Origin of the sequence: Rhodanobacter sp. FW021-MT20 (assembly GCF_041107475.1) — a bacterium.
In the GTDB taxonomy this organism is placed as follows: Bacteria; Pseudomonadota; Gammaproteobacteria; order Xanthomonadales; family Rhodanobacteraceae; genus Rhodanobacter_A; species Rhodanobacter_A glycinis.
Map to the genome: position 1 here is coordinate 113,025 of NZ_JBGBPX010000001.1, position 112,023 is coordinate 225,047.

General features: G+C 65.2%; 116 protein-coding genes (2 of these 116 running past the window's edge). 47 read left to right on the top strand and 69 right to left on the bottom strand.

What is annotated here, in order from left to right; translation table 11 throughout:
- From AB7849_RS00560 to AB7849_RS00575, 4 genes are all read left to right on the top strand, one after another.
- Positions 1 to 36, top strand: partial view of a cryptochrome/photolyase family protein gene (locus AB7849_RS00560; protein ID WP_369500477.1) — the final stretch only. Its footprint begins 1,494 nt before the window's first position; 36 of the gene's 1,530 nt are visible here — the last part of the coding sequence; the start codon falls outside the window, past its left edge; its stop codon occupies positions 34 to 36.
- A 98-nt stretch (positions 37 to 134) separates the two neighbouring features.
- Complete coding sequence (folE, locus tag AB7849_RS00565; RefSeq protein WP_050984294.1) at positions 135 to 860, top strand: GTP cyclohydrolase I; 726 nt, start codon at positions 135 to 137, stop codon at positions 858 to 860.
- Positions 861 to 900: 40 nt separating this feature from the next.
- Entirely contained in the window at positions 901 to 1,248 is a 348-nt protein-coding gene (locus AB7849_RS00570; protein WP_139201738.1) for a nuclear transport factor 2 family protein, read from the top strand.
- 251 nt (positions 1,249 to 1,499) lie between these two features.
- Positions 1,500 to 2,108 carry a BLUF domain-containing protein gene (locus tag AB7849_RS00575; RefSeq protein ID WP_008209692.1) on the top strand — a complete coding sequence of 203 codons (609 nt, stop codon included), beginning with the start codon at positions 1,500 to 1,502 and terminating at the stop codon, positions 2,106 to 2,108.
- Positions 2,109 to 2,159: 51 nt separating this feature from the next.
- Here AB7849_RS00575 and AB7849_RS00580 read toward each other — a convergent pair whose 3' ends face one another.
- Positions 2,160 to 3,089 (bottom strand): alpha/beta hydrolase, encoded by a 930-nt coding sequence (locus tag AB7849_RS00580; protein ID WP_175481555.1) that lies wholly within the window; start codon positions 3,087 to 3,089, stop codon positions 2,160 to 2,162.
- Positions 3,090 to 3,258: 169 nt separating this feature from the next.
- Positions 3,259 to 3,831 carry an O-methyltransferase gene (locus AB7849_RS00585; protein ID WP_008209700.1) on the bottom strand — a complete coding sequence of 191 codons (573 nt, stop codon included), beginning with the start codon at positions 3,829 to 3,831 and terminating at the stop codon, positions 3,259 to 3,261.
- 86 nt (positions 3,832 to 3,917) lie between these two features.
- Between AB7849_RS00585 and AB7849_RS00590 the strand changes: the two genes are divergently transcribed.
- Entirely contained in the window at positions 3,918 to 4,838 is a 921-nt protein-coding gene (locus AB7849_RS00590) for a LysR family transcriptional regulator (protein ID WP_369500478.1), read from the top strand.
- 286 nt (positions 4,839 to 5,124) lie between these two features.
- On the opposite strand, the gene AB7849_RS00595 is transcribed toward AB7849_RS00590, so the two are convergent.
- The 6 genes from AB7849_RS00595 to AB7849_RS00620 all read right to left on the bottom strand — a co-directional run bounded on the left by AB7849_RS00595 (position 5,125) and on the right by AB7849_RS00620 (position 8,502).
- Positions 5,125 to 5,787, bottom strand: coding sequence for an oxidoreductase (locus tag AB7849_RS00595; protein WP_157618045.1), 663 nt, complete (start codon positions 5,785 to 5,787; stop codon positions 5,125 to 5,127).
- Positions 5,784 to 5,942, bottom strand: a complete 159-nt coding sequence (locus AB7849_RS00600) for a DUF2256 domain-containing protein (protein ID WP_439822692.1) — start codon at positions 5,940 to 5,942, stop codon at positions 5,784 to 5,786. The genes AB7849_RS00595 and AB7849_RS00600 overlap by 4 nt, the downstream gene beginning before the upstream one ends.
- A 9-nt stretch (positions 5,943 to 5,951) precedes the next feature.
- On the bottom strand, positions 5,952 to 6,677 hold the full coding sequence (locus tag AB7849_RS00605) for an SDR family NAD(P)-dependent oxidoreductase (RefSeq protein ID WP_008209708.1): 726 nt from the start codon (positions 6,675 to 6,677) through the stop codon (positions 5,952 to 5,954).
- Between the two features lie 54 nt (positions 6,678 to 6,731).
- On the bottom strand, positions 6,732 to 7,400 hold the full coding sequence (locus tag AB7849_RS00610; protein ID WP_092703961.1) for a ChrR family anti-sigma-E factor: 669 nt from the start codon (positions 7,398 to 7,400) through the stop codon (positions 6,732 to 6,734).
- Positions 7,397 to 7,969 carry a sigma-70 family RNA polymerase sigma factor gene (locus AB7849_RS00615; protein WP_157618229.1) on the bottom strand — a complete coding sequence of 191 codons (573 nt, stop codon included), beginning with the start codon at positions 7,967 to 7,969 and terminating at the stop codon, positions 7,397 to 7,399. Before AB7849_RS00615 ends, AB7849_RS00610 begins: the two co-directional genes overlap by 4 nt.
- A gap of 137 nt (positions 7,970 to 8,106) precedes the next feature.
- Positions 8,107 to 8,502: an MAPEG family protein gene (locus tag AB7849_RS00620; protein ID WP_008216906.1), complete on the bottom strand. Its 396-nt coding sequence runs from the start codon at positions 8,500 to 8,502 to the stop codon at positions 8,107 to 8,109.
- A gap of 271 nt (positions 8,503 to 8,773) precedes the next feature.
- On the opposite strand from AB7849_RS00620, the gene AB7849_RS00625 reads away from it, so the two are divergent.
- The 11 genes from AB7849_RS00625 (at position 8,774) to AB7849_RS00675 (ending at position 18,169) form a co-directional block, all read left to right on the top strand.
- The gene (locus AB7849_RS00625) at positions 8,774 to 9,781 is read left to right on the top strand and encodes an acyl-CoA desaturase (protein ID WP_008216904.1); all 1,008 of its coding nucleotides are present in this window, start codon (positions 8,774 to 8,776) and stop codon (positions 9,779 to 9,781) included.
- A 3-nt stretch (positions 9,782 to 9,784) separates the two neighbouring features.
- On the top strand, positions 9,785 to 11,077 hold the full coding sequence (locus AB7849_RS00630; protein WP_008216902.1) for an NAD(P)/FAD-dependent oxidoreductase: 1,293 nt from the start codon (positions 9,785 to 9,787) through the stop codon (positions 11,075 to 11,077).
- Positions 11,074 to 11,868, top strand: coding sequence for a DUF1365 domain-containing protein (locus AB7849_RS00635; protein ID WP_008216901.1), 795 nt, complete (start codon positions 11,074 to 11,076; stop codon positions 11,866 to 11,868). Before AB7849_RS00630 ends, AB7849_RS00635 begins: the two co-directional genes overlap by 4 nt.
- Positions 11,869 to 11,877: 9 nt before the next feature.
- A complete protein-coding gene (locus AB7849_RS00640; protein ID WP_369500479.1) occupies positions 11,878 to 13,149 on the top strand; it encodes a class I SAM-dependent methyltransferase in 1,272 nt (423 codons plus the stop codon).
- Entirely contained in the window at positions 13,146 to 13,688 is a 543-nt protein-coding gene (locus AB7849_RS00645; protein WP_008216895.1) for a DUF2878 domain-containing protein, read from the top strand. Before AB7849_RS00640 ends, AB7849_RS00645 begins: the two co-directional genes overlap by 4 nt.
- Positions 13,685 to 14,476 (top strand): DUF1295 domain-containing protein, encoded by a 792-nt coding sequence (locus tag AB7849_RS00650; protein ID WP_008216893.1) that lies wholly within the window; start codon positions 13,685 to 13,687, stop codon positions 14,474 to 14,476. Before AB7849_RS00645 ends, AB7849_RS00650 begins: the two co-directional genes overlap by 4 nt.
- A 4-nt stretch (positions 14,477 to 14,480) precedes the next feature.
- On the top strand, positions 14,481 to 15,575 hold the full coding sequence (locus AB7849_RS00655) for an SAM-dependent methyltransferase (RefSeq protein ID WP_008216891.1): 1,095 nt from the start codon (positions 14,481 to 14,483) through the stop codon (positions 15,573 to 15,575).
- Between the two features lie 40 nt (positions 15,576 to 15,615).
- Positions 15,616 to 16,176 carry a lipocalin family protein gene (locus tag AB7849_RS00660; RefSeq protein WP_369500480.1) on the top strand — a complete coding sequence of 187 codons (561 nt, stop codon included), beginning with the start codon at positions 15,616 to 15,618 and terminating at the stop codon, positions 16,174 to 16,176.
- A gap of 91 nt (positions 16,177 to 16,267) precedes the next feature.
- On the top strand, positions 16,268 to 16,651 hold the full coding sequence (locus AB7849_RS00665) for a COG4315 family predicted lipoprotein (RefSeq protein WP_008216887.1): 384 nt from the start codon (positions 16,268 to 16,270) through the stop codon (positions 16,649 to 16,651).
- A gap of 80 nt (positions 16,652 to 16,731) precedes the next feature.
- The gene (locus AB7849_RS00670) at positions 16,732 to 17,643 is read left to right on the top strand and encodes a DUF3034 family protein (protein WP_008216884.1); all 912 of its coding nucleotides are present in this window, start codon (positions 16,732 to 16,734) and stop codon (positions 17,641 to 17,643) included.
- Between the two features lie 31 nt (positions 17,644 to 17,674).
- A complete protein-coding gene (locus AB7849_RS00675) occupies positions 17,675 to 18,169 on the top strand; it encodes a group I truncated hemoglobin (RefSeq protein ID WP_008216882.1) in 495 nt (164 codons plus the stop codon).
- Positions 18,170 to 18,236: 67 nt separating this feature from the next.
- On the opposite strand, the gene dapE is transcribed toward AB7849_RS00675, so the two are convergent.
- From dapE to map, 10 genes are all read right to left on the bottom strand, one after another.
- A complete protein-coding gene (gene dapE, locus AB7849_RS00680) occupies positions 18,237 to 19,370 on the bottom strand; it encodes a succinyl-diaminopimelate desuccinylase (protein WP_008216880.1) in 1,134 nt (377 codons plus the stop codon).
- Positions 19,371 to 19,445: 75 nt separating this feature from the next.
- Entirely contained in the window at positions 19,446 to 20,510 is a 1,065-nt protein-coding gene (locus AB7849_RS00685; RefSeq protein WP_008216878.1) for a VIT1/CCC1 transporter family protein, read from the bottom strand.
- An 11-nt stretch (positions 20,511 to 20,521) separates the two neighbouring features.
- Positions 20,522 to 21,019 (bottom strand): DUF2165 family protein, encoded by a 498-nt coding sequence (locus tag AB7849_RS00690; protein WP_008216876.1) that lies wholly within the window; start codon positions 21,017 to 21,019, stop codon positions 20,522 to 20,524.
- A 13-nt stretch (positions 21,020 to 21,032) separates the two neighbouring features.
- Positions 21,033 to 21,386 carry a Spx/MgsR family RNA polymerase-binding regulatory protein gene (locus AB7849_RS00695; protein ID WP_008216874.1) on the bottom strand — a complete coding sequence of 118 codons (354 nt, stop codon included), beginning with the start codon at positions 21,384 to 21,386 and terminating at the stop codon, positions 21,033 to 21,035.
- Positions 21,387 to 21,492: 106 nt separating this feature from the next.
- Positions 21,493 to 22,320 (bottom strand): 2,3,4,5-tetrahydropyridine-2,6-dicarboxylate N-succinyltransferase, encoded by an 828-nt coding sequence (gene dapD, locus AB7849_RS00700; protein ID WP_008216871.1) that lies wholly within the window; start codon positions 22,318 to 22,320, stop codon positions 21,493 to 21,495.
- Positions 22,321 to 22,398: 78 nt separating this feature from the next.
- Entirely contained in the window at positions 22,399 to 22,953 is a 555-nt protein-coding gene (locus tag AB7849_RS00705; RefSeq protein WP_008216868.1) for a YfaZ family outer membrane protein, read from the bottom strand.
- A gap of 188 nt (positions 22,954 to 23,141) precedes the next feature.
- Entirely contained in the window at positions 23,142 to 24,482 is a 1,341-nt protein-coding gene (locus AB7849_RS00710) for a hypothetical protein (RefSeq protein ID WP_369500481.1), read from the bottom strand.
- 10 nt (positions 24,483 to 24,492) lie between these two features.
- Positions 24,493 to 27,153 (bottom strand): [protein-PII] uridylyltransferase, encoded by a 2,661-nt coding sequence (gene glnD, locus AB7849_RS00715; RefSeq protein ID WP_092703983.1) that lies wholly within the window; start codon positions 27,151 to 27,153, stop codon positions 24,493 to 24,495.
- A 54-nt stretch (positions 27,154 to 27,207) separates the two neighbouring features.
- The gene (locus AB7849_RS00720) at positions 27,208 to 27,489 is read right to left on the bottom strand and encodes a hypothetical protein (protein ID WP_008211763.1); all 282 of its coding nucleotides are present in this window, start codon (positions 27,487 to 27,489) and stop codon (positions 27,208 to 27,210) included.
- Positions 27,490 to 27,519: 30 nt separating this feature from the next.
- Positions 27,520 to 28,284, bottom strand: coding sequence for a type I methionyl aminopeptidase (gene map, locus AB7849_RS00725; protein WP_008211762.1), 765 nt, complete (start codon positions 28,282 to 28,284; stop codon positions 27,520 to 27,522).
- 310 nt (positions 28,285 to 28,594) lie between these two features.
- Here map and rpsB point away from each other — a divergent pair, with 310 nt between their 5' ends.
- From rpsB to AB7849_RS00830, 21 genes are all read left to right on the top strand, one after another.
- Complete coding sequence (rpsB, locus tag AB7849_RS00730; RefSeq protein ID WP_092703987.1) at positions 28,595 to 29,461, top strand: 30S ribosomal protein S2; 867 nt, start codon at positions 28,595 to 28,597, stop codon at positions 29,459 to 29,461.
- Positions 29,462 to 29,530: 69 nt separating this feature from the next.
- Positions 29,531 to 30,412 (top strand): translation elongation factor Ts, encoded by an 882-nt coding sequence (tsf, locus tag AB7849_RS00735; protein ID WP_008211647.1) that lies wholly within the window; start codon positions 29,531 to 29,533, stop codon positions 30,410 to 30,412.
- Positions 30,413 to 30,635: 223 nt separating this feature from the next.
- Positions 30,636 to 31,358: a UMP kinase gene (gene pyrH, locus AB7849_RS00740; RefSeq protein ID WP_008211648.1), complete on the top strand. Its 723-nt coding sequence runs from the start codon at positions 30,636 to 30,638 to the stop codon at positions 31,356 to 31,358.
- 65 nt (positions 31,359 to 31,423) lie between these two features.
- Positions 31,424 to 31,981 carry a ribosome recycling factor gene (frr, locus tag AB7849_RS00745; RefSeq protein WP_008211649.1) on the top strand — a complete coding sequence of 186 codons (558 nt, stop codon included), beginning with the start codon at positions 31,424 to 31,426 and terminating at the stop codon, positions 31,979 to 31,981.
- A gap of 229 nt (positions 31,982 to 32,210) precedes the next feature.
- Positions 32,211 to 32,957 (top strand): polyprenyl diphosphate synthase, encoded by a 747-nt coding sequence (uppS, locus tag AB7849_RS00750; RefSeq protein ID WP_008211651.1) that lies wholly within the window; start codon positions 32,211 to 32,213, stop codon positions 32,955 to 32,957.
- Positions 32,951 to 33,772 (top strand): phosphatidate cytidylyltransferase, encoded by an 822-nt coding sequence (locus tag AB7849_RS00755; RefSeq protein ID WP_008211652.1) that lies wholly within the window; start codon positions 32,951 to 32,953, stop codon positions 33,770 to 33,772. Before uppS ends, AB7849_RS00755 begins: the two co-directional genes overlap by 7 nt.
- Before the next feature lie 18 nt (positions 33,773 to 33,790).
- Positions 33,791 to 34,966, top strand: coding sequence for a 1-deoxy-D-xylulose-5-phosphate reductoisomerase (locus AB7849_RS00760; protein WP_037099896.1), 1,176 nt, complete (start codon positions 33,791 to 33,793; stop codon positions 34,964 to 34,966).
- Positions 34,967 to 35,000: 34 nt separating this feature from the next.
- Positions 35,001 to 36,350: an RIP metalloprotease RseP gene (gene rseP, locus AB7849_RS00765; protein WP_008211654.1), complete on the top strand. Its 1,350-nt coding sequence runs from the start codon at positions 35,001 to 35,003 to the stop codon at positions 36,348 to 36,350.
- Positions 36,351 to 36,548: 198 nt separating this feature from the next.
- The gene (bamA, locus tag AB7849_RS00770; RefSeq protein ID WP_008211655.1) at positions 36,549 to 38,957 is read left to right on the top strand and encodes an outer membrane protein assembly factor BamA; all 2,409 of its coding nucleotides are present in this window, start codon (positions 36,549 to 36,551) and stop codon (positions 38,955 to 38,957) included.
- 118 nt (positions 38,958 to 39,075) lie between these two features.
- Positions 39,076 to 40,119, top strand: a complete 1,044-nt coding sequence (gene lpxD, locus AB7849_RS00775; RefSeq protein ID WP_008211656.1) for a UDP-3-O-(3-hydroxymyristoyl)glucosamine N-acyltransferase — start codon at positions 39,076 to 39,078, stop codon at positions 40,117 to 40,119.
- The gene (gene fabZ / locus AB7849_RS00780) at positions 40,112 to 40,585 is read left to right on the top strand and encodes a 3-hydroxyacyl-ACP dehydratase FabZ (protein ID WP_092703999.1); all 474 of its coding nucleotides are present in this window, start codon (positions 40,112 to 40,114) and stop codon (positions 40,583 to 40,585) included. The genes lpxD and fabZ overlap by 8 nt, the downstream gene beginning before the upstream one ends.
- Positions 40,582 to 41,370: an acyl-ACP--UDP-N-acetylglucosamine O-acyltransferase gene (lpxA, locus tag AB7849_RS00785; RefSeq protein WP_008211661.1), complete on the top strand. Its 789-nt coding sequence runs from the start codon at positions 40,582 to 40,584 to the stop codon at positions 41,368 to 41,370. Before fabZ ends, lpxA begins: the two co-directional genes overlap by 4 nt.
- A gap of 56 nt (positions 41,371 to 41,426) precedes the next feature.
- Positions 41,427 to 42,635 (top strand): lipid-A-disaccharide synthase, encoded by a 1,209-nt coding sequence (lpxB, locus tag AB7849_RS00790; RefSeq protein WP_008211662.1) that lies wholly within the window; start codon positions 41,427 to 41,429, stop codon positions 42,633 to 42,635.
- A gap of 288 nt (positions 42,636 to 42,923) precedes the next feature.
- Positions 42,924 to 43,514, top strand: coding sequence for a ribonuclease HII (gene rnhB / locus AB7849_RS00795; RefSeq protein WP_037099899.1), 591 nt, complete (start codon positions 42,924 to 42,926; stop codon positions 43,512 to 43,514).
- Between the two features lie 231 nt (positions 43,515 to 43,745).
- On the top strand, positions 43,746 to 43,940 hold the full coding sequence (locus tag AB7849_RS00800; protein WP_008211664.1) for a hypothetical protein: 195 nt from the start codon (positions 43,746 to 43,748) through the stop codon (positions 43,938 to 43,940).
- Positions 43,941 to 44,206: 266 nt separating this feature from the next.
- Positions 44,207 to 47,782 (top strand): DNA polymerase III subunit alpha, encoded by a 3,576-nt coding sequence (dnaE, locus tag AB7849_RS00805; protein ID WP_008211665.1) that lies wholly within the window; start codon positions 44,207 to 44,209, stop codon positions 47,780 to 47,782.
- 163 nt (positions 47,783 to 47,945) lie between these two features.
- On the top strand, positions 47,946 to 48,902 hold the full coding sequence (locus AB7849_RS00810; protein WP_008211667.1) for an acetyl-CoA carboxylase carboxyltransferase subunit alpha: 957 nt from the start codon (positions 47,946 to 47,948) through the stop codon (positions 48,900 to 48,902).
- Positions 48,903 to 48,965: 63 nt separating this feature from the next.
- On the top strand, positions 48,966 to 49,706 hold the full coding sequence (locus tag AB7849_RS00815) for an NYN domain-containing protein (protein WP_008211669.1): 741 nt from the start codon (positions 48,966 to 48,968) through the stop codon (positions 49,704 to 49,706).
- A complete protein-coding gene (tilS, locus tag AB7849_RS00820; protein WP_369500482.1) occupies positions 49,703 to 51,004 on the top strand; it encodes a tRNA lysidine(34) synthetase TilS in 1,302 nt (433 codons plus the stop codon). Before AB7849_RS00815 ends, tilS begins: the two co-directional genes overlap by 4 nt.
- An 88-nt stretch (positions 51,005 to 51,092) precedes the next feature.
- On the top strand, positions 51,093 to 51,350 hold the full coding sequence (locus tag AB7849_RS00825; RefSeq protein ID WP_008216097.1) for an exodeoxyribonuclease VII small subunit: 258 nt from the start codon (positions 51,093 to 51,095) through the stop codon (positions 51,348 to 51,350).
- The gene (locus AB7849_RS00830; RefSeq protein ID WP_369500537.1) at positions 51,334 to 52,224 is read left to right on the top strand and encodes a polyprenyl synthetase family protein; all 891 of its coding nucleotides are present in this window, start codon (positions 51,334 to 51,336) and stop codon (positions 52,222 to 52,224) included. The genes AB7849_RS00825 and AB7849_RS00830 overlap by 17 nt, the downstream gene beginning before the upstream one ends.
- A gap of 113 nt (positions 52,225 to 52,337) precedes the next feature.
- Here the strand turns inward: AB7849_RS00830 and AB7849_RS00835 are convergent, their stop codons facing one another.
- From AB7849_RS00835 to pmbA, 3 genes are all read right to left on the bottom strand, one after another.
- Positions 52,338 to 52,760 (bottom strand): DUF4870 domain-containing protein, encoded by a 423-nt coding sequence (locus AB7849_RS00835; RefSeq protein ID WP_092704011.1) that lies wholly within the window; start codon positions 52,758 to 52,760, stop codon positions 52,338 to 52,340.
- A 182-nt stretch (positions 52,761 to 52,942) separates the two neighbouring features.
- Entirely contained in the window at positions 52,943 to 53,395 is a 453-nt protein-coding gene (locus tag AB7849_RS00840) for a DUF4870 domain-containing protein (RefSeq protein ID WP_037102205.1), read from the bottom strand.
- A 93-nt stretch (positions 53,396 to 53,488) separates the two neighbouring features.
- Positions 53,489 to 54,856: a metalloprotease PmbA gene (gene pmbA, locus AB7849_RS00845; protein ID WP_008216107.1), complete on the bottom strand. Its 1,368-nt coding sequence runs from the start codon at positions 54,854 to 54,856 to the stop codon at positions 53,489 to 53,491.
- Positions 54,857 to 54,956: 100 nt separating this feature from the next.
- Between pmbA and AB7849_RS00850 the strand changes: the two genes are divergently transcribed.
- From AB7849_RS00850 to AB7849_RS00875, 6 genes are all read left to right on the top strand, one after another.
- Positions 54,957 to 55,199: a DUF1653 domain-containing protein gene (locus AB7849_RS00850; RefSeq protein ID WP_008216108.1), complete on the top strand. Its 243-nt coding sequence runs from the start codon at positions 54,957 to 54,959 to the stop codon at positions 55,197 to 55,199.
- Between the two features lie 28 nt (positions 55,200 to 55,227).
- Positions 55,228 to 55,821, top strand: coding sequence for a ribosome biogenesis factor YjgA (yjgA, locus tag AB7849_RS00855; protein ID WP_008216109.1), 594 nt, complete (start codon positions 55,228 to 55,230; stop codon positions 55,819 to 55,821).
- 154 nt (positions 55,822 to 55,975) lie between these two features.
- Positions 55,976 to 56,695, top strand: a complete 720-nt coding sequence (locus AB7849_RS00860) for a DUF3348 domain-containing protein (RefSeq protein ID WP_008216111.1) — start codon at positions 55,976 to 55,978, stop codon at positions 56,693 to 56,695.
- Positions 56,676 to 58,772, top strand: coding sequence for a DUF802 domain-containing protein (locus AB7849_RS00865; protein ID WP_369500483.1), 2,097 nt, complete (start codon positions 56,676 to 56,678; stop codon positions 58,770 to 58,772). The genes AB7849_RS00860 and AB7849_RS00865 overlap by 20 nt, the downstream gene beginning before the upstream one ends.
- Positions 58,769 to 59,410, top strand: coding sequence for an OmpA family protein (locus AB7849_RS00870; protein WP_008216115.1), 642 nt, complete (start codon positions 58,769 to 58,771; stop codon positions 59,408 to 59,410). Before AB7849_RS00865 ends, AB7849_RS00870 begins: the two co-directional genes overlap by 4 nt.
- Entirely contained in the window at positions 59,400 to 60,065 is a 666-nt protein-coding gene (locus tag AB7849_RS00875) for a DUF2894 domain-containing protein (RefSeq protein ID WP_008216118.1), read from the top strand. The genes AB7849_RS00870 and AB7849_RS00875 overlap by 11 nt, the downstream gene beginning before the upstream one ends.
- Positions 60,066 to 60,134: 69 nt before the next feature.
- Here the strand turns inward: AB7849_RS00875 and tldD are convergent, their stop codons facing one another.
- The 3 genes from tldD to rng all read right to left on the bottom strand — a co-directional run bounded on the left by tldD (position 60,135) and on the right by rng (position 67,369).
- Entirely contained in the window at positions 60,135 to 61,574 is a 1,440-nt protein-coding gene (gene tldD, locus AB7849_RS00880) for a metalloprotease TldD (protein ID WP_008216119.1), read from the bottom strand.
- 218 nt (positions 61,575 to 61,792) lie between these two features.
- A complete protein-coding gene (locus AB7849_RS00885; protein WP_369500484.1) occupies positions 61,793 to 65,782 on the bottom strand; it encodes a YhdP family protein in 3,990 nt (1,329 codons plus the stop codon).
- 108 nt (positions 65,783 to 65,890) lie between these two features.
- Positions 65,891 to 67,369, bottom strand: a complete 1,479-nt coding sequence (gene rng, locus AB7849_RS00890) for a ribonuclease G (protein ID WP_092704029.1) — start codon at positions 67,367 to 67,369, stop codon at positions 65,891 to 65,893.
- A gap of 262 nt (positions 67,370 to 67,631) precedes the next feature.
- Between rng and AB7849_RS00895 the strand changes: the two genes are divergently transcribed.
- Positions 67,632 to 68,327, top strand: a complete 696-nt coding sequence (locus tag AB7849_RS00895; RefSeq protein ID WP_008208481.1) for an ATP-binding protein — start codon at positions 67,632 to 67,634, stop codon at positions 68,325 to 68,327.
- Complete coding sequence (locus tag AB7849_RS00900) at positions 68,311 to 68,832, top strand: mismatch-specific DNA-glycosylase (RefSeq protein WP_037098349.1); 522 nt, start codon at positions 68,311 to 68,313, stop codon at positions 68,830 to 68,832. Before AB7849_RS00895 ends, AB7849_RS00900 begins: the two co-directional genes overlap by 17 nt.
- Before the next feature lie 98 nt (positions 68,833 to 68,930).
- Here AB7849_RS00900 and AB7849_RS00905 read toward each other — a convergent pair whose 3' ends face one another.
- The 9 genes from AB7849_RS00905 to AB7849_RS00945 all read right to left on the bottom strand — a co-directional run bounded on the left by AB7849_RS00905 (position 68,931) and on the right by AB7849_RS00945 (position 80,203).
- A complete protein-coding gene (locus AB7849_RS00905; RefSeq protein WP_008208477.1) occupies positions 68,931 to 69,635 on the bottom strand; it encodes a response regulator in 705 nt (234 codons plus the stop codon).
- Complete coding sequence (locus tag AB7849_RS00910; RefSeq protein ID WP_008208475.1) at positions 69,632 to 72,295, bottom strand: sensor histidine kinase; 2,664 nt, start codon at positions 72,293 to 72,295, stop codon at positions 69,632 to 69,634. Before AB7849_RS00910 ends, AB7849_RS00905 begins: the two co-directional genes overlap by 4 nt.
- Positions 72,296 to 72,321: 26 nt before the next feature.
- Positions 72,322 to 72,894, bottom strand: coding sequence for a potassium-transporting ATPase subunit KdpC (gene kdpC / locus AB7849_RS00915; protein ID WP_008208473.1), 573 nt, complete (start codon positions 72,892 to 72,894; stop codon positions 72,322 to 72,324).
- A 73-nt stretch (positions 72,895 to 72,967) separates the two neighbouring features.
- On the bottom strand, positions 72,968 to 73,780 hold the full coding sequence (locus tag AB7849_RS00920) for a TorF family putative porin (RefSeq protein ID WP_081491696.1): 813 nt from the start codon (positions 73,778 to 73,780) through the stop codon (positions 72,968 to 72,970).
- 11 nt (positions 73,781 to 73,791) lie between these two features.
- Complete coding sequence (gene kdpB / locus AB7849_RS00925; RefSeq protein WP_008208468.1) at positions 73,792 to 75,897, bottom strand: potassium-transporting ATPase subunit KdpB; 2,106 nt, start codon at positions 75,895 to 75,897, stop codon at positions 73,792 to 73,794.
- A gap of 19 nt (positions 75,898 to 75,916) precedes the next feature.
- Positions 75,917 to 77,695, bottom strand: coding sequence for a potassium-transporting ATPase subunit KdpA (kdpA, locus tag AB7849_RS00930; protein WP_008208465.1), 1,779 nt, complete (start codon positions 77,693 to 77,695; stop codon positions 75,917 to 75,919).
- Positions 77,692 to 77,784, bottom strand: coding sequence for a K(+)-transporting ATPase subunit F (kdpF, locus tag AB7849_RS00935; protein WP_081491695.1), 93 nt, complete (start codon positions 77,782 to 77,784; stop codon positions 77,692 to 77,694). Before kdpF ends, kdpA begins: the two co-directional genes overlap by 4 nt.
- A 332-nt stretch (positions 77,785 to 78,116) precedes the next feature.
- Positions 78,117 to 79,406: a c-type cytochrome gene (locus AB7849_RS00940; protein WP_008208463.1), complete on the bottom strand. Its 1,290-nt coding sequence runs from the start codon at positions 79,404 to 79,406 to the stop codon at positions 78,117 to 78,119.
- A complete protein-coding gene (locus AB7849_RS00945) occupies positions 79,403 to 80,203 on the bottom strand; it encodes a c-type cytochrome (RefSeq protein ID WP_008208461.1) in 801 nt (266 codons plus the stop codon). Before AB7849_RS00945 ends, AB7849_RS00940 begins: the two co-directional genes overlap by 4 nt.
- A gap of 87 nt (positions 80,204 to 80,290) precedes the next feature.
- Between AB7849_RS00945 and AB7849_RS00950 the strand changes: the two genes are divergently transcribed.
- Both AB7849_RS00950 and AB7849_RS00955 read left to right on the top strand, forming a co-directional pair.
- Positions 80,291 to 81,889: an amidase gene (locus AB7849_RS00950; RefSeq protein ID WP_037098358.1), complete on the top strand. Its 1,599-nt coding sequence runs from the start codon at positions 80,291 to 80,293 to the stop codon at positions 81,887 to 81,889.
- Positions 81,890 to 81,896: 7 nt separating this feature from the next.
- A complete protein-coding gene (locus AB7849_RS00955; RefSeq protein WP_008208458.1) occupies positions 81,897 to 82,109 on the top strand; it encodes a GDCCVxC domain-containing (seleno)protein in 213 nt (70 codons plus the stop codon).
- Between the two features lie 48 nt (positions 82,110 to 82,157).
- Here AB7849_RS00955 and AB7849_RS00960 read toward each other — a convergent pair whose 3' ends face one another.
- From AB7849_RS00960 to rpoB, 36 genes are all read right to left on the bottom strand, one after another.
- The gene (locus tag AB7849_RS00960) at positions 82,158 to 82,967 is read right to left on the bottom strand and encodes a hypothetical protein (protein ID WP_037098340.1); all 810 of its coding nucleotides are present in this window, start codon (positions 82,965 to 82,967) and stop codon (positions 82,158 to 82,160) included.
- Positions 82,968 to 83,083: 116 nt separating this feature from the next.
- A complete protein-coding gene (locus AB7849_RS00965; RefSeq protein WP_008208454.1) occupies positions 83,084 to 84,445 on the bottom strand; it encodes a class II 3-deoxy-7-phosphoheptulonate synthase in 1,362 nt (453 codons plus the stop codon).
- Complete coding sequence (locus tag AB7849_RS00970) at positions 84,442 to 84,963, bottom strand: disulfide bond formation protein B (protein WP_008208453.1); 522 nt, start codon at positions 84,961 to 84,963, stop codon at positions 84,442 to 84,444. Before AB7849_RS00970 ends, AB7849_RS00965 begins: the two co-directional genes overlap by 4 nt.
- A gap of 158 nt (positions 84,964 to 85,121) precedes the next feature.
- Positions 85,122 to 85,508: a 50S ribosomal protein L17 gene (gene rplQ, locus AB7849_RS00975; protein WP_008208450.1), complete on the bottom strand. Its 387-nt coding sequence runs from the start codon at positions 85,506 to 85,508 to the stop codon at positions 85,122 to 85,124.
- 301 nt (positions 85,509 to 85,809) lie between these two features.
- Complete coding sequence (locus AB7849_RS00980; RefSeq protein WP_008208448.1) at positions 85,810 to 86,808, bottom strand: DNA-directed RNA polymerase subunit alpha; 999 nt, start codon at positions 86,806 to 86,808, stop codon at positions 85,810 to 85,812.
- 16 nt (positions 86,809 to 86,824) lie between these two features.
- Positions 86,825 to 87,451, bottom strand: coding sequence for a 30S ribosomal protein S4 (gene rpsD / locus AB7849_RS00985; protein ID WP_008208446.1), 627 nt, complete (start codon positions 87,449 to 87,451; stop codon positions 86,825 to 86,827).
- A gap of 10 nt (positions 87,452 to 87,461) precedes the next feature.
- Positions 87,462 to 87,848 carry a 30S ribosomal protein S11 gene (gene rpsK, locus AB7849_RS00990; RefSeq protein ID WP_092704055.1) on the bottom strand — a complete coding sequence of 129 codons (387 nt, stop codon included), beginning with the start codon at positions 87,846 to 87,848 and terminating at the stop codon, positions 87,462 to 87,464.
- Positions 87,849 to 87,860: 12 nt separating this feature from the next.
- The gene (gene rpsM, locus AB7849_RS00995; protein ID WP_008208441.1) at positions 87,861 to 88,217 is read right to left on the bottom strand and encodes a 30S ribosomal protein S13; all 357 of its coding nucleotides are present in this window, start codon (positions 88,215 to 88,217) and stop codon (positions 87,861 to 87,863) included.
- 125 nt (positions 88,218 to 88,342) lie between these two features.
- The gene (secY, locus tag AB7849_RS01000; protein ID WP_037098352.1) at positions 88,343 to 89,665 is read right to left on the bottom strand and encodes a preprotein translocase subunit SecY; all 1,323 of its coding nucleotides are present in this window, start codon (positions 89,663 to 89,665) and stop codon (positions 88,343 to 88,345) included.
- Between the two features lie 6 nt (positions 89,666 to 89,671).
- Positions 89,672 to 90,103 carry a 50S ribosomal protein L15 gene (gene rplO / locus AB7849_RS01005; RefSeq protein ID WP_008208438.1) on the bottom strand — a complete coding sequence of 144 codons (432 nt, stop codon included), beginning with the start codon at positions 90,101 to 90,103 and terminating at the stop codon, positions 89,672 to 89,674.
- 5 nt (positions 90,104 to 90,108) lie between these two features.
- Positions 90,109 to 90,306, bottom strand: coding sequence for a 50S ribosomal protein L30 (rpmD, locus tag AB7849_RS01010; RefSeq protein WP_008208436.1), 198 nt, complete (start codon positions 90,304 to 90,306; stop codon positions 90,109 to 90,111).
- Entirely contained in the window at positions 90,299 to 90,808 is a 510-nt protein-coding gene (rpsE, locus tag AB7849_RS01015) for a 30S ribosomal protein S5 (protein ID WP_008208434.1), read from the bottom strand. The genes rpmD and rpsE overlap by 8 nt, the downstream gene beginning before the upstream one ends.
- Positions 90,809 to 90,920: 112 nt before the next feature.
- On the bottom strand, positions 90,921 to 91,280 hold the full coding sequence (gene rplR, locus AB7849_RS01020; RefSeq protein WP_172624079.1) for a 50S ribosomal protein L18: 360 nt from the start codon (positions 91,278 to 91,280) through the stop codon (positions 90,921 to 90,923).
- A gap of 24 nt (positions 91,281 to 91,304) precedes the next feature.
- Entirely contained in the window at positions 91,305 to 91,832 is a 528-nt protein-coding gene (rplF, locus tag AB7849_RS01025) for a 50S ribosomal protein L6 (RefSeq protein ID WP_008208431.1), read from the bottom strand.
- A gap of 10 nt (positions 91,833 to 91,842) precedes the next feature.
- Positions 91,843 to 92,238: a 30S ribosomal protein S8 gene (gene rpsH, locus AB7849_RS01030; RefSeq protein WP_008208429.1), complete on the bottom strand. Its 396-nt coding sequence runs from the start codon at positions 92,236 to 92,238 to the stop codon at positions 91,843 to 91,845.
- Between the two features lie 216 nt (positions 92,239 to 92,454).
- Positions 92,455 to 92,760 carry a 30S ribosomal protein S14 gene (gene rpsN / locus AB7849_RS01035; protein WP_008209969.1) on the bottom strand — a complete coding sequence of 102 codons (306 nt, stop codon included), beginning with the start codon at positions 92,758 to 92,760 and terminating at the stop codon, positions 92,455 to 92,457.
- Positions 92,761 to 92,777: 17 nt separating this feature from the next.
- Positions 92,778 to 93,317 (bottom strand): 50S ribosomal protein L5, encoded by a 540-nt coding sequence (gene rplE, locus AB7849_RS01040; protein ID WP_008209968.1) that lies wholly within the window; start codon positions 93,315 to 93,317, stop codon positions 92,778 to 92,780.
- Positions 93,318 to 93,329: 12 nt separating this feature from the next.
- The gene (rplX, locus tag AB7849_RS01045; protein WP_008209965.1) at positions 93,330 to 93,644 is read right to left on the bottom strand and encodes a 50S ribosomal protein L24; all 315 of its coding nucleotides are present in this window, start codon (positions 93,642 to 93,644) and stop codon (positions 93,330 to 93,332) included.
- Positions 93,645 to 93,659: 15 nt separating this feature from the next.
- Positions 93,660 to 94,028, bottom strand: a complete 369-nt coding sequence (gene rplN / locus AB7849_RS01050; protein WP_008209963.1) for a 50S ribosomal protein L14 — start codon at positions 94,026 to 94,028, stop codon at positions 93,660 to 93,662.
- A gap of 14 nt (positions 94,029 to 94,042) precedes the next feature.
- Complete coding sequence (gene rpsQ / locus AB7849_RS01055) at positions 94,043 to 94,303, bottom strand: 30S ribosomal protein S17 (protein ID WP_008209962.1); 261 nt, start codon at positions 94,301 to 94,303, stop codon at positions 94,043 to 94,045.
- A 12-nt stretch (positions 94,304 to 94,315) separates the two neighbouring features.
- Entirely contained in the window at positions 94,316 to 94,501 is a 186-nt protein-coding gene (gene rpmC / locus AB7849_RS01060) for a 50S ribosomal protein L29 (protein ID WP_008209961.1), read from the bottom strand.
- A complete protein-coding gene (rplP, locus tag AB7849_RS01065) occupies positions 94,501 to 94,914 on the bottom strand; it encodes a 50S ribosomal protein L16 (protein ID WP_008209960.1) in 414 nt (137 codons plus the stop codon). Before rplP ends, rpmC begins: the two co-directional genes overlap by 1 nt.
- 11 nt (positions 94,915 to 94,925) lie before the next feature.
- A complete protein-coding gene (rpsC, locus tag AB7849_RS01070; RefSeq protein ID WP_008209959.1) occupies positions 94,926 to 95,675 on the bottom strand; it encodes a 30S ribosomal protein S3 in 750 nt (249 codons plus the stop codon).
- Positions 95,676 to 95,691: 16 nt separating this feature from the next.
- On the bottom strand, positions 95,692 to 96,027 hold the full coding sequence (gene rplV / locus AB7849_RS01075; protein WP_008209958.1) for a 50S ribosomal protein L22: 336 nt from the start codon (positions 96,025 to 96,027) through the stop codon (positions 95,692 to 95,694).
- On the bottom strand, positions 96,027 to 96,299 hold the full coding sequence (gene rpsS / locus AB7849_RS01080; protein WP_008209957.1) for a 30S ribosomal protein S19: 273 nt from the start codon (positions 96,297 to 96,299) through the stop codon (positions 96,027 to 96,029). The genes rplV and rpsS overlap by 1 nt, the downstream gene beginning before the upstream one ends.
- A 12-nt stretch (positions 96,300 to 96,311) precedes the next feature.
- Complete coding sequence (gene rplB / locus AB7849_RS01085) at positions 96,312 to 97,136, bottom strand: 50S ribosomal protein L2 (protein WP_008209954.1); 825 nt, start codon at positions 97,134 to 97,136, stop codon at positions 96,312 to 96,314.
- Between the two features lie 17 nt (positions 97,137 to 97,153).
- A complete protein-coding gene (gene rplW / locus AB7849_RS01090; RefSeq protein WP_008209952.1) occupies positions 97,154 to 97,447 on the bottom strand; it encodes a 50S ribosomal protein L23 in 294 nt (97 codons plus the stop codon).
- A complete protein-coding gene (gene rplD / locus AB7849_RS01095; RefSeq protein WP_008209950.1) occupies positions 97,444 to 98,046 on the bottom strand; it encodes a 50S ribosomal protein L4 in 603 nt (200 codons plus the stop codon). The genes rplW and rplD overlap by 4 nt, the downstream gene beginning before the upstream one ends.
- An 11-nt stretch (positions 98,047 to 98,057) precedes the next feature.
- Positions 98,058 to 98,699 (bottom strand): 50S ribosomal protein L3, encoded by a 642-nt coding sequence (gene rplC / locus AB7849_RS01100; protein WP_008209949.1) that lies wholly within the window; start codon positions 98,697 to 98,699, stop codon positions 98,058 to 98,060.
- Positions 98,700 to 98,719: 20 nt separating this feature from the next.
- Complete coding sequence (rpsJ, locus tag AB7849_RS01105) at positions 98,720 to 99,031, bottom strand: 30S ribosomal protein S10 (protein ID WP_008209947.1); 312 nt, start codon at positions 99,029 to 99,031, stop codon at positions 98,720 to 98,722.
- 340 nt (positions 99,032 to 99,371) lie between these two features.
- Positions 99,372 to 100,562, bottom strand: a complete 1,191-nt coding sequence (gene tuf, locus AB7849_RS01110; RefSeq protein WP_008211601.1) for an elongation factor Tu — start codon at positions 100,560 to 100,562, stop codon at positions 99,372 to 99,374.
- Between the two features lie 154 nt (positions 100,563 to 100,716).
- Entirely contained in the window at positions 100,717 to 102,834 is a 2,118-nt protein-coding gene (gene fusA / locus AB7849_RS01115; RefSeq protein WP_008212122.1) for an elongation factor G, read from the bottom strand.
- A 147-nt stretch (positions 102,835 to 102,981) separates the two neighbouring features.
- Positions 102,982 to 103,449, bottom strand: coding sequence for a 30S ribosomal protein S7 (gene rpsG / locus AB7849_RS01120; protein ID WP_008212120.1), 468 nt, complete (start codon positions 103,447 to 103,449; stop codon positions 102,982 to 102,984).
- A gap of 77 nt (positions 103,450 to 103,526) precedes the next feature.
- Entirely contained in the window at positions 103,527 to 103,901 is a 375-nt protein-coding gene (gene rpsL / locus AB7849_RS01125) for a 30S ribosomal protein S12 (RefSeq protein ID WP_008212117.1), read from the bottom strand.
- A 178-nt stretch (positions 103,902 to 104,079) separates the two neighbouring features.
- Complete coding sequence (gene rpoC, locus AB7849_RS01130) at positions 104,080 to 108,297, bottom strand: DNA-directed RNA polymerase subunit beta' (RefSeq protein ID WP_369500485.1); 4,218 nt, start codon at positions 108,295 to 108,297, stop codon at positions 104,080 to 104,082.
- Positions 108,298 to 108,322: 25 nt separating this feature from the next.
- A protein-coding gene (gene rpoB, locus AB7849_RS01135) for a DNA-directed RNA polymerase subunit beta (RefSeq protein ID WP_369500486.1) crosses the window boundary here: on the bottom strand, positions 108,323 to 112,023 show its 3' portion. 460 nt of this gene lie beyond the right edge of the window; 3,701 of the gene's 4,161 nt are visible here — the last part of the coding sequence; its start codon lies off the right edge, out of view — the gene reads right to left on this strand; it ends in the stop codon at positions 108,323 to 108,325.

The following is a 112,023-nucleotide window of genomic DNA, read 5'->3' on the forward strand; positions in this document are numbered from 1 at the left end:
GCCGAGGCAATCCTGGCGCGGCTGGACAGCCTTTAACGCAGCCACGCGCCGCATCCATGTGCGGCGGCGCTGCGTACAAGCCCGGCACGTTTCGCCACGCCCCCACCCGACCGGCACAGCGCCAAGGCCAACCCATGTCCACGCCCCCATCCACGCTGCCCCCATCCATGCCGCGTTGCGGCGAATCGGTCTCGCAGCGCGTGGCCGATCGGATGCGCGCAGCCCGCATCCGCTTCCACGCCAACGACAACATCGCGCCGTGGCTGGAGGAAGGCGAGCTGGCCGCGATCGAACAGGAGGTCGCCGGCAAGGCACAGGCTTTGCTGCGCGCGCTGGTGATCGACGTGGAGCACGACCACAACAGCCACGACACGGCGTGCCGGCTGGCCAGGATGTTCGTGCGCGAGGTGTTCGCCGGCCGCTACCAACGCGAACCCGCGGTGACCGACTTTCCCAACGTCGAGCGCCTGAACGAGCTGATGGTGGTGGGCCCCCTGCGCGTGCGCAGCGCCTGCTCGCACCACCTGTGCCCGATCATGGGCCGGGTGTGGATCGGCGTGTTGCCGCGCGCCGACTCGAGGCTGATCGGCCTGTCCAAGTACGCCCGGCTGGCCGACTGGGTGATGCGTCGCCCGCAGATTCAGGAGGAGGCGGTGAGCCAACTGGCCACCCTGCTGGAACAACGCCTGCAGCCCGAGGGTCTGGCCGTGGTGATGCGCGCCGACCACTTCTGCATGCACTGGCGCGGCGTGCAGGACGATGGCGCGCACATGACCAGCAGCGTGATGCGCGGCGCCTTCCTGGCCGATGCCTCGCTACGCAAGGAATTCCTGAGCCTGCTCCATGACGGGAGCGCGTAGGACATCCGTGCGCAATGGCGGTCGAGCTTGCAGTCTGCCGATGAACAGGGATCGCGGCCGCGCGTCGTCGAGGAAAGGATCGCCGGCTATTTCCATGGCGACGGCTACGTGCAGCACAAAACCCAGAGTTGCCGACGGCCTCTCGGAACGGGCCATAGCACTGGAAGCCATGGCCCGTTCCGGCATCCACATGAAGTACGAACGCACACGCAAGGTGCTTGGCGAAGGCGACTTCGTGCTCGTCGCCAGCGAGGGTTGGTTTGCCAACAACCACGTCGCCTTCTACGACCTGTTCCGTGTTCAGTATGACCGGATCGTGGAACATTGGGATGTCATCGAGACCATCCCGGAACGCTCAGATTGGAAGAACACGAACGGCAAATTCTGAGGCGTCCCTGCATGGTTCGCCTCCCCGGCTGCTGCAGGGTTCGTGGAGGCACGGCGCCTGCCCCGAGGTGGCCAGGAGAACCAACTCGTGCGGCGGCAACTACCGCACGAGCTTCGCCGGTAGCACCAATGCGACGTGGGGCATACGCAGGCGGATACCGTCGCGACATCGCGAAAGCACACGCATCCAAAACCGCGTCTTCGACGTAAGGCTTACGTCAAGCAGGTTTCAGTCTGCAACCCGGGGTTGCCATGCCGCAGTGCGAACGTATCGTCTATATCAGTCGGGCTGCCTTTGCCGCCAACAACCCATCCAGCGCCGTCGAGCCCGAGATCGGCCGCATCCTGATGCAGTCACGCCGCAACAATCCTTCGCGAGGGTTGGTTGGCGTTCTTTATTACGGCGATGGCCACTTCTTCCAGGTGCTCGAGGGTGAACGGGCCGCGATCGACGCGTTGCTTGGCACACTTCTCCAAGATACCCGCCATGGCGATTTGACGGTTCTCTCCCGACACGCCATCGGCCAGCCGAGCTTCGCGGGCTGGTCAATGAAATACGTGCCGGCAAGCGACGATGTCAAAAAACTGCTTGCGTCGTTCGGACAGTCCCGCTTCGACCCGTATCAATTCGACGACGCGCAGATAGGGGCGATGATCGCGCTCCTGCAGCAGCGTTCGGCAGCGTCCGAACCGGCCGCGGCCGAGGCACCATCCGAACCGCGTCGATCGATCAGCGACGACCACGAGCAAGCCGGGCGACGCGCACGTTACGCGCTGTGGATCAGCGTGATAGCGCTGCTGCTCTCAATGATCTCCATGATGATGGCGATATTGATTTACCGTCGCGGCATACTGCCCTGAATGAATCGACGACCGAGTGCACGAGGTGCCGGCGCGGGCACACCCCGGGCTTCAAACCAGATGTGATTGAAACCAATCTGCAAGCTGGCCGGCGGTAGGCTCGATCACCAGCGGATCGTCGTAGAAACGGGTATGAAAGATGCCCGGAACGATATGCAGTTTCTTGTGCTTCGCCGGCATCAACGCATAAACATGTTCGGCGGCCTCCGGACCGCCGTCGGACATCTCGCCGTGCACGACCAAGGTCGGTGTCTTGAGCTTGCGTGCATGCTCGTCGACGTCGAAGGTCCATACTTCCGCATCGCTCATGGTCGTGTAGCGGTTTTCCCAGCGGCTCGGCTTGCCCCATTTTTCGGTGGTCCACGGCATGTACCAGTCGTGGATCGGAGGCCAAGGCAGGCCTGCCGACTTGTCGGTGAGACTCACGACTTCGGTGTAATCGACGTGCCCGTTGTCGTGGAATCGCGCCAGGGCAGCACGACCGCGTGCGATGCGCTCGTGCAGGGTCGGCCCGTCGCCGCTGAAGAACTTGTGCAGGTTTTCCGCGTACAGGTATTGCCCCGAGACCAGTGCGATCGCCTTGATGCGTGGATCCGTCGCCGCCACGGCGATCATCTCCGAGCAGCCCTGGCAGATGCCCAAGGCGCCGAGCCGCGCCGGATCGATTTCGGGTCGCTGCGCCAAGAAATCGATGGCCGCTTGCGCATCGGCGATCTTGTTGGCGGGACTCTCGTGCCGCCGTGGCATGCCGCCGCTCTCGCCGCTGCAGCGCGAATCGAATATCAACGCGACAAAACCGGCGTTGGCCAGGCGTGCAGCATATTCCGCTGGCGATTGCTCCTTGACGTAGCCGAACGGCCCCAACAGCACGATGCCCGGGCGTTTCGAGGCCGGTGCCGTGGGCTTGAACAGCAGGCCGACGATGGTTTCGCCACCGCTGATGAACTGGATTTTTTCCACATCTTGTTTGCTGGTCGGCATGGGATTTTCTCCAGGCGACCTGATGGCCGCCAATGCGTTAAGTGGGGTGAAATCGAGCCACTGCGCTCCGCCCAGCAACAGTGCGGACAAGATCACCCTGCGCCGAGAAGGATCCATCGCTGAGGTCCTTTTCGAGCGCTGAACAAGCGGCCGTTTCCAGTCCATGACGTCAGCCATCGGGCAACCACACGCTCAGCGTCATGTCGTTGCCCAGCGGAGCACTCAACCAGGCGTCAGCGTCGGACAATCTCGAGCGATAGCTGGCGCTTCCCGGCCTCGCCAACTGCTGGTTGGCGCTGACCAGCAAACCGCCCGGACGCAGCAATCGACGCAGTTCGGCCAAATCCCCCGGCGTCGGGGCATGGCCATCGAAAAAGGCGAGGTCATAGTTGGGCTGCAGCGCGGGTAGCACGCCGGCAAATTCGCCTTCGTGCACATTGATGCGTGCGGCATGGCCGGCTTTCTCGATGGCCGCGCGGGCCATCGCCACATGCAGCGGGTCGCGCTCCAGCGTATCGACCCGGGCTTTCTTGGCGCCACAGGCCAACCACAACGCCGTATAACCGAGCGCCGTACCGAGTTCGAGGATGCGTCTGGCATCCACGGCGGCGGCCAGCACACCGAGCACCGATCCTTCGGCATGCGGGAATGCCCAGCAACCGTGCTCGTGCCGGTGGCGATCCGTGGCATCCCTGAGCGCACGCCAAGGATCGACGACTGACGACGTGCTGGAAAGCTTCATTCGATACGCGCCTCCCTTTCGCCTCGCATGCGCCAAGGATGCAACCGACTTATCATGCCCACAATGCATTCAAGCGCATATCAAGCATGCACCCAAGACATATTTCGGAGCTCGACCTCAATCTGCTGAAGCTGCTCGATGCACTGCTCGATACACGCAGCGTGACGTTGTCCGCCGAGAGGCTGGGCATCGGTCAACCCGCTGCCAGTCGTGCCTTGGCGCGCCTGCGCAAGGTGCTGGACGATCCATTGCTTGTGCGCACTCCGAGTGGTTACGAATTGACTCCACGCGCGATCCGGCTGAAGCCGGAAGTCGTTCAGGCGATGCACGCGCTTGATCGCGTGTTCGCGCCGCCGAGTTTCGAGGCTGTAACCAGTACGCGACGCTTTCGCATCGCGACCACCGACTACGGATCCATGGCGGTCTTGAACCAGGCCGTGCCTGCGCTGTTGCGCAGTGCTCCTCACGCAAGCCTGGACGTGGTGCCTTGGAGCGAGTCCACGCTGGATGACATGGCTGGCGGGGGAGTGGATCTGACGCTGTACGCCGATGATGCCTTGCCGGCGGCGTATGCCTGGCGGCGGTTGTTCACCGAAACCTTCGTCTGCCTGTACCGCCACGGCCATCCCGTCGGCCCACTGGCAGCCGCGGGATCGAGCGCGTCGAGACTGAAGGCCTTGGGCAAGTATCCGCGAGCCGTGATCGCCTACCCCTCGGGACGAGTCACCCAACTGGACGATCTGCTGGATCAATGGGGGTTGCGGGATGGCCACGTCGCGCTCAGCCTTCCCTACTTCCTGGCGGCCCCCTGGATCATCGCCGAAAGCGATCTGGTGCTCGTGGCGCCGGCGCGCGTGGCCACTCGCCTTGCCTCGATCGCACGACTGGACAGCAGTCCGTTCCCGATCCGGGGCAAGGGCTTCGAGTACCGCATGATCTGGCACGAGCGCATGCACCATGACCTGGCCCACCGCTGGCTGCGCGAGTTGATCCGGCAAAACGCATAGCCATGCATGTAGCTGCCGCATCGATCATTGCGATTTGCTCGCAACGGCCTCAATCATTCCGGGCAGGCGTTCTGCGGCAGTCGCAGGACTGGTCAGGCTGGAGCACCTTCCATCCTCGGCAGTGCCAACCGTCCAGCGTGCGGGCGTTCCTGGATACGTTGCCAAAGGGTTTTGGCCGAGCTGGCCCAACGGCCTGAAGCGCTGCTCGCTTGGCAAACGCGCCGAGCAGGGACACTCGCGGCAGCTTCGCCATGGCCGCGCAGTCACGACCAGATGCCGCGCGCTTTCAGCGTGGGGCAAACGCGTTGATCTGTCGGTTCTCCAAAACCGGCGGATACGGCACCCCGGCGCGTGTCAGCGCCAGCATGCAACGCCCTACTGACGCGGTAGTGGTGAAGCCGCCCGGCAACACCCTGCTTGCCAACGCCAGCAGCGGCGACCCCAGCGCATACATTGCGCGACGGAAATCATGGGACGAACGCTCGCCCTGCGTGGGGCGGATCACGCCCGGCCGCAGGCTGGTGGATGCCAGGCCGAAGCGGCCAGGCACGGCCTCGGCCTCGCCCTTCACGCGCAGCGGCATGAAACGGCTGGCTGCGTCGGCGCCCGCACCGGAAACGTAGACTAGGTAGCCGCCAGGATTCGCACTGGCATAGGCGGCGCACACCCGCTCCAGCAGACCCACCGTGACCTCGCGATAGGCCTCCTCGGACAGCAACAGCGGCAACGCCCCGGCGCAGTACAGGCACGCGTTGAGACCCGCCAGATCGAGATTGGCCAGCGCATCGTCGGTGAACTCGGGCACCTGCAGCACGCGCAGCTTGGGCGAGGTCGCCACCAATGGCCGGCGCACCAGCACGATGACGTTGGCCACGTCGGCCTGGCCAAGCAACACGTTGAGCAAGCCTTGGCCCACCAGCCCGGAAGCCCCCAACAACAGCAGGTTCATGCCCATGCGCCACCGCGGCCGTGTCGGCGACAACGATCGGAACAATAGACGACGCGCTCCCAGTCGCGTCGCCACTTCCTGCGCCACTGGAAATCGCGGCCGCACACTGGGCAGCGCTTGGCGGGAAGTTCGTGCTTGCGGCGCATGGCTGGCATGACGGCCACTCAGCTGGAGGCGATGGCGCCGCGGCCACCATCCACGCCGATCACCTGGCCGGTGATCCAGCTGGACTGTGGTCCGAGCAGAAAGGCAGCCAGTTGCGCCGCGTCCTCCGGCTGGCCCAGTCGCTTCAGCGGATGCATCGCGGTGATCGTGTCGCGTACCCGTGCGCTGGTCAGCAGCGGACGCGCCAGCGGCGTCTCGGTCAGCGACAAGGCAATGGCATTGACCCGAATGGCTGGTGCCAGCTCGGCCGCCAGCGCGAGTGTGAGCCCTTCCACCGCCGCCTTGGCCATGCCAATGGAACCGTGCATGGCGAAGCCGTGACTGGCGGCCACCGAGGAAAACAGCACGATGGATGCGCCCGACGAACCTGCGCGCAGGGCTGGCAGCGCCGCCTGGATCGCCAGCGCAGCGCCGGCTGCATTCAGCCGATAATCGCGCGCCATGTCCGACGCCCCGAGGCGCGCGAAGGGTTTGAGGTGGATGTTGCCCACCGCGTAGACCAGCCCGTCCAGCAGCTCGGGTGCTTGTGCCATCACATGGGCAAAGGCATCGTCGTCCAGCACGTCGGCAGCGGTCCAGCCAGCCGCCAGTTCATCGGCCAGGGGGGCCAGCGTGGCGGCTTCGCGGGCCACCAGGTGCAGTCGATGCCCGGTTTCGGCCAGCTGTCTGGCCAGGCAGCGGCCGATGCCGCCGGTGGCGCCATAGATCAGGATACTTGCGGCCATGCCGGCGGCTCCTGCGTGGAAACGAGTTTGGCTGCAGCACGCCGTCGCGCGCTTCTACAACCCCACCAGCGGTTGCAGCTTGCGCGCTAGCCAGCCGGGGAAGCGCAGCGGCGCATCCAGCGCGGCCACGCAGATGCAGGGCGCGCCGGGTGCGGTGACCGGGCGATGCTCGATCTCGTTGTCAAGGTCGGCCACATCGCCGGGGCCGAAATGGCCCAGCACGTCATCGTAGGCGCCGCGCAGGATCTGGGTAAGCTCGGTGCCCTGATGGCTGTGCAGCGGCATGCTCTTGCCGGGGGCGATCCTGAGCAGGATCAGGGTGTCGCCACTGCCGCGCGCGGCGCGGATCATGTGCACGCCCGGCGCCATCCAGCGCCAGCGCAGCCCGCGCCAAGAGCGGCCGAAATACGGTTGAAGCGGGCGCGGCAAGGCATCGGGATCGGTCGGTGCCGCCTCCTGCCGCACGGGCGGCTCGGCCGCCGACTCGGCGTCCAGCAGGGCCAGCATCGCCTCGCGCAGGCGCGCGCCACGCGCCGCGTCAGCCGGGGCAGCTTGCTGCTGCCCCAGCAGCGCACCACCGATGTGCTCGGCCTGGGCAAGGCTTTCCCGGCACTGTGCGCAGCCTTCCATATGGGTGGCGGCCACCGCGCGCATCTCCGGCGACAGAGCGCCGGCGGCGAAGCTGACCACGGTGGCTTCATCCAGGTGATGGCGCGGGCTCATGGCTGCCCCCGCACGCCAAGCTGCAACCGGATGAAGGCGCGGCGCAGACTGGATTTCACGGTGCCCAGCGGCATGGCCAGCTCGCTGGCGATTTCGTGATGGGACTTGGCTTCGAAGTAGGACATGCGGATCAGGCGGGCTTGGACGGCCGGTAGACGTTCGATGCGGCGTCGCAGGTCAACCTGCTCGGCATGGCTCTCGGCGGAGGTCACGTCGCCCTCCTCGTCGCGGTCGGGCCAACCGGGTTCGTCGTCCACCGGCACCCACAGCGGCTCGCGGCGCAGGCGGTCGATGTGCAAGTTGCGCGCGATGCGGAACAGCCAGGTGGACAGGCTGCTGCGCGCGGCGTCATAGGAGGCGGCGCGCTGCCACAGCCGCAGCAGGGCTTCCTGCGCCAGTTCCTCGGCCACCGCCTCGGGCGAACCGATGCCGCGCAGGTACAACCGCAGCCGCGGCGCGTAGTGATCGTAGATGCGCATGAAGCAGTCGCGATCGCGCCTGCACGAAACAGCCGCCATCTGGCTGGCCCAGTAGCTTGCATCCTTGGCGTGAGGCTCGAGGCTGGACATGGCTCGCGCCGTTTCGAACGGCGACAGGCTCTCTTGGGTGCGATGGGTGGCCATATTAGGTCAGAAGTCGGCGCGAAAGGTATCTGTTGACAGACATACGCAAGGCTGCGCTGCGTGGATGCAGGCCACGTTATGCGTCACCAGCGCAGCAATGCCTCCAGCATCTGCTCGATGCCCCAGAACCCGGCTACCCATACGACAGTGCGTAGATACGGAATGCCGACGATGTAGATCGGAAGGTAGGCCACGCGCGCCCAGACATAGACCTGTGCGCCCATGGCGGTTTGCGCGCCGGTCCGGTGCATCGCGACCACTGCCAGGGTGGCGGCAGCGAAGAACGTAAAGGTTTCCAGGAAATTCCGGTTGGCACGGTCCGCGCGCGCGGCATGCTTGTCCAGCGGCTGCGGCTCTCCGTCGCGGTTGCCAGCGTTCCAGCGCAACCCGCGCTGCCAGGTACCCAGAGCGGCCGCCACCAGCACATGCGCCAAGCCCAGCACCACCGCCCAGCCCAGCATTTGCAGTTCGATGTTCATCCCACATCTCCGATAAATGCAGCACAGGCCGGCGTTCCGGACGCCGAGCCATTGGATTGCGTCACGCCACCACCGGCAGGGTGGCACTGCACTACCGGCAAGGGTCGCCCGGCTTGTACTGACCTGACGCATACGCATCAGGCAGCGCGCTGGATGCAGTCCCGCCCGCGCCGATCGCGCCGCAGCCGGCGGCAGGCAAACCGGTCCGCGGCGTGCATCCGCGGCAGGACTTCGTCCGTATGTGTGGATGAACCGTCCACAGGCTGCACTCATGACTCCTCCGCCCTCCCCGCTGGAAACGCCGTCCCAGCCGGCCGTGATCGCTTCGGTCGACCGGGGCAGCGCAGCGGCAGCGCCGAGGCCGCACTGGCTGCGCGAGATGCGTCACTGGATCGACAGCGGCACAGCGGTGAACGTGGACGCCAGCCGCGAGGATAGGATCGACTGGCTGCGTGCGGTGCCGTTCGTCGCGCTGCACCTGGCCTGCCTTGGCGTGATCTGGGTGGGGGTTTCACCGGTTGCGCTGATCGTGGCATCCGCGTTGTATGCGGTGCGCATGTTCGCATTGACCGGGTTCTATCACCGCTATTTTTCACATCGCACCTTTCGCACCTCGCGCATCGTGCAATTCGTGTTCGCGGCTATCGGCGCATCCTGCGTGCAGCGCGGGCCGCTGTGGTGGGCGGCGCATCACCGCCATCACCACCGGGTAACGGATACGCCGGCCGATCCGCACTCGCCGGGCGTACACGGCTTTTTGTGGAGCCACATGGGCTGGTTCCTGACCCCGCGCAACTTCCGCACCGACCTGTCGCGGGTGCCGGACCTGGTGAAGTACCCGGAGTTGCGCTGGCTGGATCGTTTCGACATTGCCGTGCCGGTGGTGCTGGCGGTGGCGATGTACTTCCTCGGCATGCTGCTGCAGCACGTGGCGCCGCAACTGGGCACCAGCGGCGGGCAGATGCTGGTGTGGGGCTTCTTCGTTTCCACCATCGTGCTGTTCCACGCCACGGTGACGATCAACTCGCTGGCGCACCGCTGGGGTTCGCGTCGCTTCGCCACGCACGACGACAGCCGCAACAACGTGTGGCTGGCCCTGCTCACCTTCGGCGAAGGCTGGCACAACAACCATCACTTCTTCCCCGGCTCCGTGCGCCAGGGTTTCCGCTGGTGGGAGATCGACCTGACCTGGTACGGCCTGAAGCTGATGGCACTGCTGGGGCTGGTGCATGACCTGAAGCCGGTACCGGCCTGGGTCCACAACCGGACGAGGAAGTAAGCCATGCGCATCGCAGTCGTGGGTTCGGGTATTGCGGGCATGGCTTCGGCGTGGCTGCTGTCGCGCCGGCACGAGGTGACGCTGTTCGAGGCGAACGACTATATCGGTGGCCACACGCATACCCATCACGTCGAACTGCACGGCCGTCGCTATGCCGTGGACAGCGGCTTCATCGTGCACAACCCGGTGCACTACCCGCTGCTGACGCGACTGTTCGACGAGCTGGGCGTGGTCTCACAGCCGACCACGATGAGCTTCTCCGTGCGCAACGAAGTCAGCGGCCTGGAATACAACGCCGCCACGCTGGACACGCTGTTCTGCCAGCGCCGCAACCTGCTCTCGCCACGCTTCCACGGCATGGTGCGCGACCTGTTCCGTTTTTACCGCGAGGCACCATCGCTGCTGGACGCACCCGAACCCGGACCCACGCTGGGCGACTGGCTGGCCGAGCATCGCTACGGCGCGGCATTCCGCGACGAGCACCTGCTGCCGATGGCGTCGGCGCTGTGGTCATCGCCCTCAGTGCAGATCCTGACGTTCCCCGCGCGCTACCTGGTGCAGTTCATGGCCAACCACCAGATGCTGCAGGTCAGTGGCCGGCCCGAGTGGCGCGTGGTGCGCGGCGGCTCGTCCAGTTATGTGCGTGCCCTGCGCGCGCGCTGGAACGTGCGCGAGCGGCTGGGTTGCCCGGTGCATGCGGTGCATCGCCATGCCGATGGCGTGGACGTGCACACCGCCACGGACAGCCAGCGCTTCGACCAGCTCGTGCTGGCCTGCCACAGCGATCAGGCGCTGACACTGCTGGCCGATGCCGGCGAACGCGAGCGCGAGATCCTCGGTGCCATGCCGTATCAGGCCAACGACACCGTGCTGCACACCGATGCGTCGCTGTTGCCGCGCCGGCGCAAGGCCTGGGCGGCGTGGAACGCCTTCATCCCACGCGATCCGGACGATGCCTGCACGGTCAGCTACTGCATGAACCTGCTGCAAGGCATCGATGCGCCCGCGCCGTTCGTGGTCACGCTCAATCGCACGGCGGCGATCGATCCGGACAAGGTGCTGGCGCGCATGCGCTACCACCATCCGCTGTACAGCCACGCCTCGGTCGCCGCGCAGGCACGCAAGGCGGAGATCCAGGGCCAGCGCCGCACCTGGTTTGCCGGCGCGTACTGGGGTTGGGGCTTCCACGAGGACGGCATGCGCAGCGCAGTCGAAGTGGCCGCGGCACTGGGTACGTCATGGACCGACGCCGTGCCTGCCGTGGCACGTCGCCCGCGACTGGAGCGGGTGGCATGACCGCGCGCCCTGCCCGCGTGGCCATCGCGCCACAGCCGTTGGCCAGTGCCGTCTACGAGGGCACGGTAATCCATCGCCGGCATGCGCCGAATCCGCATGCCTTCAGTTATCGCATGGCGCAGTTGTATCTGGACCTGGACGAAGTGGATCGCGTGTTCGAGCAGCGCTGGCTGTGGTCGAACGGCCACCGCAACATCGCCGAATTTCGTCGCAGCGATTACCTGGGGCCGAGTGAACTGCCGCTGGCCGAAGCGGTGCGTCGGCGCGTGGAGCAGGTCATCGGTCGTCGTCCCGAAGGGCCGATCCGCCTGCTTGCGCATTTGCGCTACGCCGGGCTGGTGTTCAATCCGGTCAGCTTCTACTACTGCTACGCGCCGGACGGCCAGACGCTGGACTGCATCGTGGCCGAAATCACCAATATCCCGTGGAAGGAACGCCACGCCTACGTGCTGCCGGTGGAAACCGCCCAGGTGCATGGCCGCGCACTGACCTGGACGTTTCCGAAGATCTTCCACGTCTCGCCCTTCATGCCGATGGATCGCGGCTACCGCTGGCGCTTCACCCCGCCTGGCGACGAACTGCATGTGCACATGGACGTGCTGCGCGACGGCGCGCGCGAGTTCGATGCCCACCTGCACCTGCAACGCTGCCCGCTGACCGGCCCGGCGCTGGCCCGCGTGCTGTGGCGCTATCCGCTGATGACCGGCCAGGTCGTCGGCGCCATCTACTGGCAGGCGCTTCGGCTGTGGCTGAAACGCAACCCCGTCCACGACCACCCGTCATCGATCTGAGGCCCACGCATGAACGCCATCGTCAAACCGGCTGTCGACACCGCCACTCCATACAGCGCCCTCGACCGATTTCTGCGCCAGCGACTGATCGCGCAGATGCAGGGACTGCAGCACGGCCGCCTGCTGCTGCGCGATGCGCAGGGCAGCGTGGTGCTGGGCACGCCGGCGAGCGGGCACGCGGAGCTGATCGTGCACATCGACGTGCTCGACCCCGGCTTCTATCGCGCGCTGGCCGCCAATGGCAGCGTCGGCGCGGGCGAAGCGTGGATGGATGGCCTGTGGGAGTGCGACGACCTGGTCGGCCTGATCCAGCTGCTGGTGCGCAACCGCGACCTGCTCGACGGCATGGAAACCGGGCTGGCCCGGCTCGGCGGCATGGCGCTGCGTGCGTGGCATGCCCTGCAACGCAATACGCTCAGCGGCAGCCGCCGCAACATCGCTGCGCACTACGACCTCGGCAATGATTTCTTCAAGCTGTTCCTGTCGCCGGACCTGATGTATTCCTCGGCACTGTGGGCTGGCGCCAACGACACGCTGGAAGCGGCCTCGTTCCGCAAGCTGGAAACCATCTGCCACCAGCTCGAACTCAAGCCGGGCGACCGCGTGGTGGAGATCGGCACCGGCTGGGGCGGCTTTGCAGTGCACGCAGCGTGGCATTACGGCTGCCACGTCACCACCACCACCATCTCGCGCGAGCAGCACGCACTGGCCAAGGCGCGCGTGGCCGAAGCCGGCCTGCAGGATCGCGTGACCTTGCTGCTCAAGGATTACCGCGATCTGGAAGGACGCTACGACAAGCTGGTCTCGATCGAGATGATCGAAGCCATCGGCGCGGAATACCTGGACGTCTATTTCGCAAAAATCGGCAGCCTGCTCAAGCCGGACGGCCTCGCCCTGTTGCAGGCCATCACCATCGAGGATCACCGCTACGAACAGGCGCTGCATTCGGTGGATTTCATCAAGCGCCACGTGTTCCCGGGCAGCTTCATTCCCTCGATCAGCGCAATGCTGGCAGCGAAGACCCGCGCCAGCGACCTGGGCCTGATCGCACAACAGGATTTCGGCGACTCCTACGCGCGCACCCTGCACGCCTGGCGCCAGCGCTTCATGGCCCGCCTGGACGAAGTACGCGCGCAAGGCTTCGATGATCGTTTCATCCGTCGCTGGGAGTTCTACCTGGCCTACTGCGAAGGCGGCTTTCGCGAGCGCTCGATCGGCGTGTCGCATCTGCTGCTGGCCAGGCCCGGCTTCCACCGCGGCGCCGCGGAACTGACCACATGAAGTTCTGGATCACCCTGATCGCCTACGAGGCGGTGTGGTTCATCAGCGTGATCGGCGCCGGTCGCGGGCACACGTGGCCGGCTCTGCTGGCCGTCGCGCTGCTCGCCGTATGGCGGCTTTGCGTATCGACGGCGCGTGGTGTGGAGCTGCGCTTGATGGGACTGGCTTTCGTGCTCGGCCTGGTGTTCGACGGCGTGCTGGTGCGCAGTGGCCTGCTGGTCTACGCCGCGGCATGGCCGGCCGGGATAGCACCCGCGTGGATTCTTGCCTTGTGGCTGGCCTTCGCGCTCACCATCGTGCCGCTGTTCGGCTATCTGCAGGGACGACCATGGCTGGCCGCCGTGTTCGGCGCCATCGGCGGTCCGATGGCCTATCTTGGCGCCGCGCGCGGCTGGCATGCGGTGAGTTTCACGTCTCCGGCGTGGCATGCGCTGCTGTGGCTGGCGCTGGGCTGGGGCATCACGTTGCCGCTGCTGACCGTGCTGGCACGACGCTGGTCGCAGCATCCGAACCCCACGGCACTGCGGAGCGTGTCATGAATCCGTGGCTGGCGTTGCTGCTGCTGTGGCTGTTCGCGGCCGTGATGATGACGCTGGGCTGGCGCTGGCAAAAGCGCCACCGCAATACCGGCATTGTCGATGCGCTCTGGGCCGCGGGCCTGGGCGGCGGTGCGGTGTGGCTGGCGCTGTGCGGCACCGGCGCATCCATTCCACGCATCCTGCTTGCCGTCTGTGGCTGCCTGTGGGGCGCACGACTGGCATGGCACCTGTGGCAGCGCGTCGGCCACGAGAAAGAAGATGGTCGCTATGCGCAGATGCGCGCGCACTGGCACGGCCATCAGGGAAAACTGTTCGCGTTCTTCCAGTTCCAGGCCGCGCTGATCATGCTGTTCGCGCTGCCATTCGTGGCGGTGTCGGCCAACGCCGCGCGCGCACATGGTTGGCTGATCACCGGCGTCGTCATCTGGCTTGTCAGCGTGCTGGGCGAGTCCACCGCCGACCGCCAACTCGCGCGATTCCGCAGATATCCGCTGAACCGCGGCAAGACCTGCCGCGACGGCCTGTGGCGCTATTCGCGACATCCGAACTACTTCTTCGAATGGCTGCATTGGTTCGCCTACGTGTGTTTCGCGGTGGGTGCGCCATTCGGCTGGCTGGCGTGGTCCGGGCCGCTGCTGATGTACGTATTTCTGCGCTGGATCAGCGGCATTCCCTGGACCGAAGCGCAAGCCCTGCGCACGCGCGGCGAAGACTACCGCGCCTACCAGCGCAGCACGCCGATGCTGTTTCCGTGGTTTCCCAAAACTTCCCGTGAATCGAGGAATTGACGTCATGAACACCGTCTCGATCGAACATCCCGAATTGGCGCAGGCGGAACTGGCGCAAGACCGCCCGGCCGCCGGCGTGCTTGGACTGGCCGAGCGCGGCCTGATCCCCGACGCGCTGTTGCGCCACGGCATCCGCAAGTGGTGCGCGCAACGCCTGCGCGAAGAACGCAGCGGTGGCATCGCCGCGCAAGCCGAACGCTTCGACCAGCGCATCGCCGAACTGCGCCACAGCCCGGTGGCGATCCACACCGACGCGGCCAATGCGCAGCACTACGAATTGCCGGCGGACTTCTTCCGCCTCTGCCTCGGGCCACGGCTCAAGTACTCCGGCTGCTACTACCCGGAGGGCAACGAAACGCTGGGCGAGGCGGAAGACGCCATGCTGCGGCTGTACGGCGAGCGCGCCGAGCTGCGCAACGGCCAGCAGGTGCTTGAGCTGGGCTGCGGCTGGGGTTCGCTCACGCTGTGGATGGCCGAGCAATATCCCGACTCGCGCATCACCGCCGTGTCCAATTCGCACAACCAGCGCCGGCACATCGAGGCGCAGTGTCGTCAACGCGGCTTGCTCAACGTGCGCGTGATCACCGAGGACGCCAACACGCTGGCACTGGAACCGGCACAGTTCGATCGTTGCGTGTCGGTGGAGATGTTCGAGCACATGCGCAACTACCAGACCCTGCTGGGTCGCATCGGCGAATGGCTGAAGCCCGGCGGCAAGCTGTTCGTGCACATCTTCGCGCATCGCACGCTGATGTATCCGTTCGAGACCGCGGGCGAGGACAACTGGATGGGCCGGCACTTCTTCACCGGCGGACTGATGCCGGCCGCGGACACCCTGCTGCACTTCCAGCAGGCGTTGCAGATCGAACAGCGCTGGCTGGTCGACGGCACGCATTACCAGAAGAGCGCCAACCAATGGCTGCAGCGACAGGATCGCCAACGCGACGCGGTGATGGCCGTGCTGGCCCAGGCTTATGGCGAACATGCCGCGCTGTGGTTCCAGCGCTGGCGCATGTTCTGGATGTCCTGCGCCGAACTGTTCGGCTACGCCGATGGGCAGGAATGGCTGGTGGCGCACTATCGTTTCGTGCGCCCGTGAACCCTGCCGACGTCAATGCAACCACCACGGAGACCCACCGATGCGCCCTTCCAGAAAATTCGCGCTGATCGGCGCCGTGCTGCTTGGCAGCGCCACCGTCGCGGCCTGCGCCAGCGACCTGCCACCGATCACGCCCGTCGCCCATGTCGACCTGCCGCGCTTCATGGGCAAGTGGTACGTCATCGCCACCATTCCCACCATTTTCGAGAAGCACGCCTTCAACGCGGTGGAAACCTACACGCTGCAACCGGACGGCAACATCCACACCACGTTCCGCTTCAACAACGGCGGCTTCGACGGCCCGGTCAAGCACATCCAGTCCACCGGTTACGTGCACGCAGGCAGCGGCAACGCGGTATGGGGCGTGAAGCTGTTCTGGGGCTTCAAGGCGCAATACATCGTGGCGTGGCTGAAGCCGGACTACAGCGAAATGATCGTGGCGCGCGACAAGCGCGACTACACATGGGTGTTCGCCCGCACACCGAACGTGTCGCCGGCGGATTACGCGGCGCTGGTCGCACGCGTCAAGACGCTGGGTTATGACGTGTCGAAGCTGCGCAAGGTGCCGCAGCAGTGGCCGATGGCGAAACAGCAACCGTAAGAGCCGATGCCGGGTCGCATCCCTGGGGTCTCCGGCACCGTATCAGTGATGGGACGCTTCGCGTTCCACCCACCACCCACGGAGTATCGCCATGACACGTTCCCGGTTCCCTGCCTGCCTCCTCCTCGTCGGCGCCATGGTGCTTGCGCCCGCCATGGCCGCCGAAGCGCCGCCCTCGGCCAATGCGCAACATGAACTGGTTGGCGCGCGCGGGCTGAGCTTGTACACGTTCGATACCGATGGCGACACTGGCCACAGCCAATGCTCCGGCCCGTGTGCCACGGTCTGGCCACCCTATGCCGCGGTTGCGGGCAGTCATGCCGGCGCTGGTCTCAGCGTGATCACCCGCCCTGACCACACGCTGCAATGGGCATTCAAGGGTCGACCGTTGTACCGCTATGCCGGTGACACGAAACCCGGCGACCATCGTGGCGACGGCATCAACGGCACCTGGCACATCGCGCGCGAAAATTGATGATGCCGCGTTGCATCTTTTTGCATTGACGCCTCGTACCTCCTGCATGGCGCGCTTTTGCGCCAACACGGGAGGAAATCATGCACAAGCATCGTATGAGCCGGGCCATCGCGCTCGGTGGGCTCGCGCTGGCAGGCGCGCTGGTGTCGCTGGCGGCCGCCGCGGATGACGACTCGTCCGGCGCACCGGCGAATGTCAGCGGCAAGTTGCTGCTTACCGGCGGCGTCTCGGAAATCGGCGGCGCCGCGGGTGGCGGCCTCACGCCGTGGGCAGTGATCGGTGGCTACGGCACCAATGACCAGATCGGCGCCAACGCGTTCTACACCCGCGTGAACACGCAGAATTACCACCTGGACGATGCCGGCGTGATGGTGGGCCTGTACAACCGCGTGGAAGTGTCGTTCGCTCAGCAGCGCTTCGACACCGAGAAGGTGGGTGGCCTGCTCGGACTGGGCGACGGATTCACCTTCAAGCAGAACGTGATCGGCGTGAAGGTGCGCCTGTTCGGCGATGCCGTGCTCGACCAGGACAGCTGGATGCCGCAGGTATCCGTCGGCATGCAGTACAAGAAGAACAACCAGGATGCCGTGGTCAAGTACGTCGGCGCCAAGCGTTCGCAGGGCACCGACTATTACATCAGCGCCACCAAGCTGTTCCTTTCGCAAAGCCTGTTGCTCGATGCCACGGTGCGCTTCACCAAGGCCAACCAGCTCGGCATCCTCGGCTTCGGAGGCGACAAGAACAACAGCTACCAGGCCGAGTTCGAAGGTTCGGCGGCCTATCTGCTCAGCCGCAACTGGGCCATCGGTGCCGAGTATCGCCAGAAGCCGAACAACCTCGGGATTGCCAGGGAAGACAACTGGTACGACGCCTTCGTCGCCTGGGCGCCCACCAAGCATGTCTCACTGACGCTGGCCTACGCCAATCTCGGCAACATCGTGATCAAGGACAACCAGCACGGTCTGTATGCGTCCGTGCAGGTCGGCTTCTGACATCCACGCCATTCGATTCGAGGACAAACCCATGCTCAAGCATTCCGTTGCAACCGCCCTTCTCGCCGCCGGCTTGCTGCTCGGCAACCATGCCGCCGCGCAAGACACGATGGCGATGCCGAACCAGTCCGCCGCGATGGCAGCCTCGGCACCACGCGACCCGGCACTCAAGCCCGTCTTCGAGGAGTTCGGCGGCAAGCCCGGGCTGGTCTCCCTGGTGAACGACTTCATGGACAACCTGATGGCCGACCCGGTCACCCATCCGTTCTTTGCCAATGTCGATCGTGAACACGTCAAGAAGGAACTGGTCGACCAGTTTTGCGTGATCCTGGATGGCCCCTGCACCTATAGCGGCCGCGACATGGCATCGGTGCACAAGGGCATGGGCGTGAATCGCGCAGACTTCAATGCCCTGGTCGAAGACCTGCAGAAAGCGATGAACCAGCACAAGATCCCGTTCCGCGCGCAGAACAAACTGCTGGCGAAACTGGCCCCGATGCACAAGGTCATCATCACCAAGAAATGAGTGCGTGCCCGACGCTATTCGCGGTACGCCGCGAATAGCGGATCGCGCCTGACGGCTTGCCGGACGCTCAGGCCAGCAGGCGTTCGCACACGGCGCGATAAAGTTCCGGCAAACGTTCCAGGTCGGCCACGGCCACGCATTCGTCCACCTTGTGGATGGTGGCGTTGACCGGCCCCAGCTCGACCACCTCGGCGCCCAACGGCGCGATGAAGCGCCCGTCGGACGTGCCACCACCGGTACTCTGTTCGGGCTCGATGCCGCACAGCTCGCGGCACACCGCCACCACCGTTTCACGCAAGCGACCGTCTGGTGGCGTGAGGAAGGATTCGCCGGAGAGATTCCACTCCAGCGTGAAGTCCAGGCCATGTCGATGCAGGATCGCTTCGGTGCGCTGGCGCAGCTCGTCGGCACTGCTGGCGGTGCAGAAGCGGAAATTGATCAGCGCCTTCAACTCGCCCGGAATCACGTTGGTGGCGCCGGTGCCCGCGTTGAGATTGGAGACCTGGAACGAGGTCGGCGGAAAGTCGCTATTGCCTTCGTCCCAGCGCTCGGCAGCCAGTTCGGTGAGTGCGGGCGCAAAGGCATGAATCGGATTCAGCGCCTTCTCCGGATAGGCGACGTGCCCCTGCACGCCACGCACCGTCAGCGTGCCTGAAAGCGAGCCACGCCGACCCACGCGAATCAGGTCGCCGAGCTTTTCCTTCGCCGACGGCTCGCCCACCACGCACCAGTCGACGCGCTCGCCACGCTCGCGAAAGTGCGCGGCCACGCGACGCACGCCATCGAGATTGGTCGGGCCTTCCTCGTCGCTGGTCAGCAGCAGGGCCACGCGACCGGGATGATGGGGATGCGTGCCGACGAACTGCTCCAGTGCCACCGTCATCGCCGCCACCGAACCTTTCATGTCGGCGGCACCACGGCCGTACAGACGGCCATCCGCGATCTCGGCGGCGAACGGCAGATGGCGCCATGCCTGCTCCGGGCCACTCGGCACCACGTCGGTATGACCAAGGAAAACCAGGGTCGGCCCACCCTCGCCATGCACGGCCCACAGATTGTCCACCTCGCCATGGCGCATCCGCTCGAGGCGGAAACCCGCACGTTCCAGCCGCTCGGCCAGCAGTTCCTGGCAACCGGCATCGTCGGGGGTAACGGAGCGGCGACGGATCAGGTCACGGGCAAGTTCGAGAACGTCGGACATGGGGCACGCATGGCAAGTGGCAACGACGTTGCAGCATAGCAAGCATGCAAGCGCGGGGGCGCGGCGAGGCAACGTTCAGACCGTGACGATATGGCCCAGCAGATGCCCCACGCCGTAGGTGACGGCCGCTGCGGCCACGGTGATGGCGAATTGGCGTGCGACCGAGAACAGCATGCCGCGGCCGGTGAACAGCGAGGTGCCGGTACCGATCAGCGCCAGCCCCACCGCGGTGGCCACCGCGCTGCCAAACATGGCCGTGTGGCCATGCAGGAACAGATACGGCGCCACCGGAAACGCGGCGCCGAAGGCGAACAGGCAGAACGACGACGTTGCCGCGCCCCAGGCCGAGCCGCCAAGCTCGGTCGGGTCGACGCCAAGGTCCTCGCGCACCACGGTGTCCAATGCCGCGCGCGGCGTTTCGGTGAGATGCCGGGCCAGGTGCACGGCTTCGGCACGACCCAGCCCCTTGTCGTGGTAGATGCCGGCGATATGGCGCACGCCGTCCTCCGGCGCCACCGCCAGCCGCTCGGCACGCTCGGTGATCTGCGCCTGGTAGAACTCGCGCGAGCTGTTCACCGAGAGCCATTCGCCCAACGCCATCGAACAGGCACCGGCGACCAGGCCGGCCAGCCCCGCCAGCAACACCGCGCGATCGCTGCTGGCCGCGCCAGCCATGCCCATCACCAGGCTGACGTTGGAGACCAGACCGTCATTCGCGCCGAGCACGGCGGCACGCAAGGTGTTGCCGCTTTGCGCGCGATGGTTGTGTCCACGTCCGCGGTTCACGTGGGGCGAAACGAAATGATCGCGGTGGCCATTGCGGTCCACCGGGGTCTCGGCATGATCGGCGTGTTCCAGCCGCACCACGGTCGGCATCACGAACTCGGTGCCGAAGGTTTGCGCGAACCAGCCCAGCGCGCGCACCCGCAAGCCCGTGCGCGATGTCGGCACCACCGCACCCAGTTCGCGCAGGCGTGATTCCCAGAAATCAGCGTTGGCCTGCTCGCCCTCGGCGATGCGCTGGTAGGCGCGCGCCAACCGCACATCCGTGGCCACCTTCGCCAACCGCGCATACAACGCGGCGTTGTCGCGTTCGATGCGCAGATTGATGCGATAGCGGCGGATGCGGTGATCGCTCACGGGCCTGCTCCTCAATCGTCCAGTTCATCGTCGCGCTGGCCCAGCCAGACCAGCATCGCCAGCAATACGAGGGCGAAGCGGAACGCACTCTGGATGCCATTCCACTGGCTGGACATCCACATGCCGAACCATTCCCCGCCAACGGCCACGAAACCGCCAAGCCACAGCACCACGCCCACGGCGAGTCCAAGCACGGCCACGCGTTTGGCGCGATGGAAGGCCGCAGCGCTGGCGCGACGGGCACGCCACAACCGCCACGTTCCCCACCAGCACAGCGCCGCAGCCAGCGCCTCGATCGCGATGATCAACGCATAGGCGCCACGCTGCAGCAGTGGCGAATGGATGGCGCGGTACCGGATGCCGGCATGCGGGAAGATCGTGTCCATCGCCAGCACGTGCTGCACGAACGGCCAGTTGCTGCCGTAATCGGTGAGATTGCCGAACGCCACCAGCGCGATCCACAGCGCGATCGTCGCCAGCAGCAGGATCTTGGAAAGGCGCACGATCATCGTCGCCTCCTGCCTATTTTCCGAACAGTTTCTTGAAACCGTTGTCGCTGAAGCCCACGCTCACCGCACCGTCTTCGGGCACCACCACGGGGCGGCGCACCAGCGCCGGGTATTCCTTCAATAGCAGCGTCCACTCCGGATCACTGCCCGGGTTCTTGCGCTGCGGCAACAGGTTGCGCCAGGTAGTCGACGACTTGTTGACCAGCTTCTCCCAGCCACCGAGTTGCTGCGCCCACGCCTTCAACGTGGCCGCCGGCACCGGGTTGGCACGGTAGTCCACGAAGGTGAACGGCACCTCGAAACGATCGAGCCAGTTGCGTGCCTTGCGGCAGGTATCGCAGGTGGAAAGGCCGTAAAGCGTAGTCATGCCAAGTTCCCGGTAGGAGCCCGCTGGCGGGCGATGCTTTTGGATGGATGCGGGAGCTTCCCAGGCGGGCGATGCACCTCAACTGCATCGCCCGCGATGCGGGCTCCTACTCGGCGCTGCGCAGCAACTCGTTGACGCCGGTCTTGCTGCGCGTCTTTTCGTCTACCTGCTTGACGATGATCGCGGCGTACAGGCTGTGCGAGCCGTCCTTCGCCGGCAGGTTGCCGGCCACCACCACGCTGCCGGCAGGGATGCGGCCGTAGCTGGTTTCGCCGGTGGCGCGGTTGTAAATGCGCGTGGACTGGCCCAGGAACACGCCCATGCCGATCACGCTGCCTTTCTCCACCACTACGCCCTCGACCACTTCCGAACGCGCACCGATGAAGCAGCCATCCTCGATGATGGTCGGGCCAGCCTGCAGCGGTTCCAGCACGCCGCCGATGCCGACACCACCGGACAGATGCACGCCCGCGCCGATCTGTGCGCAGGAACCCACCGTGGCCCAGGTGTCGACCATGCTGCCTGCGCCCACGTACGCGCCGATGTTGACGTAGCTGGGCATCAGCACCGCGTCTTTGGCGATATGCGCGCCGCGGCGCACCAACGCGCCCGGGACCACGCGCGCGCCGAGGTTCTGCAACTCGGCATCGTCGCCATGGGCGAAACGCAGCGGCACCTTGTCGAAGGCCTGCGCCGGGCCGCCATCGACCACGCGATTGCCGTTGATGCGGAAGTACAGCAGCACCGCCTTCTTCAGCCACTGGTTGACCGTCCAGCCACCCTTCCCGTCGGGCTCGGCGACGCGGCGTTCGCCGCTTTCCAGCAGCTCGATCACCTGGCTCACCGCGGGGCGCAGATGGGTTTCGATCTCGCTCTGGGTCAGTTCATTGCGGCGCTCGAAGGCGTCGTCGATCAGGGATTCGATGCTTTGCATGGAAATGGACGTCCAAATGGAAAGAGGCGGGGCGCCCCATTGTGCCTGCTGCAGCGCCCCTGCGAAACCGCCCTGGCGTCAGAACCCCACACTGAGGCCCAGCGACGGCCCCTTGTACAGCACCTTGTTGCCCGCACCCTCGAACGAAGTGCGCATATAGCGATAGCCGGCGTACGCGTAAATCGAATGGGTAAGACTCAGGCGCAGTTGCGCGCCATAGTCGTAGCTGTGCCGGATGCGGCCGTTGGCAGCGCCGGAAGGCATGTAGAAACCGTAGCCGCCCACCGACACCAGCGGAATCGGCGTGGCAACGAACAACGAGCCCCCCAGTTCCACGCCGCCACCGCTGCCGTAGCGGGTGTCCTGGTACTGATAGCGCGCGCCCACCGCCCAATGCACCAGCGGCGTGGGCGGCGCGATCATCAGGCCCACGGTGTAGATCTTCGCGTTGCCGCGGTCGCTGTCGGTATGCAGGTAGCCCACGTTGGCGTGCAGCGCCGGCAGCAAGGCCGTATCGGCCTGGACACCGAAAGCGCCATCGCCGCCGCTGGCCGAGATGCTGGTGGCGTGGGCGGGCAAGGCCACCGCCACGGCGGCCGTCGCGGCTACGAGGAAAAGCATCTTGTGGATCATCGAACACTCCGTGTGGGCATCGCATGCATCGACAGGCCGCCGGCATGGACGCACCGCGGCGTGTCGCACCTCATGCGAATGGGGAAAACGATGCGGCATGCTAACCGCATCGCGCCGGGCTGGCACGCCGTTCCCATGGATGCCGTTCACGCTTTTCGCCTTCGCATCCCGCCTTGGGGCCGCGCGGATCAGAGCATGAAATGCCGGGCGGACATGCCCAGGGCGAGGTACTGCGCCAGCACGATCCACCCTGCCAGCGTGGTCCGCTCGACGACGTTGCCATCCTGCCGACGCAGTGCCAGCCACAACGCCAGGGGTATCAGGGTGTAGCGCCCGTCGATCAGCCATGAGGCAGACAAGTAGAAGGCAGCGAACGGAAACAGTACCCATGCCTGCGGCAGCACGAATCGCGTACCGGCCAACGCGCATGCGGCGACCGTGGCGACCAGGCCGAAGCCCAACCAGGCCCAGCGCGGCCCGTCGACCGCCACCAGCACCGCGTTGTGGATGAAATAGTCGGGGCTGACATGGTTGAAGAAGTTGTCGACCTTGAAGCCGGTGACGTAGACCAGTAACACGATCACGGGAAGCAGCCACGGCCAGTATCGTCGACATGCTTCGCGCCCGAACCACCGCAACCCGCCAATCAGCTGCAGCGGCATGAGGACGCCGGCGACGAACAACAGGAAGAACGGGTTGCCCCAGTGAAAACTCATGTCCGGATGGATCAGCGCCTCGGGCTTCGAGAAAACGATGGTGCCGTTCCACGCCCAGTACACGACAAACAGCACAACCACGGCCAGGTACGGCCATGCAATCGCCAGCATCCGGTACCCAGCCCGCCATGGCCGCCAATCCGTTTCTTGCAACAACGGCCACAGGGCGAAGCTGGCCAGAAAGCCAGCCCAGACCACATCGTTCTGCCGCACCAGCAGGGCCAGCAGCAGAATCCCACCCGACAGCACATGGCGCCCACCACGCGTCGCCCACAGCGCGGCAAGCACCAGTGCAACCGACAGGATGTCCGTATAGACCAGGAATCCGTAGGGATACAACAGTGGAAAGAACGCGAACTGCGCTGTCGCCCGCGCCGCATGGCGGCGATCCACTCCGCGTCGCAGCAGATAGAACATGCCGATGCACGCCAGGTCGAAGCCCATGTTCACGACGCGCATGGCCGCCAGCGTGTCGTGACCGGCCAACGCCAGCAACCCGGCCACCAGTAGGTGGTAACCGGGGATATTCGTCAGTGTGGGCAACACCCGGAAATGGCCATGCAGGAAATCGTGGATCTGCGCGGCATGAACCAGCTCGTCGCCGATCAGCATCGGTTCCCGGATCGCGCGCAGGGCCGCCAGAGCCCAGGCAAGCGCAAGCACGGCAATGGCCAGAAGCTGCCAGCGCCTGCGTGAAACAACATCGGCGATGCGATTCGATGTCGCACCCGTGTCGGACCACCGCTTGCCCATCCCTGCTCCCCATCCTGCAACCATCACGGCATCGTCGAACACCGCGCGGCTGCACGGCAAGTCTTTCACCTCAGGCGCTGGCCTTGGCATTCCCCACGCGCCGCAACAGTGCCTGCAGCAGTTTTTCCTGCTGCTCGCCGGACAAGGGCGCGTCATGCCGGTCGGTGATTTCGAAGAAATCTTCCACGCGCTCGCCGAAGGTGGCGATGCGTGCATCGTGCACGCGCACGCCCACTTCAAGCATGGCGTGTGCGGCGGCGGCCAGCAGGCCGGGGCGATCGGTGCATACCAGCGCCAGCTGGGTACGCTCGCCGGCCGCGTTGAAGGCGATCTTCGGCGGCATCTGGAAATACTTGAGGTGGCGCGACATGCTGCGCTTGGCCGGCGCAACCGGCGCCGGTTGCGCCAACGCGCGTTGCAGCCGTACGCGCAATTCCTCCGCGCGCGGCAGGCTGGCTGGCTCCTGGGTGTCCGATTCGAGCAGCAGGAAGGTATCCAGCGCACGTCCCGTCTGCGATTTCAGGATGCGCGCCTCCACCACCGAGAAACGCATGCGGTCGAGCATGGCGGTGACGGTGGCGAACAGGCCATCGCGATCGGCGGCGTAGACGAACAATTCGGTGCTGCCGCGCACCGAGAACGGGTGCACTTCGATCAGCGGCGTCGCACCCTTCGCACGCAGGATGGCCAGGGTCTGCCAGGCAATCTGCTCGGGCCGGTGGCGCAGGAAGCTCAGGTCGGGGAAATCGGCCCATACCGTGGCAATCGCATCGGCGCCAAGCCCTTCGGCCAGCAACAGGTTGAGGGCGCGCTCGCGGCATTCGCGCACGCGCGCCGAGGCGTGCAGCGGCAACTGCACGTCGCTGCGCAGGGCATAACGGGCCGCGGTGTAGAGATCGGCGAGCAGGCGGTCCTTCCACGCATTCCACAACCGCGGGCTGGTGCCGATGATGTCGGCCACGGTCAGCACGTATAGATGATCCAGCCGCGCCCAGTCGCCCACCTGATCGGCAAAACGCTGCACCACCGCGGGATCGGTGATGTCCTGGCGCTGGGCGGTGGTGCTCATCAGCAGATGCCAGCGCACCAGCCAGGCGACCAGTTCGATGTCTTCCGGCGGCAGATCCAGCTTGGCGCAGAACGCGCGCGCATCTTCCTCGCCCAGCACTGCGTGATCACCACCACGCCCCTTGGCGATGTCGTGGAACAGCCCGGCCAGCAGCATCAGCTCGGGTTTGTCGAACGTGGGCCAGATCTCGCAGCCAATGGGAAAATCGCGACGCGCTTCCGGATCGGCAAAGCGTGCCATGTTGCGCAGCACGCGCAGCGTGTGCTCGTCCACCGTGTAGACGTGGAACAAGTCGTACTGCATGCGTCCGAACACGGTGCCGAACGCCGGCAGCACCGCGGCCAGCAGGCCGTGCCGGTTCATCCGCCATAGCGCATCCACCGCCGGAGCACCACGTCGCAGCAGGCGCAGGAACGCGGCCAGCGTCTGCGGATCGTCGGCCAGTGCCGTGCCGTGGATCGCGGTGGCCTGGTGGACGCGGCGCATGGTGTCGGCGGTGAAGCCGATCAGCCCCGGCTGGTCCAGCCGGGCGATGAAGATTTCCACCAGGGCAGCGGGCCGACGCATGAACAGCTCGGCATCGCGCACCGCCAGCCGCGAGCCGTAGCGCACGAAATCCTCGCCCACCGGTTGCGCCGCACTGGGCGTTTCCAGCATCTCCACGAAGCGTTCGGCAATCTGCATGCCCAGCCGTTCCACCAGACTGGCGGCGCGGTAGTAGCCCTGCATGAACTGCTCGACGCCCAGGTTCTTGGCGTGTTCGTCCTCGAAGCCCAGTCGCGTGGCCAGCCCGCGCTGGTAGTCGAACAGCAGCCGCTCTTCCGGCCGCCCCGCCTCGAGATGCAGCGCGTAGCGATAGCGCCGCAAGGTGGTTTCGGCCTCGCACAGGCTGACGCGTTCGGCCGGATCGAGCAGGCCCTCATTCTGCATGTCCTCGAGGCCGCCGGCATGGGCCAGCCGACGTCCCAGCCAACGCAGCGAATCGAGCGTGCGCAGGCCACCGGGGCCGTCCTTGAGATTCGGTTCGAGGTTGTAGGCAGTGTCGTCGTAGCGGGCATGGCGGGCGTCGCGCTCGGCCAGTCGCGCGGCCAGGTACTCGCGCGGCGGCCACAATTCGGGATCGTCCACGATGCCGCGCAGGACCGCATCCAGGGCCGGGTCGCCGGCCAGCCGATACGCATCCAGCAGGCTGGTGAACACGCTGGCATCCTGCGCGGCCAGGCTGCGGCACTGCGCCGGCTCGCGCACGGCATGCCCCACCTTCAGACCGATGTCCCACAGCGTGGCAAAGCATTGTTCCAGCGCACGCAAGCGCGCTGGCTCGGGATGCTCGGCCAGCACCAGCAGGTCCACGTCCGAACAGGGAAACAGCAGGCCACGACCAAAGCCGCCCACCGCGAACAGTGCCGCGCCGGTCACGTCGCCGAGACAGGCACCCCACACATGGATCACCACGCGTGCCACCGACTCACCACGCCGCCGCGCCAGCGCACTGGCATCGGCGCCATCGCGAAAAGCAGTGGCGAGAGCGCGATCGACGTCGCCCAGCAATTGCCGCAGCGCGCGGCGCGCCTCGTCGGGCACGCCCGAACGCGGCACCGCAGGGGGCAGGCGCGGCAAGGGCGGCAAGGGAATGGGTCGGGGGGTGGCCACGGTCGTCATGGCACCCAGTACAGCACGGCTCAGGGCCTGTTCAAAGCCTTGCCGGGGCGCGCGTCAAACGCCGTTGTGGCGTCGGCGCCACACGATCACCACGCCTGTCGCGCTGACCAGCACCAGGATCGCCAGCGTGTACGCTGCCGGATTGCCCAATCCCAGCGCATTGGCCAGCAGCACCAGAGCAATCGTGGCCAGCAGTTGCAGCGACAGGATCAGCCGCAGCCCGGCGCCCGCCTCCGGCACGCCCATGCCCTTCAGCATCAGCACCATGGAATACGTCGGTACCCACAGGATACTGAGCGCGATCAGCGCCAGCGAGACGAGGAAGATGCCGCTCATGTGCCGCTGCGCCGGGCCGTGGCCATCGGATCAGGCATCCGGCCAGGGCGTGAGGATCTCGAAGCCGTCGTCGGTGACGGCCAGCGTGTGCTCCCACTGCGCCGACAGCGAATGATCCTTGGTCACCACCGTCCAGCCGTCCGGCAGCTGCTTGGTCTGCGGCTTGCCGGCGTTGATCATCGGCTCGATGGTGAAGGTCATGCCCTTCTTCAGCTCCAGCCCGGTGCCGGCCTTGCCGTAATGCAGCACCTGCGGCTCGTCGTGGTAGATCTTGCCGATGCCGTGGCCGCAATACTCGCGTACCACCGAGAAACCGGCCGCCTCGGCGTGTTTCTGGATCGCATGGCCGATATCGCCCAGCGTGGCCCCGGGGCGCACCGCGCGGATGCCCGACATCATCGCTTCATACGTGGTGTCCACCAGGCGCTTGGCCAGCACCGACGGCGTGCCGGCGATGTACATGCGGCTGGTGTCGCCGTGCCAGCCATCCTTGATCACGGTGACGTCGAGGTTGACGATGTCGCCGTCCTTGAGCACCTTGCCCTCGTTCGGAATACCGTGGCAAATCACGTGGTTGACCGAGGTGCACAGTGTCTTGGGGAAGCCGTGGTAGCCCACGTTGGCGGGAATCGCCTTCTGCACGTTGACGATATGCTCGTAGGCGCGCCGGTCCAGTTCCTCGGTGCTTACGCCGGGTTTGACGTAATCCTTGAGCATGGCCAGCACTTCGGCGGCCAGCTTGCCGGCAACGCGCATGCCTTCAAGGTCTTCGGGGGTTTTCAGGGTAATGGCCATGATTTCGCCTGTCAGGCGGCACAGCCGCTTCGAATCCGGTGGCTTGCCGCGTCGCCGGCGTACCGGCTACAATTGGATGGTTTTGCAGGCTGCAATCGGCGCATTTCACGCCATGGCATCGCAAAACGAACGGGAATTGTAACCGCGACGCGGTACAACACCCAAACCAACGCCACACACGCATCGGCACCGCCTTCGGGGTGCCGCGGTCGTTTCCGCCACTGAACAGGAAACGTCGCGGTCGAAGCCGGGGATGCGTGGAGGTCCCAACCCCCGGGCCCCAAGGGCCCAGACAATTCGGAGCAACACCATGGCACAAGTCACCATGCGCCAAATGCTTGAAGCTGGCGTGCATTTCGGTCACCAGACCCGTTACTGGAACCCGAAGATGGCCCCGTACATCTTCGGCGCGCGCGGCAAGATCCACATCATCAACCTCGAGAAGACCCTGCCGCTGTTCACCGACGCGATGAACTTCCTGTCGGGCCTGGCGCAGAAGCGCGGCACCATCCTGTTCGTCGGCACCAAGCGTTCGGCCCGCGAGCCGTTGGCCGAAGAGGCTGCACGCGCCGGCATGCCGTTCGTCACCGCGCGCTGGCTCGGCGGCATGCTGACCAACTTCCGCACCGTGAAGCAGTCGGTGGCCCGCCTGAAGGAACTGGAAGCGGCCGAGACCGACGGTTCGTTCGACAAGCTGGTCAAGCACGAAGTGCTGGCCCGTCGCCGCGAGCGCGACAAGCTGGAAAACTCGCTGGGCGGCATCAAGAACATGAACCGCCTGCCCGACGCGCTGTTCGTGATCGATATCGGCCACGAAGACATCGCCGTGCAGGAAGCCAAGAAGCTCGGCATCCCGGTGATCGCCGTGGTCGACACCAACTACAACCCGGAACTGGTCGATTACGCCATCCCGGGCAATGACGACGCCATCCGCGCGATCCAGCTGTATGCCCGCGCCGCTGCCGATTCGATCCTGGAAGGCAAGGCCGCCGCGCCGTCCGCCGCCCAGGGCGACGCCAACGAGTTCGTCGAGCTGGACGAGGAAGGCAATCCGGTGGCCAAGGACGACGAGCGCAAGTCCGCCCCGCGTCGTGACAACCGCGGTCCGGCCAAGAAGGGCGCTGGCGCCCCGCGCCGTGATGGCGGCCGTGGCTCGCGCGGCGGCGACACCGCCTGAGCGACTGCCACGTGATTTTCCGCTGCCGCGGGGCCCTGCCCCGCGGCGCAATCATTTAGAGGAATCCTGATGAGCACTATTTCCGCCCAACTGGTCAAGGAACTGCGCGAGCGTTCCGGCGCCGGCATGATGGAATGCAAGAAGGCGCTGGTCGAAAACAACGGCGACATCGACACCGCGATGGAATGGCTGCGCAAGTCCGGCCTGGCCAAGGCTGACAAGAAGGCCAGCCGCGTCGCCGCCGAAGGCCGCATCGTCTCGGCGCAGAAGGACGGCAAGGCCGTACTGGTCGAAGTCAACTGCGAGACCGACTTCGTCGCCAAGGACGCCAGCTTCCTGAAGTTCAGCGACAACGTCGCCGACATTGCGCTGAAATCCGGCGCCGCCGACATCGACGCATTGAAAGCCGCAGCCTACCCGGGCGCCGACAGCGTCGAGGAAGCCGCCAAGGCCCTGATCGCCACCATCGGCGAGAAGATCGACGTGCGCCGCATGGCCCGCGTCGCGACCGACGGCATCATCGGCAGCTATATCCACGGCGGCCGCATCGGCGTGCTGGTGGCGCTCAAGGGTGGCTCCGAGGAGCTGGCCAAGGGCATCGCCATGCACGTGGCCGCGATGAATCCGCAGTACGTGCGCGCCGAAGACGTGCCGGCCGAGTTCGTAGCCAAGGAAAAGGAGATCGCGCTGGGCCAGATGACCGAGAAGGACAAGGCCAAGCCGGCCGAGATCCTCGAGAAGATCGTCTCCGGCAAGATCAACAAGATCGTTTCCGAAGTCACCCTGCTCGGCCAGCCCTACGTGCTGGACACCAATGTCAGCGTGGGTGATGCGCTGAAGAAGGACGGCGCCGAAGTCGTCTCCGTGGTGCGCCTCGCCGTCGGCGAAGGCATCGAGAAGGTGGAAGAGGATTTCGCCGCCGAAGTGATGAAGCAGGCCGGCCTGGCCTGATCGTCATCGCCGACTGAAGGACCGGCCATCCAAGGCCAGCCTCTTCGCGAAAACCACGCTTCGAACAAGGGCCGCGAGCAATCGCGGCCCTTGTTTTTGGTGCGCCTCGAACGAATGCCACTGCCAGGCCGCACCACGCATGAATCACGCGTCATGAACATGTCTCATTACATGCTGGCAACGCTATAATGTGGCGGTTTACCTCACACAATCCGGAGACCCCATGAGCGACCAGCCCAAGTTCCACCGCATCTTGCTCAAGCTCTCCGGTGAGGCACTGATGGGCGAGGCCGATTACGGGATCGACCCGAAGGTGATTGGCCGCCTGGCCGACGAGATCATCGAGGTGCAGCGCGCCAACATCCAGGTGGGCGTGGTGATCGGCGGCGGCAACATCTTCCGCGGCGCCGGCCTGGCCGCCGCCGGCATGGACCGCGTCACCGGCGACCACATGGGCATGCTGGCCACCGTGATGAACGCACTGGCCATGCAGGACGCCATCGAGAAGCGCGGCGGCTTCGCCCGCGTGATGAGCGCGATCCAGATCCACGACGTAGCCGAGGATTTCATCCGCCGCCGCGCCATCCGCCACATCGAGAAGGGCCGCATCGTGCTGTTCGCGGCCGGCATCGGCAACCCGTTCTTCACCACCGACTCGGCCGCCGCGCTGCGCGCCGTGGAGATCGGCGCCGACCTGCTGCTGAAGGCCACCAAGGTCGACGGCGTGTACACCGCCGATCCGGCCAAGCATGCCGACGCCAAGCGCTACGAGCACCTCACCTACGACGAAGTGATCGAACGCAAGCTGGCCGTGATGGATACCGCCGCCATCGCGCTGTGCCGCGACGACCGCATGCCGATGCGCATCTACGACATGACCGTGCCGGGCAACCTGATGCGCATCATGCATGGCGAACCGGTCGGCACCCTGGTGGATGCCGGCTGAGCGGGCCTTGCCCTGCCCTCGCCTGCTATACTCGGCGGCTCGCCTGGTCCACCGGAAAACGTACCATGCTCAATGACATCAAGACCGATGCCCAGACCCGCATGGGCAAGAGCATCGACTCGCTCAAGCACGACCTGACCCGCATTCGCACCGGCCGCGCCAGCACCGCGCTGGTCGATGGCATCAAGGTGCCTTATTACGGCTCCGACATGCCCTTGAACCAGGTGGCCTCGGTCTCGCTGGGCGACTCGCGTTCGATCATCATCACGCCGTTCGAGAAGAGCCTGGTGGCGCCGATCGAAAAGGCGCTGATGGCCTCGGACATCGGCATCACGCCGACCACCGCGGGCGTCGTGATCCGCCTGAACATGCCGCCGCTGACCGAAGAGCGCCGCAAGGAGCTGGCCAAGCACGTGGCCCACGAAGGCGAGAACGCCAAGATCGCCATCCGCAATGTGCGTCGCGATGCCCTGCAGCAGGTCAAGGATCTGCTCAAGGACAAGCTGATCACCGAGGACGACGAGCGCCGTACCGACGACGACGTGCAGAAGCTCACCGACCGCTTCGTGAAGGAAGTGGACGTGGTGGTGAAGGCCAAGGAAGACGAACTGCTGGCCATGTAACCATGGCGCCCGGCAATGTCCGCACGCGCCATGCATGCGGACACATGGCATCGGGTAACGCGCGCTTTCCCTCTTTCCGCCAGAAAGGGGACACCGGGAGAGGGGCCATCGTGCGAAAGACCTGCAACGAAGCATGCACCGGGCAACCGTGTGGCACTTCGCACCCGGCTGCCAGCCGTCCCAGGCCCTCTTTTCCGCGCAGGGGCGCAGGATCAGCCCGAGCTTTCCCATGAATTCCACGCCAACCGTTCCCCACCATATCGCCATCGTCATGGACGGCAACGGCCGCTGGGCCAAGGCGCGCCATCGCCCACGCAGTTTCGGCCACAACGCCGGCCGCAAGGCCGTGCGCGACGTGGTGGAAGGCTGCCTGCGCCAGGGCGTGCAGGTACTGACCCTGTTCGCCTTCTCCAGCGAGAACTGGCAGCGTCCGCAGGACGAGGTCGGCGCGCTGATGGAGCTGTTCCTGCGCGCACTCGACAAGGAGGTGGACGAGCTGCACGAGCAAGGCGTGCGCCTGCGCTTCATCGGCGACCTGACCGCCTTCAGCGATGCCTTGCAGCGGCGCATGCGCGCCGCGATGACGCGCACCGCCGGCAATGACAAGCTGCACATGAACGTGGCCGTGAACTACGGCGGTCGCTGGGACATCGTGCAGGCGGCCCGACGCGCCGCGGCCGCCGTGGCACGTGGCGAACTGCGTGCCGAGGATATCGACGAGGCCACGCTGGGCCGCTGGATGAGCCTGGCCGAGCTGCCCCCGCTGGACCTGTTCATCCGCACCGGCGGCGACTGCCGGATCAGCAACTTCCTGCTGTGGCAGGTCGCCTACGCCGAACTGCATTTCACCGACACGCTCTGGCCGGATTTCGACCAGGCTTGCCTGCAGCGCGCCATCGACGATTATGCTGGTCGCGAACGCCGCTTCGGTCGCACCAGCGACCAGGTCGCCCGCACCCAGGACCCCGCATGCTGATTCAACGCATCATTGCCGCAGCCATCCTTGCCCCGTTGGTGGTTCTCATCGTGCTGCTGGCATCCAACGGGGTGTTCGCGCTGATCGCGGCCCTGGCCTTCCTCGGCGCGGGCTGGGAATGGACCCGCCTGGCCGGCCTCAAGTCGGTCGCCACGCGCGGGACCATGCTGGTGGTGCTGGCCATCGTGTTCGCCCTGATCTGGCGCCTGCGCAGCCCGGCCCTGTGGTCGCTGCTGCTGGTCGCCGGCGTGGCCTGGTGGCTGCTGGCCTGCGGCTGGCTGCGGCACTTTGCATTCGGCGCCGCCCCGACCGGCGAAAACCGCAACATCAAGTTGCTGGCCGGCGCCTTCGTGATCGTGCCGGCGTGGGTGGCACTGGTCCAGATCCACGACGAGAATCACGCGCATGGCCACATCTGGGCCCTGTTGGCGCTGCTGATCGTGTGGGCGGCCGATATCGGCGCGTATTTCAGCGGACGCCAGTTCGGTCGGCGCAAGCTGGCTCCGCAGATCAGCCCCGGCAAGACCTGGGCGGGCGCCTGGGGCGCGCTGGTGGCCGGCGTGCTGGTGCTGCTGATCGGCGGCTGGCTGCTGGGTGTGCGCGGCGCCCCCATGCTCGGCCTGGCTGTATTGGCCGTGGTGACGGTGAGCGCCTCGATCGTCGGCGACCTGCTGGAAAGCCTGATGAAGCGCCACGCCCAGATGAAGGATTCCGGCTCGCTGATTCCCGGCCACGGCGGCCTGATGGATCGCCTCGACAGCGTGTTTGCCGCGCTGCCGGTATTCGCGCTGGGCCTGCTGTTGCTGGGGTTGTAGAAAAACATCATGACTGCCATGCGCCAGATCGCCATCCTCGGGGCCACCGGATCCATCGGTGGCAGCACGCTGGACGTGATTGCGCAGCACCCGGATCGCTTCCGGGCCAGCGTGCTCACGGCCCACCGCAACGTCGCCGCACTGGCCGAGCTGTGCGCCCGGCACCAGCCGCAACTGGCGATCATTGCCGACCCCGCGCTGGAGGCCGTGCTGGCTCGTCGACTGGCCGCCGCCGGCGTGCGTTGCGACGTAGCCAGCGGCATGGACGCCATCGCGGCGGCCGCGGCCGGCTCGTTGTGCGACACCGTGGTGGCCGCCATCGTCGGCGCCGCCGGACTGGATTCCTCGCTGGCGGCGGCACGCGCCGGCAAGCGCCTGTTGCTGGCGAACAAGGAATCCATCGTGATGGCCGGCCCGCTGCTCCTGGAGGCATTGCGTGTCGGTGGCGGCGAGCTGATTCCGGTCGACTCGGAACACAACGCCATCTTCCAATGCCTGCCCGGCGGCCGCCCCGACCTGGCAAAAAGCGGCGTGCGACGGTTGCTGCTGACCGCCTCCGGCGGACCGTTCCGTGGCCGCACCCGGGCGCAGCTGTCCGACGTGACCCCGGATCAGGCCTGCAAGCATCCGAAATGGTCGATGGGACGCAAGATCTCGGTGGACTCGGCCACCCTGATGAACAAGGGCCTGGAGGTGATCGAGGCGCATCACCTGTTCAGTGCCCCCGTCGAAGCCATCGAAGTGCTGGTGCATCCCCAGAGCATGGTGCACTCGCTGGTGGAGTACGTGGACGGTTCGGTACTGGCCCAGCTCGGCAACCCGGACATGCGCACCGCGCTGGCCCACGCGCTGGCATGGCCCGAACGGGTGAGCTCCGGCGTGGCTCCGCTGGACCTGGCAGCTGCCGAGCCGCTGCATTTCGAGCCGCCGGACCTGGCCACCTTCCGCTGCCTTGCCCTCGCCTTCCAGGCGCTGCGCGAAGGCGGCGATGCCCCGGCCATCCTCAACGCCGCGAACGAGGTGGCGGTGGAAGCCTTTCTGGCCGGCGCGTTGCCGTTCCTCTCGATCGCCGACGTGGTCGAATCGGTTTTGACGGAACTGCCGGCGCAAGCCGTGGTCGATATCCAGACCCTCGGCGAACGCGACCGTGCCGCTCGCACCGCGGCACGGCGGGTTCTCCGCAACGCTTGCTGATAAGCTTGAGCCCCCACCTGACGCATATTGATTGATGAATCCCTTCTTCGGCTCGGTGTTCTGGTTGCTGGTCACGCTTGGCGTGCTGGTGACCTTTCACGAATTCGGCCATTACTGGGTCGCGCGCCGCTGTGGGGTGAAGGTGCTGCGCTTTTCGGTAGGCTTCGGCAAGGCGCTGTGGAAGCGCGTCGGCCGCGACGGTTGCGAATACCAGGTCGCGGCGATTCCGCTGGGCGGCTACGTGAAGATGCTCGACGCGCGCGAAGGCGAGGTTCCGCCGGAGCTGCTCTCGCAGGAGTTCACCAGCCAGTCGATCTGGAAGCGCATCGCCATCGTGCTGGCCGGGCCGGGCTTCAACGTGATTTTCACCATCGCCGCGTTCTGGCTGATGTTCATGCTGGGTCGCACCGACTACGCCCCCATCGTCACCGCCACGCCGCAGAGCATGGCGGCCCAGGCGGGCATTCACCCGGACGACCGCCTGGTCAGCGTCGGCGGCACGCCGGTGACCACCTGGAGCGGTTCGCTGGATGTCATCGGCAACGCCCTGCTCAGCCGCGAACCGCTGTCGATGACCGTGCGCGATCCGGACGGCACCCAGCGCCATGTCACGCTACCACTGAACAAGCTGCCCGCCGGCAAGGACATCGGCCAGTACCTGGATCAGCTGGGCCTGCGCCCCGCGCCGCCGCCGCCGATCGCCGCCATGGTGGAAGCCGGGCAACCGGCGGCACTGGCCGGCCTGCAGGGTGGCGACCACCTGGTCAGCGTGAACGGCAAGCCCGTGGCCGATTTCGTGGACCTCGGCAAGCTGATTGCCGCCGATGCGGCCAAATCCCCCCTGCTCGCCATCGGCGTGGAACGCCACGGCAAGCCGATGCAGTTCAAGGTGACCGCGCGCAAGGAGTCGGTCCAGGGCCAGCCGGCGCGCTGGATCATCGGCGTGGGCGCGCAACCGCCGGAGACGGCGATCCAGCATTACGGCCCGGTGCATGCCCTTGGCGCGGCGCTGAGCCTGACCTGGCGCCATACCACCGCCGTGTTCAACATGATCGGCCAGATGCTCAACGGCCGCGCCTCGACCAGCAACCTGTCCGGCGTGATCGGCATCGCCCAGGTGGCCAATGCCTCGGCTCACATGGGTCTGTCCGCCTATCTGGAATTCCTGGCGCTGGTCTCGCTGAGCCTGGGCATCCTGAACCTGTTGCCGATCCCGATCTTGGACGGCGGCCACCTGCTGTATTACCTTATCGAGCTGGTCAAGGGCAGCCCGGTCAGCGAGCGCGCCATGATCGCCGGCCAATACGTGGGCTTGCTGCTGTTGTTCACGCTGATGGGACTGGCGTTCTACAACGACATCCACCGCATCGTTCTGCCCACGTGACACGGATGTGCACCATCAGCAACGGCCGCACGACCACGTGGCTCACGATCCGCACGACTACGCGGCCAAGCGATCGTTCGCCCGTCGTGGCGTCGGCGACCGCGAATCGTTTTCCGGAACCGGGGTTGCCCCGGTTCCATGCACACATCGGGGCGGCCGTTTCGGCCGCCTCATCGAAATAACCCAACGGAATCGACGATGAAGCGTATCGCCGCCCTGATCCTGCTTGCCTCTCTCTCCGCCAATGCGCTCGGTTTCGAGCCGTTTGTCGTTTCCGATATCCGCATCGATGGCCTCAATCGCATCGCGGCCGGCACGGTATACAACTACCTGCCGATCAGCAAGGGTGACCGGTTGACCAACGACGAGGTGCAGCGGGCGATCCGGGCCTTGTACCAGACCAAATTCTTCAGCGACGTGGAAATGGAGCGCCAGGGCGACATCCTGGTGATCAAGGTGACCGAGCGGCCTTCCATCGCCAAGCTCACCATCCGCGGCAACCACGACATCAAGACCGATGACCTGAAGAAGGGCCTGAAGTCGATCGGCCTGTCCGAGGGCGAGACCTTCGACCGGCTGGCGCTGGATCGCGTGCAGCAGGAGCTGATCCACCAGTACTACAACCGCGGCAAGTACAACGTGTCGGTGCTTCCGCACGTGACCCGGCTGGACCGCAACCGCGTCGCCGTCGACATCGAGATCCGCGAGGGCAAGGCGGCCAAGATCAAGGAAATCAACATCGTCGGCAACCATGCGTTCACCGACAAGGCGATTCGCGACGGCTTCGAATCGGGCACCACCAACTGGATGTCGTGGTACTCGAAGAACGACCAGTACTCCAGCGACAAGCTGTCCGGCGACCTCAACAAGCTGCAGTCCTACTACATGGATCGCGGCTACGCCGACTTCGGCCTGGATTCCTCGCAGGTGACCATCTCGCCCGACAAGCGCGACATGTACATCGCCGCCGACATCAAGGAAGGCGCCATCTACAAGGTCTCCAAGGTGCACCTGCTGGGCGACCTGATCCTGCCCGAGAAGACCATGCGCCGGCTGGTCTTCATCAAGGACGGCGAAACCTTCAACCGCGCGGCCATCGAAGCCAGCTCCAAGGCGATGAAGGCCGTGCTGGCGGACATGGGCTACGCCTATGCCAAGGTCGACACGATTCCCAAGCTGGACAAGGAAAACCGCACGGTCGACCTGTCCTTCTACGTGCAGCCGGGCCACCGCATCTACGTGCGCCGCGTGATCTTCCAGGGCAACACCCGCACCGAAGACGAAGTGCTGCGCCGCGAAATGCGCCAGCTCGAAGGGTCCTGGTACTCGCAGGCCGCGATCGACCGTTCCAAGATCCGCCTGCAACGCCTGGGCTTCTTCAAGAAGGTGGACATCGACAAGTCCCGCGTGCCCGGCACGCCGGACCAGGTCGACCTCAACGTGAAGGTGGAAGAGCAGTCCGCCGGCAGCCTGATGTTCGGCGTGGGTTACTCGCAGTATTCCGGCATCATCCTGTCCGGCTCGGTGTCGCAGAACAACTTCCTCGGCACCGGCGACCGCTTCTCGCTGGGCGCGGAAAAGAGCAACTACTACACCCAGATCAACGCCAGCTACTACAACCCCTACCTGACCGACAACGGCATCGGCATCGGCTACAACGCCACCCTGTCCAAGGCCGACTACAGCAACCTGGGCAGCCAGTACGCCAGCTACTCCAACAGCACCCGCGCGTTCTCGACCACCCTGGGCATTCCGATCACCGATTTCCAGGGCCTCAACCTCAGCATGGGTTTGAGCAGCACCAAGATCAACACCTACGTGGGCTACACGCCACAGGTGCTGGTCGACTACCAGAACGCCATCGGCCACCGGACCATCCATACCTGGACCGGCTCGATCGGCTGGACCTACGACACGCGCAACAGCTACTGGGCGGCCACCCGCGGTGGCCTGCTGTCCGCTTCCGTGGACGGCGCCCTGCCGGGCTCCACCGTGCAGTACTGGCGCTTCACCGGCGAGGCCAACCATTACTGGCCGATCGGTGGCGGCTTCGTGCTGTACCTGGACGGCCAGGTCGGCTACGGCTCCACCTACGGCAACCAGACCTACAACCGCACCTTCGGCCAGTATGTCGCCGGCCAGAAGTACGATTATCCGTTCTGGCAGAACTACTACGCCGGCGGCGTCAAGGACGTGCGCGGCTTCCAGGACAACACCCTGGGCCCCCGCGTCTGCGCTGGCCTCGACGCCAGCGGCAAGGCCGCCCAGCCCGACAAGAACGGCAACTGCAATGGCAGTTCCTATTACTACGCCCAGCCGATCGGCGGCGCGTTCAAGGTGCTGGGCACGGCCGAGGTCTACCTGCCGCTGCCGTTCCTGAAGGACATCAACACGGCTCGCGTGTCGGTGTTCATGGACGTCGGCAACGCTTACAAGAACTACCAGAGCTTCAGTGCCAAACAGCTCGATGCCTCGTACGGCATCTCGCTGCACTGGAAGGCGCCGATCGGTCCGCTGATCATCAGCCTGGCTCATCCGTTCCGCACGCAGCCGGGCGACCAGCACTACGAGGAACGCATCCAGTTCACCTTCGGCAGCCAGTTCTGACCTCTGCCGGAAAAGCCGGATCGCAACACGAAAAGCGCGGCCATGCCGCGCTTTTCGCTTTCCATGCCCCTGAAAATGACGCGATTGCACCGGCTGCCGATACAATGGCCGCCGTGTCATGGAGAACGCATTGAACGTCCAAGCCAACCATTCGCTTGCCGAGCTCGCCGAGCGCTTCGACCTGCGTTGCCACGGCGATGCCGATACCTGCATCACCGGTGTCGGTACGCTGGCCGGGGCCGGCGCCCACCAGTTGAGCTTCCTGTCGAACAGCAAGTACGCCGCGCAATTGGCCGACACGCATGCCGGCGCCGTGATCGTGCGTGAGGAAAACCTGGCGGCCTGCAGCGTTCCTGCCCTGGTGGCCCGCGATCCCTACGTGGCCTACGCGAAGATCGCCGCGCTGTTCGAACACATTCCAACCGCACCAGCAGGCATTCATCCCAGCGCGGTAGTGGCGCCGAGCGCACGCGTCAGCGCGAGCGCCAGCATCGGCCCCTGCTGCGTGATCGAAAGTGATGCCGTCATCGAGGACGGTGCCGTGCTGGGCCCGCACTGCATCATCGGCGAGGGTTGCGTGGTCGGCGCGCAGTCGCGCCTGGTGGCGCGGGTGACCCTGGTCATCCGGGTCACCCTGGGCAAGCGCGTGCTGGTGCATCCGGGCGTGGTGATCGGCTCGGATGGCTTCGGCCTCGCCTTCGACACGGACCACTGGATCAAGCTGCCCCAACTTGGCGGCGTGCGCATCGGCGACGACTGCGAGATCGGCGCCAACACCACCATCGATCGTGGCGCGCTGGACGACACCGTGCTGGAAGAGGACGTGCGCCTGGACAACCAGATCCAGATCGCCCACAACGTGCATGTCGGCGCGCATACCGCGATGGCCGGCTGTGCCGCCGTGGCCGGCAGCGCGAAGATCGGCCGCTATTGCATGATCGGCGGCAACGCCGGCGTGCTCGGCCATCTCGAAGTGGCCGACCGGGTTACCATTACCGCCAAGAGCCTGGTCACGCATTCGATACGCGAGGCAGGCGAATATTCCTCGGGCACCCCGCTGCAGGACAACCGGGCATGGCGCAAGAACGCCGCCCGGTTCAAGCATCTGGACGAGTACGCGCGCCGATTGTCGGCGCTGGAGAAGGATAGTAACGATGAATGACAACACCGCGACCTTGAGCCTGCCGGTGAACGTGGAACAGATCCAGGAACTGCTGCCGCACCGCTATCCGTTCCTGCTGGTCGATCGGGTGATCGAGCTGGAGCCCGACCAGCGCGTGGTGACATTGAAAAACGTCACCATCAACGAGCCGTTCTTCAACGGCCACTTCCCCGGCCATCCGGTGATGCCGGGCGTGCTGATCGTCGAGGCGATGGCGCAGAGCGCCGGCCTGCTCACGCTGATCAGCAACCGGCTCAAGGGCAGTACCAACAATTCGCTGTTCTACCTGGCCAAGGTGGACAACGCCCGCTTCAGCGCGCCGGTGGTCCCGGGCGACCAGTTGCGCATGGAAGTTCGCCTGAAACGCCTGATGCGCAGCATGGGCATCTTCGAGGCACGCACCCTGGTCGATGGCAAGGAAGTCTCCAGCTGCGAACTGATGTGCGCGGCAAGGAACGACAAATGACCCAGGCCGCCCTGATCCACCCCACCGCACAGATTGATCCCGGCGCCAGCATCGGCGCCAACGTCGGCATAGGCGCCTACAGCGTGATCGGTGCCGAGGTGGAGATCGGCGAGGGCACGATCATCGGCCCGCACGTGGTAATTGACGGACCGACGCGCATCGGCCGCGACAACCGCATCTCCCAATTCGCCTCGATCGGCAACACCCCGCAAGACAAGAAATGGGAAGGTGAGCGTACCGAACTGGTCATCGGCGATCGCAACCTGATCCGCGAGTTCGTCACCATCAATCGCGGCACCGGCGACGGTGGCGGCATCACCCGCGTCGGCGACGACAACTGGCTGCTGGCCTACGTGCACATCGCGCATGACTGCCAGGTCGGCAACCACGTGGTGTTTTCCAACTACTCGGCGCTGGCCGGCCACGTGCACATCGGCGACTGGGTCATCATCTCCGGCTATGCCGGCGTGCACCAGTTCTGCAAGGTGGGGGCCCATGCCTTCATCGGCATGGGCTGCCTGGTCGGTTCCGACGTGCCGCCCTTCGTGCTGATGGCCAACGAACAGCATGGCCGTCCACGCGGCATCAACAGCGAAGGACTGAAACGACGCGGCTTCGAGCCGGCGCGCATTTCCGCCATCAAGCGCGCCTACCGCACGCTGTACATGGCCGGACTGTCGCTGCCCGAAGCGCGCGAGCAACTGGCCGCGCAGGCACAGGACAGCGACGACGTGCGTGCCATGCTCGACTTCCTCGACCACAGCGAACGCTCGCTGGCGCGGTGATCGACATGCCCCATCCATCCACCACATCCGACACGGCGTCCTGATCCGACGGCACCATGCCAGAGACCATTCCCAGCCCCACCATTGCGATCCTTGCCGGCGAAGATTCCGGCGACCAGCTTGGTGCCGACCTGATCGTCGCGCTGCGCCAGCGTTATCCCGCCGCGCGCTTCGTCGGCATCGGCGGCAAGCGCATGCAGGCGCAAGACTTCGAGTCCTGGCACGACATCCACGAATTGTCGCTGTTCGGTTTCGCCGAAGTGGTCCGCCACCTGCCGCGGCTGCTGAAGTTGCGCAAGACGCTGGTCGCGCGCCTGCTCGAAACGCGCCCGGACGTGGTGATCGGCATCGACGCGCCCGATTTCAACCTCGGCGTGGAGCAGCGCCTGAAACAGGCCGGTCTGCGCACCGTGCACTACGTCAGCCCCTCGGTCTGGGCCTGGCGCGAGAAACGCGCGGAAAAGATCGGCCGCAGTGCCGATCGCGTGCTGTGCCTGTTCCCGATGGAGCCGGCGATCTACGCCAGGCACGGTATCGACGCGCACTTCGTCGGCCATCCGCTGGCCGATCGTTTCGCGCTGGTCTCCGATCGCGCCGGTGCGCGCGAGATCCTGCAACTGCCGCACGACGTGCCGGTGCTGGCCTTGCTGCCTGGCAGCCGCCCGTCCGAACTGGCCCGGATGGGATCCATCTTCATCGACGCCGCGCGTCGCGTGGCCGCCGCCCTGCCCGGTTTGCGCGTGGTGATTCCTGCCGCCAATCCGCAAGTGCTGGCACGCCTGCGCGAGCTGCTGGCCAAGGGGCCGCACGACGACCACGTGCTGCTGTTCGACGGACACGCACACGAAGCCATGCTGGCTTCCGACGTGGTACTGCTGGCTTCCGGCACCGCCGCGCTGGAAGCCATGCTGGCGAAGCGCCCGATGGTCGCCGGCTATCGCGTATCGCCGTTGAGTTACCGCGTGGCGCGCGCGTTGAACATGCTCAAGACCGACGTCTACACCCTGCCGAACATCCTCGCCCGCGCCGGCGGCATGGGCGAGAACACCGTGCTGGTGCCGGAACTGATGCAGGCCGATTTCACCGCCGCGAAACTGGCCGACGCCACCCTGGCCCTGTTCAACGACAGCGAGCGCCGCGGCCACATCGTCGCCGCCTTCGAGCAATTGCATCGCGCCCTGCGCGGTGAGCTTGGCGGACGCGCCGGCGACCAGGCCGCCAGTGCCATCGCCGAACTGCTGGACGGCGAGCGTGACGCGACGTAGCGCGCCAGATTCTCTCCCTCTCCTCTTCGGAGAGAGGGTTGGGGTGAGGGGTCAATCTCGCGAAGACTCCACTTCGGAGCACGACACCTTGCTCCCTCTCCCCTGCGGGGAGAGGGTTGGGGTGAGGGGTCAATCTTGCGAAGACTCCGCATCGGAGCGCGCTTCGATCAACACTTCCGCGAGCACCCACCCCTCATCTCAATCCTCTCCCCGCAGGGGAGAGGAAGCGAACGTGCCGAGCGGGTTCGCACGAAGCCACTCTCTGCCAACCCCACCTGACCAACCACGATGCAATCCGGTTTTTTGACAGCGGGCGTCGACGAGGCCGGCCGGGGGCCGTTGGCCGGACCGGTCGCGGTGGCAGCAGTCATCCTCGATCCGGATCGTCCGATTGCCGGCCTGAACGACTCCAAGAAGCTCAGCGAGAAAAAACGCGAGGCGCTCTATCCGTTGATCCTCGAGCGTGCGCTGGCCTGTTGCATCGTGCTGGTCGAAGCCGACGAGATCGATCGGCTCAATATTTTCCAGGCCACCATGGCCGGCATGAGTCGTGCCGTGGCCGGCTTGTCGCGCGTGCCAGGCGAGGCGCTGATCGACGGCAACAAGCTGCCAAAGGATTTGCCCTGCGCGGGTCGCGCCATTGTCGGCGGCGATGCGCTGGAACCGGCCATCAGCGCCGCCTCGATCCTGGCCAAGGTCAGTCGCGACCGCCTGATGGTGGCCATGGACGACACCTTCCCCGGCTACGGTTTCGCCGTGCACAAGGGGTATCCCACGCCAGCCCACCTGGCCGCACTGGAACGCCTCGGCCCCTGTCCGCAGCACCGCCGCAGCTTCGCGCCGGTGCGACGCCTGCTGGAAGGCTCCGCTTCCGACTGAACACGCGCCGCAGTTGAACCGCAGCCGTACGAAAACCGCGCGATGGCCCGCCTGCAACCTTTTCGCTTGTAGGCGCATCCGAATCGGTATAGGAAGGAATCGGGCGCAGGTACCTTCGCTCATCTCCCGCGCCCGCGATACAGCGCATGGACGCCCGGGTTGTTTGTCTGGTTTTGCCATCGGCGGTGTGAGCCGGCTTGCCGGTTTCGCCACCAGACTCAGGAGTACGCCATGATGCTTCCACTTGCCCGCCGGGACCTGCCGTCCGATACCGTCCCGTACGACACGACTACGACACCGCCGCAAGCACTCGCCGCGCCCCTCGCGCCGCACACGGACTACGACTTGCATCGGTCATTGCCCATCGAAAGCCTGGAGCACTACATCGAATGCCGCCTTGCCGACGAGCGGTTCCGCGTGTCGTGACTTTCTACAGGGTCTGACGTGCCGCGCGCTCCCCGCGAAGCTCCGCCACCGTTCGCAACGCGCGGCACCAGCAGGCAAAACGATCGCCGTCAGCCACTCTGATCACGAACCGGAGGCCGAACCGACTGGCTCCGGCGCGCCGCCGGCACCGCCCGTGTCGTGGCGGATCGCAGCGCCTGCGCCACATCGTGCCGATCGACCGCCTGTCAAGCTTGTCGGGAACCTGCGCCACGGTTAGCCTTCATGGACTCACCCGGTGAGTCTGCATGTCCGCACGCTTCGTCCACACGCATCTGCACAGCGAATTTTCGCTGGTCGATTCGACCATCCGCATCAAGGCGCTGGTCGGCGCCTGCGTGCGCGCCGGCATGCCGGCGGTAGCGCTCACCGACGACAGCAACATGTTCGCGCTGGTGAAGTTCTACAAGGCCTGCAACGCCGCCGGCATCAAGCCGTTGTGCGGCAGCGACCTGTGGATTTCGGCGCCGGATGACCCGCGTCCATGGCGGCTCACCGTGTTGTGCCAGCACCGCGAGGGTTATCTCAATCTTTCGCGGCTGGTCTCGCGCGCCTGGCGCGACGGCCAGCAAGGTGGCCGGGCGCTGGTCGATGCCGGCTGGCTGACGCCGCAAGCCAGCGACGGCCTGATCGCCCTGCTTGGCCGCGAGAGCGAAGTGGCCCGCATCGCGGTGAACCAGGGCACCGAAGCCGCACTGGCGAAGCTGCGCCCGCTGGCAAGGCTGTTCCCCGACCGGCTGTATCTGGAGCTGACCCGTTGCGGCCGCGAGGGCGAGGAAAGCTGGAACACGGCTGCGCTGGCGTTGGCCACCGAGCTCGACCTGCCGGTGATTGCCAGCAATGACGCGCGCTTCCTCACCCGCGATGACTTCGAGGCGCACGAGGCGCGCGTATGCATCAACCAGGGACGCGTGCTGGCCGATCCCAAGCGCCCGCGCAGCTACAGCAACCAGCAATACCTGAAGACGCCCGCGGAAATGGCCGAGCTGTTTGCCGACCTGCCCGAGGCGCTGGAAAACACGCTGGAACTGGCCAAGCGCTGCAATCTCGAACTGAGCTTCGGTACCTACTACCTGCCCGACTTCCCGGTACCCGAAGGGCATGACCTGGACAGCCACATCCGCGAGCTGGCGCGTGCAGGCCTGAAGGAACGTTTGGCCAACGCGCCACTGGCTGCCAATCACACGCTGGCCGACTACCACGCGCGACTTGAGCGCGAGCTGGACGTCATCATCAAGATGGGCTTTCCCGGCTACTTCCTGATCGTGGCCGACTTCATCAACTGGAGCAAACAGCACGGCATCCCGGTAGGGCCGGGTCGCGGCTCGGGCGCCGGCTCGCTGGTGGCCTGGGTGCTGAAGATCACCGACCTCGATCCGCTGCAGTTCGACCTGCTGTTCGAGCGCTTCCTCAATCCCGAACGCGTGTCGATGCCCGACTTCGACATCGACTTCTGCATGGACCGCCGCGACGAGGTGATCGACTACGTGGCGCGCAAGTACGGCCGCGACCACGTCAGCCAGATCATCACCTACGGCTCGATGGCGGCCAAGGCCGTGCTGCGCGATTCCGGCCGCGTGCTGGGCATGGGTTACGGCCAGGTCGACAAGCTGGCCAAGCTGATTCCTGCGCGGCCGCTGGACCTGACCCTGACCGATGCGCTGGGGCGCTCGGAGAAATCGAAGAAGGAAACCGATCGCGTCGTCAAGGAATTCTGCGAGGTCTACGAGCAGGACGAAGACGCCAGAACCCTGATCGACCTGGCGCTGAAGCTGGAAAACCTGACCCGCAACGTGGGCAAGCACGCCGGCGGCGTGGTGATCGGGCCCAAGCCGCTCACCGAGTTCGCCCCGCTGTACTGCGAACCCGGCGGCGGTGGCGTGGTCACCCAGTACGACAAGAACGACGTCGAGGACGTGGGCCTGGTGAAGTTCGACTTCCTCGGCCTGCGCACGCTGACCATCATCGACTGGGCGGTGAAGGCGATCAACGCGCGCCGCGCGCAGACCGGCGAGGAGATGCTGGACATCGCCGCGCTGCCGCTGGATGACAGCGCCAGCTACGACCTGCTGAAAAAGGCGCAGACCGTCGCCGTGTTCCAGCTCGAATCCTCCGGCATGCAGCGCATGCTGAAGGATGCGAAGCCCGACCGCTTTGGCGACATCATCGCGCTGGTGGCACTGTACCGCCCCGGTCCGATGGACCTGATTCCCAGCTTCATCGCGCGCAAGCACGGCAAGGAAGAAGTCGAGTATCCCGACCCGCGCGTCGAGCCGATCCTGAAAGAGACCTACGGCATCATGGTCTACCAGGAACAGGTGATGCAGATGGCGCAGATCGTCGGCGGCTACACGCTCGGCGGCGCCGACCTGTTGCGCCGTGCGATGGGCAAGAAGAAAGTCGAGGAGATGGTGAAGCACCGCGCCATCTTCCGCGAGGGCGCGGCGAAAGACGGACTCTCCGGCGACAAGGCCGATTCCATCTTCGACCTGATGGAGAAGTTCGCCGGCTACGGTTTCAACAAGTCGCACGCGGCCGCCTATGCGCTGGTCTCCTACCAGACCGCGTGGCTGAAGGCGCACTACCCGGCCGAGTTCATGGCCGCGACGATCTCGTCGGACATGGACAACACCGACAAGGCCGTGACCTTCATCGACGAAGCCAGCGCCATCGGCATCGAGGTGCTGCCGCCGGACGTGAACACCTCCGACTACATGTTCGTGGCGATGGACCCCGCCGGCGTCACCCCGGTGGCCGGCAAGGGGGCACAAACCATCCGCTACGGCCTTGGCGCGATCAAGGGCGTGGGCCAGGGCGCGTGCGAGTCCATCGTCCAGGAGCGCCAGCGCACCGGCGCCTACAAGGACCTGGCCGACTTCTGTCGCCGCGTGGATTCGACCAAGCTCAACCGTCGCGTGCTCGAAGCGCTGGTGCTGTCCGGCGCGCTCGATGCGCTGGCGCCCAACCGCGCCAGCCTGATGCTGCAGTTGCCCAACGCGATCAAGGCCGCCGAGCAATACTCGCGGGACCAGCAGGCCGGCCAGAACGACATGTTCGGTGCGGCCATGGGCGCCGCCCAGTCAGTGGTGCAGATCGACCTGCCCACGGCACCCGACTGGCCGCTGGAACAGAAGCTGCAGGGCGAACGCGACACGCTGGGCCACTACCTGTCCGGCCATCCCACCGATCCGTGGCGCGAGGAGCTGGCGCAGCTGTCCACCTGCCCGCTGGGCGAGATCGGCGAGCGCTACCAGCCGCCGCGCCCGCGCAAGAACGATAACGACGACGGCAACCGTTTCCGGCGTGGCCCGGATACGCCGTGGACGGTCGCCGGCATGGTTTCGGCCGTGCGCAAACGCGGCGACAGCGATGCCTTCGTACGGCTGGAAGACGGCAGCGGCATCATCGAGGTGAGCTTCTTCGGCGAGCTGTACCAGCAAGCCGCGCCGCTGCTCGTGCGCGATGAGATCCTGGTGGTCGAAGGCGGCCTGCGCATCGACGAATTTTCCGGCGGCGGCTTCCAGCTGCGCGCGCGCAACGTCGTCACGCTCGGCGATGCCTGCCGCCGCCGGGCACGTTTGCTGCACCTCAAGCTCAACGGCATCGGCCCGGACTTCGTACAGCTGTTGCGGCAAACCCTGGCCGGTTACCGCGGCGGCCACGCCAGCGTCGTCCTCGGCGACTACCACAACCAGAACGCCCAGGCCACGCTGGAACTGGGCGAGGACTGGCACGTGGATGCCATTCCCGACTTGCTGCGCGCCGTGCGCAACCTGCCCGGCGTAGAGGCTGCACGGCTGCGGCTGGTCAGAAATCAGGAGTGAGGGGAGAGGAGTGAGGAGTGAGAGAAAGGCGAAAGGCCACCAACCCTTGCTCTCTCTCACTCCTCACTTCTCTCTCTTCACTTCTCGCCCCCCATACGCTTCCGTTCCCGCCTTTTCCTGCGCCCCGGTATAATGCGCGACTTGTGACTTCGAACTACCACGAATGAATCCCAACTTCCTCGATTTCGAACAACCCATTGCCGAGCTGGACGCGAAGATCGAAGAGCTTCGCCATACCAGCGACGGCCAGGCGTTCAATATCGACGAGGAAGTCGGCCGCCTGCGCCAGAAGCTGAAGCTGAAGACCGCCGAGATCTTCCGCAACCTCAATTCCTGGCAGGTCACCCAGCTTTCGCGCCACCCGGCGCGGCCGTACACGCTCGATTACATCGGCGTCATCTGCGAGGAATTCCACGAACTGGCCGGCGATCGCATGTACGCCGACGACCCCGCCATCGTGGGTGGCCTGGCGCGCATCAACGGCCGGCCGATGGTCATCATCGGCCACCAGAAGGGCCGCAACACCAAGGACAAGGTGCACCGCAACTTCGGCATGCCGCGTCCCGAAGGCTATCGCAAGGCGCAGCGCCTGATGGAGATGGCCGAGCGCTTCGGCCTGCCGCTGCTCACCTTCATCGACACCCCCGGCGCCTATCCCGGCATCGGCGCCGAGGAACGCGGCCAGAGCGAGGCGATCGCCCGCAACCTGCGGGTGATGGCGGAACTGAAGGTGCCGGTGATCTGCACCGTCATCGGCGAAGGCGGCTCTGGCGGCGCCCTGGCCATCGGCGTGGGCGACCGCGTCAACATGCTGCAGCATTCCATCTACTCGGTGATCTCGCCGGAAGGCTGCGCCTCGATCCTGTGGAAGAGCGCCGAGAAGGCTCGCGATGCCGCCGAGGCACTCGGCCTCACCGCGCCGCGCCTGCTCGAACTGGGCCTGGTCGACAAGGTCGTGCGCGAACCGCTGGGCGGCGCGCACCGCAATCCGCGTTCCATGGCCACCCGCCTCAAGGCCGTGCTGATGAACCAGCTCGACGAGCTGGAAGCGATGCCGGTTGCCGACCTGCTGGAACGCCGCTACGAGCGCCTGCGCAGCTACGGCGCGTTCCAGGAATAACGGTTCTGCATCTGTAGGCGCCCGGCGTTACCATCGGTGCACGCCCACCGATGGATCCGTGCCATGGCCCATGATTCCACCAAGCTCGCCGTGCTGATCGACGCCGACAATGCGCGTCCCGCGATTGTCGAAGGCCTGCTGGCCGAGGTGGCCAAGTACGGCACCGCCCACGTCAAGCGCATCTACGGCGACTGGACCAAGCCCGATCTCAATGGCTGGAAGGACGTGCTGCTGCGTCATTCGATCCAGCCGATCCAGCAGTTCCGCTACACGGTAGGCAAGAACGCCACCGATTCGGCAATGATCATCGACGCGATGGACCTGCTCTACTCCGCGCGCTTCGACGGCTTCTGCATCGTCTCCAGCGATAGCGACTTCACCCGGCTGGCCTCGCGCATCCGCGAATCCGGGCTCACCGTGTACGGCTTCGGCGAACACAAGACGCCCGAGCCGTTCCGCACCGCCTGCGACAAGTTCATCTACACCGAGGTGCTGGCCGGCACCGCCGAAACCGAAGCCGAGACCGCGCCCAAGCCGCGTTCGGCCAAGGAGCTGCGTGGCGACACGCGCCTGATGAACCTGTTGCGAGGCGCCATCGAGGCCGCATCGGACGACAACGGCTGGGCCAGCCTCGGCGCCATCGGCAGCATCGTCAACAAGCAGTCGCCCGACTTCGATTCGCGCAACTATGGCTACGCCAAGCTCAGTGGCCTGATCAAGGGCATCGGCCTGTTCGAGACCGAGGAACGCCATATCGGCAACGGCAAGCACATCTACGTGCGCCCGCGCAGCGCCAAGAAGTGACCCCAGCGTTGCTCGAACACCTTGCCGCCGCATTGGCGGGCACCCCTGCCGTGCCGCTGTGCGTGGCCTTCAGCGGCGGCCCGGATTCCACCGCACTGCTGCACGCCCTGACGCAGTTGCCCATGGCACGCGAACGCGGCCTGCGCGCGCTGCATGTCGACCATGGACTCAACGCCGACAGCCACGCCTGGGCCGAACATTGCCAACGCCTTTGCGCCAGCCTGGACATGCCCTGCGCGGTGCTTCGCGTACAGGTCGAGACCCATCGCGGCGAAGGACTGGAAGCCGCCGCACGACGCGCGCGTTACGCCGCCTTCGAACAGAATCTGGGCGAAGGGGAGTGGCTGCTGCTGGCGCACCATCGCGACGACCAGGCCGAAACCGTGCTGCTCAAGCTGCTGCGTGGCGCCGGTCCGGAAGGCCTGGGCGGCATGCGTGAACGGCGCGCGCTGGGCAAAGGCCAACTGTGGCGTCCCGTGCTGGCGCTGTCGCGCGCGCAACTGCGCGCCCACGTCGAAGCCCACGGACTGCCCTGCATCGACGATCCCTCGAATGCCGATGCACGACTCTCGCGCAATTACCTTCGCCACGACATCCTGCCGCGCCTCGTCGCGCACTGGCCACAGGCAACCGACTCGATCCTGCATAGCGCCACACTCAGCCAGGCCGCCGCCGACACCTTGCGCGCGCAGTGGCTGCCGGCCTTCACTCGGCTGCACGACGCAGGCAACGGCAGCCTGGCCATGCCCGATTGGCTGGCGCTCCCTCCCGCACTGCGCGAACCGCTGCTCGATCACTGGCTGCACCGCCGCGGACTGCCCGCGCCGACGGCCGCCCAGCGTCAACAGATCGAACGGCAATGCCAGGCGAGACCGGGACGAACGCCCTGCATCAGCTGGGCCGGCGCCGAGCTGCGTATCTGGAAGGCCCGGCTGTGGGCGCTGCCCCCGCAGCCACCCATCGACCCGGCCTGGCACTGCGAATGGCGTGGCGAGCCGCTGGTGCTGCCTGACGGCGGCTTGTTGCGTCTGTCCGACCCCGCCGCCCGCCTGCCCGAGCCGTTGCACGTGCGCCTGCGCCGCGGCGGCGAACATCTCAAGCCGGCCGGCGATGCCCACACCCGCGAACTGCGCGACCTGTTCCAGCAGGGCGAACTGCCGCCGTGGCAACGGCTGGCCTGCCCGCTGCTGTACGCCGACGGCGAGCTTGTTGCCGTCGCCGATCGCTGGCTCAGTGCGCGCGGCGAAGCGTTGTTCAGTGTCGCGGCGAGCCGCCCCGAGTGGCGGCCGGGCGCATGATGGCTGCCATCCGGAAGCTCCGGAAAAACCCCTCGGTGGCACCCTGCCGCATTGATTCCGCAACGCTGCTGCGCTAGCGTTGCGGCCCATGGCCAAGTCCGCTTCCACCACCGCCAAAACCGCCCCGGCCGCCGATTTCGAGCACTCGCTGGACGAACTCGAACAACTGGTCGCGAAGATGGAGGGCGGCGACCTGAGCCTGGACGATTCGCTGGCCTCGTTCGAGCGTGGCATCGGTCTCTATCGCCAATGCCAGCAGTCACTGGAAAAAGCCGAACTGCGCGTGCGCCTGCTGCTGGATCCCGATGCTCCCGAAAGTGCCGAACCGTTTGAACCCGAACGCTGAACTCGGCCCCGCCCTGCAAGCCCTGATCACCCGCGCCGAACAGGCGCTGGATCGGATGTTGCCCGCCGAAGATCGCTCGCCACCCGAATTGCATCGCGCCATGCGCTATGCCGTGCTCGGCGGCGGCAAGCGACTGCGCCCGCTCTTGGTCTACGCCGCCGGCCACGCGCTGGGTCACGACGGCCCCGAACTGGATGCCCCCGCCTGCGCGGTGGAATTGATCCACGCCTATTCGCTGGTGCACGACGACCTGCCGGCCATGGACGACGACGACCTGCGCCGCGGCCGCCCCACCTGTCACGTGGTATTCGGTGAGGCCATGGCGATCCTCGCCGGCGATGCGTTGCAGGCACTGGCCTTCGAGATTCTTGCCGATGACAGCCCCGACTCGACGCGTGGCATGGCCATGTTGCGCGTACTCGGCGCCGCCTGCGGTGCCGAGGGCATGGCCGGTGGCCAGGCGCTGGACTTGGCCGCGGTCGGGCGCAAGCTCAGCCTGGCCGAACTGGAACACATGCACGCCTGCAAGACTGGCGCACTGATCCGCGCCTCCGTGCGCATGGGCGCGCTCAGCGCCGGCGCCAACGAGGATGCACTGGCCGCACTCGACCGCTGCGCCGCCGCCGTAGGCCTGGCGTTCCAGGTGCGCGACGACATCCTCGACGTGGAAGGCGAATCCAGCGTGATCGGCAAGACCGCCGGCAAGGACGCCGCCGCCGACAAGCCCACCTTCTCCACGATCATCGGTCTCGATGCCTCACGCGCGCGCCTGGCCGAACTGGTCGACGAAGCACTGGCCGCACTGACGCCGTTCGGCGAACGCGGCATGCTGCTGCGCGAGCTGGCGCACTACGCGGCGCAACGCATGCGCTGAGCGATACCCGCGAGGCGGAGCATCCCGCAGCGCGCTTCGCGACATGCCGGATCAAGCATCAGGAGAACGAACCGGTGGCCGCGACGCAGCCACCGGTTCCAAAGCCCTGCCGCCTACTTGATGAACCGCAGCGCGAACGGATAACGGTAACGCTCGCCCTCGTTCGCCTTGATCGCGGCAAGAATCACGCAGACCAGCCACAGCACGCCCAGGATCGGCAGCAACACGAAACCGATCAGCACGAACATCAGCAAACCGCAGACCAGCGCCGCGATGGCCACGGTGATGTTGAAGTTCAGCGCCTCCTTGGCCTGGTCGTCCACGAACGGCATGCCTTCGCGCTTCGCCAGCCAGATGATCAGCGGCCCGATGAAACAGCCCACGCCCAGCCAGTGCCCGGTCAGCAGGCCGGCAAGCAGTGCGGAAAGGTGGGCAAACAACGCCCACTGGCGCTCCTCGCGCGAAGGGCCGATCGGAGGCGGCGGCACGTCATCCGGTGATGGCGGCGGTACGGCGGATTCGGGTGGAACGCTCATGGCGCATATCCTCGTCGGTCGGAAGGTCGGCGCAGGCCGATACGAACGATCCTAGCAAGCGCAGCCGCCGTTTCCGAGTGTCGAAAGCACTGCAACCTGGCGTCCGCGCGGCGCCTGGAAACGACAACAGCCAAGCCCCCGTCGCCGCCCTGGCCGACGGGGGCTGCGTCGCCTGGCCGGGCTTACTTGATCAGGCGCAGCGTGAACGGGTAACGGTAGCGCACGCCCTCGTTGGCCTTCACCGACGCCACGATGGTCAGCACCAGCCATGCGATGCCGATGATCACCCACAGCGGAATCGCGATCAGCAAGCCGATGCCGAAAGTCACCACCGACAACAGCAGCAGGACCAGGAACGCGATCGCCACGGTGATGTTGAAGTTCAGCGCCTCCTTGCCCTGATCGTCCACGAACGGCATGGTGTCCTTCTTCACCAGCCAGACGATCAGCGGGCCGATGAAGCAGCCCCAGCCGCCACCGAACGCGGCAGTAAGCAAACCGCCCAGCAACGACGACAGGTGGGCCAGCATGCCCCAGGTACGCTCTTCCGATGGCAACGCGCCGGACGGCGGCACTTGCGGTGGCGGGGATGGTGGTGACGGGGGTGGTACAGCGGACTCGGGCGGAACGCTCATGGAACGCCTCCTGTGGACTCGTGTACATGGCCGGCCCCATGCCGGTAGGCCGATCCTAGCAAGCCGCGCGCCGGCAAGGCAGTGCAGGTGTACCTATTCGCCCGCCACCGTCATCCGATCGACCAGGATCGAACCGGTGAGGATGTGCGAGCGCGGATCGACATCCGTGCCCACGGCGCGGATGCCGGCGAACATGTCGCGCAGGTTCGCCGCGATGGTGATTTCCTCGACCGGATAGGTGATCAGCCCGTTTTCCACCCAGAAACCGGCCGCGCCGCGCGAATAATCGCCGGTGATGCCGTTGACGCCCTGGCCCATCACCTCGGTGAGCAGCAGGCCGGTGCCCAGGCGTTGCAGCATCGCGCCGAAGTCGCCCGCCTCGCCGTCGCTTGCACCCGGCTTCACGATCAGATTGTGGATGCCGCCCGCATTGCCGGTGGAGGACAGGCCCAGCTTGCGCGCGGAATAACTGCCGAGCACGTAACGCGCCAGCACGCCGCCTTCCACCAGCGCGCTGTCGCGGGTGGCCACGCCTTCCGCGTCGAAATTGCCGGAGGCCTTGCCGCGCAGCAGGTGCGGCTGCTCCACGATATTCAGCCAGCCCGGCATGATGGCCTTGCCCGCGTGGTCGAGCAGGAAGCTGGCGCGGCGGTACAGCGCCCCGCCGCTCACCGCGCCGACCAGGTGACCGATCAGCCCGCGCGCCAGCTCCGGCGCGAACAGCACCGGGCATTCACGCGTGGACAGGCTGCGTGCACCCATCCGTGACAGGGTGCGCTCGGCCGCCTTGTCGCCCAGCGCCTGCGCATCCATGAAATCGTCGGCGGCACGCACGCTGTCGTACCAGTAATCGCGCTGCATGTGCTCGCCTTCGCCCGCGATCAGCGACAGCGACAGCCCGTGCCGCGTGCCGCGTTCGCATCCCACGAAACCGTGCGAGTTGGCATACACCGACACGCTTTCGCCCATCTGCACGTTCGCGCCATCGGAATTGGTGATGCCGGCGTGCGCGCGCCCGGCACCTTCGATCCGCTGCCCCAGCGCAATGGCATCGGCAGTGTCGATGGCCCACGGATGCCACAGGTCCAGTTCGGGAAAGGCGGTGGCCATGCGCGCCGCGTCAGCCAGGCCGGCGGCCGGATCTTCCTCGGTGAATCGCGCGATGGCGCAGGCCTGGTCCAGCGTGGCCTGGATCGAATCCGGATTCAGGTCGGCGGTGCTGGCCGAGCCCTTGCGCTGGCCGAAATACACGGTGAGGCCGAAACCGCGGTCGCGCGTGTGCTCCACCGTCTCCACCTCGCCCAGGCGCACGTTCACGCTCAAGCCGGTGTCGATGCTGGCCGACACCTCGGCCTGGCTTGCGCCCGCGGCACGGGCACGGCGAATCACGTCCTCGGCCAGGCCGGACAAACGGTCGAGATCCTGCTGGCTGCGATCGGCGGAAAGGGCAGTTGCGCTCACGTAGGGCTTCCTGACAGGTAGAATGGGCGGCATGTACCGCGAGACCTTCCGACATGGGGGCATCGCGGCCGTTTGCAAAGAGCCAGTCGGGAGGCCGGTCATGCCTACCATTGCCGGTATCTACCGCCACTACAAGGGCCAGCGTTATCGCGTACTGGGCATTGCCCACCACAGCGAAACGCTGGAAGAACTGGTCGTCTACCAGGCCTTGTACGGCGAACGCGGCCTGTGGGTACGTCCCGCCGCCATGTTTGCCGAAACCGTCGAACTGGATGGCGAGCCGATCCTGCGCTTTGCACTGGAACAGGCCGACAGTTCCCCCGACGACACCCCATCCAGCTGATCCTGCCCCACCTTCCGGAACCGACATCGTGAGCCCGAGCCGCAGCCGCAACCAGACCGAACTCGACGACGAGGACTACGGCCCCAGCCGCACCCAGCAACGCCGCGACGCACTCGCCGTACTGGAACTGGCCGGGCAACTGGTCGAACTGCCGTCCAGCCGGCTGGCAAAGCTCGATCTGCCCGACGATGTGCTGCGCGAAATCGACAACACCCGCCGCATCACCGCGCACGGCGCGCGCAAGCGCCAGCTCGCCTTCCTGGCCAAGGTCATGCGTCGCTACGACGACGCGGACTTCGCCAGCGTGCGCGCCGAACTCGGCGAGAACCGTGACAAGCAGCGCCAGGAAACCGCCGCGATGCACCGCCTCGAAGCGTTGCGCGAACGGCTGATCGACGACGATGGCGACGCCGCCCTGTCCACCCTGCTCGACCAGCATCCCGGGATCGACCGCCAGCACCTGCGCTCGCTGATCCGCCAGGCCCGCGTCGAGAAGATCACCCCGAACAAGCCACCGAAGGCGTACCGGGAAATTTTCAAGCTGTTGAAGGGCCTGTCCAGGCCCGACGATTCGAGCGAAGCCTCCCTTCCCGACGACGACGCCACCTCGCCGGACGCGTAAACGTGTAGCGGCTCCCTCAGGGGCGCCCGCACCTTGCCGCAGCGACGTCGGCCGCTCCGGCAATGGTCATCCGCGGCCCTGGCGCTGGTTCAGCCCCAAGCCACCGACCACCCTTCCCTTCGGGTGTAAAATGGCTGATTTTTCGCCACCCGTAATGATTCAACCTCATCGACAGGCGACGATTCGCGGTCCCACGTTCATCCGCTTGCTGGCGCGCCTCTGCGACATGGATGTGCGGGCCAGCGGTGAATCGCTGTCCGATCGGTTGAGCTCGTGGCTGGACTGGAAGCAGTCGCTGGTGCTGTCCAGTGCACTGGATGACGAGCCGCCGCCGGTTGACGATGACGGGCCGGCGTTCGACTCCGCAGAGGAAGCCGAGTGCGCGCGCATGCGGGCCACGCTTGCCGAGTCGATGGTGCAGACCGCAGCGCTGCAACGCGGCAACGCCAAGGCCTTTGCCGCGGATGATTACACGCCGTTTCGCCAGCACTACCTCGGCCGGCAACGGGCCATGCAAGCGGCCACCGGCGCGCTGCGCGGCCGGTTGCGCGACATGCTGGCACGACGTTCGGGCGACATGGCCCGGCTTGCGGAAGTGGACGCGGCGCTGGAGCGGGCGCTGAGCCCGCGCGAGCAGTCGTTGCTGGCTCGCGTGCCGGGGTTGCTGGGCGATCATTTCGACCGCTTGTGTCGGGCGTCGCGCCAGGCATCGAACCACCCGCCTGGCGCCGACGACGCATGGCGGGGAATCTTTCGCAACGACATGCGCAGCGTGCTGCTCGCCGAGCTGGATGTCCGCTTTCAACCGGTCGAGGCGCTGCTTGCCGCGCTTCGGACCCATCAACAGGAAAGTCATGTTCAAACGCCTTCTTGATCTCCTCGTGTTCCTCGCGGGTCTGGCCGTGGTCTGCTGGATCGGCGTGGGTTACGTGGGCGCCAATCCGCTGGGGGCGGCGGTCGCGGCAGTCATTGCTGCCAGCTATCTCACCGGCGCCTGGGAACTGTTTCGCTATCGCGCGGCCACGGCCTCGCTGCGACAGGCCGTGGCCGATGTATCGCCGGAAGCCGGCTCCCTCGGCGAGTGGCTGGGCCGCCTGCATCCCAGCCTGCGCCATGCGGTGCGGCTGCGCATCGAGGGTGAACGGGTCGGCCTGCCAGCGCCGGCGCTGACCTCGTATCTGGTCGGCTTGCTGGTGTTGCTGGGCATGCTGGGCACGCTGCTGGGCATGATGGCCACGCTGCGCGGCACCGGCACCGCACTGCAAAGCGCCACCGATCTGCAGGCCATCCGCGGCTCGCTCGCCGCACCGGTCAACGGCCTGGCGTTTGCGTTCGGCACCTCGATCGCCGGCGTGGCCAGCTCGGCGATGCTCGGGCTGCTTTCGGCGCTGTGTCGGCGCGAACGGACGCAGGTGGTACAGCAGCTGGATGTAAAAATCGGCACGACCCTGCGCATCCATTCCCAGGCCCATCAACGCGAACAAGCCTTCAAGTTGCTGCAGCAGCAGACCGAGCTGATGCCCACGCTGGTGGAACGCCTGCAAGGCATGATGGCCGCCATCGAGCAGCAAAACGTGGCAGCCAGCGAACGGCAACTGGCCAGCCAGGCCAGCTTCCACACGGCTACCGAAGCGAGCTTTGCGCGCCTCGCCTCGTCGATGGAACAGTCGTTGAAGGACACGCTCGCCGAAGGCGCCCGCGCCACCGCCGAAGCACTGCAGCCGATCGTGGCCACCACCATGACCGGCATCACGCAGGCAACGACGACGCAACACGAGACGGTGGCGCAAGCGTTGCGTCAGCAGTCGGAAAACCTGTCGGCCGGCTTTGAAACCACCAGCAAAACGGTCACGGCGATCTGGAATGACGCGCTGGCCCGGCAACGGCAGACCCACGCGCAGCAGGCGGATGATCTGCGCGGATCGCTGGAGCAATTTGCGACGACCTTCGAGCGGCGCTCGGCCGATTTGCTGGACAGTGTTTCGGCGCGTCTCGATACCACGGCAAGCCATGCCGCGCAGGCCCTGCACGATGCGCTGTCGCAACAGCAGACCGTGAACCAGGCGCTGGCGGACCGCCACCAGCAAGCCTTGACCCTCGCCGCCGCCAGCTTCGAAGAACATGCGACGTCGCTGGTTCGTGGCGTCAACCAGTCGCATGCCGACCTGCAGTCGACGCTGGAATCACGCGACCAGCAGCGACTGTCGGCATGGTCGGAAAAGCTCGATGCGATCAGCGCCACGCTGAACCGGCAATGGCAACAAACCAGTGAACTCGCCAGCGAGCAGCAGCAGGCGATTTGCGACACGCTGGCGCGCACCGCCAACGACATGTCGGCCCAGGCACAAACGCACGCCAACGCCACCATCGCCGAGATTTCGCGGCTGGTGGACGCGGCATCCGAAGCACCGCGGGTCGCCGCGGAAGTGGTCGCCGAGCTGCGCCAGAAACTCTCCGACAGCATGGCCCGCGACACCGGCATGCTGGAGGAACGCAGCCGCCTGCTGGCCACGCTGGAAACGCTGCTGGACGCGGTGAATCATGCGTCCACCGAACAGCGTTCGGCCATCGACGCCCTGGTCACCACCTCGGCCGACCTGCTGGACCGCGTCGGCAGCCGTTTCAGCGAACGGATCGCCGACGAAACCGGCAAGCTCGACGCCGTCGCGGCCCAGCTCGGCGGCAGCGCCGTGGAAGTGGCCAGCCTGGGCGAGGCCTTCGGTACCGGCGTCGCGCTGTACAGCGCGTCGAACGAAGCCTTGATGGAGCGCCTGCAACAGATTGCCGGCGCACTGGATACCTCGTTGACCCGCAGCGATGAGCAACTGGCCTACTACGTGGCACAGGCGCGCGAAGTGGTCGACCTGAGCGTGCTCTCGCAAAAACAGATCATCGAGGACATGCAACGGCTGGGCCGCCAGCAAGGAGCTGCGGCGGACGCCTCGGCATGAGCGACGAGATCGAAATCGAAGCCGGCACCGAGACACCCATCTGGGCCGCGTTCGGTGACCTGATGTCGGTGCTGCTGGGCGCGTTCGTGCTGATCCTGGTCGGCGTGATCGGCATGCAACTGCAGCTTTCGCACAAGCTGGACGAAGCGGTCCGGCAACAACACGCCGAAGCCCAGCGCCGGATCAGCCTGGAGCATGCGCTGGCGGTACCGCTGGCGGCCGGTCGCATCACCTTGGTGCACGGGCGCATCGGCATTCGCGGCAATGTGCTGTTTGCGCTCAACTCCGACCAGCTTCAGCCGGCCGGCCGCGAGTTGCTGCAGAGCCTGGCGCAGCCGCTTTCGCGCTACCTGCAGTCGCGCAACGAGATCCTGATGGTGAGCGGCTTCACCGACGACCAGCCGGTGCACGACGGCAACCGCCGCTTCGCCGACAACTGGGAGCTTTCGGCCGAACGCGCGCTGACGGTCACCCGCGCGCTGATTGCCGACGGCGTGCCCGCCGACTCGCTGTTTGCGGCCGCATTCGGCTCGCAGGAGCCCGTCAGTTCCAACGCCAGCGACACGGGCCGCGCCAGGAACCGACGCGTGGAAATCGCCCCGATTCCGAAGCCATCGGCCTCTGGCCATGAGCCGTAAACCCGCATCCCCGCGCGCGACCATCGAGGCATGGCGTGCGCAACAAGCGCATGCGGCGGAGCCATGGCGCTTCCATCTCATCGACGCGCTGGAACGACGCCTGGCCAACCACACCGGCGCCACGCATCAATGGCTGGAAGCACGATTGCGCCAACTGATGGATCGTTATGCCGAAGGGCTCAACGAGCCGACGGATGTCGCTGAAAAACCGGCAACCACGACTGTTTCCTCGACACCGGCGCGCGGGCCGCTGGGCGAGCTGGTCGACCAGATCACCAGGCATGCGCAGCGACCGGGCAACGGTGACGAACAGGGTGGCGAGACCGCAAACACCAGCGCCATCCCGGAGTTGCCGGCGCTCGATACCTTCCGCAAAACCTGGTCGCGATTGCACGCGCAGAGCCAGTTGCAACAGGTGCGTGAGCAGGCTCCCGCCCATGGCGGCCCGCTCAGCTCGGCGATCCTGGTGCATCGTTCCGTGACGCTAATGCGTTCCCTTTCACCGGATTACCTGGCGCACTTCCTGGCCTATATCGACGATTTGTCGTGGCTGGAGCAGCTCGCCGGAAGTGCATCGTCGACACCGGCCACCACCCGCTCCGGCAGCGCCAGGAAACGCACTAGGAGCAAGCCAAAAACCGAGCCACGCGAGTAGCGCGCCAACAACGGCAAGCTCACTCCTCGCGGCACGAAGTGGCGCGAGTCGCACCCCGTTTGAAAGCGCTTACGACGCCGTGCCGCCCACGGTCATCAAGTCGATCTTGAGGGTCGGCTGACCGACACCGACCGGCACGCTCTGGCCATCCTTGCCACAGACGCCAACGCCGTCGTCCAGCTTCATGTCGTTGCCGATCATGGAGACACGGTTGAGCACTTCGGGGCCGCTGCCGATCAACGTGGCACCCTTCACCGGGCGGGTGATCCTGCCGTCCTCGATCAGGTACGCCTCGCTGGCGGAGAAGGTGAACTTGCCGTTGGTGATGTCGACCTGGCCGCCACCGAAGTTCGGTGCGTACAAGCCCTTCTTCACCGAGCGGATGATTTCTTCCGGATCGGCCTTGCCGCCAAGCATGTAGGTGTTGGTCATGCGCGGCATCGGCAGTTGCGCGAAGGATTCGCGGCGGCCGTTGCCGGTGGGCGCCATGCCCATCAGGCGCGCGTTGAGCTTGTCCTGCATGTAGCCGGTGAGGATGCCGTCCTCGATCAGCGTGGTGCATTCGGTCGGCGTGCCTTCGTCGTCCACGCTGAGCGAGCCGCGGCGACCCTGCAAGGTGCCGTCGTCGACCACGGTGACGCCGGGCGCGGCCACGCGCTGGCCCATGCGGCCGGCGAAGGCGGAGCTGCCCTTGCGGTTGAAGTCGCCCTCCAGGCCATGGCCGATCGCCTCGTGCAGCAGCACGCCGGGCCAGCCGGGCCCGAGTACCACGGTCATCTGGCCGGCCGGCGCGTCGACCGCCTCAAGATTCACCAGCGCCTGGCGCACGGCCTCGTCGGCAAAGGCCATGGCGCGACCGTTCTCGATCAGTTCGCGATACCCGTAACGGCCACCGCCGCCGGCATGGCCCTGCTCGCGGCGGCCGTTGGCTTCGGCGATCACCTGCACGGACAAGCGCACCAGCGGGCGCACGTCGGCGGCCAGGGTGCCGTCGGAGGCGGCGATCAGCACGGTATCCATGGTGGCGGCGAGGCTGACGATGACCTGCTGCACCCGCGGATCGCGCGAGCGCGCATAGGCATCCACTTCGCGCAGCAGCGCGATCTTGTCGGGATTGGGCAGGCTTTCCACCGGATCGATGGCCGGATAGAGCTGGCGCGCCCCGTTCAAGGCCAGCGGCTTGCCGGCACCGTGACCGTCCTGCGCGATGGCGCGCGCGGCGCGCGAGGCGTCCAGCAACTGCGGCAGCACGATCTCGTCGGAATAGGCGAAACCGGTCTTCTCGCCGCTGATCGCACGCACGCCCACACCCTGCTCGATGGAGTGGCTGCCGTCCTTGACGATGCCCTCTTCCAGCAACCACGACTCGCTGCGCGAATGCTGGAAATACAGGTCGGCGGCGTCGATCGACGGCCCCATCAGCTGGGAAAACACGCGATCAAGGTCGCCGGTGGCGAGGCCGCCGGGGGCAAGCAGGCGGTTTTCGGCCTGGGCGATCAGGGAATCCATGGGCGGTACCGGTTGGAGTGTTGGAAAAGCGCGGGAAAGTCGTTGCCGTCATTCCGGCGCAGGCCGGAATCCAGTGAAAATGCCGTGCGAAGCACACGAAACAAGGTGTGTGTGCTTCGCACGAGTACCTGACTAAATTCCAGCCTTCGCTGGAATGACGGCGTCATGAGATGGAGATATGGGCGAAAAGTGAAGCTTAAAGCCTGCGCGTGGCGCGATCACGGCGGACCGCCGGCTGAAGCGGCTGCGGCTGGCGTGGTTCCGGTACCCCGCGTCGTGGCCGGCGGCGCCACCGGCTGAGTGGCCGCCGGTTGCGCCGGCGCGGAACTTGCCGGCCGGGACGGCGTGGAAATGGCCGGTGCCGGCGCGGTGCTCCCGGATGGCGCGGGCACCGCCTGTGACGTGGGCAAATCGCGCTTTTCCACCAGGGTCATCACCGGCTTGGACCAGCTGCCGGTGACGTGATAACGGCGCAACGCGGCATGGTTCAAGCCCTTGCCGAGCAGGCCCTGCACGGCCAGTCCGGCCGCCACGCCCACCGGCCCGGCCACCACCGCGCCGACCACCGGCAGGCTGTTGCCCAGATGCGGTACCACGGTCACCTGCTGGTCGTAGTCCTTCGCGCGCAGACCGGTGCGCCCATCGATGCTGATTTCGGCGGCGGGGCCGCGGATCTTCAGGTTGTGGGTCACCGCATTGCCGTTGGCCAGGGCGAAGTCGCCGGTAATCGAGTCGAAGCCCAACCCCTTGCCGAACACGTCGCCGAAATCCAGCGATAGCCGCCGCGGCAATTCGCCCACCGAAATCAGGCCGAACAGGCGCCCCACGCCCGGTGCCAGGTCGGGAATGCGGCCGTTGCTGACGTCGATGCTGAGCTTGCCGTCCATGTTCGCCAGTTCGAGTGACGATGGCGCCCCGGGCCAGGTGGCATCCAGCTCGTCATGCGTCTTGCCGCCGCTGAAGATGTGATCGAAACCGAACGCGGAAAGCATGTCGCCAAGGTTGTCGGCGGCAAAGTCGATGCGCATGTGGGTGTGGCTGTTGGTGGCGGTGCCGTCCCAGTTGCCGCTTCCGCTGACCTGCACGCTGTGCGACAACGCCCGCAACTGGTCGATGTGCATGCCTTTCGCCGTCGGCCAGGTTTCCAGTCGCGCCTGGCCCAGGTTGGCGTCGCCCAGCCGCAGGTCACCCACCACCATGTGCAACGGCGGCAGCGCGGCGGGATCGATGCCGGTGTTGGCCGGATCGGATGCAGGGGTGGCCGTTCCCTTGCCGTTGCCGGTCGAGAAGGTTTCCTTGGGCCAGTACAGCCGCTTCAGCCGCGCGGTGATGCCGCGTTTGCTCAAGTCGGTCGTCGGCACGTCGAAATGGCCGGACATGGCCTTGCTGTCGACATCGATGCCCAACGTGTCGCCCTTCGGAACGGCCTTGATCTGCATGCTCGCGAAATCGTGGCCGAACAAGCGGGCATGGCTGGCACCGATGTCGATGCTTTCCAGCCCCGGTCCGCCGCTGCTGTTGCCCGCCATCGAGTACTGCACCCAACCGGTGACATCGAGCTGGTCGGCCTGACCGCGAATCCGCATTCCCTTGGCCGGCAACGTGTCGAGCGCCGGCATCTGAGTGCCGAAAGCCAGGGTGGCCGCCAAGGGCTGCTGGTCGCCGGCAGGCAGGCGGAAACGTCCGCGCATCGCATCGCCCATGGCCACCTGCAGGTCGCTGCCGGCCACCGGCATGCTCATCGACAGATGCAGCGGCAAACCGGTGTCGGCGGGGGCCTTTTTCAAGGGCACGGGAAAATCGAGCGCGATGCCGGTCAGTGGCGAGTCGACGCTCAAGGTCTGCGCCACGGGGCCATTGCCGCCGGCCGGCTTGGTGATGTCGAAGCCGATGCTGAAATCACTCTTGCCGTGTGCAATGTCGCCAAGCCAGCTCAACTGCGGGTAGCCCTGCAGCAATTCGGCCACGCTGTAATTGCCGCTGAGCTTTGCCGACACCACGGTGGATGGATCACCGGTGGCACCGGCAATCGCGAGGTCGAGCGTGGACTGCTCGCCGCGGGCACTCCCGGTCAGCGGGCCGGCGTGGAAACCGTGGCCATCGAAGGTCGCCGGGCCGCTGAGCTTGTCCAGTTTCAGGCTCCAGTCCGGCGCATTCACGTCCATGTCCTTGAACTGCGCGTTGCCCGCCAGGGTGAAGTCCGCCGCGTCGGCCAGCGGCAGCGACAAGTGGAAGTTGAAACTGCTGCTGCCGCCCAGCTTGAACTTGGACAGCACATCGGCCTGGCGACTGCCGATCGGACTCTTGCGCACGAAATCCAGCAGGCTGGCACTGCTACCGCCGCCGTTGATGTTGAGATCGAGCACGCCATGGCCGAAGTCGGGAATCAGCGCTACCGCCTTGTCCACCTTCACGCCCAGCGACTGCCCCGCATCGGCCTGCACCAGCATGCTGTTGTCGATGAAATACGCGGTGGCATGGATGCCCTGGGCCTGCGGCCAGTCCTTGCCGTAATCGAAGGTCAGGTCGCTGAGCTCGGCATGGGCTTCGAAGCGCCCTTCGTTGTGATGGAACGGCCAGTCCTTCAGGTCGCCGCGCACCAGCACGTCAGCGTCGTCCACCGTGCCACTGACCAGCGCGTCATCCAGCCACTTCACGGTGCCCGCCGGCATCGCGTTGATCGGCCAGAACAGCTTGGCTGCCGCGGTATCGGCATGCGCAAGGTGCACGTACATGTCCAGGAACGGGGCGCCGCCCGCGTCGTGCAGGTCCATCTCGCCACGCGCCGAACCGCCGAAGCCTTGCCCTTCGAAATCCAGCCCGGCCACGCCGATGTGCCAATCGTCATCGCCCTGCCAGAACGCCAGCGTGCCGCCCAGCTTCGCCATCACGAACGGCTGGCGGAACACATGCGGGAAACGCAGCGTGGTGGCTTGCGCCGGCAGCTCCAGCGAGATCGCCTCGGCATCGCCACGCAGCGTGCCCTGCAGACGATCCACACCCGGCAGTGTGCCGGCGGCATCGATGCCAAGGTCGTTGAAATCCACCGTCAGCGATTGCAATCCGGCGGTCTGGCTCCAGCGCAGCGAGGCCTCTTCCAGCAAACCGTGCGGATGGCCCTGGCCCAGCCAATCGGCCAATGCCGGCGAGAGTTTCGGCTTCAATGCCAGCCACGGCAGCAAGGGCGCCAGTTGCAGGTCGCTTGCGGCGGCCGCGATGCTGGCCTGCGGCGTGCCCGGGTACAGCAGGTTCAGCGCCAGCGCGCCGGAGGTGTCGCCGGCCCAGCGCAGCGCATAACCGCCGGGAATGCCGCGCACGTCGGCCGTGGCATGCACCGACGGCACGCTGGCCTTGCCGCCCTGCGGGTTGCCAACCACTACATCGGTGAGGTCGAGTCGGGCCAGGCTGCGCACCACCTTGCCGCGCTTCCAGTCCAGCCAGGTGGACACGCTGCCATAGCCGGCATCCACCTGGTACCCACCCATGTCGATACCGTCGAGCAGTTTGTGCAGGTCGGCATCATGCGCCGACAGCCACAAGCGTCCGCTGCTGCCGTCGTCGCGGAAGCGCCCCGCACCGCGCACGTTGCCAGCCGCATCCACCCGGTGCAGCAGCGCGCCAACGCGGATCGTGCTGCCCTGGCGGCTCAACCGCAGTGCATCGGCGATCAGGGTGTAGTGCTTGTCGGTGCGTGCATCGGCGATGTCCAGCCGTACATCGCTCAACCACAGCCCCAGCGACAAGCGCCCGAACGAGGTGGATTGTCGATCCTTGCCACCGGCCACGCCGATGCCGTTGACGTGCCACGCGCCATCGGCGTCGTGGCTGAGGTCGAGTTGCAGGCCACGCGCACGCAAATTGAGCAGATGCCGCGACGGCAGCAGCCAGCCACCGAAGTCGAGCTTCAACGCCGCCTGGGGAATATGCAGCGGACTGCCGGTTTCACCCTGACCCACGCCGATGGTGACGTCGTGCATCACGAACAACGGCCCGGACGGCTGCCAGCGCCCTTCCAGCGAATTGAAGCTGACTGGTCGGTGCAGCCGCTCGCTGAGCTGTGCGGCCACCCACTGCGGATGACGCGCCAGCAGCGGCAACAGCACCTGCGCCAGCGCCGCCGAGATCGCCAGCACGATCACCAGTACGCCAGCCGTCCAGCCCAGCGCCCGCGCGCAGCGGTGCAGGCGGTGTTGCCACGACACGTTCATGCCCGGAGGTCTCTACCGGACCCGGCAAATCTGCTCATGCTTGCGAACCTTCCCTGTCCCGCCCGTACACGGCTTCCGGCGCAATGCAGCCGGGGGCCACGAACGGGCTCAAAGCAAGACAACATCAAACTGTTCCTGTGAATAATGCTCTTCAGCCTGAAAGCGTATGCTTTTGGAGATGAACTCTTCCAGTTCGGCCACGGCAATGGATTCATCTTCCAGAATCCGGTTGACCACGTTGGGGCTGGCCATCACCAGCAATTTCTCGGCATTGAACTGGCGCACCGCACGGGTGATCTCGCGGAAAATCTCGTAGGTCACCGTCTCGGCGGTTTTCATCGTGCCGCGACCGGCGCAGACCGGGCACGGCTCGCACAACTGGCGCTCCAGGCTCTCGGTGGTGCGCTTGCGGGTCATCTCGACCAGGCCCAGCGCCGACATCGGATACACCGTGGTCTTGGCGTGGTCGCGTGCCAGGCCTTTTTCCAGCATGCGCAGCACCTGGCGACGATGCTCCTCGTCCACCATGTCGATGAAGTCGATGATGATGATGCCGCCCAGGTTGCGCAGCCGCAGCTGGCGCGCTGCGGCCTGCGCCGCCTCCAGATTGGTGCGGTAGACGGTTTCTTCCAGGTTGCGCGAGCCGACATAGCCACCGGTGTTCACGTCGATGGTGGTCATCGCCTCGGTCTGGTCGACGATCAGGTAGCCGCCGGACTTCAGCGGCACCTCCTTTCTCAGCGCGCGCTGCATCTCGTCCTCGGCGCCGTACAGGTCGAAGATCGGCCGCTCGCCGTCGTAATGCTCCACGCGGTCGTCCAGGCTGGGCATGAACTTGTGCACGAACTTGACCACCTTCTCGAAGGTTTCGCGTGAATCCACGCGCACCTTCTCGATGCCCTCGTTGAGCGAGTCGCGCAGGCTGCGCAGCGGCAGCGACAGTTCCTCGTACACGCGCTCACCCACTTTCGCCCGGGCGATGTTCTCCTGCACCACGCGCCAGACCTTGCCCAGGTAGGTCACGTCGAAGGCCAGCGATTCGGCGCTCTGCCCTTCGGCATTGGTGCGCACGATGTAACCCAACGGGTTCTCGCCGATCAGCGGGGTCAGCACGTCCTTCAGGCGCTGGCGTTCGACCTCGTCCTCGATCCGCGCGGAAATGCCCAGCGTCTTCGCATGCGGCAGCAGCACCAGGTAGCGCGACGGAATCGACAGGTGCGCGGACAGCCGCGCGCCCTTGGTGCTGATCGGGTCCTTCACCACCTGCACCACGATTTCCTGGCCTTCGTGCACCAGTTCGCTGATCGACGGCACATGGCCATTGCCGTGCCCATTGGGCTCGACGCCCTCGGGCAGGGTCGGCCGCACGATGTCCGAGGCGTGCAGGAACGCCGCCCGTTCCAACCCGATCTCCACGAACACCGCCTGCATGCCCGGCATCACCCGTTGCACGCGCCCCTTGTAGATGTTGCCGACATAGCCCCGCCGGGAAGCACGTTCGACGTGCACCTCCTGCAACATGCCATTCTCGACCACCCCGACGCGGGTTTCGCGCGGAGTCACGTTGATCAGGATTTCTTCGCTCACCGGACACTCCAACTCAATGTCCACCTTTATAGCGGTAGCGTGCGCAAACTGTCGATGCGCACTGCACGGTCCGCTGCTCCGGCAACCGCAGGGCGGTGCCACGTCACTTCCAGGCACAGAGTGAAAGCGCCCCGACGCGACCAAGCTGAACGAACCAAGCAGAGCATCCCGGGCCATCCGCCGGCCGTTCGCATACCGACCGGTTCAGTTACCACGTGCGGCGCGACTGAAGCTGGCCACGCTGCCGGGTTAAAGTGGCCGGATGAACCGTACCCCGATCATCCTCGCCTGGAGTGGCGGCAAGGACTGCCTGATGGCCTTGCAGCGGCTGCGCGCCGATCCGCAATGGCAACTGGTGGGCCTGCTCACCACGGTCAACCGCACCTACGGCCGGATTGCCATGCACGGCATTCGCCACGATGTGCTGCTGGCCCAGGCCGACGCGCTCGGGCTGCCGCTGATCGAGGCCGCGATGGACTGGCCCGGCAGCAACGAAGCCTATGAAGACGCCCATGCCGCCGCCTTGGCCGAAGCACAGCAACGCTGGCCCGGCCTGCGCTACTGCGCGTTCGGCGATCTGTTCCTGGAAGACGTGCGCGATTACCGCATCCGCCAGCTCGGCCGCGGCGGCTGGCGCGCGCACTTTCCGCTATGGGGCGAGGACACCACCGCCCTGTCGCAGCGCCTTGTCGCCGAGGGCCACCGTGCCGCGCTGTGTTGCGTGGATACGCAGCAGCTCGACGCCAGCCATTGCGGCCGCGATTTCGACCGTGCGCTGCTCGACGCATTGCCCAGCGGCGTCGACCCCTGCGGCGAGCGCGGCGAATTCCACACCATCAGCTTCGGCGGTCCGCTGTTCCGCCATCCGCTGAAACTGCGTCGTGGCGAATCCGTGCTGCGCGACGGGCGCTTCCAGTTCACCGACTTCCTGCTCGACGACGATGCCACGCAGGCTTGAAGCACCGATTCTTCCGGACGTGCTGCAAGCCGGGTTGACACTGGTGTTCTGCGGCACCGCGGCCGGCAAGCGTTCCGCCGCCGAAGGCGCTTACTACGCCCACCCCGGCAACCTGTTCTGGCGTGCGTTGTTCGAAGCCGGCCTCACCCCGCGCCAGTTCGCGCCACACGAATTCCCCTGCCTGCCCGACTACGGCATCGGCCTTACCGACCTGGCCAAGCGCCACAGTGGCAACGACAACGAGCTGCCGCGCGATGCCTTCGACGTGCCGTCGCTCATCGCCAAGATCGAACGCCACGCACCACGCCTGCTCGCCTTCACCAGCAAGAACGCGGCGCGTGCCGCGCTCGGCCATGCCATCGCCTGTTACGGTTTGCAGGACGAGACCCTCGGCACGACCCGCGTGTTCGTGCTGCCCTCACCCTCGGGACAGGCACGTGGGCACTGGAGCATCGCACCGTGGCGCGCACTGGCAACGCAGTTCGCCCTTGAACGCACCCGGTAACCACGCCATCCCGTGATCGCTGCCAGTCTTCGGGTGTACGGAAACACGTCATGCGCCGATGATCGCTTCGGCACCCACCTCGCGCCGATGTTCCGCCATCACTCCTGCAGCAGGAATCGATAACCCACGCCCGGCTCCGTCTTCAACCAGCGCGGCGCAGCCGCATCGTCGCCGAGTTTCTGGCGCAGCTTGCCGAGCACGATGCGCAGGTAGTGGGTGTCCTGCACGTGGCTGGCACCCCAGATCTCGCGCAGCAGATGCTGTTGGCTGACCACGCGGCCGGCATGTTGCAACAACATGGCAAGCACGGCGTATTCCTTGCGGGTCAGCGAGAGCGGCGTGCCATCGAGCAGCACCTCGCGGCGCACCTGGTCGATCACCAGACGGCCGTCGTCGTAGCGCGGCGGCATGTCCGACGACTCGCCCACCGTGACCTGCCGGCGCAGCAAGGCGCGCAGACGCGCCATCAATTCCTGGATGCCGAACGGCTTGGTCACGTAATCGTTGGCGCCGTTGTCCAGCGCGCGCACCTTCTCGCTTTCGGCATCGCGCACCGACAGCATCAACACGGGTACCTGACTCCACTGGCGCAGCTCGGCCAGCACCTCGTGACCTTCGCGGTCGGGCAAGCCCAGGTCGAGGATGACCAGGTCGGGCGACTGTGTGGCTGCCAGCGCCAGGCCTTCGACGGCGGTGCCGGCCAGCAGCACCTGATAGCCCTCGGCGCGCAGGCCGATGTCGAGGAAACGACGGATCTGCACCTCGTCGTCGATCACCAGCACACGCGGGGAAGAGGCATTCATGGATTCGGCTCGGGCGCCGCCGGCAGCGGCAAGGCGATGCGAATGGTGGTGCCACCGGCCTCGCCCGGCAAGGCTTCCACATTGCCGCCATGCGCACCGATCATGCCGCGGCAAATGGCCAGGCCAAGGCCGGTGCCTTGCGGCGCGCGGTCGCCGCGGGCCACCGAATAGAACATGTCGAAGATGCGCGCGCGTTCGTCTTCGGGAATGCCGGGGCCGCGATCGCTGACATCGATATGCAACTGCTCGCCCACGACATGCACGCCGACGCGCACCGGCTCATCGGGGGGCGAGAAGCGCGCGGCATTTTCAAGGATGTTGAACAGCGCCTGTTCGATCAGCGCCGGGTGCACGTACAGCAGCAGCGTGTCGGACGACAACGCGGTATCCAGGCGCAACTCGGGGAACAGTTTGCGCAGGCGCGTCACGGCGGCAGCGACGATCTCGGCGACGTCGACCCAGTCGCGATTGAGCTTGAGCGTGCCGTGGCCGAGCCGGGTCATGTCGAGCAGGTTCTGGATGTAGCGATCCAGCCGCTGGCCTTCGCCGAGGATCGCGTCCAGCAGTTGCTGGCGTTCCTCGCGCGGCAGTTGTTCCGCGTAACTGGACAGCGTACCGGCCGCGCCGATCATCGACGCCAGCGGCGAGCGCAAGTCGTGCGAGACCGACGACAGCAGCGCGTTGCGCAGGCGTTCGGTCTCGCCCTGCACGCGCGCAGTCTCCAGCTCTCCGGCCAGCCGCGCACGCTCCAGTGCCTGGCCGATGTCCTGTGCCATCGCGAATGCCAGGTTGCGCCGATCCGGATCAGGCTCGCGTTCGCCCGATCCGAAACGCAGCGCGGCCACGCCAAGGCGCCGGTCCTCGCTACCCAGTGGCAGCATCCAGCAGGCGGCGCCATTGAGCGTGCCGGTAAAACGCCCCGCGGCCTCGGCATGCTGCTCGCACCAGTCGGCGGCGGCACTGTCCTGCACCGACAATTCGAACGCGTGCGGCGCCATGGCCGCCGGCTGCAACACCTGCGCCGGATCGCGCGCAAGGATCGCGGCATCCACGCCCAGTGCCTGCGCCAGCGCTCGCGTACCCGCCTGACGGACACCGTCGGCATCGGCACTGACCGACAGGCGCTGGCCCAGTTCGACCATCACGCGGGCCCGTGCCTGGGCCATGTGCAAGGACTCCACCTGGCTGGCCACGCGCGTGGCCAGCCGACTGCAGACCAGCGCCGCGACAAAGAACAGGCACACCGTCAACACGTCGTCCGCATTGGCGATCGCCAGCGTGTAGCGCGGCGGCGCGAAGAAGAAGTTGTCGCCAAGAAAACAGAGTATGGCCGTATAGACGGCTACTGCCATGCGCGTTCTTACCGCAACGACCAATACCGCTGTCAGGAAGACCAGCGACAGGTTCGCCACCGACAGGTAGAGCTCGGCAAAGAAGGCAATGCCGAGGGCCGCGAAGGTGGTCAGCGTGGCCTGCAGGTATTCCGCGCGCGAGCCGAGGCCGCCTGGCAGGTGCGCCCGACGCCGTGCACGCGCGCGCTCCGCCGGCGTGGCGATGATGGTCAGTTCAAGATGGATGCCGCGACGCAGCAGTTGCTGGGTCAGCGAGCGGCCGAGCATGCGTGCGATCGGCCGCTCGCGCGTGCGGCCGAGGATGATCTGGCCCACGCCCTCGCGATCGGCACAGGCCAGCAATTCATCCGCGATACCGTGCCCGCGCAGGATGATCGTATCCCCGCCGAGCCGGCGTGCCAGCCGCGTCGCCGCCTCGATGCATTCGCGGCGGACCGGGTCGACGACGCCACCGGTGTCGACGTAAGCCACGCTCCATGGCGCCCCTCGCCGCTCGGCGATGCGCCGCGCCACGCGCACCAAGTATTCACTCTGCGGATGACCGTCGATGGCCGCCAGCACGCGGCGACGCACCGGCATGGCGCTGCCGCGCGCCAGCATGTGCTCGCGCAGGTCGCTCTCGACATGCGAGGCCACCGTATCCACCGCCAGCTCGCGCAACGCGGCGAGATTGGTCGGCGCGAAGAACGCGTCCAGCGCCACCGCGGCGGTCTCCGGCATGTACACCTTGCCCTGCTTTAGCCGCGCGATCAGTTCGCGCGGCGGCAGGTCGACCAGCATGATGTCGCGCGCGCGATCGAGAAAGGCATCAGGCACCGTTTCGCGCACGGTAATGCCGGTGATGCGGCGTACCTGGTCGTTGAGGCTTTCCAGGTGCTGCACGTTGAGCGCGGTGTAGACCTCGATGCCGGCATCGAGCAGTTCGGCAATGTCCTGCCAGCGCCGCTCGTGACGGCTGCCCGGCATGTTCCGATGGGCCAGCTCGTCCACCAGCAGCACGGCCGGCTTGCGCGCCAGCGCCGCATCGAGGTCGAATTCCTCCAGGTCGCGATCCCGATGCCGCACCACGCGACGCGGCAGCAGCTCCATGCCCTCCAGCAAGGCCGCGGTTTCCGTGCGCCCATGCGTCTCGACCAGCCCCACCACCACGTCCACGCCCTGCCGCCTCAGCTCGCGCGCAGCCGAAAGCATGGCGTAGGTCTTGCCCACGCCGGGCGCCGCGCCGAGGAAGACTTTCAGGCGCTGCTGCGCTTCCTCGCGCGTGGTGCTGAGCAAGGCATCGGCGCGAACCTCGCGGGCATCGCTCATGGGCAACCACCGTTCATGGGGAGACTTTACCGCAATGCATCCAAGGCAAGATTCAGCTCCAGCACATTCACGCGCGGCTCGCCCAGCACGCCGAGCTGACGGCCGCTGGTGTACTCGCGGACCAGCGACTGCACCCGTGCGACCGGCAAGCCGCGCAAGCGTGCCACGCGCGCCAGCTGGTACTGCGCGGCGGCCGGGCTGATCTGCGGATCGAGACCACTGCCGGACGCGGTGACCAGGTCCACCGGCACCGGCGCATGGTTGCCGGGATCCGCCTTGTGCAAGGCATCGATACGCTGTTTTACCGCCGCGGTCAGCGCCGGATTCGAGGGGCCGAGGTTGGAGCCACCCGAAGCCATGCCGTTATCGGCCATCGGCGTGGTCGCCGATGGTCGGCCCCAGAAGTACTTCGGGTCGGTGAAGGATTGCCCGATCAAGGCGGAGCCGACCGGTCGACCATCCTTCACGACCAGGCTGCCGTTGGCCTGGTGCGGGAAGATCAACTGTGCCACGCCGGTGACGGCCAGTGGATAGATCAAACCGGTGACCACCGTCATCACCAGCAGCAACAGGAAGGATTGACGCAGTAGCTTGCTCATAAGGATTCCGCTTATCTGGAAAGTGCGGCATGGATGGCCGCACGGGATGCTTCGCGATCGTGGATCGATCGCACTAGAAATGTCCCTGCAGCATCAGGAAGCCGCGCGTGCCGCCCACGTTGCGCGTATCGCGGGCGTCCAGGAAGCTGGGCGTGTGCCGATAGAACGCGCCGTTGCCGGCATGTACCAGACCACCGCTCAGCGACCAGTGCCGGTCAAGCTGATAGGCCAGCGTGGCACCGACGTCGCTGTAATCGGGGTCGCGGGTGCCACTGGCCAGTGGTGTGACCAGCGTGGTGGCGTAATGCGCATGCCCCGCATGCAAGGCCAGGCTCCAGCGCTCGCCAAGCGGAATGGCGGCATCCAGTTGCAGATAAACGCTGCCCTTCGAATTGCCGCGATAGCCCTGCTCCACGTCGATGCCGAAATAATCGGTAAGCGCCCGGTTGTACTTCAGCGTGAGCCACTTCCAGCTCAGCGCGGCATTCGCCTCGACGGTATTCAGCGAACGCGGGGCGAGTCCGGCGTGGTCGAGGTTGGCGCCGGGATAGAGATAACCGTAGAGCCCGGCGCGCCACGACCAGTCGCTGCCGATCGCATGGCCATAGCTGGCGTAGAGATCAAGCTCCATCGAACCGCCGGGGTAGCTGCGGTCGCTGATGCTCGAACCCCAGAAACCGGCGGCAAAGCCATTCGGGCTGGCGTAGTCGGCGCCGCCCTGGATCGCGGGATGACCCCAGCTCTGGGTCAGGCCGCGGAACACGTAGTCGGTGACCAGCGCGACATTGCCGGTCACCGGAGCGACTGGCGCATCTTCCGCCAACGCGCCACCGTCGACGACGGATCCCAGCAACACCACGCTCATCACGCATCTGGATAACGACATGGCCATCTCCTTCAGGACAGTCCAAGCGCAACCAGCAACATGTCGATCAGCTTGATGCCGACGAACGGCACTATCACGCCGCCCAGTCCGTACACCAACAGGTTGCGGCGCAGCAGCGCGGCGGCGCCGAGTGCGCGGTACTTCACGCCCTTCAGCGCCAGCGGGATCAGGAAGATGATGATCAGCGCGTTGAAGATCACCGCCGACAGGATCGCGCTGCGCGGCGTGGCCAGGTGCATCACGTTGAGCGCGTTGAGCGCCGGGTACGTGGTGGCGAACGCGGCCGGGATGATCGCGAAATACTTGGCGATGTCGTTGGCGATGGAGAACGTGGTCAGCGAACCGCGGGTGATCAGCATCTGCTTGCCGATCGCCACCACCTCGATCAACTTGGTCGGATTCGAATCGAGGTCGACCATGTTGCCGGCTTCCTTCGCCGCTTGCGTACCGGTATTCATCGCCACCGCCACGTCGGCCTGGGCCAGCGCCGGCGCATCGTTGGTGCCATCGCCGCACATCGCCACCAGGCGGTTCTCCGCCTGCAGGTCGCGGATCAGCTTGAGCTTGGCTTCCGGCGTAGCCTCGGCGAGGAAGTCGTCGACGCCGGCTTCTGCGGCAATGGCGGCTGCCGTGAGCGGATTGTCGCCGGTGATCATCACCGTCTTGATGCCCATCTTGCGCATCTCGGCGAAGCGCTCCTTGATGCCACCCTTGACGATGTCCTTCAGCTCGATCACGCCCAGCGCACGGTCGCCCTCGGTGACCAGCAACGGTGTGGCGCCGCGGCGCGCGATGTCTTCGGCCATGCGTTTGACGGCCGATGGAAGCGGCTTGCCAAGCCCATCGAGGTAACGCTCCACCGCATCCAGCGCGCCCTTGCGAATCTTCCGGACGCCGCCTGTCGCGCCTTCGCGTGACAGATCAACTGGCATGTCGACGCCGCTCATGCGCGTTTGCGCGGTGAACGGCACGAACTGCGCATGGCTGGCTTCCGGCAGCTGTTCGTCCAGGCCGAATTTCTCTTTCGCCAGCACCACCACGCTGCGCCCTTCCGGCGTCTCGTCGGCCAGCGAGGAAAGCTGGGCCGCCGTGGCCAGCGCACGCTCATCAATGCCCGGCGCGACATGGAAAGCCACCGCCTGGCGATTGCCCAGGGTGATCGTGCCGGTCTTGTCCAGCAGCAGCACGTCCACGTCGCCGGCCGCTTCCACCGCACGGCCGGAGGTGGCGATCACGTTGGCGCGAATCATCCGATCCATGCCGGCGATGCCGATCGCCGAGAGCAGCGCGCCAATCGTGGTCGGGATCAGGCACACCAGCAACGCGATCAGCACCGTCAGCGTGATCGGCTGGCCGATACCGGCCGCCTGCACGCTGTAGATCGAGTACGGCAACAACGTGGCGCAGGCCAGCAGGAAGATCAGGGTGAACTTGGCCAACAGGATGGTCAGCGCAATCTCGTTCGGCGTCTTGCGCCGCTTGGAGCCTTCCACCATCGCGATCATGCGGTCGAGGAAGCTCGCGCCCGGATCGCTGGTGATGCGCACCACCAGCCAGTCCGACAGCAGCTTGGTGCCGCCGGTGACGGCGCTGCGGTCGCCGCCGGATTCGCGGATCACCGGTGCCGATTCGCCGGTGATCGCACTCTCGTCCACGCTGGCCGCGCCCACCACCACCTCGCCGTCGCCGGGAATCTGCTCGCCCGGCTCGACCAGCACGTGATGACCGGTGCGCAATTCGCTGGACGGCACGAAGGTGATCGCGGCATGACGGTCGGCCGCCGCCAGCTTCTTCGCGATCACGTCCTTGCGCGAACTGCGCAGCGTATCGGCCTGCGCCTTGCCGCGGCCTTCCGCCAGCGCCTCGGCGAAATTGGCGAACAGCAGGGTGAACCACAGCCACAGGCTCACCAGGAAGATGAAGCCGGTGGGCGCCTCGCCGTGCCCGGCCAGCGCCTGCAACCACAACAACGTGGTCAGCACGCTGCAGACGAACACCACGAACATCACCGGGTTGCGGAACTGCAGCCGCGGCGACAGCTTGCGGAACGCGTCGGCGGCAGCCTTGAGAACCAGCTCGCGATCGAAGCCGCGAACGGTAGCGGTATGCGAAGTCATCGAAGATATCCCGAACGAATCAATGCGCCGACATCAGGTATTCGGCAATGGGGCCGAGCGCCAGCGCCGGCAGGAAGGTGAGTGCGCCCACCACGATCACCACGCAGGCCAGCAGCACGACGAATAGCGGCGTGTGCGTGGGCAGCGTGCCGGCCGATTCCGGCACGTGGCGTTTCGCGGCAAGCGAGCCGGCCATCGCCAGCATCGCGATGATCAGCGGGAAACGCGCCAGGAACATGCAAGCGCCCAGCAACACGTTCCAGAACAGGGTATTCGCCGAGAGTCCCGCAAACGCGCTGCCGTTGTTGTTCGACGCCGAGGTCAGCGCGTAAAGGATTTCGCTGAACCCGTGCGCGCCGGGGTTGGCAACACTCGATGCCCCCGCCGGTACCAGCACTGCGATGGCCGTGCCGATCACCACCAACGCACACGGCAGCAACACCGCCAGGCTGGCCATCTTCATCTCGTGGGCCTCGATCTTCTTGCCGAGGTATTCCGGCGTGCGGCCCACCATCAGCCCGGCGATGAACACCGCCACCACGGCGAACGCCAGCATGCCGTAAAGACCCGAGCCAACACCGCCGAAGATCACCTCGCCCAGCTGCATCAGCCACATCGGCACCATGCCACCCAGCGCCGTCAGCGAATCGTGCATCGCGTTCACCGCACCGCAGGACGCCGCCGTGGTGACGGCCACAAACAATCCCGTCGAAGCGATGCCGAAGCGCGTTTCCTTGCCTTCCATGTTGCCGCCGGACTGCAAGGCACTGGCATGCGCATCCACCGCCAATCCGTGCAGGGCGGGATTGCCCGCTTGCTCCGCCGCCACGGCACCGATCGCCAGCGGCACGAAGATCAACAGCATGGTGGCGAGGATCGCCCAGCCCTGCCGCGTGTCACCCACCATCTTGCCGAAGGTGTAGCAGAGACCACCCGGAATCAACAGGATCGCCAGCATCTCGATGAAGTTGGACAGCGGCGTGGGGTTCTCGTACGGATGCGCCGAGTTCGCGCTGAAGAAGCCGCCACCATTGGTGCCCAGGTGCTTGATCGCGATCTGCGAGGCCGCCGGCCCCATCGGCAAGGTCTGCGTGGTCACCGCCACGTTCTTCGTGACCGCGTGGCCGGAGGCATCCTGCGTCGTTTGCGCATAACTGGTGGTCTGCAGCACCGGCACGTCGACGTAAGGCTTGAGGTCCTGCACCACGCCCTGCGATACCAGCAGCAACGCGATCAGCATCGACAACGGCAGCAACACGTACAGCGTGCCGCGGGTCAGGTCCACCCAGAAATTGCCCAGCGCCTTCGCCCCATGTCGCACGAAGCCACGCACCACCGCTACCAGCACCGCGAGGCCGGTCGCCGCAGAGAGAAAATTCTGCACCGTCATGCCCATCATCTGGGTCAGGTAGCTCATCGTCGATTCGCCGGAATAACCCTGCCAGTTGGTATTGGTGACAAAGCTGATCGCGGTATTCATCGCCGAATCGGGCGACACGGCGCCGAAGTGCTGCGGATTGAGCGGCAGCCATGGCTGCACGCGTTGCAGCAGATAGACGGCCAGCAAGCCCAGCACGTTGAACGCCAGCACCGCGAGGGCGTAGCGCTTCCAGCCCATGTCCTCGTCGGCGCGGATGCCGCACACGCGGTAGATGCCACGTTCCACATGGCCACCGAAACGCGTCACCCGGTTGGGTGCCTCGGCGAACACCAGCGCCATGTAACTGCCGACCGGTTTCACCAGCAACAGCAACACGGCAAGGAACAGGCCGATCTGCAGATAGTCGTTGACAGTCATTCAAACCACTCCGGCTTGAGCAGGGCCACGCACAGGTAACCAGCCAGGGCCACCGCGATGGCGATGGCCGCGCCATAAATCAGCGTCATGGAAAAGTCCTTCAGGATGAGGCGCGCGAGTCAGCGCCGGCCAAGCCGATCGCAGATCAGCAGGAAGCCGAGACCGGCCGCGGCGAGCACGAAAATCAGCAGGAGATAGATGAGGTCCACGGAACGTTCTCCGTTGATGCAGTGGCGTGCACTGTAGGAACCGGCGCATAAGAAAGGGGTAGCCAAAGACCCCTGCGCCGTATAGAACGCGTAAAGATTTCGCGGTCAGCTATCGATGGGCCCGGCGTTGCGCACCGCCCGAGGAAAAAACGCCGCGCACGTCCGTGCCGCCCCCGCAAACAGCCGGGCAGCGGGAGACACCGGGTTTCGTTTCACTCGATCGGCGTATGCCGGTACTTGAACACGTCGCGCTGCTGCACCGCCGGCGCATCATTCGACCACGCATGGCGGATATAGCTGACCACGGCCGCAACGTCGGCATCGCTCAGCTTCTGCGCGAAGGGTGGCATCGAGTACGGCCGCGGATTGCCTGCCGTGGTCGGCGGGAAGCCGCCCAGCAGAACCGCGCGAATGGCATTGAGGCCGGAAGGATCGAGCACGGACGAATTGCCGGCCAGCGGCGGATAGACACCGGCCACGCCCTCGCCATCCTTGCCGTGGCAATCCGCACAACTCGCGGCATAGATCTTCGCCCCCTGATTCACCATCGCCGTCGCGGCCGGCACGGGTCCCGCGGGCGCAGGTGCCGCGCGCGGCGGCAACGATTGCAGGTAGATGGCGATCGCCCGCAGATCGTCGTCGTGCATGTATTGCGTGCTGCTGGCGACAACCTCGGCCATCGGTCCGAAGGCGGCGCCCTTGGCCGCTTGCCCGTTCTTCAGCAAATCGACGATGTCCTGTTCGGTCCAGCCCTGCAAGCCGCCATGGGCGCGACTGCTGAGGTCGGGCGCGTACCAGTCCTGCACCGGAATCCGGCCACCGGACAACGGCAACGCATGGGTGCCGCCGAACGCGCTGCGCGCGGCATGGCATTCGTTGCAATGACCCAGTCCCTGCACCAGGTAGGCACCGCGATTCCATGCCGCCGACTTGGTCGGATCAGGCTGGTACACGCCTTCTCGGAAATACAGCGCGCGCCAGGCCGCCAGCCCTTCGCGCACGTTGTAGGGGAAACTCAGGCCAAGCGGCCTGGCCGGCTTGTGCACCGGCGCCAGCGACTGCAGGTAGGCGAAGATGGCGAGCGCGTCGTCACGATCCACCTTGGTGAACGAGGTGTAGGAAAACGCCGGATACAGAAACTCGCCGTGACGACCGATGCCGTCGTGCAGCGCGCGCCAGAAATCCTCGAAGCGCCAGTCGCCCAGACCGGTGGCCTTGTCCGGGGTGATATTGGGGGTGGGAATGTTGCCAAACGGCGTGGGCAAGATCCGGCCACCGGCGAAATCCGCACCGCCCTGCTCGGTGTGGCAGGAAACACAGTCGCCGACCGTGGTCAGGTATTGGCCGCGCGCGATCAGCGCCGGGGCCTTCAGCGTGGCCGCACTGACCTGGCTCGTCGCGCCGGGCGCCGACTCATCACTGTGCCCACCAAAGAACAGCCAGCCGCCCAGCACGGCTACCAGCAGCACGATCAGGATCACCAGCCGACGTAGCCACTTCATGTGCCGTCTCCACCCTTGCCGGCAAGCACCCCGCAAACCAGCGGCGGCGTCACCGAACCGGCCGGCAACGCGTGCGTGTCGGCCGGCAGCTGGCGCGTGGCCAGCCACGCGGCAACCGCGCTGATGTCAGTCGGGGTCAAGCGGTTGGCGATTTCGGACATGCAATCCGGTGCCGCTGCGGCGCGCGTGCCGGTACGCCAGGAGCCGAGCTGCGAACTGATGTAGTCGTACGGCAGACCGACCAGGCCAGGAATGTCCGGCTCCACCCCAGTCAGCGACTTGCCGTGGCAGCGTTCGCAGGCAGGCACCTTCAGCGCCGGATCGCCTTGCGTGACCAGTTGTTCGCCACGCTGCAACGTGGCTGTCGGCAGGTGCGGCACCTGCGAGCGCTGGTAAGGCACCTGCTGCGCGGCGAAATACTCGGCGATCTCGCGCATGTAGGCCGGGCTCAAGCTGCGCACCATGTACTCCATTGGCGCGTACTTGCGCAGGCCATCGTGGAAATACATCAATTGGCGCGCCAGGTAACCGGCCGGCTTGCCGGCCAGGCGCGGAAAGAAACCGCTGCCCGGCGAGCCTTCGCCGTGCACGCCATGGCAACTGGTGCATGCGGCGATGCGTTGCTGCAGGGTATCGGGCACCTGCGGGGGCGCGTTGTCTCCCGGTGCAGCAGCCCGCAGCGGCGACAGCCAGGCCAGCAGGATGGCCAGCACCGCGGTGAGTACCGCTCCGCCGGCACCACGCCGATGCGAGCTCCCAACCTCGACCGTTTGCACTTTCCCGATACGCACGTTCATCCATCCAGTATACGAGCTGCGTTGCTCGATGCAGACAGGTAAGCTGCGAAGATGCGGCAGCTTGCCGCACGTCCGGAGGTTCCGATGATGCGTCCATCACTTGCACCCTGCCTGCTCGCCGCCCTGTTCGTTGCCGCGCCACTGGCCGCGCAGGAACATGACGATGCCTACGCGCCCATTGCCACCTTGCAGCAGCAGATGAAAGCCGGCCAGCTGAGCAGCCAGGCGTTGACGCGCAGCTTCCTCGAACGCATCCATCGCATCGATCAAAGCGGCCCCAGCCTGCACGCCGTGATCGAAACCAATCCCGACGCACTAAAGATCGCCGCCGCGCTGGACGCCAAGCGCACGAAGACAGACGGCCCGCTGTATGGCATCCCGGTCTTGCTGAAGGACAACATCGATACCGGCGACCACGAGCGGACCACCGCGGGCTCACTGGCGCTGGCCGCGGCGCCCGCACCCACGGATGCCACCGTGACGGCGAAGCTGCGCGCCGCCGGGGCGGTGATCCTCGGCAAGGGCAACCTCAGTGAATGGGCGTCGTTCCGTTCCTCGCATTCCAGCAGTGGCTGGAGTGGCGTCGGCGGACAGACCAAAAACCCCTACGCGCTTGATCGCAATCCGTGCGGCTCCAGCTCCGGTCCCGGGGCTGCGGTGGCCGCAGGCCTGGTCACGGTGGCGGTCGGTACCGAAACCGACGGTTCGATTCTCTGCCCGTCCTCGATGAACGGCATCGTCGGCATCAAGCCCACGCTGGGCCTGGTGAGTCGCACCGGCATCGTGCCAATCAGCCACAACCAGGACACCGCCGGCCCGATGGCGCGTGATGTCGCCGACGCCGCCACCTTGCTCACGGTGATCGCCGGCAGCGATCCGCGCGATCCGGCCACCATCGACGCGGACAAGCACAAGACCGACTACACCCGATTCCTCGATCCGAACGGCCTGCGCGGCAAGCGCATCGGCGTGGTGCGCCAGTTTGCCGGCAACGAGCCGAATGCCGACCGCGTGCTCGATGCCGCCATTGCCACGATGAAGGCCCAGGGCGCCATCATCGTCGACCCGGTGAAACTGCCGCACCTCAACGAACTCGGCCCGCTGGAAATGACCGTGCTGCTGTACGACTTCAAGCACGATCTCAAGGCCTATCTCGCCACCCGCACCGGCCTGAAAGTGCACACGCTGGCCGACGTGATCGCCTTCGACAAGGCGCATGCCGCGCAGGAAATGCCGTGGTTCGGGCAAGACCTGTTCGAGCAGGCGGAAGCGAAAGGCCCGCTCACCGACAAGGCCTATCTCGACGCGCTGGCGAAGGTGAAACGGCTGGCCGGCCCGGAGGGGATTGACGCTGCACTCAAGGCGCACCATCTCGACGCGCTGCTGGCGCCATCGGAGGGGCCGGCCTTCATGACCGACCCGGTGCTGGGCGACCATATCGTCAGCGGCGACCCCACCATTGGTGGCTCCTCGCAACCGGCCGCGATAGCCGGCTATCCCTCGATCGCCGTGCCTGCAGGCTGGGCCCACGGATTGCCCGTGGGCATCGTGCTGTTCGGTGCGAAGTGGAGCGAACCGACGCTGATCTCGATCGCCTACGGCTTCGAACAGCACACGCATGCGTGGCGGGCGCCGAAGTTCCTCAATACGGTGGATGGCAAACCGGTCGCCGAAGGGGCGCCCTGAGCACGCCATGTCCGAACCCATGCGGCAAAGCACGCTGACCTGCCCCGGCTGCGGTCATTCATCCATCGAAACCATGCCGACCAACGCCTGCGTGTATTTCCACGAATGCACGCACTGCGGGTTGCTGCTGCAACCCAGGCCGGGCGACTGCTGCGTGTTCTGCTCGTACGGCAGCGTGCCGTGTCCACCGGTGCAGTTGCAAAAACCGTGCTGCGGCTGAGCCCGCTGAAGCGATTCCTTCCGCCGCACCAGCCCGCGTGACCAAGCCTCAGTGCAGGTAGACCGTCGGCCCCAGCACCACGGCGAACCCCAGCGTCACCAGCACGCCCAGGATGACGATGGCATAGTTCCGGCCGACGGTGAAATCGCGTGGCGGCTCCGTGCACGGTCGAGACCACGCCACATTGAACAGGCCGGCCGTGCCGCCAAACGACGAGGCGACGGCCGACATCAGGGTGATCACGATCCCCAGCGGATTGAACAGGCTGACCAGCACCGCCATCGCGCCACCGACAAGGTAGATCGTCATGGCGGCCCTGCGTTGCACGTGGCGCGCCTGTTCGCCACCGCCGAGCATCGCGAACATCATCCGGATCGATCGCTTGACCACCATGATGTACGCGCACAGGCCGATCGCAAACATCAGCGCGCGCCACAACCAGGGCCACGGCAACGGCCCGATGCCGCCACCTGCCGCCGGGCCCCAGTCGCCCAGATTGGTGGCGCCGGAAAACATCCAGTAGCCTGCCGCGACCATGCCTTTCACGGTGAACACGATCCACAGCACCAGCTTCGGCAGGGGTCGCTGCACGAACCGCCATGCCAGGACCGCCAGCACGGCCACCACGACGTCCACGCCGGTACCCGCCATGGCCACGGTGCGCCGGCTCCACGCCCCGGTACCAGGACATTCGACGTAATACGCCCCCAGCTCGCTCGGTCGATGACCGCTGGCCACACAGACCAGGCCGTGCCCCAGCAATTCATGCGCCATGGTCAGCAGCGGCAACAGCAGAAGCGCCAGGCCCACCAGCGTCCACATGTCGATACGCGGTGTCGCAACCCGTTTATCCATCATGCAATCGGCTCCCCTCCAGAGGGGGCCATCATCTCGCATGAGGCAAATGCACCCCAGTGCACGGCGCATGGCACCGACATGACACTCGTCATCCGATGCCATTCACCCGCAGCGGTTCATCCCACCGATTTGCGCACGATCAGCATCGCCAGTTCCAGCGATTGCTCGTAGTTGAGCCGCGGGTCGACCATCGACTTGTAGGCACGTTCGAGGTCGGTCTCGGAGAGATCGCGCGCGCCGCCCAGGCATTCGGTGACATCTTCGCCGGTGAGCTCCAGATGCACGCCACCGAGCCGGGTACCGGCAGCCGCGTGGATGTCGAAGGCCTGGTCGAGCTCGCCGCGAATATTGTCGAAGCGCCGCGTCTTGTAGCCGTTCGAGGTACTCTCAGTGTTGCCGTGCATCGGATCGGCCACCCACAGCACGCGTCGTCCCTCGCGCTTCACCGCTTCCAGCAAGGGTGGCAGCGCCTCACCGACCTTGGCGTTGCCCATGCGGTGGATCAGGGTCAACCGGCCGGGTTCATCGTCGGGGTTCAGCGCATCGATCAGCGGCAACAATCGCTCCGGCGTCACCGACGGCCCCACCTTCACCGCGACCGGGTTGCGGATGCCACGGAAGTATTCCACGTGGGCACCATCCAATGCCGCGGTGCGCATGCCGATCCACGGGAAATGCGTGGACAGGTTGAACCAGCCCGGGTGGCGCGGCACCTGCCGCGTCAATGCCTGCTCGTAATGCAGCAACAGCGCTTCGTGCGAGGTGAAGAAATCCACCTTGGAGAAACCCGCGATCGGGCCGGCCAGCGTCTCCATGAAGCGCAGCGAGTCGCCGATCGCCGCAACCATGCGCCGATAGTCGGCAGCCATCGGCGAGCGCTCGACCCAGGTGAGATCCCAATACTCGGGGTGGCGCAGGTCGGCGAAGCCGCCGTCGATCAGTGCGCGCACGAAGTTCATGGTCAACGCGGAATGCGAATGTGCGCTGATCAATCGTTGCGGATCAGGCCGGCGCGCCTCAGCGGTGAAAGCCGGGCCATTCACCACGTCGCCACGGAAACTGGGTAGCGTCACGCCGTCGCGGGTTTCGGTGTCGGCCGAACGCGGCTTGGCGTACTGCCCCGCGAAACGGCCCACGCGCAGTACCGGCTGCTTCAGGCCGTGCACCAGCACCAGGCTCATCTGCAGCAGCACTTTCAAGCGATTGGAAATGATCGGACTGGAACAGTCGGCAAAGCTTTCAGCGCAATCGCCGCCCTGCAACAGGAAGCGACGACCCTCCTGCGCCTCGGCCAACGACTGCTTCAACGCCAGCACTTCCCAGGAGGTCACCAGCGGCGGCAGTTGCGCCAGCCGCGACGTGGCAGACGCCAGTTCCTCCGCGTCCTCGTAGCGAGGCTGTTGCAGCGCCTCGCGCCGCTGCCATGACGACGGCGTCCAGTCCGCGGCTGGAGACCCGGCTCGCATCGACTCGTTCATCGCCGGATCCCGATGGCACGGCGCATCCCGGCCCGGACCGACCATAGCCCGAGCAACACGAACCAGATCAACGACCACCAGGGCATCGACAAGCCCAGGATCGGCTGCACCCGGGCGCATTCGCCGGAACCGGTGAGTACCTTGGCCAACACGCCGATCACGCCGCCGTGGCTGGCGCGCGTCTCGAGCATGTAACCCAACGGCGCCCCGCAACTCGGCACCTCGTCGAGCGGCAGCGACTGGATCCACAAGTGGCGGCTGGCAATACCCACGCCGATCAGCGCAATCAGTACCAGCAGGACCACATAGACCCAACGTCCACCACCACGCGGCGCATGCAGGCCACCGATCAGGAAGACCACGCCAAGCACGATGAACACCACGCGCTGCAGGATGCACAGCGGGCACGGGTCCATCATCAGCACGTATTGCGCGTACAACGCGAAGCCGACCAGGCCGGCACAGACCACGAAGCCGGCGAGAAGACTGACACGGTACGACCAGCGCAATGGGTTCATGGACTTGCTAGGGTGATGGGAGAAGGCAAGACATTACCCGCTTGCCCGCACGCTGTCAGCAACAGCGACATTTTGCACCTGCCGAAAAAGCAAAACCCCGGCAGGTTGCCCGGCCGGGGTTTTGCATGGACGCATGGACGTCCGAATGAATCGAAAACTTACTCGGCGTCGACGGCCTCGGCCGCCTGCGGACGATCAACCAGTTCGACATACGCCATCGGCGCATTGTCGCCCGGGCGGAAGCCGCACTTCAGGACGCGCAGGTAACCGCCGGCACGCTCGCGGTAACGCGGCCCCAGCTCGACGAACAGCTTGCCCACGGCTTCCTTGTCGCGCAGGCGCGCAAAGGCAAGACGACGATTGGCGACGCCATCGTTCTTGGCCAGGGTGATCAGAGGCTCGGCGACGCGACGAAGTTCCTTCGCCTTCGGCAAGGTGGTGCGGATCAGTTCGTGCTTGAACAGCGACGAGGCCATGTTCTTGAACATCGCTTCGCGGTGGCTGCTGGTACGGTTGAACTTGCGGCCGGATTTCATGTGGCGCATGGCAAAACTCTCTCTGTCTGTTGTTATGAAAAACCGGCACCTGTGTCCGGCTTTCCGCGGTTGCCCGCTGTTCCAAGCCCTGTCAAAACGGGCCCTTGTGAGAAGTGCGGCCATGAATGGCCGTCTGTTGCTCTGGCGATCAGGAGATCGCATGAAAGGCCAGATCGGCCTTTGGTCGGGCAGTCAAAGGGGACTGCTCCAAATACGCAGCCAGGTGGCGGCGTGATCCGGCGGAACAGCCCGAAGGCCCCCGCCAGTTTGTAACTGCAGCGGCGACCCAAGGGTCGCCGCTGCATCAACATCAACCCAGCTGCATGCCGTGCGACAAGCCCGGCGGCGGCCAGTTTTCAAGCTTCATGCCGAGCGCGAGGCCACGACCACCAAGCACATCCTTGATCTCGGTCAGCGACTTCTTGCCCAGGTTCGGCGTCTTCAACAGCTCGACCTCGGTCTTCTGCACCAGGTCGCCGATGTAGTAGATGCTCTCGGCCTTCAGGCAGTTCGCCGAACGCACGGTGAGCTCCAGATCATCGATCGGACGCAGCAGCAGCGGATCGAAACCGCTCTTCTCGGCCTTGTCGGTAGCGCTCTCGCGACGCGAGAAGTCACCGAACACCGACAGCTGGTCGTTGAGGATCTCGGCAGCCTTGCGAACCGCGTCTTCCGCACCGATGGTGCCGTTGGTCTCGATATCCAGCACCAGCTTGTCGAGGTTGGTGCGCTGCTCGACACGAGCAGCGTCCACTTCGTAGGCCACGCGCAGCACTGGCGCGAAGGACGCATCCAGCTGCAGGCGACCGATCGGGCGCGCCTCGTCATCCGGGTGCTGGCGCGCGCTGGCCGGCTGGTAGCCGACGCCGCGATGCACCTTCAGGCGCATGTTGAGCGCGATGTCCTTGGTCAGGTGGCAGATCACGTGCTCGGGATTGATGATCTCGACCGTGTGATCCACGGTGATGTCGCCGGCGGTGACCACGCCCTTGCCCTTCTTGGACAGGGTCAGGGTGACTTCGTCGCCGGTATGCTGGCGAATGGCCACGTCCTTGAGGTTCAGCAGGACTTCGATCACGTCCTCCTGCAGGCCTTCGAGGGTGGTGTATTCGTGCAGCACGCCATCGATTTCCACCTCGATGATGGCACTGCCGGGAATCGAGGAGAGCAGCACGCGGCGCAGCGCGTTGCCCAGGGTATGGCCGAAGCCACGTTCGAGCGGCTCAACCACCACCCGGGCACGGTTGGCTCCAAGCTGCTCGACGCTGAGGCCACGAGGCCGCAGCACACTAGTTGACGAAACTGCCATGCAAGGCTCCGGTAAATTACTTCGAGTAAAGCTCGATGATCAGGGCTTCGTTGATATCGGACGGCAGGTCGCCGCGATCAGGCAGCGCCTTGAAGGTACCTGCGAACTTCTTCGCATCCACTTCAACCCACGTCGGACGCAGATCCATCGTGTCGAACACGGTGGCCGCTTCCTGCACGCGCAACTGGCTGCGTGCCTTTTCGGTGAGCGCAATCACGTCGCCCGGGCGAACCTGGTACGAAGGGATGTTGACCTTCTTGTCGTTCACCAGCACAGCCTTGTGGGCCACGAGCTGACGGGCCTGGGCGCGGGTGACCGCGAAACCCATGCGATAGACGACATTGTCAAGACGGCTTTCGAGCAGGCGCAACAGGTTCTCACCGGTGTTGCCCTTCAGGGTCGACGCCTTGCTGTAGTAGTTGCTGAACTGACGCTCAAGCACGCCGTAGATGCGCTTGACCTTCTGCTTCTCACGCAGCTGCACGGCGTAGTCGGACATGCGCATGCGCTTGTTGGCGCCATGCTGGCCGGGCTTGTTCTCCAGCTTGCACTTGGAATCCAGCGCACGGGCCGGGCTCTTCAGGCTGAGGTCCGAACCCTCACGACGGGCGAGCTTGCAGGTAGCTCCACGATAACGGGCCATGGGTAACTCCTTAGACTCGACGCTTCTTGGGGGGACGGCAGCCGTTATGCGGAATCGGCGTGACGTCAATGATGTTGAGGACCTTGTAGCCCAGTGCGTTCAGCGAACGAACCGCCGACTCGCGACCCGGACCGGGGCCCTTGATGCGCACTTCCACCGTCTTTACGCCGTAGTCGCCAGCGGCACGACCAGCCTTTTCGGCGGCGACCTGGGCAGCGAACGGGGTCGACTTGCGCGAGCCGCGGAAACCCGCGCCACCGGCAGTCGCCCACGACAGAGCATTGCCCTGACGATCGGTGATGGTGATGATGGTGTTGTTGAAGGAAGCCTGCACATGTGCCACGGCATCCGTGACGACACGCTTGATCTTCTTCTTGGTCTTGACCGGCTTTGCCATATTCGGAATCCGTTACTTCTTGATTGCGCGACGCGGACCCTTGCGGGTACGAGCGTTCGTCTTCGTGCGCTGGCCGCGCACCGGCAGGCCGCGGCGGTGGCGCAAGCCACGGTAGCAACCCAGGTCCATCAGACGCTTGATGGCCATGCCCACTTCACGGCGCAGGTCGCCTTCGACGACGTATTTGCCGATTTCCTGGCGCAGCTTTTCAACCTCGCCTTCACTGAGGGACTTGATCGGGGTGGTCGGGACCACGCCAGTTTCCTCACAGACCTTCTTGGCTCGGCTGCGACCGATGCCGTAAATGCTTTGCAGACCAACCCAGACATGCTTCTGGACCGGCAAATTGACACCCGCGATGCGCGCCATGATGTACTTCTCCGATGCGTTTCGTGCGCGGTAAACGCGCAATTTTAACCTGAATTACCTTGACAGGAAAGCCCTGCGGTACCCAGGCACCGCGCACTCCCCGATTTGACCAACTGCCCGCCGACTCAACTGCGCCGCAAATTGGCCTTCTTGAGTAGACCTTCGTACTGGTGACTGACCAGATGCGCCTGGATCTGCGCCGTAAAGTCCATCACCACCACCACCACGATCAGCAGCGAAGTGCCACCGAAGTAGAACGGAACATGCCAGTAGCTCTGCATGAATGTCGGCACCAGGCACACCAGCACCAGGTAGACCGCGCCAACACCCGTCAGGCGTGTCATCACGGCATCGATGTACTCTGCCGTCGAACGACCCGGCCGGATACCCGGAATCAGGGCACCCGAACGCTTGAGGTTGTCCGCCGTTTCCTGCGAGTTGAACACGATCGCCGTATAGAAGAAGGCGAAGATGATCACCAGCAGCGAATACACGATGTCGTACGTCGGCTCGCCCGGCGACAGCATCTGGGTCAGATTCTGCAGCCAATGCGACTGACTGCCGGCACTGAACCATGTCGCCGCCGTAGCCGGGAACATCAGCAGGCTGGACGCGAAGATCGGCGGGATCACGCCCGACATGTTGATCTTCAGCGGCAGGTGCGAGGTCTGGTTCATGTAGGCCTTTTGCCCGCCGGATCGCCGCGCGTAGTTCACGGTGATGCGCCGTTGCGCACGCTCCATGAACACGCAGAACGCCGTTACCGCCAGTACCAGGCCCACCACCATCAGCAGCTTCAACACCGACAGCTCACCGTTGTTCGCCATACCCAGGGTATGGGTCACCGCACCCGGCAAGCCGGCCACGATACCGGCGAAGATCAACAGCGAAATGCCGTTGCCGATACCACGCTCGGTCATCTGCTCACCCAGCCACATCAGGAACATGGAACCGGCGGTCAGACCCACCACGGCGGACAGCACGAAGCCGTAGCCGGGCATGTAGACCACCGGCATGCCGCCGCTGGACTGCTTCATCAATGCCATCGAGATGCCGAAGGCCTGGAACGCCGACAAGCCCACCGTGCCGAAGCGGGTATACATGGTCAGCGTCCGCTGGCCCGCCTGCCCTTCCTTCTTCAGGGCCTGCAGGCTCGGCAACACCGAACCCATCATCTGCACCACGATCGATGCCGAGATGTACGGGATCACGCCCAGCGCGAACACCGAGAAGCGCCCCAGTGAACCGCCCGAGAACATGTTGAACATGTCCAGCAGACCGCCGCTCTGACCGATCAGATTGGTCATCGCATCCGGATTGACGCCCGGCACCGGGATGAACGAGCCGAGACGGTAGACGACCAACGCGCCAATCACGAAGAAGATGCGCTGGCGCAGCTCCGTCAGTTTGCCGGTCGATCCGAGCGCTTTGCCCTTGGCTGCCGCCACCGTCAATTACTCCACGCTGCCGCCGGCCGCTTCGATGGCGGCCTTGGCACCGGCCGTCGCGAGCAAACCGGAAAGCTTCACCGCACGGCCGATCTCGCCCTTGGCGACGACCTTGACCTTCTTGGCGCGGCTGTCGATCAGACCGGCCTGATGCAGGGCGATCACGTCGATCACATCCGCCTTCAGGTTGGCCAGCTGGTACAGGAACACCTGCTGGCTTTCGGCCTTCATCTTCGAGCGGAAGCCGACCTTCGGCAACCGGCGCTGCAGCGGCATCTGGCCGCCTTCGAAACCGTACTTGTGGGTGCCGCCCGCGCGGGCATGCTGACCCTTGTGGCCGCGACCGGCCGTCTTGCCTAGGCCCGAACCGATGCCGCGACCGACGCGCAGGCGCGTCTTGCGGGAACCGGCGGCCGGCTTGATGTCATTCAGACGCATGATGCTTACTCCTCGACCCGGACAAGGTAGTAGACCGTGTTGATCAGGCCACGCACCTGCGGGCTATCCTTCAGTTCACGGACGTCGTTCAGCTTGTTCAGACCCAGCGCCTTGACGCTGAGACGATGGCGGCTCTGCACGCCGCGCAGGCCCTTGACCAGGCGCACGCGCACGGTGGCAGCGCCTTCGTTCTTCTTAGCCATGACCCAGCACCTCTTCCACGGTCTTGCCACGCTTGGCGGCGATCTGCTTCGGCGAGGCAATCGCCTGCAGGCCCTTGATGGTGGCGCGAACCAGGTTGATCGGGTTGCGCGAACCGACCGCCTTGGCCAGCACGTTCTTCACGCCCACCACTTCCAGCACGGCACGCATGGCGCCACCGGCGATCACGCCGGTACCTTCGGAAGCAGGCTGCATGTAGACGCGGGCCGCACCGTGGTTGGCCTTGATGGCGTACCACAGGGTGCCGTTGTTCAGGTCGATGTTCACCATGTTGCGGCGCGCGCGCTCCATCGCCTTGGAGATGGCCACCGGCACTTCACGCGCCTTGCCATAACCGAAGCCGACCTTGCCCTCGCCGTCACCGACCACGGTCAGTGCAGTGAAGCTCATCTGGCGGCCACCCTTGACGGTCTTGGCCACGCGGTTGACGGCGATCAGCTTCTCGAGCAGGCCGTCCGAATTTTCGCGATCGTTAGAAGACATGTTCCATCCATATGCCCAGCGAACCGGGACTTTGCTTGCGGCTGAGCCGCTTGGAGTTGTAGGTGTTTCTGGTGCAACCGGCATCGGCAAGGCCGACCCGGTTGCCGCAACATCAGAACTTCAGGCCAGCCTCGCGAGCCGCTTCGGCCAGGGCCTTGATGCGACCGTGATAACGGAAACCCGAGCGATCGAAAGCAACGCTCTCGACGCCCGCAGCCAGCGCACGCTCGGCCACGGCCTTGCCCACGGCAGCGGCCGCTTCCAAGTTCTTGGTGCCCTTCAGGCCCTCGGCAACCGACTTCTGCACGGTCGAGGCAGCCGCCACGACGTTCGTGCCGGAGGCGTCGAAAACCTGGGCATACAGGTGCTGACCCGTGCGATGCACCGACAGGCGGGCCACACCGAGCTTGCGGATATGGGCGCGCGTGGACTTGGCGCGACGCAGACGGGATTCGTTCTTGTTCATTGTCATAATTCCTTGGAAACGGATCGACCGTTACGCCTTCTTTGCTTCCTTCAGGGAAATCTTCTCGCCGGAATAGCGCACGCCCTTGCCCTTGTAGGGCTCCGGCGGACGGAATCCGCGAATCTTGGCCGCCACCTGACCCACGCGCTGCTTGTCAGCGCCCTTGATCAGGATTTCGGTCTGCGACGGCGTCTCGAGGCTGATGCCTTCCGGCGCCTCGAACACCACCGGGTGCGAAAAGCCCAGGCTGAGATTGAGAGCCTTGCCGGCCATCGACGCGCGGTAACCCACGCCGACCAGCTCCAGCTTGCGCTCGTAGCCGTCGGACACACCCTTGACCATGTTGGCCAGCAGGGCGCGCGCGGTACCGCCGAACTTGTCGTCGGCGCCCTCGGCGAGAGAAATGGTGGCGACCCCATTGTCCAGGGCAATCGACACGCCCGGCAGGGCATGGGTCGACAGCGTGCCCTTCGGGCCCTTCACGGAAATGCCGTCATCGGCGATCTTCAGTTCCACGCCCTTGGGCAGGGAAACCGGCTTCTTGGCAACACGGGACATCGTCGACTCCTTATGCGACCTGGCCGATGACTTCGCCGCCCAGGCCCTTGGCACGGGCTTGTGCGTCGGTCAGCAGACCGGCGGAAGTCGAGATGATCGAGATACCCAGACCGCCGAGCACCTTCGGCAGCTCGTCCTTGCCGCGATAAACACGCAGGCCCGAGCGGGAAACGCGGGAAATGGTCTCGATGGCCGGACGGCCTTCGAAATACTTGAGCTTGATCTCGAGCACCGGCTTGCCTTCCATGTCGGAGGCCTGGGCGTCGAGGATATAGCCCTCATTCTTGAGAAGGTTGGCGATGGCCACCTTCAACTTCGACGACGGCATGTTCACGGTCTTCTTGCCCGTAAGCTGGGCATTGCGAATACGCGTAAACAGATCGGCGATGGGATCAGTCATGCTCATGAAAACATCCTTCAGAGTGCACCGATATCCGATAAAACCGGAAATCAATTCAAATTGTGTGCCGGCAAGAAGCCAGCCTGCCTTGCGCAGACCGACGACTATAACAGCATTTCCAGGCTTTAGCGAATTTCGGGGCTGAAATCGCGCCACGGGGACGATACATCGTCCCCGGAGAAGGCTGCCACCGGCCGAAACCGCTAGCGCCCTGCAGGTTTCTTACCAGCTGGCCTTGCGCAGACCCGGCACATCGCCGCGCATGGTGGCTTCACGCAGCTTGTTGCGGCCAAGGCCGAACTTGCTGTAGACACCACGCGGACGGCCGGTCAACGCGCAGCGGTTGCGCTGGCGCACCGGGCTGGCGTCACGCGGCAGCTTCTGCAACTTGCTCTGGGCTTCCATCTTCTCGTCGTACGAGGCGGTGGAGCTGAGCACGATCGCCTTCAGTTCGGCGCGCTTGGCGGCGTACTTCTTGACGAGCTTGGTCCGCTTGATATCGCGGTTGACCATCGAGGTCTTTGCCATTGCTTATCTCTCGCTAATCAGTTGCGGAACGGGAAGCTGAAGGCTTCCAGCAGCGCCTTGGCTTCATCGTCCGTCTTGGCGGTGGTGGTGATGGAAATGTCCATGCCACGCATCGCGTCGATCTGGTCGAAATCGATTTCCGGGAAAATGATCTGTTCCTTGATGCCGAAGTTGTAGTTGCCCCGGCCATCAAAGGCGCGACCCGACACGCCGCGGAAGTCGCGGACGCGGGGCAGCGAGATATTGATCAGGCGATCCAGGAATTCCCACATCTGGGCGCGACGCAAGGTGACCTTGCAGCCGATCGGCCAGCCGTCGCGGATCTTGAACGAGGCGACGGAAACGCGCGCCTTGGTCGTGACCGGCTTCTGGCCCGCGATCTTGGCCATGTCGGCCACGGCGTTCTCGAGCACTTTCTTGTTGCCCGCCGCTTCGCCCACGCCCATGTTCAGCGTGATCTTGGTGATGCGGGGAACCTGCATCACGTTCTCGTAGCCGAACTTCTCGGTGAGCTTGGCTACGACCTGGTCTTTGTAAAACGTTTCAAGGCGCGTCATGACTTGTGTTCCTTACGCGTCCACGACCTCGCCATTCGAACGGAACACGCGGACCTTGCGCTTGTCTTCAAGCGTTTTGATCCCAACGCGTTCACCCTTGTTCGTGGCGGGGTTGAACAGCTGCACATTGGAGATATGGATCGAAGCCTCGCGCTCGACGATGCCGCCGGGCTGGTTGGCTTGCGGATTGGCCTTGGTATGGCGCTTGATCAGGTTGACGTTGGAGACGAATACACGATCGCCATCAACGCGCAGCACATCGCCGCGCTGACCTTTGTTCTTGCCGGTGATCACGAGGACCTGATCACCCTTGCGGATACGGTTCATGGTTCTGGTCTCCGCTCAGAGCACTTCGGGCGCGAGGGAGACGATCTTCATGAACTTCTCGCTGCGCAGCTCTCGCGTCACCGGCCCGAAGATACGGGTACCGATTGGCTCGAGCTTGTTGTTGAGGAGCACCGCTGCGTTGCCGTCGAAACGGATCAGCGAGCCATCGGGACGACGCACACCCTTGGCGGTACGAACCACCACGGCGTTGTACACCTCGCCCTTTTTCACCTTGCCGCGGGGAATGGCATCTTTCACGGCGACCTTGATCACGTCACCGATCGCGGCGTAACGGCGCTTGGAGCCGCCGAGCACCTTGATGCACATCAGTTCCTTGGCGCCGCTGTTGTCCGCTGCGGAAAGCGTGCTTTGCATCTGGATCATGTCTGCACCCTCCCTTAGACGTTCGCACGCGTGATGATTTCGATCACGCGGTGATGCTTGGTCTTGGACAACGGCCGGCATTCCGCGATACGCACCACGTCACCCTCGTTCGCGCCCATTTCATCCTGCGCGTGAAGCTTGGTGGAACGACGGATGATCTTGCCGAGCAGGCCGTGCTGCACCTGACGCTCGATCAGGACGGTAACCGTCTTGTCCATCTTGTTGCTGATGACACGGCCCTCGAGGGTACGTGCCTGCTTTTTGTTCTCGCTCATGTCCGCCGTCCCTTACTTCTTGCCGCCGAGCACGAACTTCGTGCGGGCGATGTCGCGCCGAACGCGGCGCAGCTGGTGCGGCTGGCTGAGCTGGCCGGAGCCCTTCTGCATGCGCAGATTGAACTGCTCCTTGCGAAGGTCCAGCAGGTGCTGGTTCAGCTCTTCGACCGACTTGTTGTTGATATCTTTGATAGCCATCACATCACCGCCCGGCTGACAAACTGGGTCTGCACCGAGAGCTTGGCAGCGGCCAGGCGGAACGCCTCGCGTGCCGTGGTCTCGTCGACGCCCTCGATTTCGTAAAGCATGCGACCGGGCTGGATCGGGGCGACCCAGAACTCGACGCTGCCCTTGCCCGCGCCCATTCGCACTTCGATCGGCTTCTTGGTGATCGGCTTGTCGGGGAACACGCGGATCCACAACTTGCCGCCACGCTTCACGAAACGAGTGATGCAGCGACGACCAGCCTCGATCTGGCGCGCGGTGAGCGCACCATGGGTGGTTGCCTTCAACCCGTACTCGCCGAAGCTGACGAGGTTGGAGCACTGTGCCAGACCGTCGTTGCGGCCCTTGAATTGCTTGCGGAATTTGGTTCGCTTGGGTTGCAGCATGGCAACTCTCCTTACTTCGCCGTCCGCTCGCGACGGCCTTCACCGCCCTCGCGACGCGATTCACGACGACCTTCGCCACCTTCACGGCGCGATGGTGACTGATCATCTTTCGACTCGGCCGATGCAGCCGCCAGGTCGAAGATTTCACCCTTGTAGATCCACACCTTGATGCCGATGATGCCGTAGGTGGTCTTCGCCTCGGCAAAACCGTAATCGATGTCGGCACGCAGGGTGTGCAGCGGCACGCGACCTTCGCGCGCCCACTCGGAGCGGGCAATCTCGGCGCCGTTCAGACGACCGGAGACGTTGATCTTGATGCCCAGCGCACCCAGACGCATCGCGTTGCCGACCGAGCGCTTCATCGCGCGGCGGAACATGATGCGACGCTCAAGCTGCTGCGCGATCGACTCGGCCACCAGCTGTGCGTCCAGCTCGGGCTTGCGCACCTCGCTGACGTTGATGTGCGCCGGAACGCCCATCAGCTTGCTGACTTCCTTGCGCAGCTTCTCGATATCCTCGCCCTTCTTGCCGATCACCACGCCCGGACGGGCGGTGTGGATCGTCACGCGTGCGGTCTTGGCCGGACGCTCGATCTGGATTTTCGAGATACCGGCCTGAGCCAGCTTCTTGCGCAGCATCTCGCGGACCCGCAGGTCGGCGGCAAGATACTGTGCGTATTCGCCCTTGTTGGCGTACCACTTCGAGTTCCAGTCCTTGGCAATGCCGAGGCGGATACCGGTGGGATGAACTTTATGACCCATCGTCTTCTATCCTCAGTCAGTCGCCAACAACGACGGTGATGTGGCTGGTGCGCTTCAGGATGCGCGAACCGCGACCCTTGGCACGGGCGAACATGCGCTTCATCGCCGGACCTTCGTCCACGAAAATGCGCGAGACCTTCAGCTCGTCGACGTCAGCCCCGAGATTGTTCTCGGCGTTGGCAACGGCCGACAGCAGCACCTTGCGAACGAGGTGTGCGGCCTTCTTGTTGGTGAATTGCAGCACGTCGCTGGCCCGGCCCACGGGAAGACCGCGGACCAGATCGGCCACCAGGCGCACCTTCTGCGCCGAGATGCGGGCGCTGCGCAGGATTGCTTTGGCTTCAGTGCTCATCACTTGCCCTTCTTGTCGCCGCCATGGCCCTTGAAGGTGCGGGTCACCGCGAACTCGCCGAGCTTGTGCCCGACCATGTTCTCGTTGACGAGCACCGGCACGTGCTGGCGACCGTTATGAATGGCGATGGTCAGACCGACCATCTCCGGCAAAATCATCGAGCGACGCGACCAGGTCTTGATCGGGCGCTTGTTGTGAGTGGAAACCGCAGTTTCCACCTTCTTCACGAGATGAAGGTCGACGAAGGGACCTTTCTTCAGAGAACGCGGCATGTCGGCTTCCCGTTACTTGGTACGACGACGCACGATGAACTGCTGCGTGCGCTTGTTGTTGCGGGTCTTGTAACCCTTGGCCGGCGTACCCCACGGGCTGACCGGATGACGACCGCCGGAGGTCTTGCCTTCACCACCACCATGCGGATGGTCGACCGGGTTCATCACCACGCCGCGAACGGTCGGGCGAATACCCAGCCAGCGCTTCGCGCCAGCCTTGCCGAGCTTCTTCAGGCTGTGCTCGGAATTGCCGACTTCACCGATGGTGGCGCGGCAATCGACCGAGACGCGGCGCATTTCGCCGGAACGCAGGCGAAGCGTGGCATAACCGGACTCGCGGGCCACCAGCTGCACGGAGGCACCGGCGCTGCGAGCGATCTGCGCGCCCTTGCCGGGCTTCATCTCGATGCAGTGGATCGTGCTGCCGACCGGGATGCTGCGCAGCGGCAGGCAGTTGCCGGCCTTGATCGGCGCGTCGCGGCCCGAAACCAGACGATCACCTACCGCCACGCCCTTGGGCGCGATGATGTAGCGGCGCTCGCCATCGGCGTAGCACAGCAACGCGATGTGCGCGGTGCGGTTCGGATCGTATTCGATGCGCTCGACCTTGGCGGCGACGCCTTCCTTGTCGCGCTTGAAATCGATGATGCGGTAGTGCTGCTTGTGACCACCACCACGGTGACGCACGGTGATGCGACCGTAATGGTTGCGACCACCCGTCTTCGACTGGGCCTCGACCAGCGGCGCGTACGGCGCACCCTTGTAGAGACCTTCGGTACGGACGCTTACCGCATCGCGGCGGCCCGGCGAAGTCGGCTTGTGATTGATTAGTGCCATCTCACGAAACTCCTAGCTCAGGCCTTGGCCGACACGTCGATGGTCTGGCCGTCGGCGAGACGCACATAGGCCTTGCGCTTGCCCTGGCGGCTGCCAGCGCGGGAACGGAAGGACTTCGCCTTGCCCTTGGTATTGACGAGGTTCACCTGCTCGACCTTGACGTCGAACATCTGCTCTACCGCCGCACGGACATCGGCCTTGGTCGCCACGGGGGCTACCACGAAGACGTACTGGTTGCTCTCGGCAAGGCGCGCGGCCTTTTCGGAGATGTGCGGGGCACGCAGCGTATTCAGAATGCGTTCGTTGCTCATGCCAGCCACTCCTCGATCTTCTTCACTGCATCGACGGTCACCACCACGTGGTCGGAACCGACCAGGCTGACCGGATTCAGCGCCATCACGTCGAGCACATGCACGTACGGGATATTGCGGGCAGCCAAGTACAGCGCCTCGGTGGCATCTTCCGACACCAGCAGCACGCGACCGGACACTTCCAGCTCGGCCAGCTTGGCGATCATCGACTTGGTCTTCGGCGCATCAACACCGAAACCCTCGACGACCTTCAGGCGACCCGCACGGTTCAGCTCGGAAAGAATCGAGCGAATCGCCACGCGGTAGGCCTTGCGGTTGACCTTCTGCTCATAGCTGCGGGGCTTGGCTGCAAAAGCCACACCGCCGCCAACGAAGATCGGAGCGCGGTAATCGCCGTGACGAGCGCCGCCGCCCTTCTGCTTCTTGAACTTCTTGGTGGTGCCCGACATCTCACCGCGGCTCAGCTGCGCCTTGGTACCGGCGCGACCGCCGGCCTGGTACGCAACCACGACCTGGTGAACCAGGGCTTTCTTGTACTCGCCGCCGAACACTTCGTCCGACACGCTGAGCGGCTTGGCGCCAATGACATTCAGTTCCATGGCGTCTCTCCTCAACCCTTGGTGGTCGGACGAATGATGACGTCGCCGCCGGTGGCACCGGGAACCGCGCCCTTCACCGCGATCAGGTGACGTTCGACGTCGACCTTGACCACTTCCAGGCCCTGCTGCGTGCGGTTCACGTTACCCATCTGGCCCGACATCTTCTTGCCCGGGAACACACGGCCTGGCGTCTGGCGCTGACCGATGGAGCCCGGTGCGCGATGCGACAGCGAGTTACCGTGGGTGGCATCACCCATCTTGAAGTTCCAGCGCTTGATCGTGCCCTGGAAGCCCTTGCCCTTCGAGACGCCGGCGACATCGACGATCTGACCGACGCTGAACACGTCATCGGCCTTGATCTCGGCGCCCACGCTGTACTTGCCGAGGTCGTCGGCGGACACGCGGAACTCCCACAGGCCACGACCCGGCTCGACTTTCGCCTTGGCGTAGTGACCCTTCAGCGGCTGCGTCAGGAGGCTGGCACGCTTGACGCCCGCCGCAACCTGCACTGCGCTGTAACCATCATTATCTTCCGTCTTCAGCTGGGTGACGCGATTCGGGGTGGCTTCAATCAGCGTCACCGGAATCGAGCGTCCATCTTCAGTGAAGAGTCGGCTCATGCCGCACTTGCGGCCAACCAGTCCGATACTCATCTTCGTATCCTGTCTATCGCTCAGCCGAGCTTGATCTGAACATCGACGCCAGCGGCGAGATCAAGCTTCATGAGCGCGTCCACGGTCTTGTCGTTGGGGTCGACGATATCGAGCACACGCTTGTGCGTACGGGTTTCGTACTGGTCGCGTGCATCCTTGTCCACGTGCGGAGACGTGAGGATGGTGTAGCGCTCGATCTTGGTCGGGAGCGGGATCGGGCCGAGAACCGTTGCGCCAGTGCGCTTGGCCGTCTCGACGATCTCGCTGGCCGAGCGGTCGATCAGACGATGATCGAACGCCTTGAGCCGAATGCGAATCTTCTGGTTCGCCATAACCGTGTCCTGTTATCGAAAGAACAAATACTGTGAATCGAGGGGCTTCTCACCACCTCGCACAATCCGGGAATTGCCATTCCACCACGACCATTTCTGCCATGGTGAACGGACAATCATACATGCTTCTCGCGCGAATGTCGCGTTTTTTTGACTACGCACGAAAAAACGGGTGGCTGACGCCACCACCAAAGGATCAGCACTAATGGCACTGGCCCTTCGGCACAACCCTCGCCCGCATTGACTGCGGGCGAGTTGCAACACCCTGTAACGCTTCAGCCATCCTTCCCGATGGCGGAATCAACCCGGCATCCATGCCAGGCTTCTCACAAGAAACGACTTACTTGATGACCTTGGCAACCACGCCGGCGCCCACGGTGCGGCCGCCTTCGCGAATCGCGAAACGCAGGCCGTCGTCCATCGCGATCGGGTGGATCAGGCTCACTTCCATCTTCACGTTGTCGCCCGGCATCACCATTTCCACGCCTTCCGGCAGGGTCACGGCACCGGTCACGTCCGTCGTGCGGAAGTAGAACTGCGGACGGTAGCCCTTGAAGAACGGGGTATGACGACCACCCTCTTCCTTCGACAGCACGTACACCTCAGCCTCGAAGTCCGTGTGCGGCGTGATCGTGCCCGGCTTCGCCAGCACCTGACCGCGCTCCACGTCGTCGCGCTTCAGACCGCGCAGCAGCAGGCCCACGTTGTCGCCCGCCTGGCCCTGGTCCAGCAGCTTGCGGAACATTTCCACGCCGGTCACGGTGGTCTTCTGGGTCGGGCGGATGCCCACGACCTCGATTTCCTCACCGACCTTGATGATGCCGCGCTCCACGCGACCGGTCACCACCGTGCCACGACCGGAGATCGAGAACACGTCTTCCACCGGCATCAGGAACGGACGATCCAGCGCACGCACCGGCTCCGGGATGTAGCTGTCCAGCGCGTCCACCAGCTTGATGATCGCCGGCACGCCGATCTCGCTCTGATCACCTTCCAGCGCCTTCAGCGCCGAACCGTGGATGATCGGCGTGTCGTCGCCCGGGAAGTCGTACTTCGACAGCAGCTCGCGCACTTCCATCTCGACCAGTTCGAGCAGCTCGGCGTCGTCCACCATGTCGGCCTTGTTCAGGAACACGACGATGTACGGCACGCCCACCTGGCGCGACAGCAGGATGTGCTCACGCGTCTGCGGCATCGGGCCGTCCGCGGCCGAGCACACCAGGATCGCGCCGTCCATCTGCGCCGCACCCGTGATCATGTTCTTCACGTAGTCGGCATGGCCCGGGCAATCGACGTGCGCGTAATGGCGGTTCGGCGATTCGTATTCCACGTGGGCGGTCGAAATCGTGATGCCGCGTGCCTTTTCTTCCGGCGCCGCGTCAATCGAGCCGTAATCCTTGAACTCGCCACCGAAGCGCTCGGCACCGACCTTCGTCAGTGCTGCCGTCAGCGTCGTCTTGCCGTGGTCCACGTGACCAATCGTGCCGACGTTGACGTGCGGCTTGGTGCGTTCGAATTTACCCTTTGCCATGACTCAAACCTCTGAGAGAACTAGTCCGATGGTGCGACCTTGGGTCGCCTGATCTGTTGTTTTCGCGATCACCAACGATCGCACCAGCTTTTTTTTGGAAGTGTGGCCAAGGATGACCACCCTTCGCTTGTGCGATCACGGATGATCGCGCGAGTTACGCCTTCTTCATCACCTGCTCGGCGATGTTGTTCGGCGCCTCGGCGTAATGGTCGAATTCCATCGTGAAGGTGGCGCGACCCTGGGTCAGCGAACGAATCGTGGTCGCATAACCGAACATTTCGCCAAGCGGCACCATCGCGTCGATGGTCTTGCCCGACGGCGTATCGTCCTGGCCCTGCAGCAGGCCGCGACGACGGCTCATGTCACCCATGACGTCACCGACGTAATCCTCCGGCGTGACCACCTCGACCTTCATGATCGGCTCAAGCAGCACCGGGCTCGCCTTGGCAAAACCCTGCTTGAACGCCATCGAGGCGGCGAGCTTGAACGCCATTTCGGACGAGTCGACGTCGTGGTACGAACCGAACACCAGCTTGACCTTCACACCCACCACCGGGAAGCCGGCCAGCGGGCCGCTGGTGATGGTCTCGCGCAGACCCTTTTCGACCGACGGGATGAATTCCTTCGGGATCACGCCACCGGTGATGTCGTTGATGAACAGGAAATCGTCCTTCACGCCCGGGTTGGCACGGTCCTCGTCGGTCATCGGCGACAGCTCGATCACCACGTGACCGTACTGGCCCTTGCCGCCCGACTGCTTGGCGTGCTTGTAGTCCGACTTCACGTCCGACAGGCGGATCGTTTCGCGGTAGGCCACCTGCGGCTTGCCGACGTTCGCCTCGACATTGAACTCGCGGCGCATGCGGTCGACCATGATGTCCAGGTGCAGCTCACCCATGCCGGAGATGATGGTCTGGCCCGACTCCTCGTCCGTACGCACGCGGAAGGACGGATCTTCCTGCGCCAGGCGGCCCAGGGCGATACCCATCTTTTCCTGGTCGGACTTGGTCTTCGGCTCGACCGCCATCGAAATCACCGGCTCCGGGAAGACCATGCGCTCGAGAATGATCACGTGATCCTGCGCGCACAGCGTGTCGCCGGTGGTGACGTCCTTCAGGCCAACCGCCGAGGCGATGTCGCCCGCGCGCACTTCCTTGATCTCCTGGCGATCATTGGAGTGCATCTGCAGGATGCGACCCACGCGCTCCTTCTTCGACTTGACCGGGTTGTACACCGAGTCGCCCGAATTGAGCACGCCGGAATAGACGCGGAAGAAGGTCAGCGAACCCACGAACGGGTCCGTCATGATCTTGAACGCCAGCGCGGAGAACGGCGCCTTGTCGTCGGCGGTGCGGGACACTTCCTTCTCGCTCTCGTCGACGCCGGTCACCGGCGGACGATCGGCCGGCGACGGCAGCAGATGCACCACGGCATCCAGCATCGCCTGCACGCCCTTGTTCTTGAACGCGGTGCCGCAGTAGACCGGGATGATTTCGTTGCCAAGGGTGCGCTGACGCAGACCGCTGACGATTTCGTCGGCGGAAAGGGAGCCTTCCTCAAGGTACTTGTTCATCAACTCTTCGGTGGCTTCGGCAGCCGACTCGACCATGAAGCCATGGGCCTCCTCGGCCTTGGCCTTGAGCTCATCCGGAATCTCGCGATACTCGAACTTCATGCCCTGGGATTCCATGTCCCAGTAAACCGCCTTCATCTGGATGAGGTCGACCACGCCTTCGAAGTTGTCTTCGGCACCGATCGGCACCACCATCGGCACCGGGCGCGCACCCAGGCGCGACTTCAACTGACCGACCACCTTGTCGAAGTTGGCACCGGTACGGTCCATCTTGTTGACGAAGGCGAGGCGCGGCACGCCGTACTTGTTGGCCTGGCGCCACACGGTCTCGGACTGCGGCTGCACGCCGCCCACGGCGCAGAGCACGAACACCGCACCATCGAGCACGCGCAGCGAGCGCTCCACTTCGATGGTGAAGTCAACGTGTCCGGGGGTATCGATGATGTTGAAGCGGTGCTGCGGCAACGAGCCATCCATGCCCTTCCAGAAGCACGTGGTGGCCGCCGAAGTGATGGTGATGCCGCGCTCCTGCTCCTGTTCCATCCAGTCCATCGTGGCCGCACCGTCGTGCACCTCGCCAATCTTGTGACTGACGCCGGTGTAGAACAGGATGCGCTCCGTGGTGGTGGTCTTGCCGGCATCGATGTGGGCCATGATGCCGAAGTTGCGGTAGCGCTCGATAGGAGTGGTGCGTGCCATGGGAATCTATACCTTTGCCGGGCTGCCATGCCCTGTCTGAAGCAGCCGTCGTGGCCACGTCTCTTGTGAAAAGTCCGGCACGAGGCCGGCTTGTTTCCTGATGACTGGTTTTCATCCTGCCGCCACGGGGGCGGCAGGGAAAAACACTTACCAGCGGTAGTGCGAGAACGCCTTGTTGGCCTCGGCCATGCGGTGCGTCTCTTCGCGCTTCTTGATCGCGCCACCACGGTTTTCCGAAGCTTCAAGCAACTCGGCAGCCAGCTTGCGCGGCATCGAGGTTTCGCCACGCTTGCGGGCGGCATCGATGGCCCAGCGCATGGCCAGCGCCATGCGGCGACCCGGACGCACTTCCACCGGCACCTGGTAGGTAGCACCACCGACGCGGCGGGACTTCACCTCGACCGTCGGCGCGATGTTGTTCAGCGCTTTCTCGACCAGAGCCACCGGCTCGGCATTCTTTTCGCCCAGATGATCGAGCGCACCGTAGACGATGCTCTCGGCCACGGACTTCTTGCCGCTCTTCATCACCATGTTGATGAAGCGGGCAATCAGCTGGCTGCCATGCTTGGGATCCGGCAGGATCAGACGGGCGGGATGTGAACCTTTACGCGACATGTGTTGAGTCCGTTATCTTTTTGCGGACATCGTGCCCGCCGGAAAAGCGGCCAACCCTGGCCGCACACTTCAATGGATTAGCCCTTCGGGCGCTTGGCGCCGTACTTGGAGCGCGACTGGCGACGCTTGGTCACGCCAGCGCAATCGAGGCTGCCGCGCACGGTGTGGTAACGCACACCCGGCAGATCCTTGACGCGGCCGCCGCGAATCAGCACCACCGAGTGCTCCTGCAGGTTGTGGCCTTCGCCACCGATGTAGCTGATGACCTCGTAGCCATTGGTCAGGCGCACCTTGGCAACCTTGCGCAAGGCCGAGTTCGGCTTTTTCGGGGTGGTCGTGTACACGCGCGTGCAGACGCCGCGACGCTGCGGGCTGCTCTGCAAGGCAGGCGAAGCGCTCTTGTAGGTCTTCGGGCTGCGGTTTTTGCGCACCAGTTGATTGACTGTCGTCATGCGAAGCTGTTCCTGGGAAACATAAAGGCAGACCGATGTGATCCGGTCTGCCAAGAAGCGGGAATTTAACATGGGCAGCCCGCCACAGGCAAGCAAAGCCCTGTCATCCCTGACCCGAACACGAGGCGCGTCCCTGCACCTCATTTCGTATGTTCAGCGAGCAATGTCCCGAACGGGTTTACTCGACACCTGCATCTGTACCAACGGGGGCATCCACATCGGAAGCCGGGGCCACAACGGAGCCGGAAAGCGTTTCGAGCTCCTGGGCGGTGAGACCACCCCGGCGTTGACGCTGCGCGTGGTAAGCCAGACCCGTACCCGCCGGAATCAGCCGACCGACAATAACATTTTCCTTCAGCCCACGCAAGGTGTCACGCGTACCACGGACCGCCGCCTCGGTAAGGACGCGGGTGGTCTCCTGGAACGATGCCGCCGAGATGAACGACTCGGTCGCCAGCGAGGCCTTGGTGATGCCCAGCAGCACCGACTGGTACTCCGCCGGACGCTCGCCCTTGGCCACGGCGCGGTCGTTTTCCTCGTTGATGCGCACGCGCTCGACCTGCTCGCCGCGCAGGTAGTGGCTTTCGCCCGGCTCGGTGATCTCGACCTTGCGCAGCATCTGGCGAATGATCGCTTCGATGTGCTTGTCGTTGATCTTCACGCCCTGCAGACGGTAGACGTCCTGGATTTCCTTGACCAGGTAGGCCGCCAACGGCTCCACGCCGAGCAGGCGCAGGATGTCGTGCGGGCTCGGCTCGCCGTCCACCACGGTCTCGCCCTTCTCCACGTGCTCGCCTTCGAACACGATGACCTGACGCCACTTCGGAATCAGTTCCTCGTGCTCGTTGCCGTCCACATCCTTGATGATCAGGCGCTGCTTGCCCTTGGTGTCCTTGCCGAAGCTGATCACGCCGGAGCGCTCGGCCAGGATCGCCGGCTCCTTCGGCTTGCGCGCCTCGAACAGATCGGCCACGCGCGGCAGACCACCGGTGATGTCGCGGGTCTTCGAGGTTTCCTGCGGGATACGTGCCACCACGTCGCCCACGCCCACTTCGACACCGTTCTGGATCGACACGATCGCGCCGGCGGGCAGGAAGTACTGCGCCGGCACGTCGGTACCCGGCAGCTTCAGCTCGCGGCCCTTGGCATCTTCCAGACGCACGATCGGACGCAGATCCTTGGCCGCGGTGCCGCGACGCTTCGGATCGGTGACCACCGCCGACTCCAGGCCGGTCAGCTCGTCGGTCTGGCTCTGCACGGTAACGCCATCGAGGAAGTCGATGAAGCGCACGGTACCGGCCACTTCCGAGACGATCGGATGGGTATGCGGATCCCAGTTGGCCACGGTCTGGCCAGCCTTCACTGCCGCACCATCCTTCACCGCGATGGTGGCGCCGTACGGCACCTTGTAGCGCTCGCGCTCGCGGCCGTTGGCGTCGATGACCGACACTTCGCCCGAACGCGACACCGCCACCAGGTGACCCTGGTTGTGCTGCACGGTCTTGAGGTTGTTGAACTTCAGCGTACCGGTGGTCTTCACCGACACGTTGTCCACCGCCGCCGCACGCGAAGCCGCGCCACCGATGTGGAACGTACGCATGGTCAGCTGGGTGCCGGGCTCACCGATCGACTGCGCTGCCACCACGCCCACGGCTTCACCCATGTTGACCAGATGGCCACGGGCCAGGTCGCGGCCGTAGCACAGTGCGCACACGCCATGGCTGGCCTGGCAGGTGATCGGCGAACGCACCTTGATCAGCTGCACGCCGGCCTGGTCGAGCTTCTCGACCATGGCTTCGTCCAGCAAGGTGTCGCGCAGCACGATCGGCTGGTCGTCGTCGCCGGGGGCGTAGACGTCCTCGACGGCCACACGACCCAGCACGCGATCGCGCAACGGCTCGACCACGTCGCCGCCTTCGACGATCGGCTGCATCAGGACGCCGTCCTCGGTGCCGCAATCGTCCGTGGTGATCACCACGTCCTGCGCCACGTCGACCAGGCGACGGGTCAGGTAACCGGAGTTCGCGGTCTTCAACGCCGTATCCGCCAGGCCCTTTCGAGCACCGTGGGTGGAGTTGAAGTACTGCAGCACGTTCAGGCCTTCGCGGAAGTTCGCCTTGATGGGCGTCTCGATGATCGAGCCATCGGGACGCGCCATCAGGCCACGCATGCCGGCGAGCTGGCGAATCTGCGCCACCGAGCCACGCGCGCCGGAGTCGGCCATGATGTACAGCGAGTTCATCGACTTCTGGTTGACCGTCTTGCCGTCGGCGTCGGTCACCTTCTCGGTACCGATGCCGTCGATCATCGCCTTGGCGACCAGTTCGTTGGTGCGCGACCAGATGTCGACCACCTTGTTGTAACGCTCGCCGGCCGTCACCAGACCCGACTGGTACTGCTGCTGGATTTCGACGACTTCCTTCTCGGCTTCCTCGAGGATGCCCTTCTTCTCGGCCGGGATGATCATGTCATCGATACCGATCGAGATGCCCGCGCGGGTAGCGAAGCGGTAGCCGGTGTACATCAGCTGATCCGCGAACACCACCGTCTCCTTCAGGCCGAGGCGACGGTAGCAGGCGTTGATCAGGCGCGAGATGGCCTTCTTCGACAGCTCCGTGTTGGCCAGCTTGAACGGCAAGCCCTCGGGCAGGATTTCGAGCAGCAGCGCACGACCCACGGTGGTTTCCACCAACGCAGTTTCAGTGGTACGCGTACCGTCCTCGGCGATGTCCACCTGCTTGATGCGGACCTTGACCTTGGCGTGCAACTGCACGGCACGGTTGTCGTAGGCGCGACGCACTTCGGCAATGCCGGAGAACACCATGCCGGCGCCCTTCGCATTGATCAGCTCGCGGGTCATGTAGTACAGACCCAGCACCACGTCCTGGGTCGGCACGATGATCGGCTCGCCGTTGGCGGGCGACAGGATGTTGTTGGTCGCCATCATCAAGGTACGCGCTTCCAGCTGCGCCTCGATCGACAGCGGCACGTGCACGGCCATCTGGTCACCGTCGAAGTCCGCGTTGAACGCGGTACAGACCAGCGGGTGCAGCTGGATGGCCTTGCCTTCGATCAGCTTCGGCTCGAACGCCTGGATGCCCAGACGATGCAGGGTCGGTGCGCGGTTCAGCAGCACCGGATGCTCGCGGATGACATCTTCCAGGATGTCCCAGACCATCGGCTCTTCGCGCTCGACCAGCTTCTTCGCCGCCTTGATGGTGGTGGCTTCGCCACGCGCCTGCAGCTTGGCGAAGATGAACGGCTTGAACAATTCAAGCGCCATCTTCTTGGGCAGGCCGCACTGGTGCAGGCGCAGGGTCGGACCGACCACGATCACCGAACGACCGGAGTAATCCACGCGCTTGCCGAGCAGGTTCTGGCGGAACCGGCCCTGCTTGCCCTTGATCATGTCGGCCAGCGACTTCAGCGCACGCTTGTTGGTGCCGGTGATGGCACGACCGCGACGACCGTTGTCCAGCAACGCATCCACCGACTCCTGTAACATGCGCTTCTCGTTGCGCACGATGATGTCCGGCGCGCTGAGTTCAAGCAGGCGCTTCAGGCGGTTGTTGCGGTTGATGACGCGGCGGTACAGGTCATTCAGATCGGACGTGGCAAACCGGCCACCATCCAGCGGCACCAGCGGACGCAGGTCCGGCGGCAGCACGGGAAGCACGGTCAGCACCATCCACTCCGGCTTGTTACCGGATTCCAGGAACGCCTCGATCAGCTTCACGCGCTTGGTGAGGCGCTTGAGCTTGGTCTCCGAACCGGTGGAGGCGATCTCTTCCTTCAGGCGGATCACTTCACCCGGAAGGTCCAGCGACTTCAGCAGCTCGTAGACGGCCTCGGCACCCATGCGGGCGTCGAACTCGTCACCGTGCTCCTCGACCGCTTCCAGGTACTGGTCTTCGTTGAGCATCTGGCCGCGCTCGAGTGCGGTCATGCCCGGATCGATGACCACGAAGGCCTCGAAGTACAGGATGCGCTCGATGTCACGCAGGGTCATGTCCAGCATCAGGCCGATGCGCGACGGCAGCGACTTGAGGAACCAGATGCGCGCGGTCGGGCTGGCCAGCTCGATGTGGCCCATGCGCTCGCGGCGCACCTTGGCCAGCGTCACCTCCGTGCCGCACTTCTCGCAGACCACGCCACGATGCTTCATGCGCTTGTACTTGCCGCACAGGCACTCGTAGTCCTTCACCGGTCCGAAAATGGCGGCGCAGAACAGGCCGTCACGCTCCGGCTTGAAGGTGCGGTAGTTGATCGTTTCCGGCTTCTTCACTTCGCCGTACGACCACGAGCGGATCAGCTCCGGCGATGCCAACGCGATCTTGATCGCGTCGAACTCCGGCGTCACGCGCTGCTGGTTGAACAGATTGAGCAAGTCTTTCATGCGAAATCTCCTGTGGCCGCGCGGCTCACTTGACTTCTTCCAGGTCGATGTCGATACCGAGCGAGCGGATTTCCTTCACCAGCACGTTGAAGGATTCCGGCATGCCCGCCGACATCTCGTGGTTTCCGTCGACAATGTTCTTGTACATCTGGTTGCGACCCTGCACGTCATCGGACTTCACCGTCAGCATTTCCTGCAGGGTGTAGGCCGCGCCGTAGGCTTCCAGCGCCCAGACTTCCATTTCGCCGAAGCGCTGGCCGCCGAACTGCGCCTTGCCGCCCAACGGCTGCTGGGTGACCAGCGAGTACGGACCGGTGGAACGCGCGTGCATCTTGTCGTCGACCAGGTGGTGCAGCTTCAGGTAATGCATGTAGCCCACGGTGACCGGGCGATCGAATGCCTCGCCGGTACGACCGTCATACAGCATGGTCTGGCCCGACTCGGGCAGATCCGCCAGCTTCAGCATCGCCTTGATCTCGGTTTCCTCGGCGCCGTCGAACACCGGCGTGGCCATCGGCACGCCTTCCTGCAGGTTGTTCGCCAGCGTGAAGATTTCCTCGTCGGTGAGCGACTTCAGGTCGACATGCTGCACCGCGCCGGAGACGTGGTGGTTATAGATCTGGTCGAGGAAGGCACGGATCTTGGCAACCTTCTCCTGGGCCTCGAGCATCTTCTGGATCTTCTTGCCCAGGCCCTTGGCGGCCCAGCCCAGATGCACTTCCAGAATCTGGCCGATGTTCATGCGCGAAGGCACGCCCAGCGGATTCAGCACGATGTCGACCGGCACGCCGTCGGCGGAGTACGGCATGTCTTCCACCGGCACCACGTTCGACACCACGCCCTTGTTGCCGTGGCGACCGGCCATCTTGTCGCCCGGCTGGATGCGGCGCTTCACGGCCAGGAACACCTTGACCATCTTCAGCACGCCCGGAGCCAGATCGTCGCCCTGGGTAATCTTGGCCTGCTTCTCCTTGAAGCGCTTGTCGAACTCCTCCTTGTGGCGCTTGACCTGGTCGGCCGCACGCTCGAGGAATTCCATCACCTCCTCGTCCTTGACGTTGATCTTGAACCAGTCGTCCTTCTTCAGGCCGTCAAGATAGGCATCGGTGATCTCGGTACCGCGCTTGAGGCCACCCGGGCCGCTCATCGCGGGCTTGCCGACGAGCTGGGTGCGCATGCGGTTGAAGATCGCGCCTTCGAGGATGCGGAACTGGTCGTCGAAGTCCTTGCGGATGCGCTTGATCTCGGTTTCCTCGATCTGGCGCGCGCGCTTGTCCTTCTCGATGCCGTCGCGGGTGAATACCTGCACGTCGATGACGGTGCCGTCCATGCCCGGCGACACGCGCAGCGAGCTGTCCTTCACGTCGGACGCCTTCTCGCCAAAGATCGCGCGCAGCAACTTCTCTTCCGGGGTCAGTTGGCTCTCGCCCTTCGGCGTGACCTTGCCGACCAGGATGTCGCCCGCCTTCACTTCCGCACCGATGTAGACGATGCCGGACTCGTCCAGGCGCGCCAGCGCCTGTTCGCCCACGTTCGGGATGTCGGCGGTGATTTCCTCGGCGCCCAGCTTGGTGTCGCGCGCAACGCAGGCCAGCTCCTCGATGTGGATCGAGGTGTAGCGGTCTTCCTGCACGACGCGCTCGGAGAGCAGGATCGAGTCTTCGAAGTTGTACCCGTTCCACGGCATGAACGCGATCAGCATGTTCTGGCCGAGCGCGAGCTCGCCCAGGTCGGTCGACGAACCGTCTGCCAGCGTATCGCCCACTGCCACGATGTCACCCACGTTCACCAGCGGGCGCTGGTTGAGGTTGGTGTTCTGGTTGGAACGGGTGTACTTGGTCAGCGTGTAGATGTCGACGCCGGCGTCGTTGTCGCCGACTTCGTCTTCGTGCACACGCACCACGATACGGCCCGCGTCGACCTGGTCGATCACGCCGCCGCGCTTGGCGGAGATGATGACGCCCGAGTCACGCGCCACCGCGCGCTCGATGCCGGTGCCGACCAGCGGCGCCTGCGAACGCAACGTCGGCACGGCCTGGCGCTGCATGTTCGCGCCCATCAGTGCGCGGTTCGCGTCATCGTGCTCGAGGAACGGCACCAGCGCCGCCGCCACCGACACGGTCTGCATCGGCGAGACGTCCATGTAGTCGACTTCGGACGCCGGGCGCAGCTCGGACTCGCCGCGGAAACGGCAGGACACGAATTCCTCGAGGAACGCGCCGTGCTTGTCCAGCGGCGAGTTCGCCTGCGCGATCACGTGGTCGCCTTCCTCGATCGCCGACAGGTAGTCCACCTTGTCGGTGACCTTGCCGCTCGCCACCTTGCGGTACGGCGTCTCCAGGAAGCCGTACTGGTTGGTGCGGGCGTACACGGCCAGCGAGTTGATCAGGCCGATGTTCGGGCCTTCCGGCGTTTCGATGGTGCAGACGCGGCCGTAATGGGTCGGATGCACGTCGCGCACTTCGAAGCCGGCACGCTCGCGGGTCAGACCGCCGGGTCCAAGCGCCGACACGCGGCGCTTGTGGGTGACTTCCGACAGCGGGTTGTTCTGGTCCATGAACTGGGACAGCTGCGAGGAGCCAAAGAACTCCTTCACGGCTGCCGCCACCGGCTTGGCATTGATCAGGTCCTGCGGGGTCAGGCCATCGGCCTCGGCCAGCGACAGGCGCTCGCGCACGGCGCGCTCCACGCGGACCAGGCCGATGCGGAAGGTGTTCTCGGCCATTTCGCCGACCGAACGCACGCGACGGTTGCCCAGGTGGTCGATGTCATCGACGGTGCCATGACCGTTCTTGATGTCGATCAGCACCTTCAGCACGTCCAGGATGTCGGACGTTTCGCCCTGCTCCTTGACCAGGTTCTGCGCCACGTCTTCCTTGCGATCGGCAAAGTACTTGTGGTCGTACAGCACGCCCGGACCCAGGATCTCCTTGCGGCCCACGCGACGGTTGAACTTCATCCGGCCCACGCCCGACAGGTCGTAGCGATCGAAGGTGAAGAACAGGTTGTAGAACAGCTTCTGCGCGGCATCCTTGGTCGGCGGCTCGCCCGGGCGCATCATGCGATAGATCTCCACCAGCGCCTCCAGCGGCGTCTTGGTGTTGTCAATGCGCAAGGTGTGCGAGATGTAGGCGCCGCGATCGAGGTCGTTGACGTACAGCGTCGGCAGCTTCTCGATGCCGGCCTTGCGGAAGGCTTCGATCTGCTCGGCGGTGATTTCGTCATTGGCCGAAGCCAGCAACTCGCCGGTCTGCGGGTCGACGATGTCGATGGCCAGGATGCGGCCCACCGGATAGTCGTCCGGCACTTCCAGCGCCGAGATGTTCTCGGCTGCCAGCTGGCGCACGTGGCGCGCGGTGATGCGCTTGCCGGCTTCCACCAGCACCTTGTCGCCCACGGTCAGGTCGAAGGTCAGCGTCTCGCCGCGCAGGCGCTCGGCGACGAGCTCCAGCGTGGTGCCACCCTTCTTGCCGAGATGGAACACGTTGTGCTCGAAGAAGATGCCCAGCATCTCCTCGTTGTTGTAACCGAGCGCGCGCAGCAGCACCGTCACCGGCAGCTTGCGGCGACGGTCGATGCGGGTGAACAGCGCATCCTTCGGGTCGAACTCGAAGTCGAGCCACGAACCGCGGTAGGGAATCACGCGGGCCGAGAACAGCAACTTGCCCGAGCTGTGCGTCTTGCCGCGATCGTGGTCGAAGAACACGCCCGGCGAACGATGCAGCT

What these genes read in the sequence shown, in the direction of transcription:
- folE (WP_050984294.1), top strand. Translation starts at nt 135, where the DNA reads ATGTCCACGCCCCCATCCACGCTGCCCCCATCCATGCCGCGTTGCGGC.
- AB7849_RS00570 (WP_139201738.1), top strand. Translation starts at nt 901, where the DNA reads ATGAACAGGGATCGCGGCCGCGCGTCGTCGAGGAAAGGATCGCCGGCT.
- AB7849_RS00575 (WP_008209692.1), top strand. Translation starts at nt 1,500, where the DNA reads ATGCCGCAGTGCGAACGTATCGTCTATATCAGTCGGGCTGCCTTTGCC.
- AB7849_RS00580 (WP_175481555.1), bottom strand. Translation starts at nt 3,089, where the DNA reads ATGCCGACCAGCAAACAAGATGTGGAAAAAATCCAGTTCATCAGCGGT.
- AB7849_RS00585 (WP_008209700.1), bottom strand. Translation starts at nt 3,831, where the DNA reads ATGAAGCTTTCCAGCACGTCGTCAGTCGTCGATCCTTGGCGTGCGCTC.
- AB7849_RS00590 (WP_369500478.1), top strand. Translation starts at nt 3,918, where the DNA reads ATGCACCCAAGACATATTTCGGAGCTCGACCTCAATCTGCTGAAGCTG.
- AB7849_RS00595 (WP_157618045.1), bottom strand. Translation starts at nt 5,787, where the DNA reads ATGAACCTGCTGTTGTTGGGGGCTTCCGGGCTGGTGGGCCAAGGCTTG.
- AB7849_RS00600 (WP_439822692.1), bottom strand. Translation starts at nt 5,942, where the DNA reads ATGCCAGCCATGCGCCGCAAGCACGAACTTCCCGCCAAGCGCTGCCCA.
- AB7849_RS00605 (WP_008209708.1), bottom strand. Translation starts at nt 6,677, where the DNA reads ATGGCCGCAAGTATCCTGATCTATGGCGCCACCGGCGGCATCGGCCGC.
- AB7849_RS00610 (WP_092703961.1), bottom strand. Translation starts at nt 7,400, where the DNA reads ATGAGCCCGCGCCATCACCTGGATGAAGCCACCGTGGTCAGCTTCGCC.
- AB7849_RS00615 (WP_157618229.1), bottom strand. Translation starts at nt 7,969, where the DNA reads ATGTCCAGCCTCGAGCCTCACGCCAAGGATGCAAGCTACTGGGCCAGC.
- AB7849_RS00620 (WP_008216906.1), bottom strand. Translation starts at nt 8,502, where the DNA reads ATGAACATCGAACTGCAAATGCTGGGCTGGGCGGTGGTGCTGGGCTTG.
- AB7849_RS00625 (WP_008216904.1), top strand. Translation starts at nt 8,774, where the DNA reads ATGACTCCTCCGCCCTCCCCGCTGGAAACGCCGTCCCAGCCGGCCGTG.
- AB7849_RS00630 (WP_008216902.1), top strand. Translation starts at nt 9,785, where the DNA reads ATGCGCATCGCAGTCGTGGGTTCGGGTATTGCGGGCATGGCTTCGGCG.
- AB7849_RS00635 (WP_008216901.1), top strand. Translation starts at nt 11,074, where the DNA reads ATGACCGCGCGCCCTGCCCGCGTGGCCATCGCGCCACAGCCGTTGGCC.
- AB7849_RS00640 (WP_369500479.1), top strand. Translation starts at nt 11,878, where the DNA reads ATGAACGCCATCGTCAAACCGGCTGTCGACACCGCCACTCCATACAGC.
- AB7849_RS00645 (WP_008216895.1), top strand. Translation starts at nt 13,146, where the DNA reads ATGAAGTTCTGGATCACCCTGATCGCCTACGAGGCGGTGTGGTTCATC.
- AB7849_RS00650 (WP_008216893.1), top strand. Translation starts at nt 13,685, where the DNA reads ATGAATCCGTGGCTGGCGTTGCTGCTGCTGTGGCTGTTCGCGGCCGTG.
- AB7849_RS00655 (WP_008216891.1), top strand. Translation starts at nt 14,481, where the DNA reads ATGAACACCGTCTCGATCGAACATCCCGAATTGGCGCAGGCGGAACTG.
- AB7849_RS00660 (WP_369500480.1), top strand. Translation starts at nt 15,616, where the DNA reads ATGCGCCCTTCCAGAAAATTCGCGCTGATCGGCGCCGTGCTGCTTGGC.
- AB7849_RS00665 (WP_008216887.1), top strand. Translation starts at nt 16,268, where the DNA reads ATGACACGTTCCCGGTTCCCTGCCTGCCTCCTCCTCGTCGGCGCCATG.
- AB7849_RS00670 (WP_008216884.1), top strand. Translation starts at nt 16,732, where the DNA reads ATGCACAAGCATCGTATGAGCCGGGCCATCGCGCTCGGTGGGCTCGCG.
- AB7849_RS00675 (WP_008216882.1), top strand. Translation starts at nt 17,675, where the DNA reads ATGCTCAAGCATTCCGTTGCAACCGCCCTTCTCGCCGCCGGCTTGCTG.
- dapE (WP_008216880.1), bottom strand. Translation starts at nt 19,370, where the DNA reads ATGTCCGACGTTCTCGAACTTGCCCGTGACCTGATCCGTCGCCGCTCC.
- AB7849_RS00690 (WP_008216876.1), bottom strand. Translation starts at nt 21,019, where the DNA reads ATGATCGTGCGCCTTTCCAAGATCCTGCTGCTGGCGACGATCGCGCTG.
- AB7849_RS00695 (WP_008216874.1), bottom strand. Translation starts at nt 21,386, where the DNA reads ATGACTACGCTTTACGGCCTTTCCACCTGCGATACCTGCCGCAAGGCA.
- dapD (WP_008216871.1), bottom strand. Translation starts at nt 22,320, where the DNA reads ATGCAAAGCATCGAATCCCTGATCGACGACGCCTTCGAGCGCCGCAAT.
- AB7849_RS00705 (WP_008216868.1), bottom strand. Translation starts at nt 22,953, where the DNA reads ATGATCCACAAGATGCTTTTCCTCGTAGCCGCGACGGCCGCCGTGGCG.
- glnD (WP_092703983.1), bottom strand. Translation starts at nt 27,153, where the DNA reads ATGACGACCGTGGCCACCCCCCGACCCATTCCCTTGCCGCCCTTGCCG.
- AB7849_RS00720 (WP_008211763.1), bottom strand. Translation starts at nt 27,489, where the DNA reads ATGAGCGGCATCTTCCTCGTCTCGCTGGCGCTGATCGCGCTCAGTATC.
- map (WP_008211762.1), bottom strand. Translation starts at nt 28,284, where the DNA reads ATGGCCATTACCCTGAAAACCCCCGAAGACCTTGAAGGCATGCGCGTT.
- rpsB (WP_092703987.1), top strand. Translation starts at nt 28,595, where the DNA reads ATGGCACAAGTCACCATGCGCCAAATGCTTGAAGCTGGCGTGCATTTC.
- tsf (WP_008211647.1), top strand. Translation starts at nt 29,531, where the DNA reads ATGAGCACTATTTCCGCCCAACTGGTCAAGGAACTGCGCGAGCGTTCC.
- pyrH (WP_008211648.1), top strand. Translation starts at nt 30,636, where the DNA reads ATGAGCGACCAGCCCAAGTTCCACCGCATCTTGCTCAAGCTCTCCGGT.
- frr (WP_008211649.1), top strand. Translation starts at nt 31,424, where the DNA reads ATGCTCAATGACATCAAGACCGATGCCCAGACCCGCATGGGCAAGAGC.
- uppS (WP_008211651.1), top strand. Translation starts at nt 32,211, where the DNA reads ATGAATTCCACGCCAACCGTTCCCCACCATATCGCCATCGTCATGGAC.
- AB7849_RS00755 (WP_008211652.1), top strand. Translation starts at nt 32,951, where the DNA reads ATGCTGATTCAACGCATCATTGCCGCAGCCATCCTTGCCCCGTTGGTG.
- AB7849_RS00760 (WP_037099896.1), top strand. Translation starts at nt 33,791, where the DNA reads ATGCGCCAGATCGCCATCCTCGGGGCCACCGGATCCATCGGTGGCAGC.
- rseP (WP_008211654.1), top strand. Translation starts at nt 35,001, where the DNA reads ATGAATCCCTTCTTCGGCTCGGTGTTCTGGTTGCTGGTCACGCTTGGC.
- bamA (WP_008211655.1), top strand. Translation starts at nt 36,549, where the DNA reads ATGAAGCGTATCGCCGCCCTGATCCTGCTTGCCTCTCTCTCCGCCAAT.
- lpxD (WP_008211656.1), top strand. Translation starts at nt 39,076, where the DNA reads ATGGAGAACGCATTGAACGTCCAAGCCAACCATTCGCTTGCCGAGCTC.
- fabZ (WP_092703999.1), top strand. Translation starts at nt 40,112, where the DNA reads ATGAATGACAACACCGCGACCTTGAGCCTGCCGGTGAACGTGGAACAG.
- lpxA (WP_008211661.1), top strand. Translation starts at nt 40,582, where the DNA reads ATGACCCAGGCCGCCCTGATCCACCCCACCGCACAGATTGATCCCGGC.
- lpxB (WP_008211662.1), top strand. Translation starts at nt 41,427, where the DNA reads ATGCCAGAGACCATTCCCAGCCCCACCATTGCGATCCTTGCCGGCGAA.
- rnhB (WP_037099899.1), top strand. Translation starts at nt 42,924, where the DNA reads ATGCAATCCGGTTTTTTGACAGCGGGCGTCGACGAGGCCGGCCGGGGG.
- AB7849_RS00800 (WP_008211664.1), top strand. Translation starts at nt 43,746, where the DNA reads ATGATGCTTCCACTTGCCCGCCGGGACCTGCCGTCCGATACCGTCCCG.
- dnaE (WP_008211665.1), top strand. Translation starts at nt 44,207, where the DNA reads ATGTCCGCACGCTTCGTCCACACGCATCTGCACAGCGAATTTTCGCTG.
- AB7849_RS00810 (WP_008211667.1), top strand. Translation starts at nt 47,946, where the DNA reads ATGAATCCCAACTTCCTCGATTTCGAACAACCCATTGCCGAGCTGGAC.
- AB7849_RS00815 (WP_008211669.1), top strand. Translation starts at nt 48,966, where the DNA reads ATGGCCCATGATTCCACCAAGCTCGCCGTGCTGATCGACGCCGACAAT.
- AB7849_RS00825 (WP_008216097.1), top strand. Translation starts at nt 51,093, where the DNA reads ATGGCCAAGTCCGCTTCCACCACCGCCAAAACCGCCCCGGCCGCCGAT.
- AB7849_RS00835 (WP_092704011.1), bottom strand. Translation starts at nt 52,760, where the DNA reads ATGAGCGTTCCACCCGAATCCGCCGTACCGCCGCCATCACCGGATGAC.
- AB7849_RS00840 (WP_037102205.1), bottom strand. Translation starts at nt 53,395, where the DNA reads ATGAGCGTTCCGCCCGAGTCCGCTGTACCACCCCCGTCACCACCATCC.
- AB7849_RS00850 (WP_008216108.1), top strand. Translation starts at nt 54,957, where the DNA reads ATGCCTACCATTGCCGGTATCTACCGCCACTACAAGGGCCAGCGTTAT.
- AB7849_RS00860 (WP_008216111.1), top strand. Translation starts at nt 55,976, where the DNA reads ATGATTCAACCTCATCGACAGGCGACGATTCGCGGTCCCACGTTCATC.
- AB7849_RS00865 (WP_369500483.1), top strand. Translation starts at nt 56,676, where the DNA reads ATGTTCAAACGCCTTCTTGATCTCCTCGTGTTCCTCGCGGGTCTGGCC.
- AB7849_RS00870 (WP_008216115.1), top strand. Translation starts at nt 58,769, where the DNA reads ATGAGCGACGAGATCGAAATCGAAGCCGGCACCGAGACACCCATCTGG.
- AB7849_RS00875 (WP_008216118.1), top strand. Translation starts at nt 59,400, where the DNA reads ATGAGCCGTAAACCCGCATCCCCGCGCGCGACCATCGAGGCATGGCGT.
- tldD (WP_008216119.1), bottom strand. Translation starts at nt 61,574, where the DNA reads ATGGATTCCCTGATCGCCCAGGCCGAAAACCGCCTGCTTGCCCCCGGC.
- AB7849_RS00885 (WP_369500484.1), bottom strand. Translation starts at nt 65,782, where the DNA reads ATGAACGTGTCGTGGCAACACCGCCTGCACCGCTGCGCGCGGGCGCTG.
- AB7849_RS00895 (WP_008208481.1), top strand. Translation starts at nt 67,632, where the DNA reads ATGAACCGTACCCCGATCATCCTCGCCTGGAGTGGCGGCAAGGACTGC.
- AB7849_RS00900 (WP_037098349.1), top strand. Translation starts at nt 68,311, where the DNA reads ATGCCACGCAGGCTTGAAGCACCGATTCTTCCGGACGTGCTGCAAGCC.
- AB7849_RS00905 (WP_008208477.1), bottom strand. Translation starts at nt 69,635, where the DNA reads ATGAATGCCTCTTCCCCGCGTGTGCTGGTGATCGACGACGAGGTGCAG.
- AB7849_RS00910 (WP_008208475.1), bottom strand. Translation starts at nt 72,295, where the DNA reads ATGAGCGATGCCCGCGAGGTTCGCGCCGATGCCTTGCTCAGCACCACG.
- kdpC (WP_008208473.1), bottom strand. Translation starts at nt 72,894, where the DNA reads ATGAGCAAGCTACTGCGTCAATCCTTCCTGTTGCTGCTGGTGATGACG.
- AB7849_RS00920 (WP_081491696.1), bottom strand. Translation starts at nt 73,780, where the DNA reads ATGTCGTTATCCAGATGCGTGATGAGCGTGGTGTTGCTGGGATCCGTC.
- kdpB (WP_008208468.1), bottom strand. Translation starts at nt 75,897, where the DNA reads ATGACTTCGCATACCGCTACCGTTCGCGGCTTCGATCGCGAGCTGGTT.
- kdpA (WP_008208465.1), bottom strand. Translation starts at nt 77,695, where the DNA reads ATGACTGTCAACGACTATCTGCAGATCGGCCTGTTCCTTGCCGTGTTG.
- kdpF (WP_081491695.1), bottom strand. Translation starts at nt 77,784, where the DNA reads ATGACGCTGATTTATGGCGCGGCCATCGCCATCGCGGTGGCCCTGGCT.
- AB7849_RS00940 (WP_008208463.1), bottom strand. Translation starts at nt 79,406, where the DNA reads ATGAAGTGGCTACGTCGGCTGGTGATCCTGATCGTGCTGCTGGTAGCC.
- AB7849_RS00945 (WP_008208461.1), bottom strand. Translation starts at nt 80,203, where the DNA reads ATGAACGTGCGTATCGGGAAAGTGCAAACGGTCGAGGTTGGGAGCTCG.
- AB7849_RS00950 (WP_037098358.1), top strand. Translation starts at nt 80,291, where the DNA reads ATGCGTCCATCACTTGCACCCTGCCTGCTCGCCGCCCTGTTCGTTGCC.
- AB7849_RS00955 (WP_008208458.1), top strand. Translation starts at nt 81,897, where the DNA reads ATGTCCGAACCCATGCGGCAAAGCACGCTGACCTGCCCCGGCTGCGGT.
- AB7849_RS00960 (WP_037098340.1), bottom strand. Translation starts at nt 82,967, where the DNA reads ATGATGGATAAACGGGTTGCGACACCGCGTATCGACATGTGGACGCTG.
- AB7849_RS00965 (WP_008208454.1), bottom strand. Translation starts at nt 84,445, where the DNA reads ATGAACGAGTCGATGCGAGCCGGGTCTCCAGCCGCGGACTGGACGCCG.
- AB7849_RS00970 (WP_008208453.1), bottom strand. Translation starts at nt 84,963, where the DNA reads ATGAACCCATTGCGCTGGTCGTACCGTGTCAGTCTTCTCGCCGGCTTC.
- rplQ (WP_008208450.1), bottom strand. Translation starts at nt 85,508, where the DNA reads ATGCGCCACATGAAATCCGGCCGCAAGTTCAACCGTACCAGCAGCCAC.
- AB7849_RS00980 (WP_008208448.1), bottom strand. Translation starts at nt 86,808, where the DNA reads ATGGCAGTTTCGTCAACTAGTGTGCTGCGGCCTCGTGGCCTCAGCGTC.
- rpsD (WP_008208446.1), bottom strand. Translation starts at nt 87,451, where the DNA reads ATGGCCCGTTATCGTGGAGCTACCTGCAAGCTCGCCCGTCGTGAGGGT.
- rpsK (WP_092704055.1), bottom strand. Translation starts at nt 87,848, where the DNA reads ATGGCAAAGCCGGTCAAGACCAAGAAGAAGATCAAGCGTGTCGTCACG.
- rpsM (WP_008208441.1), bottom strand. Translation starts at nt 88,217, where the DNA reads ATGGCGCGCATCGCGGGTGTCAATTTGCCGGTCCAGAAGCATGTCTGG.
- rplO (WP_008208438.1), bottom strand. Translation starts at nt 90,103, where the DNA reads ATGCGTCTGAATGACATCAAGCCGGCCGCCGGTTCCCGCAAGACGCGC.
- rpmD (WP_008208436.1), bottom strand. Translation starts at nt 90,306, where the DNA reads ATGGCTAAGAAGAACGAAGGCGCTGCCACCGTGCGCGTGCGCCTGGTC.
- rpsE (WP_008208434.1), bottom strand. Translation starts at nt 90,808, where the DNA reads ATGTCTTCTAACGATCGCGAAAATTCGGACGGCCTGCTCGAGAAGCTG.
- rplR (WP_172624079.1), bottom strand. Translation starts at nt 91,280, where the DNA reads ATGACAATGAACAAGAACGAATCCCGTCTGCGTCGCGCCAAGTCCACG.
- rplF (WP_008208431.1), bottom strand. Translation starts at nt 91,832, where the DNA reads ATGTCCCGTGTTGCCAAGAAGCCGGTTTCCCTGCCCAAGGGCGTGGAA.
- rpsH (WP_008208429.1), bottom strand. Translation starts at nt 92,238, where the DNA reads ATGAGCATGACTGATCCCATCGCCGATCTGTTTACGCGTATTCGCAAT.
- rpsN (WP_008209969.1), bottom strand. Translation starts at nt 92,760, where the DNA reads ATGGCAAAGACCTCGATGGTCAACCGCGATATCAAGCGGACCAAGCTC.
- rplE (WP_008209968.1), bottom strand. Translation starts at nt 93,317, where the DNA reads ATGACGCGCCTTGAAACGTTTTACAAAGACCAGGTCGTAGCCAAGCTC.
- rplX (WP_008209965.1), bottom strand. Translation starts at nt 93,644, where the DNA reads ATGAACCGTATCCGCAAGGGTGATCAGGTCCTCGTGATCACCGGCAAG.
- rplN (WP_008209963.1), bottom strand. Translation starts at nt 94,028, where the DNA reads ATGATCCAGATGCAAAGCACGCTTTCCGCAGCGGACAACAGCGGCGCC.
- rpsQ (WP_008209962.1), bottom strand. Translation starts at nt 94,303, where the DNA reads ATGAGCGAGAACAAAAAGCAGGCACGTACCCTCGAGGGCCGTGTCATC.
- rpmC (WP_008209961.1), bottom strand. Translation starts at nt 94,501, where the DNA reads ATGGCTATCAAAGATATCAACAACAAGTCGGTCGAAGAGCTGAACCAG.
- rplP (WP_008209960.1), bottom strand. Translation starts at nt 94,914, where the DNA reads ATGCTGCAACCCAAGCGAACCAAATTCCGCAAGCAATTCAAGGGCCGC.
- rpsC (WP_008209959.1), bottom strand. Translation starts at nt 95,675, where the DNA reads ATGGGTCATAAAGTTCATCCCACCGGTATCCGCCTCGGCATTGCCAAG.
- rplV (WP_008209958.1), bottom strand. Translation starts at nt 96,027, where the DNA reads ATGAGCACTGAAGCCAAAGCAATCCTGCGCAGCGCCCGCATCTCGGCG.
- rpsS (WP_008209957.1), bottom strand. Translation starts at nt 96,299, where the DNA reads ATGCCGCGTTCTCTGAAGAAAGGTCCCTTCGTCGACCTTCATCTCGTG.
- rplB (WP_008209954.1), bottom strand. Translation starts at nt 97,136, where the DNA reads ATGGCACTAATCAATCACAAGCCGACTTCGCCGGGCCGCCGCGATGCG.
- rplW (WP_008209952.1), bottom strand. Translation starts at nt 97,447, where the DNA reads ATGAGCAACGAACGCATTCTGAATACGCTGCGTGCCCCGCACATCTCC.
- rplD (WP_008209950.1), bottom strand. Translation starts at nt 98,046, where the DNA reads ATGGAACTGAATGTCATTGGCGCCAAGCCGCTCAGCGTGTCGGACGAA.
- rplC (WP_008209949.1), bottom strand. Translation starts at nt 98,699, where the DNA reads ATGAGTATCGGACTGGTTGGCCGCAAGTGCGGCATGAGCCGACTCTTC.
- rpsJ (WP_008209947.1), bottom strand. Translation starts at nt 99,031, where the DNA reads ATGGCGAACCAGAAGATTCGCATTCGGCTCAAGGCGTTCGATCATCGT.
- tuf (WP_008211601.1), bottom strand. Translation starts at nt 100,562, where the DNA reads ATGGCAAAGGGTAAATTCGAACGCACCAAGCCGCACGTCAACGTCGGC.
- fusA (WP_008212122.1), bottom strand. Translation starts at nt 102,834, where the DNA reads ATGGCACGCACCACTCCTATCGAGCGCTACCGCAACTTCGGCATCATG.
- rpsG (WP_008212120.1), bottom strand. Translation starts at nt 103,449, where the DNA reads ATGTCGCGTAAAGGTTCACATCCCGCCCGTCTGATCCTGCCGGATCCC.
- rpsL (WP_008212117.1), bottom strand. Translation starts at nt 103,901, where the DNA reads ATGACGACAGTCAATCAACTGGTGCGCAAAAACCGCAGCCCGAAGACC.
- rpoC (WP_369500485.1), bottom strand. Translation starts at nt 108,297, where the DNA reads ATGAAAGACTTGCTCAATCTGTTCAACCAGCAGCGCGTGACGCCGGAG.